This is a genomic window from Streptomyces sp. NBC_00012 (genome assembly GCF_045040875.1).
GTDB lineage: Bacteria > Actinomycetota > Actinomycetes > Streptomycetales > Streptomycetaceae > Streptomyces.
In genome coordinates this window covers 3,549,759-3,662,279 of the sequence record NZ_CP108309.1, presented here as the reverse complement: position 1 = coordinate 3,662,279, position 112,521 = coordinate 3,549,759, and the positions used below count along the sequence as shown (strand labels likewise).

Sequence of the window (112,521 nt, the reverse complement as noted above, 5' to 3'; positions counted from 1 at the left end):
CGCCGCCGACAGATACGGAAGCCCGAGCAGCAGCGGCAACCCGTACAGGAGCGCGGCAACAGTGGAGGCGAGCCCGCCGATCGCTAGGAGCAGGACGCCGACAGCGAGGTAGACGGCACACCTGGTGGGCGTGACGACGGAACGGGCCATCACACGCAGGACGCGCCAGGCCGCTCGGCCCGGCAGCCCGTACCAGTGACCCAACAGCAACGTCCAGGTATGACCGCCGGTGTGGTGACCCAGTTCATGGGCGAGTACAGCGGCCAGCTGGCCATCGGGCAACTGCTCCAGTGCGAAGCGGGTGACTCCCACGATGTGGCCCGCAGCGGCGTACGCGTTGAGGTCGTCGCTCTCCTCGATCCAGAGCTGATACAACGCTCCGTCCACCCCGGCGATGGCAGTCACCTCCCGCCAGACCGGCTCCAGCCGGGCGGCCTCCCGAGGCATCGGACGCCGGAGCCCGAGCAGGTAGCGGGCGAGCAGATCCTCTGTGGGCCGGTGGAAGACCAGTGCGCCGGATGCCAGCCAGAACAGGGTCGGTATCCAGAACGGCAGCCCGAGGCAGCCGTCCAGGACCGCGCTCACGAGCAGTACCACCAGCGTGCTCATCAGGAAGGTCGGCAGAGCCAGCGTCAGCCGTCCCAGTGCGGTGACATCCACTCGCCGCTGGTGTGCTGTGTAGTACACCCGCCGGCCCGGCCCGTGTTCGTAGATCAAGTCATCGGGTGCGGTCGGTGAGGTGGCGGTCCGGTGCGGATCCGGGGGCGGTACGGGTTCGTCGTCCGGCGTTGTGGACCCGTTGCTCGGGTCCTGGGGCTGAGATGTCGGTGGATTCATGGTCGTCCTTTGGCACGAGGAGTGTCAGCCGAGGAGTAGTGAGGCGGGGAGCAGGACGGCGCCGACGGAGTAGGCGAGCAGCCCCACCCGTATCCACTGGTGCTTGCAGACGGCGATCCGGCTGGTTTCGGTCAGGGCCGTGACAAGCGCGGCGGCCGGGGCCCTCTCGGTGGCTTCGAGGGCTTCGGACAGCCGGTTCTGTCGGGCGGCGCGCCGGATGTCCGCGAAATAGGTGAGTGGGGCTCCAGGGCCCCAGGCGCTGCCGCGGTAACGCGGGAGTATGGCCATCAGCATGGAGAGGAGCGCGGTCGCCAGCCCGCCGACGCCTGTCCACCACAGGACTGTGCCGGGGACGGAGAGCGCGTTCGGGCGCCACTCGCTGCCGGCCAGCCATCCACTGATCAGGCCTGCGGTCATGCCGAGCGCGGCGACCAGTACGGACGCCTTGCTGTCGGCCCGTGCGATCTCGGAGCGCAGATCGAGGAGGAGCCGCGCCCCGGTATCGGTGTTCCGGCTCGATGGGCTGTCGGTCATGTGCTGCGGCCCTCCTGATTCGGCGCTCCGGCGGCGTCCGGCGTCGTGGCGTCGGAGGGAACGGAGGCCGGAGAGGGGAGGTGAGAGCCTGCCGCGGTCACCGATCTTGTCTTCGGCACACCGGCTACGTCGGCTGCTCCGGGCATCCCTTCCGCAGCAGCCGATGGCGTGGCCGTGCCCGTCGGTTCCAGGGGAGTTCTGCCGTAGCCCGGCGGCGGCTGCCAGCCCGGCAAGGGGCTCAGCGGGGCGCCTGCATCCGGAGCGGCCTCGGTGCCGCCGGTCAGGTCGAGGTCCGGCCAGGGCGTGCGTCTCATGACCGCTTCCGGCACCGGGCCCGCTGCATCCTGCGGCATCGACACGGTCAGCCTGCCTTCGGCCGTGCTCTGCGCGCTGACTCCGGGAAGGTGCTGGTTCAGTACGTCGATGAGCGCCTGGAGAGCCCTCTTCTTCGGCGCCTCCAGCTCGTGGCTCTCCACGCTGTCGCCCTTCAGCAACTCGCCTGCCAGTTCCATCTGCGCTTTGATCATGTGCAATTGGTCCTGGCGCAGGCTGGTCACCACGAGCCGGGTGTCTTCGGGATGGTCGGCCAGATGGAGCGCCCACGCGCGGACGCCGCCCTGTTCCAAGTGCTTTTCGTAGAAGGCGATCTTTTCCGCGTTCACCTGCTGAAGCTCCATCTGCCGTCGGGTCCGGCCGACCGCCTCCGCGTGCTGCCACTTCTGCTGTTGCAGCCTCAATTCGTGCTGCTGAAGCTCGAATTCGGCCGCTCGGCCCCACTGCAGCGCGTCCTGCTCCCTGACGCGCCGGTCGATCGCGGCATCGTGCTCCCTGCCGCGCTGCTCGGTGTGGACCTGCTCGGTGGCCGCGTGATCGATGGACCTCATGCGCCGTACGTGATCGATAGCCCCCTGGTCCCCGCGCAGCCGTACGGTCCAGGTCACCAAGAGTCCCGCCCGGATGCCGAGCGCACCCTGGGCGCGCACTTCCCGCAACAGAGCCTCCTCGGCCTCCGCGCTTCGGGAAGCGGGGTAGCGGCGGGTGACGGCCCGCGCCGGCTGTTCCAACTCGCCGATCAGCAGCCGTGGCACGTCGCGGTGCCGGCTCGCCACGAACAGCGCGGGATCGGCGACCTGCCACGACAGTTCGACGACCACTCCGAACTCGAAGGCGTCGTCGTCGCTGGGCAGGCCGATCTCCTCGCGTACGGGATGGACACCCATGTCGACCTCGTACACCGAGGTGTATCGCTTCGCGGCAGCTCCGGCCCGGGTCGGCCGCCGCGGCGGAAGATAGGTGTCGTACGAGCCGTCCGGGGCCGAGAAGACCAGTGCGTGGTCGATGCGCGTGAGCGGGCGGCGGGCGAATCCGAAGCGGGACAGCTGCCGGACCGTGACCACCGGGTCGGTCAGCCGCGTTCCTCGGTCGGCCCGTTGGTCCCAGTCGGGGGCTCGGCGGAATTCGGGCATGGGCACTCTCCTGTGGCTGAGGTCGCAGGTCAGGGATGGGGCAGGACGGCCAGCAGCCGGCTTGCCACGGGTGGAGGATCGGTGCCGTCCTCGCCCGGCATCGTCCGCAGGAGGTGGCTGAGCCGCTGGTGCTCCGACGACGTGGTGACGAGTGAGGGCAACAGCGCGGCGAGCGCCCATTCCGTGCCGGGGGCGCGGTCCGCCGCCAGCGTCCAGCGGCGCAGTACGTCCAGGGCTTCCCGTGTGTGGCCCCGGCTTTCCAGAGCGGTGCGCCACAGTTCGGCGATGCTGGCGGCGGCCGGTGCCCGCGAGGCCGACGCGCGTGCGTACCAGGACAGAACGAGCGGCTGCCCGTGGCGTTCGTCCTGCTCGGTCCGACGGCAGGCGCTGATGAATCCGCCGAGTGCGAGATCGGTCGCCGGGCGGTCGTCGTGCAGCGTCCTGAGCAACCCCGCGAGCACGTCGTCGCCTGCCGGTGACAGCAGCAACAGTTCTACGGACTCGGCGAGTTGCCCCGAGAGCTCCGTGTCGGGCTCCGGCTGTCCTGCCTGGTGCCGGGCTGCCGCGCGCAGCGCCGCCAGAGTCTCGGCGGGGCGTTCCGGACCGATCAGCCCATGGGCGCGAATCGCCACCCAGCGCAGCGGCGATTCGTCGCTCTCGCACCAGGCGTCGAGGATGCGAGGCACATTGGGAGTGCCCAGCACATGAGTGAGCGTGAGCGCGTTGACGGCGACGACACGGTGCCGGTAGAGGTGGGAGGAGGCCCACGGCTCGATGACCAGTGCCATGGCGGACGGCAGATCGGTATGGGCGAGGACGGCGACGGTGGAGGCGGCGCGGGTGCGGACGAACGGCCGGCCGTCCCCCGCCAGCCGTTGCAACCAGTGCACGAGCGCGGGCCGTGCCGAGGGGTGCCCGGTCCATACCTCGCGCAGCAGGACGAGCGCGGCCCGCTCGTCCCGGTAGGCGGCCTTCACCTGCCGGACGGGTCCCCACTCGGTGGGCTCCTCGTCCTCGAACCGATGGGCCCTGGCCAACTGGAGCCGCTTGCCGATGTGTGTACCGAAGACCGGGACGGTGGGGAACCGCTTCCCGTCCTGGGTCTCCTGGAGGAAGGCGTAGAGGAGATCGCTCAGTTCCGCCGTCAGGGCGTACGGGCCTTCGTCGAAGGAGGCCAGGGCGACGAGGAACGCCTTGTCCCGCAGGTGGAGCACGGTTCCGTCGTCCTCGAACCACTCCCGCACCTGGTTCTCCAGCGCGACCAGGGAGAAGTCCCCGAGTTGCGCGGCGTCGGCGTCCCCGGCCGCGTACCTCGCCAGGAGCCGGGCGAACTCGGCGGCCTCCCGTGGCTGATGGCTCCGTTCGAGGAACGTGGTGGCGGCGGGCAGCGACAGCAGCTCCGGCACGCGCTCCTCGCCCACCAGCACCGCCAGGTGCGCAGCGAGGACATCACCCGGTGGGGGAGCCTGCCAGCTCACCACCGGTACGTCCTCCAGCAGGGCCGTCGGTCCCACGGTGATCACCAGATACGCGTCCTCGCCCAGTTCCTTGCGGGCGGCCAGCAGGTCCGCCTCGCGCAGCGGCCTGCCCCGCTCGGTGATCAGATCGCAGAGGACATGGCCGATTCGGCCGTCCCGCGCCTCGCTGCCGCCGAGACCGGCCGTGAGCTGTCCGGGGGTGGTGTCCCGGCCGATCGCCCGGACCGGAACGGCGCCGAGCCGGTGCAGCAGCATCAGCGCGACGGTCCGCCGGCCCGCGAAGTAGGGGCCCGAGACCACCAGGACATGCTCCTCACGCAGCCGGTCGACCAGCGCGTCGAAGTCGGCGCGCGCGGGCACGAAACAGGCCGACAACTCATCCAAGGTGGACTGCGCGATCTCGCCCGAGGCATGGAGCGCGGAGGATGCGCCGACCTGGTAGACGATCTCGGTCCTGTCGACCAGGACGTCCCCGTAGAAAGTGCCACCGCCGATGCCGTGGTTGATGCCGCCGAAGATGCCCCCGCCGACCTGGGTGCCGTCGCCGAATCCCATGGTCCGCGGGGTGTGGCTCTCCAGGTCACGCCGGGCCGCCCAGGCGGGCTGCGGCAGGTCGGATTCCTCGGCGGCCTCCCCGTCGCCCTGACGGCCGTCCTGCGCCTCGGAAGGCTGGTCGCCCCCGGTCGGGGGCTGGGAGCCGGGCGGCTGCTCCTCGGTGCTCACCGGCGGTTCCCCCAGCCACCATCACCGAGATGGATGTCCCCGGAGAATGTGCCGCCGCCGATGCCGTGGTTGGTCCCGCCGAAGACACCACCATTGACCGTGGCGCCGCCGAAGTCGAACTCCTTGGCCGGCGATTGCGGGGCAAGGCCCGGGGCCGACGGGGTCTCCAACCGCCGGCTCGCCGGGAACGGGTGCTCACCCGGGAGCGGACCGTGCAGCCACGCGGCGAGCGGACCGTTCTTGCTGTCCACCGTGATGGAGCGGAACTCCTCGGCCGGGACGCCGACGTGGCTGTGCCGCACGACCCCCCGGTAGACCGGATCGGACACACACAGCGCGAAGTCGCCCGGGTGTTCCCGCAGCGCCGTCCTCAGCAACTCCGCGTCAAGCAGTCTGCACGCGTGGTTGAGGTCGCTGCCGACCCACCCGTCGAGCCGGTCCACCGCGACGTACCCGGAAGCGACCACTCCACGAAGCCGCATCTGTGCCGAGGCGGACGCGCGCCGGTTCTGGCCGTGCAATTGGGCCGGTACCTCGGTGAGCAGCGCCCGCAGCAGAGCGATCACCGAGCAGTTGGCGTCGATCAGCTCCATCACGGAGTCACCGCGGTCCGCCCGCCTGCGTCGGGTCTCGTCGATTCCGGCAGCCAGGAGCGTCCGGTCGGTGAGGTCGTAGAGCATGCGGCGCAGATACGCCTGCTCGACATCGTCACGCTCGCTGTACTTCTCGATGTCGAGCAGCAGGATCGTGCTGTTCACGGGATCGGTCATGGGGTGCCTCTCGCTCGGGTCTCCGTGGGCCGAAGACACGAGAGTGAGGCTGATGGGGCCGCGGCGGTGAGGGCGGATGACTCACTCGGAGTGTGACCGTGTGCACAGAGTCACCTGCGGCCGCGGGCGGCGTGCGGAGCCTGCTTCTACGGAGCCTGCGGAGCTTCGAGGCGGACGACCGGGTGGAAGGCATCCTGAGCCCGCGCGATTCGGCGGAGCGCATCCGGCCGCACGATCACCATCGCCCGCCGCCCCGTCAGCACGATGCCCCGTTCGCGCAAGTCCTTCAGCAGCCGCTGGACCATTTCCCTGGACGCTCCGACCGCCCCGGCCAGCTCCTGCTTGCTGAGCGGTATGTCGAGTTCGATGCCTTCGTCCGTACGGCCGCCGTGGGTGTGGGCCAGATCCAGCAGCAGGACGGCGAAACGCTCCCGTACCGTCATCGCCGCGAACTCCAGGCTGCGCCGGTCCGCGGCGCGCGTTCGGTCGGCGGACAACGCCAGGAGCGTGAGCGAGACCGTGGCGGAGCCGGCCACGAACGCGCGGAACTTCTCGTGCGCCACGACCACGGCCCGCACAGGGGAGAGCGCGGTCACCGTCGCCGAGCGTGGCCGGCCGGTCAGCGCGGCCGCTTCGCCCACGATGTCGCCGGGGCCGCGCAGGGCGTGCAGCGCCTCGTAACCGTTCGGCGCGGATGTGGTGACCTTCGTCCAGCCGTTGACGATCAACAGGACGTACGCGGATGGCTCGTCCTGTCTGAGCAGGGGGGATCGAGAGGCGAAAGTCAGTTCGCGGCCCAGTCCGAGCAGGGACACCCGGTCCTCACGCTCCAGGCGGGCGAGGAAGGGCACCCGATCGTCGAGTCCGTCGCCGTCGGGTACGTATGCAGCCGCCATCCCGTCCCCCCGATCGTCCGCCTCGCGGTTCAATGTACTGAGAACACGTATTGCCGGACCGCCAAGGTTGCTTTCCTGCCGTGCGCCTCCGGTCGGCTGTCTCGATTCCGTCGTCCGTGACCTGTGGAAGTCCGGCGTGTCCTGGTGGACAGCATTTGTTTTGACCGGAGTCGACGAGGTAGGTACGCTCAGACCTTGTGCCTGGGGTGTGCCTGGGCTCGTGTGCGTGTCCTCAACCGCACGGCGAGTCCGTCAGTGGCTACCGCAATCTGCGCTCCTTCTGCCTCGCGGCAGGAGCTTGCAGTATTCGACACACCCGACCGCGTGGGTCGGTGACGTTCCAGGTTAGTTTCACGAACGGCACACAGAAACCGGAGAAGTAGTGCCTACGATCCAGCAGCTGGTCCGGAAGGGCCGGCAGGACAAGGTCGAGAAGAACAAGACGCCCGCACTCGAGGGTTCGCCCCAGCGCCGCGGCGTCTGCACGCGTGTGTTCACGACCACCCCGAAGAAGCCGAACTCGGCGCTCCGTAAGGTCGCGCGTGTGCGTCTGACCTCCGGTATCGAGGTCACGGCCTACATCCCGGGTGAGGGACACAACCTGCAGGAGCACTCCATCGTGCTCGTGCGTGGTGGCCGTGTGAAGGACCTGCCGGGTGTTCGTTACAAGATCATCCGCGGCTCGCTCGACACCCAGGGTGTCAAGAACCGCAAGCAGGCCCGCAGCCGCTACGGCGCCAAGAAGGAGAAGTAAGAATGCCTCGTAAGGGCCCCGCCCCGAAGCGCCCGGTCATCATCGACCCGGTCTACAACTCTCCTCTTGTCACCTCGCTGATCAACAAGATCCTGCTGGACGGCAAGCGTTCCACCGCCGAGCGGATCGTGTACGGCGCCATGGAGGGCCTCCGCGAGAAGACCGGCAACGACCCGGTCATCACGCTGAAGCGCGCGCTTGAGAACGTCAAGCCCTCGCTCGAGGTCAAGTCCCGCCGTGTCGGTGGCGCCACCTACCAGGTGCCGATCGAGGTCAAGCCCGGTCGCGCCTCCACCCTCGCACTGCGCTGGCTCGTGGGTTACTCCCGCGCCCGCCGTGAGAAGACCATGACCGAGCGCCTCATGAACGAGCTGCTCGACGCCTCCAACGGTCTTGGCGCTGCCGTCAAGAAGCGTGAGGACACCCACAAGATGGCCGAGTCCAACAAGGCCTTCGCGCACTACCGCTGGTAGTCGCTACCCACATCGAGACCGAGAGAAGATTGAGCCTTATGGCCACCACTTCGCTTGACCTGGCCAAGGTCCGCAACATCGGGATCATGGCCCACATCGACGCGGGCAAGACGACCACCACTGAGCGGATCCTCTTCTACACCGGCGTCTCGTACAAGATCGGTGAAGTCCACGACGGCGCTGCCACGATGGACTGGATGGAGCAGGAGCAGGAGCGCGGCATCACGATCACGTCCGCCGCGACGACCTGCCACTGGCCGCTCAATGATGTTGACCACACCATCAACATCATCGACACCCCGGGTCACGTCGACTTCACCGTCGAGGTGGAGCGTTCGCTCCGCGTCCTCGACGGCGCCGTCACCGTGTTCGACGGTGTCGCCGGTGTCGAGCCGCAGTCCGAGACCGTCTGGCGTCAGGCGGACCGCTACGGCGTGCCGCGTATCTGCTTCGTCAACAAGCTCGACCGCACCGGTGCCGACTTCTTCCGCTGCGTCCAGATGATCACGGACCGCCTCGGCGCGACCCCGATCGTCATGCAGCTCCCGATCGGTGCCGAGGCCGACTTCACGGGTGTCGTCGACCTCGTGACGATGAAGGCGTTCGTCTACCCCGTCGAGGCGACCAAGGGCGAGGCGTACGACATCGTCGACATCCCCGCGGAGCTCGCGGAGAAGGCCGAGGAGTACCGCGGCAAGCTCCTCGAGGCCGCCGCGGAGAACGACGAGGCGCTCATGGAGCTCTACCTGGAGGGCGAAGAGCCTTCTGCGGAGCAGCTCTACGAGGGCATCCGTCGCATCACCATCAACTCGGGCAAGGACGGCGAGACGACCGTCACCCCCGTGTTCTGCGGCACCGCGTTCAAGAACAAGGGCGTTCAGCCCCTGCTCGACGCCGTCGTGCGCTACCTCCCCTCCCCCCTGGACGTCGAGGCCATCGAGGGCCACGGCGTCAAGGACCCGGAGGAGATCGTCAAGCGCAAGCCGTCCGACGACGAGCCGCTCGCGGCCCTCGCGTTCAAGATCATGAGCGACCCGCACCTCGGCAAGCTCACCTTCGTCCGGGTCTACTCGGGCCGCCTGGAGTCCGGCACCTCGGTGCTGAACTCCGTCAAGGGCAAGAAGGAGCGCATCGGCAAGATCTACCGCATGCACGCGAACAAGCGTGAGGAGATCGAGTCGGTGGGCGCCGGCGACATCATCGCCGTCATGGGCCTGAAGCAGACCACCACCGGTGAGACGCTGTGTGACGACAAGAACCCGGTCATCCTGGAGTCCATGGACTTCCCGGCGCCGGTCATTCAGGTCGCCATCGAGCCCAAGTCCAAGGGTGACCAGGAGAAGCTGGGTGTCGCCATCCAGCGCCTCTCCGAGGAGGACCCGTCCTTCCAGGTGCACTCCGACGAGGAGACCGGCCAGACCATCATCGGTGGTATGGGCGAGCTTCACCTCGAGGTGCTCGTCGACCGCATGAAGCGCGAGTTCCGCGTCGAGGCGAACGTCGGCAAGCCCCAGGTCGCGTACCGCGAGACGATCCGCAAGGCCGTCGAGCGCATCGACTACACCCACAAGAAGCAGACCGGTGGTACCGGTCAGTTCGCCAAGGTGCAGATCGCGATCGAGCCCATCGAGGGCGGCGAGGCCTCGTACGAGTTCGTCAACAAGGTCACCGGTGGCCGCATCCCCCGTGAGTACATCCCCTCGGTGGACGCGGGTGCTCAGGAAGCCATGCAGTTCGGCATCCTGGCCGGTTACGAGATGGTCGGCGTCCGCGTCATCCTTCTCGACGGTGGCTACCACGAGGTCGACTCCTCCGAGCTGGCGTTCAAGATCGCCGGTTCGCAGGCGTTCAAGGAGGGTGCCCGCAAGGCGTCCCCCGTGCTCCTCGAGCCGATGATGGCCATCGAGGTGACCACGCCCGAGGACTACATGGGCGATGTCATCGGTGACATCAACTCCCGCCGTGGCCAGATCCAGGCCATGGAGGAGCGCAGCGGCGCTCGCGTCGTGAAGGGCCTCGTGCCCCTTTCGGAGATGTTCGGCTACGTCGGAGACCTCCGCAGCAAGACCTCGGGTCGCGCAAGCTACTCGATGCAGTTCGACTCCTACGCCGAGGTTCCGCGGAACGTCGCCGAGGAGATCATCGCGAAGGCCAAGGGCGAGTAACTCTCCCGAGCTCACGCTTTAGGCTTGTCACCGGAGCCTGGTGGGGCATTCCTCGCAGAGCGAAAGCAATGTGTTGAATGCCCCCGGCCCCGGCATCCCAGCAAAGATCACCTGGCGCCGATGAAGCAAGGCGTACAGAACCACTCCACAGGAGGACCCAGTGGCGAAGGCGAAGTTCGAGCGGACTAAGCCGCACGTCAACATCGGCACCATCGGTCACATTGACCACGGTAAGACGACCCTCACGGCCGCCATTACCAAGGTGCTGCACGACGCGTACCCGGACCTGAACGAGGCCTCGGCCTTCGACCAGATCGACAAGGCTCCCGAGGAGCGCCAGCGCGGTATCACGATCTCGATCGCGCACGTCGAGTACCAGACGGAGTCGCGTCACTACGCGCACGTCGACTGCCCGGGTCACGCGGACTACATCAAGAACATGATCACGGGTGCGGCGCAGATGGACGGCGCCATCCTCGTGGTCGCCGCCACCGACGGCCCGATGCCGCAGACCAAGGAGCACGTGCTCCTGGCCCGCCAGGTCGGCGTTCCGTACATCGTCGTCGCCCTGAACAAGGCCGACATGGTGGACGACGAGGAGATCCTGGAGCTCGTCGAGCTCGAGGTCCGTGAGCTCCTCTCCGAGTACGAGTTCCCGGGCGACGACCTGCCGGTCGTCAAGGTCTCGGCGCTCAAGGCGCTCGAGGGCGACAAGGAGTGGGGCCAGACCGTCCTCGACCTGATGAAGGCCGTCGACGAGAACATCCCGCAGCCCGAGCGTGACGTCGACAAGCCGTTCCTGATGCCGATCGAGGACGTCTTCACGATCACCGGTCGTGGCACTGTCGTCACCGGTCGTATCGAGCGTGGCATCCTGAAGGTCAACGAGACCGTCGACATCGTCGGTATCAAGCAGGAGAAGACCACCACCACGGTCACCGGCATCGAGATGTTCCGCAAGCTGCTCGACGAGGGCCAGGCCGGTGAGAACGTCGGTCTGCTCCTCCGTGGCATCAAGCGCGAGGACGTCGAGCGCGGCCAGGTCATCATCAAGCCCGGTTCGGTCACGCCGCACACCGAGTTCGAGGCCCAGGCCTACATCCTGTCGAAGGACGAGGGTGGCCGTCACACCCCGTTCTTCAACAACTACCGCCCGCAGTTCTACTTCCGTACCACGGACGTGACCGGCGTCGTGACCCTCCCCGAGGGCACCGAGATGGTCATGCCGGGCGACAACACCGTCATGTCGGTCTCGCTGATTCAGCCGGTCGCCATGGAGGAGGGCCTGAAGTTCGCCATCCGTGAGGGTGGCCGGACCGTGGGCGCCGGCCAGGTCACCAAGATCGTCAAGTAATTACCTGACTGTCTGACCTGGTTGCTCCGCACAGAGCACCGAGAAGGGCCCCGGCCCGCCGCGCGAGCGGTGGACCGGGGCCCTTCTTCACGTCCGGACCCTTTTTCATGTCCGGGCGCTTCTTCACGTCCGGGCCCGGACCTGCCTCGGCCTCAGGGGCGCCAGATCCAGGGCAGGGCGTCGGGCCCCATGGCCACCACCGTCGGCCTTCCGTCCGGACCGACGTGCAAGGCCGGCCCGTCCAGCGCCACCGGCCCGCGCCGTCGCACGAAGAGTCCTCCGGGCGTACGGAGCTGGACGAGGCCCTCGGCGGTGCGGCCGAGCAGTACCGGGGCGGCCGACGACCCGGCGGCGGCCACCGGCCCGTACCCGTCGAAGCCCGCCCGGTCCGGGATCCGGCGGCCGAAGCCGTCGATGCCGGTCTCGTCGGCGGTCTCGCTGGTCCGTACGGTCGTCAGGGCGGCCTTCGCCGCCGCGCGGTAGAACAGCTCGATGCTGCCGTCCGTCCCCGCCAGCGCCGCCGGTCCGTCCCCGGGCACCGGCACCCCGGTGATCTGGGTGCGGGCCGTCACCGCCTCGCCGGGCGCGTCCTGCGTCCAGTGGTGCACCGCGAACCGGCCCGCCGCGAAGACATGGACACACCCCGCGGCGTCCACCACGGCACTCAGCCCGTCCTGGATCTCGCCGCCGCCCACGTCCAGCCACCCGCTCCACCGGCCGGCCGTGTCCCGTACCCGGGTGCTGAGGCCCTTCTCCGCGTTCCGGACGAAGAGGTGCACCCGCCCGTCGGGGGCGGCGACCGCGACCGGGACACCGATCCGGCGTCCGTTGTCGTGGCCGCGCTCCGGATTGCCCAGCCCCTGCCAGGCGCGGAAGGCACCGCCGGGGGAACGCTGCTCCAGCGCGACGATCTCGCGTTCGTTGTCCGCGCCGTGCCCGCCGAGCGCCGAGAACCGCAGCCCGAAGAGCAGATGGCGCCCGTCCGGCAGCGTCGCGCTGCCCAGCACCGGTGCGAGCGGGCCGCCGCCGAGGTCGTCCGGCGCGTCCCACACCCCGCTGCCGGGCGCGCTCTCGCGCCGCCGCACCGCCCGCAGGCCCAGCACGCCGTAGGCGACGAGCCGGCCGTCCGGTTCGGCGGCGACGGCGGGCCGGGGGCCCGGGTAGCGGTAGTGGGTGGAGCGCACCCAGCCCTTCCGGTTGGTCAGCGGCCGGTTGCCGCCCACGTTGTAGTCCCCGCAGCCCGCCGGATTGCCGCACCGCCAGTCCGCCGAGCCGCCGTACGGCACCAGGTGCGAGGCCTTCTCGGCCAGCACGGCGGGCGGCAGGTTCTTCGGCCAGTGCCGGTTGTAGTAGGCCCGGAACGCGGTGGCGGCGAAGCTCGGCACCTCGCCGCCGTTCTTGGTGGTCCGCGCCACCCACCGGATCAGCGCGGCCCAGGTGAACAGTGCGGCGGCGGTGTGGTCGGGATGGTCGGAGTAGCCCTGCTGCTCGCTGTCCCGGCGCCGGACGGCCTCGCTGCTGTGCTGGATGTCGGGGTCCGGGTCCATGGTGTGCAGGGCACTCGGCCGGTACCGCTCGAACAGCCCGGCCAGGACGTCGATCAGCCCGTCGTAGGTGTACGAACCCACCTTCCTGAGCGGTGAGCCGTCGGCGACGACGGTCGGCAGGACCAGCCGCCGGTCCTGCCAGAGGCTGGGCAGTCCGAGCCGCCCGTACGTGGTGTGCATGGCGGTGTTGATGAAGATCAGCTCGACCCTGCGGCCGCGGTGGGCGAGGGTGTCGAGCTCGGCGCGGTGGCCGCCGTGCAGCTCGATGACGGACTTCTGCCACGGGGTGAACCTGCCCAGGCCGAGCAGGGTCGCGTACGCCTGGCGGAGTCCCTGATGACGCGAGGAGGAGTACGCCGCCTTGTCGGGCGCGGGCAGCGGGCGTCCCGGCACGCGGTTGACGCCGGTGGCCTCACCGCCGGTCAGATAGACGCAGACCAGCGGCGTCCCGGCGTCGAGCGCCTGCTGGGTGTCCGGGTTCATGAAGTACAGGTCGTCGTCCGGGTGGGCGAGGATCTGCATCATCAGCGCCGGGTGCGAGGTACTTATCGGCAGCCCGGGCATCGGGTCCGCGGCCGGATCGCGGCGGCGGGGCGGCGAGGGCGCCGTGCAGGCGGTGAGGGCGGCCAGTCCGGTCGCGCCGGCCGCGGCCATCAGGGTGCGCCGCGGCATTCCCAGGCGGGATGCGCGCAAGGCAGGTCGATCCGTCACACCGTGCTCCGTCCACTTCCCCCGCAGCGGGCGGTTGGGCGGCCCTGTGCTGCGTACTGAATCCGTGCAGGTCGCGGCGGGTGGAGAGCCGCTGCTGCGGGGGGATAGACGGAGATTCCCGGAGGTGGGTTGCCTGGATATCCGATGATGTGACCCGGACGGTTCAACGCACGGGTGTACGCACCATGAACACATCGATCGCGTCCTGGCGCTCCTCGGTGAACCCGTGCCGTTCGTAGAGCGCTCGGGCGGCGCTGCCCTGGAGCACGTCCAGCCGTACGGTCGCGCCCTCCTCGTCGGCCCGCGCGAGCAGCGAGCGGAGCACCGCAGTGCCGATCCCGCGCCCCTGGAGGGCGGGGGAGAGGTAGAAGTTCTCCAGCCACAGGCCGTCCTCGACCGGGCGCAGGGTGACGGCCCCCGCGAACTCGCCGTCCACGACCACGAGCGAGGTGTGCTCCGGCGCGTAGACGTCGCGCAGCCTCTGGCGTACGCGGTGCTCGTCGTAACGCCCGAGCCGCTCCAGGTCGGGGCGCATCGCGGTGGCCCTGAGCTCGGCCAGGACCTCGACGTCCTCGGGCAGGGCGGGGCGCAGGGCCCAGGTCCTGGGGGTGCCAGTCGTCATGGACGGATTCTTACAGGGGCGACGAGGTCGTCTCCCGTCGCCTCCCGACCGCCGTCACCGCAGCTCGGGCGCCTGACCGCGGTCAGCCCGGCGCAGCCCCGCCTCCGGGATGCCGTGCAGCAGCTCGGCGCCGATCTCCGCGAGCCGGGCCCCGTCTGGCGGGGTGCGGCCCAGGCCGATGGCGTACTGGACGTGGGAGGCGCCGGTGCCGCACGGGCGCGGCCAGGCGTGCGCGTCCGGGGAACCCGCCTCCGCCAAGGCGGCGAGCAGAGCCAGGAGGCGGCCGCGGAAACGGCCCTCGTCCTCGCCCTGCCGCACGGAGACGATCGCCCAGGCGGCGTGCCGCAGGTGCAGCGGCGGCGGGGTGCGGAGCAGGGCGTGCGGTACGGGGCCGGCGTCGTCGGCGGACTCCAGGATCTCCCAGGCGCGGAAGAGCTCCTCGGCGAGGAGGTCCCGGCCGGCCGGAGAGACCTGTGCGGTGCAGGGGCGGACGGGGTCGGTCGGGGTCAGCACGGTGAGGGGGAACGCTGCGGTCACACCAAGGCCATCGGTCCCGCCGGTCCCGCCGGTCCCGACCGGGCGGTCCCAGTCCCAGGTCGCCCAGGTCGCGAAGAAGTGCCTGAGCAGGGGGAGCGGAGGCAGCTCGCCCGACTCGCGGGCGGTACGGGCCGCGAGCACCGACCAGGCGAGGCCCGGCAGGCCGCCGCACGGTGCGGAGTCCAGGCCGCGCGCCCGCGCCCAGCCCTTCACCCCGCGGGCGAGCCGGGCGAACGCCGCCCGGTGCGGGTCCGCCGCCGCGAGCACCGCGTCCGCGTCGCTCACCGCGCTGAGCGCCGTGGCCGCCGCCTCGCCCAGGCCGGCGCGCCGGGCCACCGCCTCGGCCGGGGCGAGGGCGCCCGTCGACACGGTCACCAGGTCCACCTTCAGGCCGCCGAGGGCGAAGCGCAGACCCGGTACGCGGGCACCGGGCACCTCGCGCAGGCCGACGGCGTCCGGCAGGGCCGAGGCCAGCCGCTCCCGTACCCCCGGCAGATCCACCGAGCCGGGCAGCGCCGCGACCAGGTCCACGTCCGCGCCGGGCAGCGCACAGCCCATCCGCCGGGAGCCGGCCAGGTGGACACGGCCTTCGGGCAGGGCAGCGGCGATCCGGCGCACGACATCGGCCGCGCACGCCTCCTCGGCGGCGATCCGGCGTACGGCATCGGCCGCGCACGCCGCCTCCGCCGCTTCCCGGGCCGCGTCCCGCGCCGCCTCGGCGGCCAGCTCCACGCGCACCCCGAAGTGGTCCGATACGTACAGCCCGTCCGCCGTCGGTACGTCGCCCAGCAGCACCGCCGAGGAGGACCGCAGCCGCTCCGAGCGGACCAGTACCCGGTCCAGCCGGGACACCCGCCCGGTCAGGGAGGAGACCGCGGCCAGCGGGTTGACCGTCGGGTCGAAGGTGGGCGTCCGGTCGTCCGTGCCGTGCACCCGGCTCCAGGCGTCCGCCATCCCCAGCCGGTCCTGCGGGGTGTCACCGCCGTCGTTGAAGTCGCCGAGCAGCGTCACATCGCCCTCGACCGCCGCCAACCCCGTTGCCAGATCGGCCAGTTCGGTATCGCGCCGGGCGGCGCCGTCGGCCGAGTGGTCGCTGCTGAGGTGGGTCGCCGCCACCGTGACCGGCCCGCCCGGCCCGTCCACGACGACCGCCGCGACCGCCTTGTGCGGGCCGAGGGCATGCAGGCCCGCCTCGCGCACCGGCACCCTGCTGAGCAGCAGCAGCCCGCAGTCGGCGACGTCCCGGCCCGCCGGGTCGGCCCAGAACGTGTAGCCGGCGCGGACCCACGGCGCCGCCAACAGCAGGGTGAGCAGGGCGGGTTCGGCCTCCTGGAGGGCGATGACGTCGGCGTCCGCGGCGCGCAGGGCGTCCAGCAGGAGCGGGCGGCGCCGGGCGGTGTCGATGCGGTCGCTGTCGTAGCGGTCCCAGAGGGTGTTCCAGGTCAGCAGCGTCAGCGAGGCGGGCGGTCCGGGCGTCGGCGCGTCCTCGGGCACCGGCGTCCAGGCGGCCTCCGGTGCCGAGAACGCGTGCGGTGTGCGGGAGACGAAGTACGGGGACGGCAGCCGGCGCGGGGCGCGCACCCGCCCGGCCTCCGTCGCGTCGATCCGGTCCACGCCCGAGGACCGGTCCCACACCACCTCGCCGTCCGCCTCGAAGAACAGCACCCGGTGCCAGGGGATGTCCCCGCCGGGTGTGAAGCGATGCAGCGGCACCCGCTTGGGCACCGTCCCGCGCTGCGCCACGCCCATCACGAAGCGCGCCGGGTCGAACCGGGAATCCCAGCGGACCCGGTGGTAGATCTCCTCGCTGGTACGCATCAGGCCCTGTCCTCCACGGTGCCGCTCGCGCCGATGTACCAGGTCCGGTGCGCCTGGCCGGGGTACGGGGGCACGAATCTGTGCAGCTGGGAGGCCAGCACCTCGGGCGGCACGGGGTGGCTGCGGCACCCGTTGCGGCGGATCAGCTCCGCCTCGTCGACCAGCGCCACGGCGTGGGTGAGCAGCGCGTCCCTGCGCCGGGCCACCGCGTGCACCAGGGAGCGCTGGTGGGTGTTGAGCGAGGTGGCGTCCCAGACGACCGCGGAGCCCGCCGTGAGCGCGGCGTCGAGCCGGTCGAGCCCCTCACGCAGCACGTCCCCGTTGGCCTTCTGGTCGGCGCGCGAACCCCGGGCCAGGCGTAGATCGTCGAGCGAGAGGTACGTGTCGACGCCGGGCAGGGCGCGGGCGAAGGTGCTCTTGCCGCTGCCGGACGGGCCGACCAGCTGGACCAGGCGCGGGAAGTCCCCGGTCCGCCAGCGCCAGGTCGCGGCGACCGCCTCCTCGGCGGTGGTGACCCGGCCCAGGGCGTACGCCTCACGGGCCTGCGCCAGGCAGCGGTCGGCGGCGTCCGGTTCCAGATCCGCGAACGCCTCCCGCAACCCGGCCGGTTCGCTCACGTCCCGCGCGTGCAGCTCCGACCACTCCACCTGTTCGCGCGCCTCGGCGGTGTCCGCGACCGTGGCGGCCAGCGCGTGCAGCAGCGGCAGACCGGCGGCGAACGACATCCGGACCAGCCCGGTGCGGCGCTCCTCGTCCGGGTACGGGCGGTGCAGGGCGGGGTGCAGTCCGACGAGGTCCGCGACGCGGCGGGCGAGCGGCATCCCGAGCGAGGGGGCCAGCGCGGGCGCGAGTGCGGGGCGGCGGGAACGGTGCAGCAGCGCGGCCAGTACCCCGGTCAGCCGGTCCTCGCCCGTCCGGCCCAGCGCGTCGAGGGCATCGGCCATCGCGGCGGCGGCCCCGGCGTCCCCCGCGTCCGTGCCGGTGGCGGCGGCCAGTGCCGCCGCGTCGACCGGGGCTCCGGACCGTACGGCCCACAGGGCGGCGGCCGGGCCGAGGCCGTTCTCCACGACGGCGGCGTGCATCCAGTGCGTATCGGTCTGTACGTGTCCGGGCCGCACCCACTTGGCCACCAGGTGCCGGAAGTCCGCCGCGCCGAAGCCGTCCGCGGGCCGTACGACGTACCCCTCCTGCCGGCCGGTGTCCAGCTTCATCGCCCGCAGTGCCTTCTCCGCGCGGGCGTCGAACACTCCGCGCCACAGTACCGGCGGCACCGGTATCCCCAGGTCCCGCAGGAACGCGGTGGTCCGGTCCCAGTCCAGGCAGTGCTCCCCGTCCCAGACGGAGAAGCCGTAGAAGAAGCTCTCCAGGTCCTCGTACGGGATCGAGTGGCGGGCGAACATGTTCTCGCCGCAGACCCGCCACCCGTCGGGGATCCGTGCCCCGACCCGGCCCTGGAGCGCCTTCACCCAGCCCCGGGAGGGGTGGTGGGCGGAGTCCAGGGAGCGGGCGTGGAGACCGTCGGCGTAGAGCGTGGTGTTCTCGCCGTCCAGCTTCTCGGTGACGACGACCTCGCGGCCGGTCAGCGCGGCGAGACCGGCGATCCGCACGTCGTCCGAGGTGGTCCCGGGGGACCAGGGCAGATGGGCGGTGCGCGGATAGTGCGTACGCATGATCGATGCCCCTGGTGACGACGGTTTGCCCGGCCGGTCACTGTAGGCACGGGGGTGCGGACGGCTCGACCCAATTACGATGAGGGCGCCCGGCACGGCCTCCGCTGCGCGCCCGCGTTTGACCGAGCGACCACGCGGGGTAAGATCCTCGGCCCGATTGGCCAGGCTCACTCCCCGTATGGCACACTGACCAGGTTGCTCGGTTGAGTGTCAATGCTGCGCGCCTCCCGCCGGGAGGACCGGAAGCGAGTCCCACAGTACTCGTCGACCCCTTGCGGGTCGGACGTACGGGAATCTTCCGGGAAGCGTCAGTGGGGCACCGGCCAGGCGCCCGGTGGGTGTTTCGCCCCCGGTCCTGCGGTCCTCGGGCCCGCACCCCCTTGGTTGGGAAATCCTTCGGGAGATCTGCGTAGAGGGGATGCGACACGCCCGACCGCGTGGGTCGGAGGTGGAGTCATTAGAACTCCCGGGTTCCAGAGCGTTAGCGAGAGACAGGACTACTAGTAGCCATGGCGGGACAGAAGATCCGCATCCGGCTCAAGGCCTACGACCACGAGGTCATCGACTCCTCGGCGAAGAAGATCGTCGAGACGGTGACCCGCACTGGTGCGTCGGTCGCAGGCCCGGTGCCGCTGCCCACTGAGAAGAACGTGTACTGCGTCATCAAGTCGCCGCACAAGTACAAGGACTCGCGCGAGCACTTCGAGATGCGCACGCACAAGCGCCTCATCGACATCCTCGACCCCACGCCGAAGACGGTTGACTCGCTGATGCGTCTCGACCTGCCGGCGGGCGTCGACATCGAGATCAAGCTCTGAGGTGACGCGCGAGATGGCTAAGAACATTAAGGGCGTCCTGGGCGAGAAGCTCGGCATGACCCAGGTCTGGGACGAGAACAACCGGGTCGTCCCGGTGACCGTCGTCAAGGCCGGGCCCTGCGTCGTCACCCAGGTCCGCACCAACGACAACGACGGCTACGAGGCAGTCCAGATCGCCTTCGGCGAGATCGACCCCCGCAAGGTGAACAAGCCCCTCAAGGGCCACTTCGCCAAGGCCGACGTGACCCCGCGCCGCCACCTGGTGGAGCTCCGCACCCCTGACGCCAGCGAGTACACGCTGGGCCAGGAGGTCACTGCCGAGGTGTTCGAGTCCGGCGTCAAGGTCGACGTCACGGGCAAGAGCAAGGGCAAGGGCTTCGCCGGTGTGATGAAGCGTCACAACTTCAAGGGTGGCAAGGCGTCGCACGGTGCCCACCGTGTGCACCGTATGCCCGGATCCATCGGTGGCTGTGCCACCCCCGGCCGTGTCTTCAAGGGCATGCGCATGGCGGGTCGCATGGGCAACGAGCGTGTCACCACCCAGAACCTGACCATCCACGCGGTTGACGCGGAGAAGGGTCTGCTCCTCATCAAGGGCGCAGTCCCCGGTCCGAACGGCGGCCTCGTCCTGGTCCGTACCGCGGCCAAGGGGGCTTGAGGTAATGAGCACCATTGACATCCTTTCGCCGGCAGGCGACAAGGCCGGTACCGTCGAGCTCCCCGCGGAGATCTTCGACGCGAAGACCAGCGTTCCGCTGATCCACCAGGTCGTCGTCGCACAGCTGGCAGCTGCCCGTCAGGGCACGCACAAGACCAAGACCCGCGGCGAAGTCCGTGGTGGTGGCCGCAAGCCGTACCGCCAGAAGGGCACCGGCCGCGCGCGCCAGGGTTCGACCCGTGCGCCGCAGTTCGCCGGCGGTGGCGTCGTCCACGGCCCGCAGCCGCGTGACTACTCGCAGCGGACCCCGAAGAAGATGAAGGCCGCCGCCCTGCGCGGTGCCCTCTCCGACCGGGCCCGTCACTCCCGCATCCACGTCGTCACCGGCGTGGTCGACGGAGCTGTCTCCACGAAGGCCGCCAAGACGCTGTTCGGCAAGATCTCGGAGCGCAAGAACCTGCTCCTGGTCGTCGACCGTGCCGACGAGGCCGCGTGGCTGTCCGCCCGCAACCTGCCCCAGGTGCACATCCTGGAGCCGGGCCAGCTGAACACGTACGACGTGATCGTCTCTGACGACGTGGTCTTCACCCAGGCCGCCCTCGAGTCCTTCGTGTCTGGCCCCCAGACCGCTGAGACCGAAGGGAGCGACGCCTGATGAGCGAGGCGACCGTTACCAGCAAGACCTACTCGGACCCGCGCGACGTTCTCGTCAAGCCGGTCGTTTCCGAGAAGAGCTACGCGCTGCTCGACGAGAACAAGTACACGTTCATCGTCGCGCCCGGCTCCAACAAGACCCAGATCAAGCAGGCCGTGGAAGCGGTCTTCTCGGTCAAGGTCACCGGGGTCAACACGATCAACCGGCAGGGCAAGCGCAAGCGCACCCGCACCGGTTTCGGCAAGCGCGCCGACACGAAGCGCGCCATCGTGACCCTCGCCGAGGGCGACCGTATCGACATCTTCGGCGGCCCGACCTCCTGACGGAGGTCGAGTCGTCCGGAATCGGACGAGGACTGAGAAATGGGTATCCGCAAGTACAAGCCGACGACCCCGGGCCGTCGTGGCTCCAGCGTCGCCGACTTTGTCGAGATCACGCGGTCCACGCCGGAGAAGTCGCTGGTCCGCCCCCTGCACAGCAAGGGCGGCCGTAACAACGCCGGTCGTGTGACCGTTCGCCACCAGGGCGGTGGCCACAAGCGCGCCTTCCGAGTGATCGACTTCCGTCGTCACGACAAGGACGGCGTGCCGGCCAAGGTCGCGCACATCGAGTACGACCCCAACCGCACCGCGCGCATCGCGCTCCTGCACTACGCGGACGGCGAGAAGCGCTACATCATCGCGCCGCGTGGCCTGACGCAGGGCGACCGTGTCGAGAACGGCCCGACCGCCGACATCAAGCCCGGCAACAACCTGGCGCTGCGCAACATCCCGGTCGGTACGACCATCCACGCCATCGAGCTGCGGCCCGGCGGCGGCGCGAAGTTCGCCCGTTCCGCGGGTGCCTCCGTGCAGCTGCTGGCGAAGGAGGGCACCATGGCCCACCTTCGTATGCCGTCGGGTGAGATCCGCCTGGTCGACGCCCGCTGCCGCGCCACCATCGGCGAGGTCGGCAACGCCGAGCAGTCGAACATCAACTGGGGCAAGGCCGGCCGCATGCGCTGGAAGGGCGTTCGCCCGACCGTCCGCGGTGTCGCGATGAACCCGGTTGACCACCCGCACGGTGGTGGTGAGGGCAAGACCTCCGGTGGTCGCCACCCGGTCTCGCCGTGGGGTCAGAAGGAGGGTCGTACTCGTTCGCCGAAGAAGGCATCGAACAAGTACATCGTCCGCCGCCGCAAGACGAACAAGAAGCGCTAGGAGCGGGTTTAGATGCCGCGCAGTCTCAAGAAGGGGCCCTTCGTCGACGGCCACCTCATCAAGAAGGTGGACGTACAGAACGAGGCAGGCACCAAGAACGTCATCAAGACCTGGTCCCGTCGCTCGATGATCGTCCCGGCCATGCTGGGTCACACCATCGCGGTGCACAACGGCAAGATCCACGTCCCGGTGTTCGTCACCGAGTCGATGGTCGGCCACAAGCTCGGCGAGTTCTCGCCGACTCGCACCTTCCGCGGCCACGTCAAGGACGACCGGAAGTCGAAGCGCCGCTAACCGCGGGGTGGAAACGACTATGACTTACACCGAAGGGACAACCATGGAAGCCAGGGCCCAGGCGCGGTACATCCGCGTCACGCCCATGAAGGCCCGCCGCGTGGTGGACCTCATCCGTGGCATGGATGCCACGGAGGCTCAGGCGGTCCTGCGTTTCGCCCCGCAGGCCGCGAGCGTGCCGGTTGGCAAGGTGCTGGACAGCGCCATCGCCAACGCCGCACACAACTACGACCACACCGACGCCTCTTCGCTGGTCATCAGCGAGGCGTACGTGGACGAGGGCCCGACCCTGAAGCGGTTCCGTCCGCGTGCTCAGGGCCGTGCCTACCGGATCCGTAAGCGGACCAGCCACATCACCGTGGTCGTCAGCAGCAAGGAAGGAACCCGGTAATGGGCCAGAAGGTAAACCCGCACGGGTTCCGGCTCGGCATTACCACGGACTTCAAGTCCCGTTGGTACGCCGACAAGCTGTACAAGGACTACGTCAAGGAAGACGTCGCCATTCGTCGCATGATGACGAAGGGCATGGAGCGGGCCGGCATCTCGAAGGTCGAGATCGAGCGCACCCGCGACCGCGTCCGCGTTGACATCCACACCGCCCGCCCGGGCATCGTCATCGGCCGCCGCGGCGCCGAGGCCGACCGCATCCGTGGCGAGCTGGAGAAGCTGACCGGCAAGCAGGTCCAGCTGAACATCCTCGAGGTCAAGAACCCCGAGGTGGACGCTCAGCTGGTGGCCCAGGCCGTCGCCGAGCAGCTCTCCTCCCGCGTCTCCTTCCGTCGTGCCATGCGCAAGAGCATGCAGAGCTCGATGAAGGCCGGCGCCAAGGGCATCAAGATCCAGTGCGGTGGCCGCCTCGGCGGCGCCGAGATGTCCCGCTCGGAGTTCTACCGCGAGGGCCGTGTGCCCCTGCACACGCTCCGCGCGAACGTCGACTACGGCTTCTTCGAGGCCAAGACGACCTTCGGCCGCATCGGCGTGAAGGTCTGGATCTACAAGGGCGACGTCAAGAACATCGCCGAGGTCCGCGCCGAGAACGCCGCTGCCCGCGCAGGCAACCGCCCGGCCCGTGGCGGCGCTGACCGCCCGGCCGGCCGTGGTGGCCGTGGTGGCGAGCGTGGCGGCCGCGGTCGCAAGCCGCAGCAGCAGTCGGCTCCGGCTGCCGAGGCCCCCAAGGCCGAGGCTCCCGCCGCTGCCGCTCCGGCTGCCGAGAGCACCGGAACGGAGGCCTGACCGAAATGCTGATCCCCCGTAGGGTCAAGCACCGCAAGCAGCACCACCCGAAGCGCAGCGGTATGTCCAAGGGTGGCACGCAGGTTGCGTTCGGCGAGTACGGCATCCAGGCGCTGACCCCGGCGTACGTGACGAACCGCCAGATCGAGGCAGCTCGTATCGCGATGACCCGCCACATCAAGCGTGGCGGCAAGGTCTGGATCAACATCTACCCGGACCGCCCCCTGACGAAGAAGCCGGCCGAGACCCGCATGGGTTCCGGTAAGGGTTCTCCCGAGTGGTGGATCGCGAACGTCAAGCCCGGTCGGGTGATGTTCGAGCTGTCCTACCCGAACGAGAAGATTGCTCGTGAGGCGCTCACCCGCGCTGCTCACAAGCTTCCGATGAAGTGCCGGATCGTTCGGCGCGAGGCAGGTGAGTCGTGATGTCGGCCGGTACCAAGGCGTCCGAGCTGCGCGAGCTGGGCAACGAGGAGCTCCTCAACAAGCTCCGCGAGGCCAAGGAAGAGCTGTTCAACCTCCGCTTCCAGGCGGCGACCGGGCAGCTCGAGAACCACGGCCGGCTCAAGTCCGTCCGTAAGGACATCGCCCGGATCTACACCCTGATGCGCGAGCGCGAGCTGGGCATCGAGACGGTGGAGAGCGCCTGATGAGCGAGAAGACTGTGACTGAGACGAACACCGACCGCGGTTTCCGCAAGACCCGTGAGGGCCTGGTCGTCAGCGACAAGATGGACAAGACCGTCGTCGTCGCTGTCGAGGACCGTGTCAAGCACGCGCTGTACGGCAAGGTCATCCGCCGTACGAACAAGCTCAAGGCGCACGACGAGCAGAACGCCGCCGGCGTCGGCGACCGCGTCCTCCTGATGGAGACCCGGCCGCTGTCCGCCACGAAGCGGTGGCGCGTCGTCGAGATCCTCGAGAAGGCCAAGTAATTCCTGAGGGGCATTCCCCTCAGGCAAGTTCCGCCAGGCTCGGCGGGGGCTCGCTCCGGTGACGGAGCGGCCCCCGCCGGGAACCGGCAGACGATCAGGAGATAGACGTGATCCAGCAGGAGTCGCGACTTCGCGTCGCCGACAACACGGGTGCGAAGGAAATCCTCACCATCCGTGTTCTCGGTGGTTCGGGTCGCCGCTACGCGGGCATCGGTGACGTCATCGTCGCCACCGTCAAGGACGCGATCCCCGGTGGCAACGTGAAGAAGGGTGACGTCGTCAAGGCCGTCATCGTTCGCACCGTCAAGGAGCGTCGCCGTCAGGATGGCTCGTACATCCGCTTCGACGAGAACGCCGCCGTCATTCTGAAGAACGACGGTGACCCCCGCGGCACCCGCATCTTCGGCCCGGTGGGCCGGGAACTGCGCGAGAAGAAGTTCATGAAGATCATCTCGCTCGCGCCGGAGGTGCTGTAAGCATGAAGATCAAGAAGGGCGACCTGGTTCAGGTCATCACCGGTAAGGACAAGGGCAAGCAGGGCAAGGTCATCGTGGCCTACCCCGCTCAGGACCGCGTCCTCGTCGAGGGTGTCAACCGGGTCAAGAAGCACACCAAGGCCGGTCAGACCGCTCGCGGTTCGCAGACCGGTGGCATCGTCACGACCGAGGCCCCCATCCACGTGAGCAACGTTCAGCTCGTCGTGGAGAAGGACGGCAACAAGGTCGTCACGCGCGTCGGTTACCGCTTCGACGACGAAGGCAACAAGATCCGCGTTGCCAAGCGGACGGGTGAGGACATCTGATGGCTACCACCACCACTCCGCGTCTGAAGACGAAGTACCGCGAGGAAATCGCCGGCAAGCTGCGTGAGGAGTTCTCGTACGAGAACGTCATGCAGGTCCCCGGTCTGGTCAAGATCGTGGTCAACATGGGTGTGGGCGACGCCGCCCGCGACTCCAAGCTGATCGACGGCGCCGTGCGCGACCTCACCACGATCACGGGCCAGAAGCCGGCCGTGACCAAGGCCCGCAAGTCCATCGCGCAGTTCAAGCTGCGCGAGGGTCAGCCGATCGGCTGCCACGTCACCCTCCGCGGTGACCGCATGTGGGAGTTCCTGGACCGTACGCTGTCGCTCGCGCTGCCGCGTATCCGTGACTTCCGTGGTCTGTCGCCGAAGCAGTTCGACGGCCGTGGCAACTACACCTTCGGTCTCACGGAGCAGGTCATGTTCCACGAGATCGACCAGGACAAGATCGACCGGGTCCGGGGCATGGACATCACCGTGGTCACCACGGCGACCAATGACGACGAGGGTCGTGCCCTCCTTCGTCACCTCGGCTTCCCGTTCAAGGAGAACTGACCGTGGCGAAGAAGGCTCTGATCGCTAAGGCCGCCCGTAAGCCGAAGTTCGGCGTTCGCGGGTACACCCGCTGCCAGCGCTGCGGCCGGCCCCACTCCGTCTACCGCAAGTTCGGCCTGTGCCGCGTGTGCCTTCGTGAGATGGCTCACCGTGGCGAGCTGCCGGGCGTGACCAAGAGCTCCTGGTAAATCTCCTTCGCCCTTTGGGCGTTGGGATTACCCGGAGACTCTCGGTAAGCATCTGGTCGGCAGGAGCCCGCCCTCACATGCCGTAGGCTTGTGGGGTTGGGCGCCTGCCGCCCAAGACCGACTTACTACGCCGTAGGTCCCCGCACCGCACCCGTCCTGCCTCTGAGTGGGGAGAGGGATGGCGCATACAGGAAACCCCGGCGAGAGAGGCCGAAGGCCAACTCATGACCATGACTGATCCCATCGCAGACATGCTCACGCGTCTGCGCAACGCGAACTCGGCGTACCACGACGATGTCGCGATGCCGCACAGCAAGATCAAGTCGCACATCGCGGAGATCCTCCAGCAGGAGGGCTTCATCACCGGCTGGAAGGTCGAGGACGCCGAGGTCGGCAAGAACCTCATCCTCGAGCTGAAGTTCGGCCCGAACCGCGAGCGATCGATCGCCGGCATCAAGCGAATCTCGAAGCCGGGTCTGCGTGTATACGCAAAGTCCACCAACCTGCCGAAGGTCCTCGGCGGCCTGGGCGTGGCGATCATCTCCACGTCCCACGGTCTCCTGACCGGCCAGCAGGCCAGCAAGAAGGGCGTAGGTGGGGAAGTCCTCGCCTACGTCTGGTAGTCGGGAACGGAGGAATAGCTCATGTCGCGAATCGGCAAGCTCCCCATCCAGGTTCCCGCCGGTGTGGACGTCACCATCGATGGCCGCACGGTCGCGGTGAAGGGGCCCAAGGGCACCCTCTCGCACACCGTTGCGTCGCCGATCGAGGTCACCAAGGGTGAGGACGGCGTTCTCAGCGTCTCCCGCCCGAACGACGAGCGTCAGAACAAGGCCCTTCACGGCCTGTCCCGCACGCTGGTGGCGAACATGATCACCGGTGTGACCCAGGGATACACCAAGGCGCTCGAGATCAGTGGTGTCGGTTACCGCGTCCAGGCGAAGGGCTCCAACCTGGAGTTCGCCCTGGGCTACAGCCACCCGATCCTGATCGAGGCCCCGGAGGGCATCACCTTCAAGGTGGAGTCCCCCACGAAGTTCTCCGTCGAGGGCATCGACAAGCAGAAGGTCGGCGAGACCGCGGCCAAGATCCGCAAGCTGCGGAAGCCTGACCCGTACAAGGCCAAGGGCGTCAAGTACGCCGGCGAGGTCATCCGCCGCAAGGTCGGAAAGGCTGGTAAGTAGCCATGGCATACGGCGTGAAGATCGCCAAGGGCGACGCCTACAAGCGTGCCGCCCTCAAGCGTCGCCACATCCGCGTCCGCAAGCACATCTCCGGTTCGCCGGAGCGTCCGCGCTTGGTCGTGACGCGGTCCAACCGCCACATGGTGGCTCAGGTCATCGACGACATCGCGGGCCACACGCTCGCGTCGGCGTCGACCCTGGACGTCTCCATCCGTGGTGGCGAGGGCGACAAGAGCACCCAGGCCAAGCAGGTCGGCGCCCTGGTCGCTGAGCGCGCCAAGGCCGCAGGCGTCGAGGCCGTCGTGTTTGACCGCGGTGGTAACCAGTACGCCGGGCGGATTGCCGCTCTGGCTGACGCCGCCCGTGAAGCCGGTCTGAAGTTCTGAGCCCGGTTCCTACGCACAGCGGACGTAACAGAGAGAGGTAAATCCAATGGCTGGACCCCAGCGCCGCGGAAGCGGTGCCGGTGGCGGCGAGCGGCGGGACCGGAAGGGCCGTGACGGCGGCGCAGCTGCCGCCGAGAAGACCGCGTACGTTGAGCGCGTTGTCGCGATCAACCGCGTCGCCAAGGTTGTGAAGGGTGGTCGTCGCTTCAGCTTCACCGCGCTGGTCGTGGTGGGCGATGGTGACGGCACCGTCGGTGTCGGTTACGGCAAGGCCAAGGAAGTTCCCGCGGCCATCGCCAAGGGTGTCGAGGAAGCCAAGAAGAACTTCTTCAAGGTTCCGCGCATCCAGGGCACCATTCCTCACCCGATCCAGGGCGAGAAGGCTGCGGGCGTCGTCCTGCTGAAGCCTGCTTCCCCCGGTACCGGTGTTATCGCCGGTGGCCCGGTGCGCGCCGTTCTGGAGTGCGCCGGCGTTCACGACATCCTGTCGAAGTCGCTCGGCTCCGACAACGCGATCAACATCGTGCACGCGACCGTGGAGGCCCTCAAGGGCCTGCAGCGTCCCGAGGAGATCGCGGCCCGCCGCGGTCTGCCGCTCGAGGACGTCGCCCCCGCGGCTCTGCTTCGTGCGCGTGCGGGAGCGGGTGCGTAATGGCTCGCCTCAAGATCACGCAGACGAAGTCGTACATCGGCAGCAAGCAGAACCACCGCGACACCCTGCGTTCGCTCGGGCTCAAGCGCCTGCACGACGTGGTTGTCAAGGAGGACCGCCCCGAGTTCCGCGGCATGGTGCACACCGTCCGCCACCTCGTGACGGTTGAGGAGGTCGACTGACATGGCGGAGAACAAGCCGCTGAAGGCCCATGACCTCCGGCCCGCCCCGGGCGCCAAGACCGCCAAGACCCGTGTGGGTCGTGGTGAGGCGTCCAAGGGTAAGACCGCCGGTCGTGGCACCAAGGGCACCAAGGCCCGTTACCAGGTTCCGGAGCGCTTCGAGGGTGGGCAGATGCCCCTCCACATGCGTCTCCCGAAGCTCAAGGGCTTCAAGAACCCGTTCCGCACCGAGTACCAGGTCGTGAACCTGGAGAAGCTCGCGACGCTCTACCCCGAGGGTGGAGAGGTCACCGTGGCCGACCTGGTCGCCAAGGGTGCGGTGCGCAACAACCACCTCGTCAAGGTCCTCGGACAGGGCGAGATCTCCGTGGCACTGCAGGTTTCGGTTGACGCCGTCTCCGGCTCCGCCAAGGAGAAGATTGCCGCCGCTGGCGGCACCGTCACCGAGCTCGTCTGAGACAACTCGATGGCCTGAACATCCGACCGGGGATGCCTCTCATATGGGGCATCCCCGGTTGGTCGTTCCTAGGGGGGCATGGTCGCCGGTAAGGTGGCGTGCGTTGTTGTGTGGTATCCCTCTGGGCACCCGCCCCGGGGACTTTGACTTTTACGTATTCGTCGATCCTCAAGACCGTCACCTCTACGCTTTGCGCGGGGGTCGCAGGAGGCACCGTGCTCACCGCGTTCGCCCGGGCGTTCAAGACGCCCGACCTGCGCAAGAAGCTGCTCTTCACGCTCGGCATCATCGTGCTCTACCGGCTCGGGGCACACATCCCGGTCCCGGGAGTGAGCTACGAGAACGTCCAGACCTGTGTTGATCAGGCCAGCAAGGGCAACAACAGCCTCTTCGGCCTGGTGAACATGTTCAGCGGTGGTGCACTGCTGCAGATCACGATCTTCGCGCTCGGTATCATGCCGTACATCACGGCCAGCATCATTCTTCAGCTGCTGACCGTGGTCATCCCCCGACTCGAGGCGCTCAAGAAGGAGGGGCAGTCCGGCCAGGCGAAGATCACGCAGTACACGCGTTATCTGACCGTGGCGCTCGCCATCCTCCAGGGCACCGGCCTGGTGGCCACCGCCACCAGTGGCGCGCTGTTCAGCGGCTGCCCGGTCGCCGACCAGATCGTGCCGAACCAGTCGATCTTCACGACCATCGTGATGGTCATCACGATGACCGCGGGCACCGCGGCCGTCATGTGGCTCGGTGAGCTCATCACCGACCGCGGCATCGGCAACGGCATGTCGATCCTGATGTTCATCTCGATCGCCGCCAGCTTCCCCGGCGCCCTGTGGGCCATCAAGACCAGCGGCAAGCTGGCCGACGGCTGGATCGAGTTCGGCACCGTCATCCTGATCGGCTTCGTGATGGTGGGCCTCGTCGTCTTCGTCGAGCAGGCCCAGCGCCGTATCCCGGTGCAGTACGCGAAGCGCATGATCGGCCGCAGGTCGTACGGCGGTACCTCGACGTACATTCCGCTGAAGGTCAATCAGGCGGGTGTGATCCCCGTCATCTTCGCTTCTTCGCTGCTCTACATCCCCGCCCTGATCGTTCAGTTCTCCAACTCCACCGCGGGCTGGGCGACCTGGATCAAGGACAACTTCGTCAAGGGCGACCACCCGTACTACATCACGGCGTACTTCCTGTTGATCGTCTTCTTCGCCTTCTTCTATGTGGCGATTTCGTTCAACCCCGAGGAAGTCGCCGACAACATGAAGAAGTATGGTGGGTTCATCCCGGGTATCCGGGCTGGTCGACCTACTGCCGAGTACCTGAGCTACGTGCTCAACAGGATCACTTGGCCGGGCTCGCTGTACTTGGGTCTGATCGCTCTTGTGCCGACGATGGCGTTGGCCGGCTTCGGTGGTGCGAACGCCAACTTCCCGTTCGGCGGGACGAGCATCCTGATTATCGTGGGTGTGGGGCTGGAGACCGTGAAGCAGATCGAGAGTCAGCTCCAGCAGCGCAATTACGAAGGGTTCCTCCGCTGATGCGAATCGTCCTCGTCGGGCCGCCCGGTGCCGGCAAGGGAACGCAGGCTGCGTACCTTGCCAAGAACCTGTCGATTCCGCAGATCTCCACGGGCGATCTCTTCCGTGCCAACATCAGCCAGGGCACCGACCTTGGCAAGCAGGCCCGGTCCTTCATGGACGCGGGCAAGTTGGTGCCGGACGAGGTCACCATCGGGATGGCCAAGGACCGCATGTCCCAGCCCGACGCCGGGAACGGCTTCCTGCTGGACGGCTTCCCGCGCAATGTGGGTCAGGCCGAGGCTCTTGACGCCATGCTGAAGGACGAGGGCACCAAGCTCGACGCGGTCCTGGACCTCGAAGTCCCCGAGGACGAGGTGGTCAAGCGCATCGCCGGCCGCCGGATCTGCCGGAACGACGGCTCGCACGTCTTCCATGTGACGTACAACCCGCCGAAGTCCGAGGGCGTCTGTGACGCCTGCGGCGGCGAGCTGTACCAGCGCGACGACGACACCGAAGAGACGGTGCGCACTCGGCTGGAGGTCTACCACACGCAGACCGAGCCGATCATCGACTACTACCGGGCGCAGAACCTGGTGGTCACCATCTCCGCGCTCGGCAAGGTCACCGATGTGACCGAGCGCGCGATGGAGGCCCTCAAGTCCGACAAGGGCTGAGCGCAGAACCCGCAGTACTTGTGCAGTCGGCCGCGGCGTCCATGGGCGCCGCGGCCGACTGTTTGCGCCGTATCGTTGTGTGAGTACGCCGCAGACATCACCCGTTCGATGCAGTCCGATGCAGAGAGGCGCCGCTCAATGGTGCAGATCAAGACCCCCGAGCAGATCGCGAAGATGCGCGAGGCGGGGCTGGTGGTCGCTGCCATTCACGCGGCCACCCGCGAGGCGGCGGTGCCCGGCGCCACCACGCTGGACCTGGACCAGGTCGCCCGCAAGGTGATCGCCGATCACGGTGCGAAGTCGAACTTCCTCGGTTACGGCGGGTTCCCCGCGACCATCTGCACCTCGGTCAACGAGGTCGTCGTCCACGGCATCCCGGACGAGAAGACGGTCCTCAAGGACGGCGACATCATCTCCATCGACGCCGGCGCGATCATCGACGGCTGGCACGGCGACGCCGCGTACACGGCCTTCGTCGGCACCGGTCACGCTCCGGAGCTGGTCGAGCTCTCCCGGGTGACCGAGGAGTCCATGTGGGCCGGTATCGCCGCGATGAAGGTGAACAACCGCCTCGTCGACATCTCGAAGGCGATCGAGTCCTACATCCGCCGCCAGCCCCGCCCCGCCACCGGCAAGTACGGGATCATCGAGGACTACGGCGGCCACGGCATCGGCACCGAGATGCACATGGACCCGCACCTGCTGAACTATGTCGCCCGCAAGCGTGGCAAGGGCATCAAGCTCGTCCCCGGTGTCTGTCTGGCCATCGAGCCAATGGTCTCGCTCGGTACGGCGCAGACCGAGGTGCTCCAGGACGACTGGACGGTCATCACGACGGACGGCACCTGGTCCTCCCACTGGGAGCACTCGATCGCCCTCACCGAGCAGGGCCCCCTGGTCCTGACCGCCCCCGACTGCGGCAGGGCGAAGCTGGCGCAGTACGGGATCGAGGCGGCGCCCGACCCCCTGGGCTGACGGTGCCCGGGGGATTCGACCCGCTTGTCGAGGTCTAAGGATCTCCTCCGGTGGGCAAACTTGACGGATTCGTCTTTTGGGGTCCGCTGACGTAGACTGACTCGTCGGCCGTCGTGCATCAGTGTGTCCGCATGCGATGCCGAAAGTCGATCAAGGTAGCCGATTCGAAAGGCGAAGCGTGGCCAAGAAGCAAGGTGCCATCGAAATTGAGGGCACCGTGATCGAGTCCCTCCCGAACGCCATGTTCAAGGTGGAACTCCAGAACGGTCACAAAGTCCTCGCGCACATCAGCGGCAAGATGCGGATGCACTACATCCGGATCCTCCCGGATGACCGGGTCGTCGTGGAGCTCTCCCCGTACGACCTGACGCGTGGTCGGATCGTCTACCGCTACAAGTAGATCTTGCCTCCACCGCGCCTTTCGCGCGGTGACGGCACTGACCCGGAGAACCTGACATCCCATGAAGGTCAAGCCGAGCGTCAAGAAGATCTGCGACAAGTGCAAGGTGATCCGCCGTCACGGTCGGGTCATGGTCATCTGCGACAACCTGCGCCACAAGCAGCGCCAGGGCTGACGCACGACCCCCTGCATCTCGCAGCACTTCGCGCGACGCACGTAAAACGTACATACGCAGAGTCCGTCCAAGCTTCGGCTGACGACACCTCCGGTGGGGGCCGGGGACCCGGGCGTACCACCTCTCGTCACGAGAGGTCGGCGATCGGGAGTGGCACTGCGGAAGACCCCCGAATTAACAACTGGAGCCATTGAATGGCACGCGTTTCAGGTGTTGACATCCCGCGTGAAAAGCGCGTGGAGGTTGCCCTCACCTACGTCTTCGGTATCGGGCGCACCCGGTCCAAGGAGATTCTCGCCACCACTGGCGTGAACCCCAACACCCGCGTTCGTGACCTGGCCGAAGAGGACCTGGTCAAGATCCGCGAGTACGTTGACGCCAACCTCCGCACCGAGGGTGACCTCCGTCGCGAGATCCAGGCCGACATCCGCCGCAAGGTCGAGATCGGCTGCTACCAGGGTCTGCGTCACCGCCGCGGCCTGCCGGTCCACGGCCAGCGCACCAGCACGAACGCTCGTACCCGCAAGGGCCCGCGTCGCGCGATCGCCGGCAAGAAGAAGCCGGGCAAGAAGTAGTCCTCAGCGGACGCACTGCGGGCGTCCGGGCCACCGGTCATCCGCAGCAACCAGCGGTCTTCGCTGTAGGACCGATCACCTCCCCTCTCCATCTGGAGTCAAGACATGCCCCCCAAGGGTCGTCAGGGCGCAGCCAAGAAGGTGCGTCGCAAGGAAAAGAAGAACGTCGCTCACGGCCACGCGCACATCAAGAGCACGTTCAACAACACGATCGTCTCGATCACGGACCCCTCGGGCAACGTGATCTCCTGGGCCTCCGCCGGCCACGTCGGCTTCAAGGGCTCGCGCAAGTCCACCCCCTTCGCCGCGCAGATGGCCGCCGAGTCGGCCGCCCGCCGCGCGCAGGAGCACGGCATGCGCAAGGTTGACGTCTTCGTGAAGGGTCCGGGCTCCGGCCGCGAGACCGCGATCCGTTCGCTCCAGGCCACCGGCCTGGAGGTCGGTTCGATCCAGGACGTCACCCCGACGCCGCACAACGGCTGCCGTCCGCCGAAGCGTCGCCGCGTCTGATCCGTCACGGCCGGTGACGGCCGTGCGTCAGTAGCGTGGGTACGGGCGGTATGCCCCCTGCGGGGGTGTGCCGCCCGTACCCTTGTTTCATCCGTCGGGTGTCAAATAGTGGGCGCCCACGACTGAAGGATTCACACCATGCTTATCGCTCAGCGTCCGTCGCTGACCGAAGAGGTCGTTGACGAGTTCCGCTCCCGGTTCGTCATCGAGCCGCTGGAGCCGGGCTTCGGCTACACCCTCGGCAACTCTCTCCGCCGTACGCTCCTCTCCTCGATCCCCGGCGCCGCTGTCACCAGCATCCGGATCGACGGTGTCCTGCACGAGTTCACCACCGTGCCGGGCGTCAAGGAGGACGTCACCGACCTCATCCTCAACATCAAGCAGCTGGTCGTCTCCTCGGAGCACGACGAGCCGGTCGTGATGTACCTGCGCAAGCAGGGCCCCGGCCTGGTCACCGCTGCTGACATCGCCCCGCCGGCCGGTGTCGAGGTCCACAACCCGGACCTGGTCCTGGCCACGCTCAACGGCAAGGGCAAGCTGGAGATGGAGCTGACCGTCGAGCGCGGTCGCGGCTACGTCTCCGCCGTCCAGAACAAGCAGGCGGGCCAGGAGATCGGCCGCATCCCGGTCGACTCCATCTACTCGCCGGTGCTCAAGGTCACGTACAAGGTCGAGGCGACCCGTGTCGAGCAGCGCACCGACTTCGACAAGCTGATCGTCGACGTCGAGACCAAGCAGGCCATGCGTCCGCGTGACGCCATGGCTTCGGCCGGTAAGACCCTGGTCGAGCTGTTCGGCCTGGCGCGCGAGCTCAACATCGACGCCGAGGGCATCGACATGGGCCCGTCCCCGACGGATGCCGCGCTCGCCGCCGATCTGGCACTGCCGATCGAGGAGCTGGAGCTCACGGTCCGTTCGTACAACTGCCTCAAGCGCGAGGGCATCCACTCCGTGGGTGAGCTCGTGGCTCGTTCCGAGGCCGACCTGCTCGACATCCGCAACTTCGGTGCGAAGTCGATCGACGAGGTCAAGGCGAAGCTGGCCGGTATGGGCCTCGCGCTGAAGGACTCGCCTCCCGGCTTCGACCCGACCGCCGCCGCCGACGCCTTCGGCGCCGACGACGACGCGGACGCCGGTTTCGTGGAGACCGAGCAGTACTGATTCGCCTCCGGCCGGGGTGCCCGGGTTTTCCGGGTGCCCCGGACCGGGGTGAGGCTTTGTCCTCGATCGCCGGACGGGCTCGAATGTGTCCGTCGGCTCTTGAACTTCCGGGTGGCATCCGCCGCACGGGAACTGACACCGGTACCTGATACGGCCGGTGCAGCACACAAGGAGAAAAACCATGCCTCAGCCCGCCAAGGGTGCCCGTCTGGGCGGCAGCGCTGCGCACGAGAAGCTTCTTCTCAACAACCTCGCGAAGTCGCTGTTCGAGCACGGCCGCATCACCACGACCGAGGCCAAGGCCCGTCGCCTGCGTCCGGTCGCCGAGCGTTTCATCACCAAGGCGAAGAAGGGCGACATCCACAACCGTCGCCTGGTGCTGCAGTCGATCACGGACAAGGGCGTCGTCCACACGCTCTTCACCGAGATCGCCCCGCGGTACGAGAACCGCCCCGGTGGTTACACCCGCATCACCAAGATCGGCAACCGTCGTGGCGACAACGCCCCGATGGCGGTCATCGAGCTGGTCGAGGCGCTGACCGTGGCCCAGCAGGCCACCGGTGAGGCCGAGGCCGCCACGAAGCGTGCGGTCAAGGAAGACGCCCTCAAGAAGGACGAGGCTCCGGCCGAGGCCGTCGAGGACGCCAAGCCGGCCGACGACGCCGAGTCCAAGGACGCCTGAGCGTTCTGAGACCACTGGACGGGCCCGCATCACCCTTCGGGGCGGTGCGGGCCCGTTCCGTATGCATCTGTGTGCACTCGCAGGAAAGGACCCATGGGTGAGTGACGAAGTGGAGCCCGGCTCCGTACGGGTGCGCCTGGACCTGGCGTACGACGGCAAGGACTTCTCGGGCTGGGCGAAGCAGACCTCCAGGCGGACCGTCCAGGGCGAGATCGAGGACGCGCTGCGGACCGTGACGCGGTCCTCGCGGACGTACGACCTGACCGTCGCCGGCCGGACCGATGCCGGGGTGCACGCCCGGGGCCAGGTCGCGCACGTCGATCTGCCGGACGAGGTGTGGGCCGAGCACGGCGACAAGCTGCTGCGGCGGATGGCCGGGCGGATGGCGCCGGACGTACGGATCTGGCGGATCGCGCCGGCACCCGAGGGCTTCAACGCGCGGTTCTCGGCGCTGTGGCGTCGTTACGCCTACCGCGTCGCCGACCGTCCCGGCGGGGTGGATCCGCTGCTGCGTGGTCATGTGCTGTGGCACGACCGGCCGTTGGACCTGGCCGCCATGAACGAGGCGGCCGCGCTGATGCTCGGCGAGCACGACTTCGCCGCGTACTGCAAGAAGCGCGACGGTGCGACGACCATCCGTATGCTGCAGAAGCTGAGTTGGGTGCGGGACGGGGAGAGCGGGATCCTGACGGCGACCGTTCAGGCGGACGCGTTCTGCCACAACATGGTCCGCGCGCTGATCGGTGCGGCGCTCTTCGTCGGGGACGGGCGACGTCCGGCCGAGTGGCCCGCGCAGGTGCTTGCGGCCAGGGTCCGCGACCCGGGCGTGCACGTGGTGCGCCCGCACGGGCTGACGCTGGAGGAAGTGGCCTACCCGGCGGACGAGTTGCTGGCCGTCCGTGCCCGGGAAGCGCGCAATGTGCGGACGCTTCCCGGGGGCGGGTGCTGCTGAGTGCCTCCCCCCGGGGCGAGGCGAGGGTGCGGCGTCAGCCGGTCTGCGCGGTGGCCGCGGCCGAGGCCTGGAGCTCGCCGCGGTGGTGGATCTGACGGAACGTGAAGTTCGTCAGGTCGTCGCCGGTGGCGTAGGCCTTCTTGTCGGCCGTGGTGACGCTCTTGCCGTTGGTGAACCCGCTGATGGCGAAGTAGGCGTAACGGCCGTAGGAGTTGGCGGTACGGCGGCAGACCGATCCGGCGGGGCAGAAGGCCGGTACGCCCCCGCCGCTCAGCGTGGCGATGCTGCCGCTCGCCTGCCGGGCCGCCTTCTTGGCCTGGGCCTCCGTCCGGAAGACCGCGAGTCCGACGGTGACGGCGACGCCGTCCTTGCTGTAGGTCGCCCGGATGACCTGGTCGCAACCGTTGTTCACGAGGACCGAGCCGAGCGCGCCCTTCGTGGTCGCGGCGCAGTTCTTCGTCTGCTGCGTCGCGCCCTTGGCGTAGACGCGGTCGCCCATCGTCAGCTTCTTGCCGGGGAAGAACGCGTCGACGGTGATCGGCGCCCGGTCCTTCTTCGCGTCGGAGATGTAGTCCTTCGGATCCGGCGGGGGAGGCGGCGCCACCGAGGAGAAGGACGGCTCCGGCTCGGCGGTCTCGTGCGGCAGGTCGCTCGGCGCGGGCAGCTCGCTCGCGTTCTTGCCGGAGCCGGTGGGGCTGTTGTTCTTGTTGGTCGTGATGACCGCGGTGGCCACGATCGCGCCGATCGCCGCGGTGGCGAGCACGCCCCCGCCGATCAGCAGCCACTTCTTGCGCCGCTTGCGCGCGGCGGACTCGTCGGCCAGCGCTGCCCAGTCCGGAGTCTGCGTGCCCCCGGGCCCCCAGGAGGGCCCCCCTTGCCCAAAGCTCATGCCGCGATCCTAGAGGAGACGTAAACCGGTTGGGCCAGGGCTTCGCGGGCCGTGACAATGCTGTGCATGGGACATCTTGAAGCGGGCCACCTCGAGTACTACCTACCGGACGGGCGGGTGCTGCTCGGCGATGCTTCGTTCCGGGTGGCGGACGGGGCCGTGGTCGCCCTCGTGGGGGCCAACGGCGCCGGCAAGACGACGCTGCTCAGACTGCTGGCCGGGGAGCTCCAGCCGCACGGCGGCTCCGTCTCGGTGAGCGGCGGGCTCGGGGTGATGCAGCAGTTCGTGGGCTCGGTGCGGGACGAACGCACGGTCCGGGACCTGCTCGTCTCCGTGTCGCAGCCGCGGATCAGGGAGGCGGCCCTGGCGGTCGACCGGGCCGAGGAGCTGATCCTCACCGTCGACGACGAGGCCGCGCAGATGAAGTACGCGCAGGCCCTGAGCGACTGGGCGGAGGCCCGGGGGTACGAGGCCGAGACCGTCTGGGACATGTGCACCATGGCCGCGCTCGGCGTCCCGTACGAGAAGGCGCAGTGGCGCGAGGTGCGCACGCTCTCCGGCGGTGAGCAGAAACGCCTGGTGCTGGAGGCGCTGCTGCGGGGTCCCGACGAGGTGCTGCTGCTCGACGAGCCGGACAACTATCTCGACGTGCCCGGCAAGCGGTGGTTGGAGGACCGGCTCAAGGAGACCCGTAAGACGGTCCTCTTCGTCTCGCACGACCGCGAGCTGCTGTCCAGGGCCGCCGAGAAGATCGTCAGCGTGGAGCCGAGCCCGGCGGGCAGCGACGTGTGGGTGCACGGCGCCGGCTTCGACACGTACCACCAGGCCCGCAAGGACCGGTTCGCCCGGTTCGAGGAGCTGCTGCGGCGCTGGGAGGAGGAGCACGCCCGGCTGAAGGCGCTGGTCCACCGGCTGCGGCAGCAGGCGGCGATCAGCCCCGACATGGCGTCCCGCTACCGGGCGATGCAGACCCGCTTCAAGAAGTTCGAGGACGCGGGCCCGCCGCCGGAGCCGCCGCGCGAGCAGGACATCAGGATGCGGCTGCGCGGCGGCCGGACCGGGGTGCGGGCGGTGACCTGCAAGAACCTTGAGCTGTCCGGGCTGATGAAGCCGTTCGACCTGGAGGTCTTCTACGGGGAGCGGGTCGCCGTCCTCGGCTCGAACGGATCGGGCAAGTCGCACTTCCTGCGACTCCTCGCGGGCGAGCAGGTCGCGCACACCGGGGAGTGGAAGCTCGGGGCCCGAGTCGTGCCGGGCCACTTCGCGCAGACCCACGCCCATCCCGAGCTGCTCGGGCACACCCTCGTCGAGATCCTGTGGACCGAGCACGCCAAGGACCGCGGCGGGGCGATGTCCGTGCTGCGCCGCTACGAGCTGGAGCGGCAGGGCGACCAGCCCTTCGAGAAGCTGTCCGGCGGTCAGCAGGCACGGTTCCAGATCCTGCTCCTGGAGCTGGCCGGCACGACCGCGCTGCTGCTCGACGAGCCGACGGACAACCTGGACCTGGAGTCGGCGGAGGCCCTCCAGGACGGCCTGGAGGCCTACGAGGGAACCGTGCTGGCCGTCACGCACGACCGCTGGTTCGCGAAGTCCTTCGACCGCTATCTGGTGTTCGGCTCGGACGGCGTCGTGCGCGAGACGGCGGAGCCGGTGTGGGACGAGCGGCGGGTGGAGCGGGCGCGGTAGCGCGGTTGCTCCACGGTCCGGGGTGCGCCTTGTCCAGGTGGGTGGGGGTGGTGCCCCTCCGAGGAGTCTCCCCGGAGGGACCCCGGACCCCCACACGACGGCCCAAGGCGCACCCCCACGGGGAACCCGCACCAACAGCCCGTCCGGCGATTGAGGACGGAACCCCCGGCAGCGGGGCCGGCCAGGCCGGGGAACCCCGCTGGCGCCCGCCCGAGGACCACGCGTTTTGACCCGTCCGGGGCGGGGCGGGTAGTCTCGTTGATTGTTATGCGTATTGGCTTCGTCGTTCTCACGCGTAGGGCCCTTACGTAGGTTCTCTGGAGCAGTTACCAGTGGCTCGCATACGGGCAGTGTCCCGGCATTGTGAGCCCCAGCTGCATGATCGCTTCAGAGGTGCCATGTGTCTGGACCCCATCCACTGAAGAAGCGAAGGCTACGAAGTGCGTACGTACAGCCCCAAGCCCGGCGATGTGACGCGCCAGTGGCACATCATTGACGCGCAGGACATCGTCCTGGGTCGTCTGGCCACCACGGCTGCGAACCTCCTCCGCGGCAAGCACAAGGCGATCTACGCCCCCCACATGGACATGGGCGACTTCGTCATCATCATCAACGCCGAGAAGGTTCACCTCTCCGGCAACAAGAAGACCCAGAAGATGGCGTACCGCCACTCCGGGTTCCCGGGTGGTCTCCGCTCCGTCCGTTACGACGAGCTGCTCGCCAAGAGCCCCGAGAAGGCCGTCGAGAAGGCCATCAAGGGCATGATCCCCAAGAACAGCCTGGGCCGTCAGATGCTCTCGAAGCTCAAGGTCTACGCGGGCGACCAGCACCCGCACGCTGCTCAGCAGCCGGTCCCGTTCGAGATCACCCAGGTCGCGCAGTAGTTCCGGCCTCCCCCTAAGACCAAAAGAAAGATCTGAGGAGAATCGTGGCCGAGACCACTGTTGAGAACCCCGTCGAGGGCACCGAGGGCGAAGAGGTCTTCGCCGAGGTGACCACCTTCGAGTCCGAGGTTCCCGTCGAGGGCGAGTACACCAGCGAGTCGCTGGCCTCCCGCTTCGGCGACCCGCAGCCCGCCGCCGGCCTTGGCCGTCGGAAGAACGCCATTGCCCGCGTCCGGATCGTTCCGGGCACCGGCAAGTGGAAGATCAACGGTCGCACCCTTGAGGACTACTTCCCCAACAAGGTGCACCAGCAGGAAGTCAACGAGCCCTTCAAGGTGCTCGAGCTCGACAACCGCTACGACGTCATCGCCCGCATCTCGGGTGGCGGCGTCTCGGGTCAGGCCGGCGCCCTGCGTCTCGGCGTGGCCCGTGCGCTGAACGAGGCGGACGTGGACAACAACCGCGCCCCGCTGAAGAAGGCCGGCTTCCTCTCCCGTGACGACCGTGCGGTCGAGCGCAAGAAGGCCGGTCTCAAGAAGGCCCGTAAGGCCCCGCAGTACAGCAAGCGCTAATCCGCCTGCTCTTCTGCTTTACACGTTCGCCCCGGCGGCACACCTCGTGCTGCCGGGGCGTTCGTTTATCGGCACCCTCAGGCGTATAACGGCATAAGACGTTCATAGGCTTTGTCGCGATGGCTGCGATGGCTGCGATGGCTGCGAGGCCTTGTGTTGGCCGGGGGACGGTGCGCGGTGCTGTGCGCATCCGGTTGCCGTGTTGCTTTGCTTTGGTTGATTTGGTTTTTGCGGTTTCGGAGCATCTTCGGAGGACACCAGTGGGACGACTCTTCGGCACGGACGGTGTGCGCGGTGTCGCCAATGCGGATCTGACGGCCGAGTTGGCGCTCGGTCTCTCGGTCGCTGCGGCGCATGTTCTCGCCGAGGGGAGCACCCTGGACGGGACCCGGCCGACAGCCGTGGTGGGCCGTGACCCGCGCGCGTCCGGAGAGTTCCTGGAGGCAGCCGTCGTGGCCGGTCTTGCCAGCGCCGGCGTGGATGTCCTGCGCGTCGGCGTGCTGCCCACCCCGGCGGTGGCGTACCTCACCGGCGCGCTGGGCGCCGACCTCGGCGTGATGCTCTCCGCGAGCCACAACTCCATGCCGGACAACGGTGTCAAGTTCATCGCGCGCGGCGGTCACAAGCTCTCCGACGAGCTGGAGGACCGGATCGAGTCGATCTACCAGCAGCACCGCGCCGGTGAGCCGTGGGAGCGTCCGACCGGCGCCGGTGTGGGACGAGTCACCGAGTACGCGGAGGGATTCGACCGTTACGTCGCCCACCTCGTCGCGGTCCTGCCGAACCGGCTCGACGGGCTGAAGGTCGTGCTCGACGAGGCGCACGGCGCGGCCGCCCGGGTCTCGCCCGAGGCCTTCGCACGGGCCGGCGCCGAGGTGATCATGATCGGTGCCGACCCGAACGGCCTGAACATCAACGACGGCTGCGGCTCCACCCATCTGGAGCCGCTGAAGGCCGCCGTCGTCGAGCACGGCGCCGACTTCGGCATCGCGCACGACGGCGACGCCGACCGCTGCCTGGCCGTGGACGCCGCAGGCGTGGAGGTCGACGGCGACCAGATCCTGGCCGTCCTGGCCCTCGCCATGCGCGAGGCCGGACAGCTGCGCAAGGACACCGTGGTCGGCACCGTCATGTCCAACCTCGGCTTCAAGATCGCGATGGAGCGGGAGGGCATCCAGCTCGTCCAGACCGCCGTCGGCGACCGCTACGTGCTGGAGTCGATGAAGGCCGAGGGCTACGCGCTCGGCGGCGAGCAGTCCGGCCATGTCATCGTCCTGGACCACGCCACGACCGGCGACGGCACGCTGACCGGCCTGCTGCTGGCGGCCCGGGTCGCCGCCACCGGCCGTACGCTCGCCGATCTGGCCGGGGTCATGCAGCGGCTGCCGCAGCTGCTGATCAACGTCCGCGACGTCGACAAGTCCCGGGTCGGGACCTCCCCGGAGGTCGCCGCGGCCGTGGCCGAGGCCGAGCGTGAGCTGGGCTCCACCGGCCGCGTGCTGCTGCGCCAGTCGGGCACCGAGCCGCTGGTGCGGGTCATGGTCGAGGCGGCCGACATCGAGCAGGCGCGGGCGATCGCCGAGCGGCTGGCCGATGTGGTGAAGTCCGCGCTGGGCTAGCTGGTCCAGGCGTTGTCCGCCGGACGGCCGTCGGCCGTCCGGCGGGCGCCGGCCGCCGGACAGGCGCCGGCCGCCGGACAGGCGCCGGCCGCCGGACAGGCTCCGGCCGTCGGGCGGGTGCCCGCCCGTCGGGCAGGATTCAGTCGCCGGACGGGCTCGCGACGCGGCCCGTCCGGCGGCGGTGTGCCGCCCACAGCACCTTCTGGACCAACAGGGTCAGCGTCCCCGCGACCACGATCCCGCCGAGGTTCGCCAGCAGCTGGGCCGTGGAGCCCCACATCTGGCTGTAGTCGCTGTAGCTGAACGCCACCGCCGCGTTGGCCGCGGCCGGCACGGTCGTCACCGAGATGGCGACACCGATCAGCGCCCCGGACTTCGCCGAGGTGAGCGAGAGCGTCCCGGCGATCCCGGCCAGGAAGGCCACCACGAAGGACATCGCGTCGGGCTTCCAGATGAACGCCGTGTTGGGGCGGCCGGCCTCGATCATCGAACGGGTGAACAGCCCGGAGGCGTCCATCAGCCAGGCGAACCCGGCCGTCAGCACCATCGCGAGGGCGAAGCCGCCGATCAGCGCGTAGGACGAGCGCAGCGCCAGTCGTGGAGCACGCTGGACCAGGGCCGTGGAGATCCCGGCCAGCGGCCCGAACTCCGGGCCGACCGCCATCGCGCCCACGATCAGGATCGCGTTGTCGAGCATCACACCGCAGGCGGCGAGCATCGTCGCGACGGTGAGGAACGCCACGTACGTGACGCTGAACGTCGACTCCTCGTGGGTCGCCTCCGTCAGCTCCTCCCACAGCACCGCGTCCGCGCCCTCGCCCGGCGCGTCCTCCTCGGCCTTGTCGGCGTGCGCGGAGAGCGTCAGATCCATGTTCTCGACGGTGATCGAACCGGACTTGTCGATGCCGAGCCGGCGCAGCGCGGAGATCAGCTCGTCGCCCGCCTCACGGGCCACGTCGCACAGGACCATGTCGCCCGCCGGGTCGCGGGCGGCGCCGGTCAGCACGACGAGATGTGCCGTACCGAGGGTGGACTCCACCAGTTGCACCACCTCGTCCGTGCGCTCGGCGGGGACGATCAGGCGCAGATGCAGCACGTGGCCACTCCCGGGGGGCTCGCAGGTTCAGAGTTTGCGCAGGGACAGCCGTTGGACCTTGTGGTCCGGGCCCTTGCGCAGCACCAGGGTGGCACGGCCCCGGGTGGGTGCGACGTTCTCCACCAGATTGGGCTTGTTGATGGTCCGCCACATCGTCGCCGCGTACTCCATGGCCTCCTCCTCGGAGACCTGGGTGTACTTGCGGAAGTACGAGGACGGGTCCTGGAAGGCGGTGTCGCGCAGCTTGTGGAAGCGGTCGAGGTACCAGGTCTCGATGTCCTCGGTGCGCGCGTCCACGTACACGCTGAAGTCGAAGTAGTCGGCGAGACCGACCCTGGTCCGGCCGTCCTTGCCGGGCATCGCGGGCTGGAGCACGTTCAGCCCCTCGACGATCAGGATGTCGGGACGGCGCACGGTGAGCCGCTGGTCCGGCACGATGTCGTAGATCAGGTGCGAGTAGACGGGCGCCGTCACCTCGTCCTTGCCGGCCTTGATGTCGGCGACGAACCGGGTCAGGGCGCGCCGGTCGTACGACTCGGGGAACCCCTTGCGCGACATCAGCCCGCGGGCCCGGAGCTCCTTCATCGGCAGCAGGAACCCGTCAGTGGTCACCAGCTCGACGCGGGGATGCTCGGGCCAGCGGGCCAGCAGCGCCTGGAGGATGCGTGCGGTGGTGGACTTGCCGACCGCGACACTGCCCGCGACGCCTATGACGAACGGGGTGCCGCGCTGCGCGCCGTGGCCGTTTCCCGCGTCCCCGAGGAAGGTGTTCAGGGCGCCGCGCAGGCCCGAGGTGGCCTGGACGTAGAAGTTGAGGAGCCGGGAGAGCGGCAGGTAGACGTCCCGCACCTCGTCGAGGTCGATGACGTCCCCGAGCCCGCGCAGCCGCTCCACCTCGTCGGCGGTCAGCGGCAGCGGTGTCCTGTCGCGCAGGGCGCTCCACTCGGCGCGGGACAGATCGACGTACGGCGTCGCCGCATGCTCGGCGCGTCGGTGGGTGCTCCGTGGCGGCGAAGTGATCACGGGTTCATTGTTGCGGGAGTTTTGACGCGGTGGGAGGTGGGCTCGATCACTTAGGGGAGGCGATAGGGGTGCCGCCGCCGCTCACGGCCGTGCGTCCGCCTTCTTCAGCACACAGAGCCCTCCGCTGTCGGGGTCGCCGACGAAGGTCCACAGGAGCGGGGACTCGGCTGTCCCCCTGGCCGTGAGCTGCCCGCTGACATGGCCGGGGGCGAATTCGGTGAACAGCCCGGTCACGCGGTCCGGTTCCGTGTACACGTCGGACTCCCACGTTCCGGTCCCGGTCATCGTGGCGGGGAGGCCGAATCCGGAACTGTCGCCGGTGACGTCGTCCGAGTAGTCGCCGCAGATGGTCGTGGCGGTGAAGGTGCCGTCCGCGGCGAGGACGATCCGGCCGCCTTCCTCGTCCTGCCAGGTGCCCTGAAGCCGGCTGTACGGCAGCACGAGCGGCGGGCCGTCCGGCTCCGGGGGGACGTTCACGAGGCGCAGGAGGATGACCAGGGCGAACAGGCCCACGGGTACGAGTACGACCAGGACCGCGCCGGTGAACAGCCCCAGCAGGACGGCGGCCCGGTTCGACATCCGGCGTCGGCGCGGAGGGAGTGCGGGGAATGGCTGGGAGGGCCGGAGGTCCCAGGGCGGACGTGGTGACGGTGTGACCGGTTCTTCGGCGCCGGACATGCGCCCCACCCCCCGATTCTCGGCCGATCTCGGGCGGCCGGAAACGGTGCCGGTCGGCGGCGAGGCCATGATGCACCCGGAGTCACTCGCCGCCCTCGGCGGGGTCCGGTGTCCGCACCCCTGTGACGGACACCGGACCCGGTTCGTGTCCCCGAGGTATCAGGGCTTCTCGCCCTTGGCGTCCACGACGGCGGCCGCGATCCGGGACTCGCTCGTCAGGACCTGTCCCGCCTTGAACCTGAACGCCGGGCCCTCCGCCTTGCCGTTGGAGAGCTTGTACGTGTAGTCCTCGGCGACCACGAAGCGCGTACCGGCATAGCTGAAGTCGTGCGGGCTGAGCAGGATCTCCCGCTGTTCGTGGCCGCCGTCCTCCTTCCGGGTGATGGCGATGGACTCGCGCCCGGCCGCGTCCTTCACCAGGTGGTCGGTGACGCGCACTCCGGGGATGGTGGCCATGGCCCGGTAGATCCGGGCGAGGGCGGCCGGGGCGATCGGATACGCCTCGGCCATCAGCCCGATCGCGCGGAAGCTGTGCTGCGCCTTGCCCTCGGCCGGGCTCTCGGCCGTGTCGCCGGTCGGGTAGAACGAGCGGATCTCCGCCAGCAGCCGCGCCGGGTCGTCGGGCAGCGCGTCGGCGGTCCGGTAGACCTCGCGGGCCGTGCGGTAGTCGGAGTCCTTGCCGTTCATGGCCGCGGCGGAGTTGTCGTACGGGACCCAGCTGTCGGGGTCGTACGTGACGGGGCCGACGGACGAGCCGTTCTGGTCGCCCTGCGAGGCCACCTGCGCCGTCCTGGTGTAGATCCACTGGTCGTCGTGAGGCTCCGGCCCGGCCTGCTGCTTCTCCAGAGCGTCGGCGGCCCGGTTCAGCACCTCGGCCGGGCTGTCCAGCCGCAGGGTGCCCGCGGTGGAAGCGGGTCCGGAGCGGGAGGGCGCGGCGGCGTCCCCGAGCTGGGTGCCGAGCACGGCCGCCACGGTGATCGCCGCTGCCGCACCGGCCGCGGCGACCCGCCAGTCGGCCCGCAGCCGGCGGACGCGACGTCCCGAGGCCGCGGCCTCGGTGAGCCGCCGCCGGCCCGGGGCGAGCGCTCCGCGGCCGGGAACGGGCGCGTCCGCGCGGAGCTCGCGCAGCTTGGTCATTTCGTCCATCACGGGGTCAGCTCCATGGCGTCGGGCGTGAACGAGGGGTCCGTGCTGAGGGTTTCGCGGACCTTGCGGCGGGCGCGGTTGAGCCGGGACCGCACGGTGCCGAGCGGGATGCCCAGCGCCTCGGCGACCTCCTGGTACCCCAGGTCGGCCCAGGCGACGAGCAGCAGCACATGGCGGTCGCCGGGCGAGAGCGCGGCGAGCGCCGCCGCCAGCGGTGCCTGGGTGGCGATCCGGTCGTCGGAACGGTCGCTCCAGGACGCGGCCACCGGGTCATGACCGGTACGGGCCAGGGCCCGCAGCCCGCGCTCCTCGCTGCGCCGGTGCTTGCCGATGAGGTTCGCCGCGATGCCGTACAGCCAGGGACGGGCGCTGCGACGGGAGCCGTCGTAGCGGCGTCGGCAGCGGAAGGCGACGAGGAAGGTCTCCGCCGTGATGTCGTCCGCCACGCCGTGCCCGAGGCGGCGGGCGGCATAGCGGTGGATGTCCGGTGCGTGACGGTCGTAGAGCCCGGCGAAGATCTCGGGTTCCTCCAGCGACTGCGCGATGACCTCGGCATCGTCGTCGGGGCCGGCGGGTGGTCCGGTCACATCGGCTCCTGGGGCTCGTCGGGTGAGCGTGTCACCCCTTGTTCCCCGCAGGGGCCGGAAAGGTTCACAGGGTATGCGGGGCGCTCACCCCGCACACCACTCCGGCCCCGGGCACCGCACGCCACCCCCGGCCCCGGGCACCGCTCGGCCCGCCGCACGCTTCACGGGCTCGCCGATCCGCCGTGCCCTCGGCGGACAGCTCCTTCAGGGCGTGGTCCGCGAGCCCGTCCTCGCTGCCGCCCCGTTCGGCTTCTGCGACGATGCGAAGAAGAAGGGGGAGTGGCCATGAAGGGAACGGTATGTGTGGAATCGTCGGTTACGTCGGTGGGCAGTCGGCGCAGGACGTCGTCGTCGCCGGGCTCAAGCGGCTTGAGTACCGGGGCTACGACTCGGCGGGCATCGCCGTTCTCGCGGACGGCGGCCTGGCCGCGACGAAGCGGGCCGGCAAGCTCGTCAATCTGGAGAAGGCACTGGCCGAGGCGCCGCTCCCGGCCGGGACCACCGGCATCGGGCACACCCGCTGGGCCACCCACGGCGCCCCCACCGACACCAACGCCCACCCGCACCTGGACAACGCGGGCCGGGTCGCCGTCGTGCACAACGGGATCATCGAGAACTTCGCCGCGCTGCGCGCCGAACTCGACGGGCGCGGCCACGATCTGGCCTCCGAGACCGACACCGAGGTCGTCGCCCATCTGCTCGCCGAGGCGTTCTCCTCCTGCGCCGACCCGGCGGAGGCGATGCGACAGGTCTGCCGCAGGCTGGAGGGCGCCTTCACCCTCGTCGCGGTGCACGCCGACGCGCCGGGCACGGTGGTCGGGGCCCGGCGCAACTCACCGCTCGTGGTGGGGGTGGGGGAGGGCGAGTCGTTCCTGGCCTCCGACGTCGCCGCGTTCATCGCGCACACCCGCTCCGCGATCGAACTGGGCCAGGACCAGGTGGTCGAGCTGCGCCGGGAGGGCGTCACCGTCACCGACTTCGACGGGCGTCCCGCCGAGGTCCGCGAGTACCACGTGGACTGGGACGTCTCCGCCGCCGAGAAGGGCGGTCACGACCACTTCATGCTCAAGGAGATCGCCGAACAGCCGAAGGCCGTCGCCGACACCCTCCTCGGCCGGATCGACGGCGCGGGCTCGCTCCGCCTCGACGAGGTCCGTATCCCGCCGCACGAGCTGCGCGAGGTGGACAAGGTCGTCATCGTGGCCTGCGGCACCGCGTTCCACTCCGGGATGATCGCCAAGTACGCCATCGAGCACTGGACCCGCATCCCCTGCGAGACCGAGCTGGCCAGCGAGTTCCGCTACCGCGACCCGATCCTCGACCACCGCACCCTGGTCGTCGCGATCTCGCAGTCCGGGGAGACGATGGACACCCTGATGGCCCTGCGGCACGCCCGCGAACAGGGCGCCAGGGTCCTCGCCATCTGCAACACCAACGGCTCCACGATCCCCCGGGAGTCCGACGCGGTGCTCTACACGCACGCCGGGCCCGAGATCGCCGTCGCCTCCACCAAGGCCTTCCTCACCCAGCTCGTCGCCTGCTACCTCGTCGCCCTGTACCTCGGACAGGTCCGGGGCACGAAGTGGGGCGACGAGATCCGCACCGTCATCCGCCAGCTCTCCGAGATCTCCGGCGCCGTCGGACGGGTCCTGGAGACCATGGAGCCGGTGCGCGAACTCGCCCGCTCCCTCGCCGGTCACGACACCGTGCTCTTCCTGGGCCGTCATGTCGGCTACCCCGTGGCCCTGGAAGGCGCGTTGAAGCTGAAGGAGCTCGCGTACATGCACGCCGAGGGCTTCGCCGCCGGTGAGCTCAAGCATGGCCCGATCGCGCTCATCGAGGACGGCCTCCCGGTCGTCGTGGTGGCGCCCTCGCCGCGCGGCCGGTCCGTGCTGCACGACAAGATCGTGTCGAACATCCAGGAGATCCGCGCCCGCGGCGCCCGCACCATCGTCATCGCCGAGGAGGGTGACGAGGCGGTCGTCCCGTACGCCGACCATCTGATCCGGATCCCCGTTACGCCTACGCTGCTCCAGCCGCTGGTGTCGACCGTGCCGCTCCAGGTCTTCGCCTGTGAACTGGCCACGGCCCGCGGCAACGACGTGGACCAGCCGCGCAATCTGGCGAAGTCCGTGACCGTGGAGTAGCGAGGGATGAGGGAACACGCGTGATCATCGGGGTCGGGATCGACGTGGCCGAGATCGAACGGTTCGACGCGGCGCTGGAGCGTACGCCGCAGATGGCCGACCGGCTCTTCGTCGAGCGGGAGTTGCTGCTGCCCAGCGGTGAGCGGCGGGGCATCGCCTCGCTCGCCGCCAGGTTCGCCGCGAAGGAGGCCCTCGCGAAGGCGCTCGGCGCGCCCGGCGGACTGCTCTGGACGGACGCCGAGGTGTGGGTCGAGGACAGCGGGCAGCCCCGGCTGCGGGTCAGCGGTACCGTCGCCGCCCGCGCCGCAGAGCTGGGCGTACGGCACTGGCACGTGTCGCTCAGCCATGACGCGGGGGTGGCGTCGGCCGTGGTGATCGCGGAGGGTTGAGCACATGCGTACCGCCTACAGTGTTCAGACCGTACGGGCCGCCGAACAGGCTCTGATGGCCCGGCTCCCCGAGGGCGCGCTGATGCAGCGGGCCGCCGCCGGACTCGCGGCGGCCTGCGCCGATGTGCTGCGGCGGCGCGGCCGGGTGTACGGGGCCCGGGTCGTCCTCCTCGTCGGCAGCGGTGACAACGGCGGCGACGCGCTGTACGCGGGCGCCCGGCTCGCCCGCCGGGGCGCCGGCGTGCGCGCCGTGCTCACCGCGCCGGGCCGCGCCCACGAGGGCGGCCTCGCGGCCCTGCTCGCGGCCGGCGGGCGGATCGCCGAGGGCGCGGACGCCTGGGGCGGCCACATCGATCTCGTGGTGGACGGGATCACCGGCATCGGCGGCCGGGGCGGGCTGCGGCCGGACGCCGCCGGGCTGGTGCGGGCCTTCGCCGCGACCGGTGCGCCGCTGGTCGCCGTGGACCTGCCCAGCGGGGTCGAGGCCGACACCGGCGAGGTGCTCGGCGACGCGGTGCGCGCCGACGCGACCGTGACCTTCGGCACGTACAAGCCGGGCCTGCTCATCGACCCGGCCGCCGAACGGGCGGGCGCGCTGCACCTCGTCGACATCGGGCTCGGGCCCGAACTGCCGGACGTGCCCGAGCTGGAGGTGCTCCAGTACGCGGACGTCGCGGCCCTGCTGCCGGTCCCCGGTGCGGAGAGCGACAAGTACCGGCGCGGGGTCGTCGGCGTCGTCGCCGGTTCCGCCCGCTACCCGGGCGCGGCGGTGCTGGCCGTCTCCGGGGCGCTGCGGGGCGGCGCGGGGGCCGTGCGGTACGTCGGTCCGGGCGCCGGCGCGGTGATCGCCCGTCATCCGGAGACGCTGGTCCACGCGGGGCCGCCGTCGAGGGCGGGGCGGGTGCAGGCGTGGGTGGTCGGGCCCGGACTCGGTGACGGCGCGGAGGCCGCCAAGGCGGTCCGGGACGTGCTCGCGACGGAGGTCGCGGTCCTGGTGGACGCGGACGGGCTGCGGCTGCTGGACGCCGGTGCCGTACGGGAGCGCACCGCGCCGACCGTCCTCACCCCGCACGCCGGTGAGGCCGCGGCCCTGCTGGGCGTGCCGCGCGAGGAGGTCGAGGCGGGGCGGCTCGCCGCCGTACGGGAGCTGGCCGCCCGCTACCGTGCCACGGTCCTGCTCAAGGGATCGACGACCCTGGTCGCCACCGACGACCCGGCGGCTCCCGTACGGGTCAATCCGACCGGCACCTCCTGGCTGGCCACGGCCGGCAGCGGCGACGTCCTCTCCGGACTGACCGGCTCTCTGCTCGCCGCGGGCCTCGCCCCGCGCGACGCCGCGTCGGCCGGTGCCCATCTGCACGGACTCGCCGCCCGCCACGCCTCCGACGGCTCGCCCGTCGCCGCGCAGGACGTCGCCGAGGCGATCCCGGCGGCGTGGCGGGACGTACGGGCCTGAGTGATCCTGGGCGCAGGCAGGCACCGACCTCAGAGGCTGACAGGAGGACCGACCGTGGGCAGCAGCGATGTACGCGTACGCCGGGTGTACGAGCCGAAGGAGGACGCCGACGGCACCCGGGTCCTCGTCGACCGGCTCTGGCCGCGCGGCGAGTCCAAGGAGAAGGCCGCGATCGACAAGTGGCTCAAGGACATCACCCCGTCGAACGAGCTCCGCGACTGGTACCACGAGGACCGCACCGAGACCGGCTACGACGAGTTCGTCGACCGCTACCGCGCCGAACTGGCCGACCCCGTCCACACGGCGGCCGTGCGGGAGCTGGTCGAACTCGTCCGGGAGGGCGGCCCGGTGACGCTGATCACGGCCGTCAAGGACGTACCCCACAGCCATGTCCCGGTCATCGTCGACCACCTGGAGCACGAGCTGCGCCATCGCTGAGGTGCCACGGCAGCGGGCGGACACCCCCCGCGGCGGGGCCTTCCGGCCCGCCGCCCGAAGGCCCCGCCGGGCGCCTCTGAGAGACTGGGCGCGATGAACGAGACAGCGTCCTTGAGAGCCCGTGCCGAGATCGACCTCGCCGCATTGCGCGCCAACGTGCGTGTGCTGCGCGCACGGGCGGCGGGCGCGCAGCTCATGGCCGTCGTCAAGTCCGACGCGTACGGGCACGGGGCGGTGCCCTGCGCCCGCGCCGCGCTGGAGGCCGGCGCGACCTGGCTGGGCACCGCGACGCCGCAGGAGGCGCTCGCCCTGCGGGAGGCCGGGCTAGGCGGCCGGGTGATGTGCTGGCTGTGGACCCCGGGCGGTCCCTGGCGCGAGGCGATCGAGGCCGACATCGATGTGTCGGTGAGCGGGATGTGGGCGCTGCGCGAGGTCGTCGCCGCGGCCACCGAGGCGGGCATCCCGGCCCGGATCCAGCTCAAGGCCGACACCGGCCTCGGGCGCAACGGCTGCCAGCCCGCCGACTGGCCGGAGCTGGTCGCCGCCGCCCGCACCGCCGAGAAGGCGGGCACCGTCCGGGTCACCGGCCTGTGGTCCCACTTCGCCTGCGCCGACGAGCCGGGCCACCCCTCCATCACCGCCCAGCTGGCCCTGTTCCGGGACATGGTGGCGCACGCGGAGAAGGAGGGCGTCGAACCCGAGGTGCGCCACATGGCGAACTCCCCGGCGACGCTGACGATCCCCGAGGCGCACTTCGACCTGGTCCGGACCGGGATCGCGATGTACGGCATCTCGCCCAGCCCCGAGCTGGGCACCCCGGCCGACTTCGGGCTGCGCCCCGTCATGACGCTCATCGCCTCGGTCGCCCTGGTCAAGCAGGTGCCGGCCGGTCACGGGATCAGCTATGGCCACCACTACACGACCTGTGCCGAGACCACCCTGGGCCTGGTGCCGGTCGGCTACGCGGACGGCATCCCGCGCCACGCCTCCGGCCGTGCCCCGGTCCTGGTCGGCGGCGTCACCCGGCGGATCGCCGGCCGGGTGGCCATGGACCAGTTCGTCGTCGATCTCGACGGGGACGAGATCGAGGTGGGCAGCGAGGCGGTGCTCTTCGGCCCGGGTGACCGGGGCGAGCCGAGCGCCGAGGACTGGGCGCAGGCCGCCGACACGATCGCGTACGAGATCGTCACCCGGATCGGCACCCGCGTACCGCGTGTGCATCTGCACGCCACCCCCGCCGAGTCCTGACCGATCCTGCGCCGCTGACCAGGCACGATCGGATCACGACCGGAACAGACCGGCCCTGACCTGACGGATACGACCGACGAGGAGCGCGGCACGGTGAGCGAGATCGGTGCGGGGGACGCGGTGACGACGGCTGCTGCGGCGGTCGGCTGGCGCCGGGCGGGGATCGCCGGAGCCGCCATAGGCGTGATCGCGGCGGGCGCGGCCGCCGGTGTCGCGGTCGAGCGGCTCACCGTCGGCCGGGGCATGCGCAGAAGGGCCAGGCTGGCGCTGGACGCCACCGGACCGTACGGCTCGCTGCGCGGCCTGCCGGGCCGGGCCACGGCCGACGACGGCACCGAGCTGTACTACGAGGTCGACGAGGTCGAACCGGACGGTACCGCGGGCACCGACGCGGGCAGCGGGGGCGACGCCGCCGCCCCCGGCACCCGCCGCCGCAGGCTCTTCGGCCGCAAGGCCCCCGCCCCCGTCACCGTGGTCTTCAGCCATGGCTACTGCCTCAGCCAGGACTCCTGGCACTTCCAGCGCGCGGCGCTGCGCGGCCTGGTCCGCACCGTCCACTGGGACCAGCGCAGCCACGGCCGCTCCGAGCGGGGCCGGGCCCAGGCACAGGGCGTGACGGTCGGCATCGACCAGCTCGGCCGCGACCTGAAGGCGGTGATCGACGCGGCGGCTCCCGAGGGCAGGCTGGTGCTGGTCGGGCACTCGATGGGCGGCATGACGATGATGGCGCTCGCCGACCAGTACCCCGCGCTGATCCGGGACCGGGTCGCAGCCGTCGCCTTCGTCGGCACATCGAGCGGGAAGCTGGGCGAGGTCGACTTCGGGCTGCCGGTCGCGGGCGTGAACGCGGTGCGCCGGGTGCTGCCCGGGGTGCTCAGAGCGCTCGGCTCCCAGGCCGAGCTGGTGGAACGGGGCCGACGGGCGACCGCCGACCTCTTCGCCGGGCTGATCAAGCGGTACTCGTTCGGATCGCGGGACGTCGATCCGGCGGTGGAGCGGTTCGCCGAGCGGCTCATCGAGTCCACCCCGATCGATGTGGTCGCCGAGTTCTACCCGGCCTTCACCGAACACGACAAGAGCGGCGCGCTGCCCGCCTTCCTCGACGCCCCCGTGCTGATCCTGGCGGGCGACAAGGACCTGGTGACGCCCAGCTCGCACAGCGAGACCATCGCGGACCAGCTCCCGGACGCGGAGCTGGTCATCGTCCCGGACGCCGGCCATCTGGTGATGCTGGAGCACCCCGAGACGGTCACGGACCGGCTGGCGGACCTGCTGGTACGCGTCGGTGCCGTGCCGGCAACGGCTAACGTTGGCGGACATGGAAGCACCGCACAACAGCCCGGCGACTGAGGTCGCCGAGGACGCCGCCGTCACCCTGAGCCTGGCCGTGGAGTCCCCCGAACGGATGCAGGCGCTCGGCCGCCGGATCGCCGGGATCCTGCTCCCCGGCGACCTCGTGATGCTCACCGGAGAGCTCGGCGCCGGGAAGACGACGCTGACCCGGGGTCTCGGCGAGGGCCTCGGCGTGCGCGGCGCGGTCACCTCCCCCACCTTCGTGATCGCCCGCGTCCACCCGTCGCTGACCGGCGGTCCGGCGCTGGTCCACGTCGACGCGTACCGCCTGGGCGGTGGGCTCGACGAGATGGAGGACCTGGACCTGGACGTGTCGCTGCCGGAATCGGTGGTGGTCGTGGAGTGGGGCGACGGCAAGGTCGAGGAGCTGTCCGAGGACCGGCTCCAGGTGGTGATCGACCGCGCGGTCGGCGACACGGACGACGAACGGCGCGAGGTGACGCTGGTCGGGATCGGCGCGCGCTGGGCGGGACTGCGCGAGGCGATGGCCACCGGGGTGCCGGGACCGGCGGCCCGGTAGGGGCGACGCGTTCCCGCCGGACGGTGCCCCGCTCACCGCGCCGCCGGTCTTTCGGAAGCTCGTCCGAGTGGTAATCCGGCCGTCCGGCATTCTTTCCGACAAGCCGTCGGTAAATTGTTGCGCAGAGAGAGGCGATCGTGGTCACATGGACGGGAGACCTGGTTAGGTCTGCCTAACCACGCCCTCCACCGGAGCTCCAGGAGGCATCCATGCCGACGCCCGAGCGTGACTCGCAGCCGCGGCCGCAGCCGCCGTCCGCCCTGTCGATGAAGGATCTGCTGGCCTCGTGCGCCGCCGCCACGGCGGTGTCCACACCCCCGGTCGAGCCGGCTGGGGAAGAGGCGGAGGAGCTGCCGTCCCGGCGCGACGCGGCATAGCCCGTGCGCGGCGCCCCGCTACGGGACGCGGCGGCCGGCGGCTACGGGACGACGACCACCTTCGTGTTCACCATCGCGAAGTCCCACATGGCGTCCCCGTCGGCCCGGGACATCCGCACGCCACCGGTCTTCAGCGTCGGGTCCGGGCTCTCCATCGAGCCGTCCACCGCCGCGCTGAACCCCACGGCCACGTTGTCCACCATCGCGAACCGCACCACGTGCTCGATCATCACGCCGTCCGAGCCCTTGGTGGGGGATCCCGTGCGCGGGGTGTTCACCCGATAGGTGCCGGGGAGCGGATTGAGGGCACTCGGCATGACCTCGAACGTCCGGATCGCCTTGCCGGTCCCGTCCACGAGCCACACGCGGCGGTCCTCCAGGGCGTACACGACCCGCTTCCCGGTGCCGGAGTCCGAGGGGAGCGCGGCCGGGCGGGACTTCTCCTTCGGCTTCGCGTGCTCGGTGGCGGTGCTGGACACCTTCGGCCTGGGGGCCGCGAGGCTGTCGGGGGCGTTCGCCGATGCCTGGTAGGCCAGGACGCCGACGGCGACGAGTGCCGCCGCAGTGAGCCCGGCCACGATTCCCGAGCTGCCCCTAGACACCGTGCGCGCCCCTTTCGCTTCCGTATGTCGTACAAGCGTTTAGCGTTTACGTCGTACCCGCGTGTGCACGGTGACGGTAGCAGCCGGGGCCGGGCGTGCCGGGACGCCGTACGGGGCGCCGTACCCCCGTCGGCGGAGCCGTAGGCTGTTTGCGTGCTCTTGCTCGCCGTGGATACCGCAACCCCCGCCGTCACCGTCGCCCTGCACGACGGGACCTCCGTCGTCGCCGAGTCCGGTCAGGTCGACGCCCGAAGGCACGGGGAGCTGCTGCTGCCCGCCGTCGACCGGGTCCTGGCCGAGGCCGGGGTGAAACTCGACGCCGTGACGGACGTGGTCGTCGGCGTCGGCCCCGGTCCGTACACCGGGCTCCGGGTCGGTCTGGTCACCGCCGCGACTTTCGGCTCCGCCCTCTCCGTGCCGGTGCACGGGCTGTGCACCCTGGACGGTCTCGCGTACGCCGCGGGCCTGGCCGGGCTGGCGGGACCGTTCGCCGTCGCGACGGACGCCCGCCGCAAGGAGGTCTACTGGGCGAGATACGACGACGCGCGCACCCGGGTCACCGAGCCCGCCGTCGACCGGCCCGCCGACATCGCCGGGCAGCTCGCCGGACTGCCCGTCGTGGGCGCGGGCGCGGTGCTCTACCCCGAGGCGTTCCCGGACGCCCGGCAGCCCGAGAACGTCAGCGCCGGAGCGCTGGCCGCCCTCGCCGCCGAGCGGCTCGCCGCGGGCGCGGAACTGCTGCCGCCGCAGCCGCTCTACCTCCGCAGGCCCGACGCCCAGGTGCCGAAGAACTACAAGGTGGTCACCCCGAAGTGACGACCACGACTGCCGTTCTGCGCGAGATGCGCTGGTGGGACATCGATCCGGTGCTGGAGCTCGAACACGAGCTTTTCCCGGACGACGCCTGGTCGGCCGGCATGTTCTGGTCCGAGCTGGCGCACTCCCGCGGCCCGCGGGCCACCCGCCGCTACGCCGTCGCGGAGGACCCCGCCACCGGCCGGATCGTCGGCTATGCGGGGCTCGCCGCGGCCGGCGACCTCGCCGACGTACAGACGATCGGGGTCACCCGCGGCCACTGGGGCGGCGGCCTCGGCTCCGTGCTCCTGACCGACCTGCTGAAGCACGCCACCGCCTTCGAGTGCGCCGAGGTGCTCCTCGAAGTCCGCGTCGACAACACCCGGGCCCAGAAGCTGTACGAACGCTTCGGCTTCGAACCGATCGGCTTCCGCCGCGGCTACTACCAGCCGGGCAACATCGACGCACTCGTCATGCGCCTCCACGTACAAGAACATGTGCAAGAGCACGTACAGGGAACAGAGACTGACTGATGGCTGACGAACCGCTCGTACTCGGCATCGAGACCTCCTGCGACGAGACCGGCGTCGGCATCGTCCGGGGCACCACCCTGCTCGCCGACGCCGTCGCGTCCAGCGTCGACACCCACGCCCGCTTCGGCGGCGTCGTCCCGGAGATCGCCTCCCGCGCCCATCTGGAGGCGATGGTCCCCACCATCGAGCGCGCCCTGAAGGACGCCGGGATCAGCGCCCGCGACCTCGACGGCATCTCCGTCACCGCGGGCCCCGGGCTCGCGGGCGCGCTGCTGGTCGGAGTATCGGCGGCGAAGGCGTACGCGTACGCCCTGAACAAGCCGCTCTACGGGGTGAACCACCTCGCCTCGCACATCTGCGTGGACCAGCTGGAGCACGGTCCGCTGCCCGAGCCGACGATGGCGCTGCTGGTCAGCGGCGGCCACTCCTCGCTGCTGCTCGCGCCGGACATCACCAATGACGTGCGGCCGCTCGGGGCGACCATCGACGACGCGGCGGGCGAGGCCTTCGACAAGATCGCCCGGGTGCTGAACCTCGGCTTCCCCGGCGGCCCGGTCATCGACCGGCTGGCGAAGGAGGGCGACCCGGCCGCGATCGCGTTCCCGCGCGGGCTCACCGGTTCGCGCGATCCCGCCTACGACTTCTCCTTCTCCGGTCTGAAGACCTCGGTGGCCCGCTGGATCGAGGCCAAGCGCGCGGCCGGCGAGGAGGTGCCGGTACGGGACGTGGCGGCGTCCTTCCAGGAGGCCGTGGTGGACGTGCTCACCCGCAAGGCCGTCCGGGCCTGCAAGGACGAGGGCGTCGACCACCTGATGATCGGTGGCGGGGTCGCGGCCAATTCGCGGCTGCGGGCGCTGGCCGAGGAGCGGTGCGAGCGGGCCGGCATCCGGCTGCGGGTGCCGCGCCCCGGGCTGTGCACGGACAACGGCGCGATGGTCGCGGCGCTGGGCGCTGAGATGGTGGCCCGCAACCGCCCGGCCTCGGACCTGGAGCTGTCCGCGGATTCCTCGCTGCCGGTGACCGACACCCACGTGCCGGGTGCGCACGCCCACGATCACGACCACGTCCACGAGATCAGCAAGGACAACCTCTACTCATGACCGTCGCCCTCATGTGGGAGGCCCGCGCCACCGATGGCCGGGGCGCCGAGCTCCTGGAGTGGGCGCGGGCCCGTTCGGCCGAGCTGGCCCGCGAGCCGCTCCGCCGCGAACTGCTCCGCGCCCCGCAGGACCGGGTCCTGGTCATCACCTGGTGGGAGGGCGCGTACCACGACGAGCTGCCCGAACTCCCCGAGCCGGACGCCGAGCTGATCACCCGCCCGGTGCACCGCTGGCGCTTCGAGTCGCTGGGAGACGCCGGCTGACCTGCCTTCAGCCGGAAGCGGTCCCCCGGGCCGTCAGCCCCCGGATGATCGCGTCGAGCTCGTCCGCCACGTCGTAGTCGGCGGCGTACGCGCGCCAGTCGTCCTTGATCGCGGCGAGCCGGGGCAGCGTCGCCGCGTCGTCCTCCGTCACCATCTCGGGGAAGCAGCGCCTGCCCGGCGGGGTCTGCGCGCGGCGTTCGGCGGCCCGGCGGAATATCAGGTCGCCGTAGACGTAACTCCAGATCGTCCGGTACGCGCGTACTGCCCGGGCGGGGGAGAGGCCGCAGGCGAGCGCCGAGTCGATGATCTCCTCGACCATCCACAGCGCGTTCCGGTCGGTCAGCTCGCCCAGCGCCAGGATGTCCAGCACCCACGGGATCCGCTCCAGGATGCCGTGCATGTACACGGCCACGGCGAGCATCCGCTCGCGCGGGTCCTCGGGCAGCTCGGGGCGGGGGAAGGCGGCCGCGGTGCCCGACAGGGTGAGCATCAGCAGCTCGTCCTTGTCCTGTACGTAGTGGTAGAGCGCCATCGGCGTGGAGCCGAGCTCCTTCGCCACCCGCCGCATGCTCAGGGCGTCCACGCCTTCTTCCTCGATGATGCGGCGCGCGGTGGCGACCATCGCGTCCGGGTCGAGCCTGCGCGGCCGTCCCACGGATCGTTTCGCAGGGGCCCGGCCGGCCGCCGGCCCCTGCTTCTTCTCTGTCCCTGACACCCGGGCATTGTCTCCCGCCGTGCTGTTCCCGTGCCTTCCGGGGGTCCCTGGCGATTAATTTCTATACGCGTATAGTAATGCTGCGACCGGAAGACCGTGAAGGAAGGGGAAGTCGTGGACGAACAGTCACGGCACACGCGTTGGCTGCTGGTGGTGGCTCTCGCCGTGCAGTTCATGGTGGCGTTGGACATGTCGGTGGTGAACGTCGCGCTGCCGGACATGCGCGGCGACCTGGGCTTCACGCCCCAGGGGCTGCTCTGGGTGGTGAACGCCTACGCGCTGGCCTTCGGCGGGCTGCTGATGCTCGGCGGGCGGCTCGCCGATCTGCTCGGCAGCCGCCGGGTCCTGATGGCGGGCCTGGTGCTGTTCGGCGTGGCGAGCCTGGCCGGCGGGTTCGCCCGGTCGCCCGGCGCGCTGATCGCCGCGCGGGCGGTGCAGGGCGCCGGTGCCGCCGCGCTCGCCCCGGTCGCCTTCGCGCTGATCGCCCTGGCGTTCCCGGCCGGGCCGGCCCGCTCCCGCGCCCTGGGGCTGTGGGGCATGGCGGGCGCGGCGGGCGGCGCGGTCGGCGTGCTCGCGGGCGGAATGCTCACCGACGCCGCGGGCTGGCGCGCGGTGATGCTGGTGAACGTGCCGATCGTGGGCTTCGCGCTGGTGGGAGCCGCGCGCGCCGGACTGCGGGGCGAACGGGCCCGGACCGGCGCCCGGCTCGACGTGCTGGGAGCGCTGCTGGCCACCACGGGTACGACGCTGCTGGTCCTCGGACTGGTACGCACCTCGGCCGACGCCTGGGGGTCGCCCCGGACGCTGGGCACGCTCGGCGCCGCCGTGCTGCTGCTGATCGCCTTCGTCGCCGTCGAACTGCGGACCTCCACTCCGCTGCTCCGTCCCGGGCTGCTGAAGCAGCGGCCGGTCCTGGCCGCGAACCTCATCTGCCTGCTGCTGAGCTCCGGGCAGTTCGCCGCCTTCTACTTCGTCTCGCTCTACATGCAGCAGGTGCTCGACTACGGCCCGACCGCCGCCGGTGTCTCCTTCCTGCCGTTCACGGCGGGCGTCGTCGCCGGTTCGGTCGTCGCCACCCGTACGGTCGCGGCGCTCGGCACCGGACGGCTGCTGGCGCTCGGTGCGTCCCTGGCCGCGCTCGGCCTCGCCGGATTCGCGGCGACCGCCCGGGCCGACGGCGGCTTCCTGTACTCGGTCCTCGGCCCGTCACTGGTCTGCAGCATCGGCGTCGGGATGTGCTTCGTACCGCTCGGCACGGCGGCCACGACCGACGTGACACCCGAGGAGACGGGCATGGCCTCCGGGCTGCTGAACAGCGCCCGCCAGGTGGGCGGCTCGCTGGGCCTTGCGGTCCTGGTCACCGTCGCCGCCCGGGTCACCGGCGACGGGCGTCGCCCCGCCGACCTGGCGGCCGGGTACGCGGCGGCGTTCTGGGTCTGCGCCGGGCTGCTCGTGGTCGCGGCGCTGGTGGCCCTGGCGCTGCTCCCGAAGGCGCCGGTGCGGAGTGCCGGGACGCCCGACGCGAAGCCGGCTCCGGTGGCCGGGCCGGAAGATTCCCAGAAGAATCTCCCGGGAGCTGTCGATCCGTCCGGGTCCCGTTCGACGCAAGGATGAGAGGCGGGGAGAGCCCCCGCCCTCCCGGCCCAGGAGTCACCATGCCGCGCTTCATGTCACTGATCCGCATCGACGAGCAGAGCCCCTTCGACGCCCCCGACCCCGAGTTCGAGGCGCGCATGGGCGCTCTGTTCGAGGAGATCACCAAGGCCGGCGTCATGCTGGAGACGGCCGGGCTCACCCCGACCTCCCAGGGGACCAGGGTCACCTGGTCCGGCGGGAAGCTCACCCACACCGACGGGCCCTTCACCGAGACCAAGGAGGTCGTCGGCGGCTACGCCATCCTCCAGGCCAAGGACAAGGAGGAGGCCCTGGAGTGGACCCGGCGGTTCCTGCAGATCCACCCGGCGCACTGGACCGTGACCTCCGAGGTCCGCCAGATCGACGAGGCCACCCTGGGCGCCTGAGCGCCCTGTCGGGTGGCCTCCGGCCGGGCGGCCATGCCCTGGCGCGCTTCTCCCGCGTTGTCGCCGGTCGCCGACGCTCCGCGTCGCTTCCCTCCTTCGCCTCGGAATCGCACGTACCGGCCCGCGTCGGCCATCTGATCGGAGGCCACCCGATAGGAGGTCACCCGGTCGGGGGCCGCCCGGCCCGAGGCCATCCGGTCGGAGGTCACCCGACAGGCTCTGACCTGCCCGCTTGCCCCGCCCCGGCACGGCTGCTGTGATGAGTGATCATGACGGCAGCAAGCCCGGGAACGGCGGCCGAAGCGGTCGAGGCGGTCTTCAGGATCGAGTCGGCACGGATCATCGCGGGTGTCACCCGCATCGTGCGGGACGTCGGCATCGCCGAGGAACTCGCGCAGGACGCCCTGGTGGCCGCACTGGAACAATGGCCGGAGTCAGGTGTCCCGGACCGGCCGGGCGCCTGGCTCATGGCCACCGCCAGACACCGCGCGATCGACCTCGTACGCCGCAAGGAGACCTATGCGCGCAAGCTCGCCGAGGTCGGGCGGTCCCTGGAGGACGTGCCGCCGCCCGAGCCCGCCGAGGCCGACGCCATCGACGACGATCTGCTCCGGCTGATCTTCACCGCCTGCCACCCGGTGCTCTCCACCGAGGCCCGGATCGCCCTCACCCTGCGGCTGCTCGGCGGACTCACCACCGAGGAGATCGCCCGCGCGTTCCTGGCCCCCGAACCGACCGTCGCCCAGCGCATCGTCCGGGCGAAACGGACCCTGGGCCGCGAGGGCATCCCCTTCGAGGTGCCGTACGGGCCCGAGCGCGCCGCCCGCCTCGGCTCCGTGCTCGAAGTCATCTACCTGGTCTTCAACGAGGGCTACGCGGCGACCGCGGGCGACGACTGGCTGCGCCCGGCGCTCTGCGAGGACGCGCTGCGGCTGGCCCGGGTGCTCACCGGCCTGATGGACCGGGAGCCCGAGGTCCATGGACTGGCCGCGCTGCTGGAGCTCCAGGCCTCGCGCACCGCCGCCAGGACCGGCCCGGACGGTGCGCCGGTGCTGCTCGCCGACCAGAACCGGGCCCGCTGGGACCGCCTGCTGATCCGGCGCGGGATCGCGGCCCTGGAGCGGGCCGTGGCGGCGACCGCGCAGGGGACCGGGCTCGGCCCGTACACCGTGCAGGCCGCGATCGCCGCCTGCCACGCACGCGCCGTGACGAACCAGGACACCGACTGGACCACCATCGCCGCCCTCTACGACCGCCTCGCCGCGATCGCACCGTCCCCGGTCGTCGAGCTGAACCGGGCCGTGGCCGTCTCGATGGCACGGGGCCCGGCCGCCGGACTCACCCTGGTCGACGCCCTGACCGGCGACCCGGCGCTAAGGAACTACCACCTGCTGCCCAGCGTGCGCGGGGACCTGCTGGCCAGGACGGGGCGTACGGACGAGGCGCGGGCGGAGTTCGTACGGGCGGCGGGCCTGGCCCGCAACGAACGGGAACGGGCGATGCTTCTGGGCCGTGCGGAACATCCGGCCCGCGACGGCCGATGAGTTCCGGCCGCCGGACGAGTCCACCCTTCACAGCTTCCCGTACCACCCGACAGGAGCAGACCATGCAGAAGATCACCACCTTCCTGTGGTTCGACACCCAGGCCGAAGAAGCGGCGAAGTACTACGTGTCCGTGTTCGGCGGCGACTCGAAGGTGCTCGGGACGACGTACTACAACGACGCCGCGCCGGGGCGGACGGGGTCGGTGATGACCGTCCGGTTCCGGCTGGCCGGTCAGGAGTACGTCGCGCTCAACGGCGGCCCGCAGTTCCCCTTCACCGAGGCGGTCTCGCTCTCCGTGGACTGCGCCACGCAGGAAGAGGTGGACGCCCTGTGGGCCGAGTTCACCGCGGACGGCGAGGAGGGGCAGTGCGGCTGGCTCAAGGACAGGTACGGCCTGTCCTGGCAGCTGGTGCCCCGCGGGTTCGAGGAGGCGATGTCCGACCCGGATCCGGCCAAGGCCGAGCGGGCCATGAAGGCGATGATGGGCATGCGGAAGCTGGACATCGAGGCGCTGCGCAACGCCTGAACCGGCCCCGGGGCGCGGTCGGTAGGGTCATGCCCATGTCTCGTCGCGCACAGCTGCCGCCACCGCCGCCGCCCGTGGAAATACGCGCCTGGCCCGACCGGGAGGCGCTGCTCGCCGACCGGGCCGCGGTGCTCGGGGAGCTGGTGAAGGCCCATGTGTCGCCGGGGCGGCTGGCGATGCTGTGGCTGTGGGGTGCGCTCTGCGCGTTCGGCTGGCTCCTGGTGGGCACGGCGCTCGTCACCTTCGAGGAGTCGTACGACGCCATCAGCGCCGGGATCGGCGTGATCATCGCCGCCATGGGTGCCTGCTGCGCGGTGCCCGCGGTCATCCTCGTCGTCGTCGGCCTGCGCCGGGACCGCAGGATCCGCCGACTGCTCGACGCCTGGGGCGGGTTGGACCGCGATCCGGCACGTGACGCGGCGCTGCGGATGCCGGGCGTCGGCACCGCCTGGCTGCTGATGTCCTTCGTGCTGTGCGCGGCCGGGTTGTACGCCTGCTTCGCCGTCCCGGCCAGTGGCGTGCTGAACGGCGGTGCCTACGGCCTGGCCGTCCTGGTCATGGGGCTCGGGCTGACCGGCTGGATCATCGGACTCATCGGCCTCGTCAAGGCGTTCGCCCACCGTCGCTGGGTGCTGCGGGTACTGGCCGGGGTGCCCGCCCCGGAGCCGCTGATATCCGTCGGGGGCGGCGCCCACCGCTGATCGCGGACCTATCCTGACGGGACACATGGGTCACGCCGGGGGAGGGCGACATGGAGTGGTACTGGTGGGTGCTCATCATCTTCTGGACGGGCGGCTTCGGATGGGCCGTCGACAACGTCCGTACGGCGCTGCGCAATCGGCACGACCGCAAGCTCGAACTGCTGGAGGCGTCCCAGCAGGAGCGGCTGGCCCTCGAAGCGGCGAACAGGCCGCCGGAGCCGGTCTGCGGCTGCACGCACCATCTCGCCAAGCACGACAAGCAGGGCAAGTGCCATGAGCGGGTCGAGGTGCCGACGGCCTGGGACGAGTCCAAGAAGCCGGTCCGCTTCGAGTCCGGACAGTGCAACTGCCAGCAGTACGTGGGTCCTCAGCCGCTCTCGCAGGTGTACGCCGAGGACCTGACCGACCTCGCCTGACGGCCGCCCGGTCAGGCCGGGCGGTCAGGCGGGGTGGTCAGGCCGGGTGGGGCAGCGGGTGGCCGATCAGCATCGTCGGTGCCCCGGCCACCCGGGTCAGGAAGACCGTCGCGGAGTTGGGGCCCTGGAGCTTCATCCTGCGTCGCAGCTCCTCCGGTTCGACCGCCGAGCCGCGCTTCTTGACGGTCAGCACGCCCACCTTCCGCTCCCGCAGCAGCGCCTTCAGCTTCTTCATGTTGAAGGGGAGCCGGTCGGTGATCTCGTACCCGGAGGTGTACGGGGACTCGTACGGCTCGTCGCCCGTGATGTACGCGATCGTCTCGTCGACCAGCCGGCCGTCGCACCGCCTCACGAGGTCGGCGACCAGATGGGCGCGGATGACGGCGCCGTCCGGCTCGTACAGATAGCGGCCCACCGGGCCGACCGGCGGGGCGGGCGGAGGGGCCGCGGACCACAGGGTGGCCCCGGCCGGGAGCACGGTGGCGCGGTACGAACCGGCCGCGAAGCCCTCGCCGAACCAGAGCACCGCCTCCTTCACGTCGCCGCCGTCCGAGATCCACTCGGCCTCCGCCTGCGCCGGGATCGCCTCGTGCGGGATGCCCGGGGCGATCTTCAGGGCGGCCCGGGGGGCCGCGAGCGCGGCGCCGGTCGCCCAGGAGAGCGGCGGTGAGTACGCCTCGGGGTCGAAGATCCGTCCCCTGCCGCCGCGCCGGGCCGGGTCGACGAAGACCGCGTCGTACGGCGAGGTGTCGATGCCGGTGACATCGGCGCACCGCACCTCGATCAGACCGTCCAGGCCCAGCGCGGCGGCGTTGGCGCGGGCCACCTCGGCGGTCAGCGGGTCGCGGTCGACGGCGAGCACGCGGATGCCCGCCCGCGCGAGCGCGATCGCGTCGCCACCGATCCCGCAGCAGAGATCGGCGACGCTGCGCACCCCGCCCGCGGCGAACCGCCGCGCGCGATGGGTGGCCACCGACGTACGGGTCGCCTGCTCGACGCCGTTGGGCGTGAAGAACATCCGGTACGCGTCCTCGGCGCCGAACTTCGCCTCCGCCCGCTGCCGCAGCCGCGCCTGTCCCAGCGCCGCCGAGACCAGGGGGGCCGGGTGGGAGCGGCGCAGCCGGGTGGCGGTGGCGAGTTCCCGGGAGGGGTCGTACGACCGCAGCCCGTCCAGGAGCGCGGTGCCCTCGGGGGTGCGCAGGGCGAGGAAGGCGGCGATGGGGTCGGGGGCGTCGGACCGGTCGTCGGCGTCGGACGGGTCGTTCGGGGCGAGAGCGTTCACCCGCCCCATTGTGAGCCAGCCGGGTAGACCGGCGGGCCCGGCGGCGGTGTCGGGCGGGGAGGCCCCCTCCGTGCTGGCAGTATGCGGCGCCATGCAGCTTGTACGACAAAACGAAAAAAACATCACGAAATGGTGCAGGGTGGACGTGTCCCGGTCCGGGCACGACCGGGGCTCCGGCCCGCACCGGCCCGCCTGCGTCGTCCTGGCCGCTCTCCTGGTCGCCGCGGTCGGCTCCGGCTGCGCCTCCGGGTCCGGCGGGCAGGTGAGCGACACCGAGTACCGGGACCGACCCCTGGCCGGGAACCCGGGTGCGAACCCGGAACCGAACCCCGGCGTGACCCCCGGTCCGAACCCCGCCGCCGGACACCCGGGCGGCCCCGGACGGCGGACCGGCCGGGGCGGTGCACCCGACGGGGCCCATGAGAACGCGAAGCTCGCCCCGGCCGTGCGGGCGGCGCTGGCCAAGAAATGGGGGCTGGACAGGACGCCGCTGATCGCGCCGCGGCCGCCCGCCGTGAAGCCGCGCATCACCACCCGCGAGGGATTCGAGGTGAAGGGCGGCGACGACTCGCTGCCGCCGGTCTTCACCACCGTCCCGACCAAGGACCGGGTCGTCTTCCTGACGATGGACGACGGTTCCGAGAAGGACCCCGAGCTGCTGCAGATGATGGACGAGCTGGACATCCCGTACAGCGCGTTCCTCAGCGACTACGAGGTGAGCGACAACTACGGGTACTTCGGCGAGGCCCAGCGGCTGGGCGTCACCATCAACAACCACACGCTCAACCACCCCTATCTGCCCGGACTCTCGTACGACGAGCAGGAACGCGAGATCTGCCACTCGCAGGAGATCATCGAGAAGAAGTTCGGCAAACGGCCCACTCTCTTCCGCCCGCCGTACGGCAACTACAACGGGGACACGCTGCGCATCGCGCAGTCCTGCGGGATCAAGGCCGTGCCCCTCTGGAACGCCGAGGCGTTCCCGGACCACATGGAGTGGCGCGAGGAGGACGAGGACCTGCACCCGGGCGACATCATCCTCACCCACTTCCGGGGCCGCGACGAATGGGACGGCAGCATGGCCGACCTGGTCCGGGCGGTCATGAAGACCGTCACGGACAGGGGATACGCCGTGGCCCGGCTGGAGGACTACGTATGAGAAGGGCGCACCGGCTGCTGGCCGGACTGCTGGTGGCCGGTGCGCTCCTCGCCGCCACCGGCTGCGCGCAGTCGGTGGACCCGATCGAGCGGCTGGGCCGCAAGGCCGTCCAGAAGGTGAACCACCCGCCGCGGACGCCCGCGGCGGGCCCGCCCGCGCACGGTGATCACGGCGAGCCGGGGTCGATGGTCGTGGTCTCCTGCCGTCAGCCGCCGGAGTCCAGGCACTCGCGGTCGTCACCGCCGCTGAGGCACTGGTGGCCGTTCCGGCCGGGGTCGTACGCGGGGGGTGCGGGCGCCGGGTGCGAGCGGCGGTAGTCCTCGTAGCCGGCCTGCAACGTGATCACGCACAGCGCCAGCGCCGCCAGCAACTGGACCGCGCCCGCCCACGGCCACCTGTCGCGGATCAGTACGACGGCGACCAGGCAGATCACCGCGGTGATCCCGGCGAGGACGAGGGCGGGAGTCCAGTCCATCGGCGGCGGCTCCGTCGTTTCCCGGCCGTCGGGGTCCCGCCGCGAGAAGGCTTGCTGGAACGCGGCGACCGCACAGATCAGCCCTTCCAGGAGAACCAGCAGCAGCCCCAGGACCACATCGAGGCAGCCGTTCACGGCGCGCGATCCGTACGGGCGCCGCCCGGACGCGGGGTCTGGCTGCCGGTACGGGGAAAGGCGGGTCATCTCCACACGGTCGTACGGAACGGTCCGGTCCGTCCGTACGTTGCCTCCATGTTGTCCGGACTGTTGTCCGGACTGTTGTCCGGACGGTGTCGCGCCACGATCGCCTGAATTGGCACTCCGCTTGACCGAGTGCTAATCCCGGTCATAGTCTCGGTGCTGGCACTCACCACTGGAGAGTGCCAGCAGTACTGCGCGACTGGCAGGTCCGGCACCCGCGACGACGGATCGACCTGGTCGCCACCCAAGACTGTTACCCCGTGAGATCTCCGAAGGGGGAGACCGGATCGTGTCGACCGCCAGCACCAAGGTTGCGATCAAGCCGCTCGAGGACCGCATTGTGGTCCAGCCGCTCGACGCCGAGCAGACCACGGCCTCTGGCCTGGTCATTCCGGACACCGCCAAGGAGAAGCCCCAGGAGGGCGTCGTCCTGGCCGTGGGCCCGGGCCGCTTCGAGAACGGCGAGCGCCTTCCGCTCGACGTCAAGACCGGCGACGTCGTGCTGTACAGCAAGTACGGCGGCACCGAGGTGAAGTACAACGGCGAGGAGTACCTCGTCCTCTCGGCCCGCGACGTGCTCGCGATCGTCGAGAAGTAATTCACCCACGTTTGCTTCTGTTCTGCGCCCCTGGCCCCCGCGAATAACCAGCCGGGTGGTCGGGGGCGCAGTTCGTTCGAGAGGAAAGCTCAGCTCCCATGGCGAAGATCCTGAAGTTCGACGAGGACGCCCGTCGCGCCCTTGAGCGCGGCGTCAACAAGCTTGCCGACACGGTCAAGGTGACGATCGGCCCCAAGGGCCGCAACGTCGTCATCGACAAGAAGTTCGGCGCTCCCACCATCACCAACGACGGTGTCACCATCGCGCGCGAGGTCGAGCTCGACGACCCGTACGAGAACCTCGGTGCCCAGCTGGTGAAGGAGGTGGCGACCAAGACCAACGACGTCGCGGGTGACGGTACGACCACCGCCACCGTGCTGGCCCAGGCGCTCGTCCGCGAGGGTCTGCGCAACGTCGCCGCCGGTGCCTCCCCGGCCGCCCTGAAGAAGGGCATCGACGCCGCGGTCAAGGCCGTGTCCGAGGAGCTCCTCGCGACCGCCCGCCCGATCGACGACAAGACCGACATCGCCGCCGTGGCCGCGCTCTCCGCGCAGGACCCGCAGGTCGGCGAGCTCATCGCGGACGCGATGGACAAGGTCGGCAAGGACGGTGTCATCACCGTCGAGGAGTCCAACACCTTCGGTCTGGACCTCGACTTCACCGAGGGCATGGCCTTCGACAAGGGCTACCTGTCCCCGTACATGGTGACCGACCAGGAGCGTATGGAGGCCGTCCTCGACGACCCGTACATCCTGATCCACCAGGGCAAGATCGGCTCGATCCAGGAGCTGCTCCCGCTGCTGGAGAAGGTCATCCAGGCCGGTGGCTCCAAGCCGCTGCTGATCATCGCCGAGGACGTCGAGGGCGAGGCGCTGTCGACCCTCGTCGTCAACAAGATCCGTGGCACCTTCAACGCCGTCGCGGTGAAGGCCCCGGGCTTCGGTGACCGCCGCAAGGCCATGCTCGGCGACATCGCCACCCTCACCGGTGCGACCGTCATCGCCGAGGAGGTCGGCCTCAAGCTCGACCAGGCCGGTCTGGACGTGCTGGGCACCGCCCGCCGCGTCACCGTCTCCAAGGACGACACCACGATCGTGGACGGCGGCGGCGAGCCCGGCGACGTCAAGGGCCGGGTCAACCAGATCAAGGCCGAGATCGACGCCACCGACTCCGACTGGGACCGCGAGAAGCTCCAGGAGCGCCTCGCGAAGCTGGCCGGCGGCGTGTGCGTGATCCGCGTCGGTGCCGCCACCGAGGTGGAGCTCAAGGAGAAGAAGCACCGTCTGGAGGACGCCATCTCCGCGACCCGCGCCGCGGTCGAGGAGGGCATCGTCTCCGGTGGTGGCTCCGCTCTGGTCCACGCCGTCAAGGTCCTGGAGGGCAACCTCGACAAGACCGGCGACGAGGCCACCGGTGTCGCGGTCGTGCGCCGCGCCGCGGTCGAGCCGCTGCGCTGGATCGCCGAGAACGCCGGCCTCGAGGGCTACGTCATCACCTCGAAGGTCTCCGAGCTCGACAAGGGCCAGGGCTTCAACGCCGCGACCGGCGAGTACGGCGACCTGGTGAAGGCCGGCGTCATCGACCCGGTCAAGGTCACCCGCTCCGCGCTGGAGAACGCCGCGTCCATCGCGTCGCTGCTGCTCACGACCGAGACCCTGGTCGTCGAGAAGCCGGCCGAGGAAGAGGCCGAGGCCGGCCACGGCGGCCACGGTCACTCGCACTGACGCGTAGCCACTGAGGGCTCGCAGCCCGCAGCAGGCAGACAGCCGAAGAAGGCCCCCTGTCCCACCGCCGAGCGGTGGGACAGGGGGCCTTCGGGCGTCCGGAGGACGTGGTGCCGAGGCGGACGAGCGCGGTAGGGGCCCGGGGGGCCGGGCCGGTCGGCCCGGCGGACCGGTCAGGCCGAGTGGCTCAGGCTCCCGGAGTGCACCGGGTCCGCGAAGGGCAGGCCGGCCGCGAACCGCTCCAGCTCGTCCAGTGCCTGGTCCGCCATCCGGTGCAGCTCGTCGCCCAGCGAACCCGCGATGTGCGGGGTGAGCAGCACGTTCGGCAGCGTGTACAACGGTGAGCCGGCGGGCGGGAGTTCGGGGTCCGTCACATCCAGCACCGCCTGGAGCCGTCCGGCCGTCAGCTCGGGCAGCAGCGCGTCCTCGTCGATCAGCGATCCCCGCGCCGTGTTGATCAGCGTCGTCCCGGCCGCCATGGCGGCCAGCTGCGCCGCACCGATCAGATGGTGGGTCTCCGGGAGCTGGGGCGCGTGCACCGAGACGACGTAGCTGCTCGCGCACAGCTCGTCGAGCGAGGTGAGCCGTACGCCGAGCCGTGCCGCCTCCGCGCCGTCCACGTACGGGTCGTACAGCAGCACGTCCAGGTCGAAGGGGCGCAGCAGCTCGATCACGCGCCGGCCGATCCGGGAGGCGCCGACGATGCCGACGGTGCGGCGGTAGTTGCCGGTCCCGTCGAGCTCCGCGAGCCAGTCGTGGTCGGCGCGCAGAGCGCGGTAGCGCTCCGCGGAGTGCAGCACCCGCTTGCCGGCGAACAGGATCGCGGCGAGGGTGAATTCGGCGACCGGCAGGGCGTTGGCCCCGGCCGCGGAGGTGACGGTGATGCCGCGTTCCCAGCAGGCGTCGGTGATGTGGTGCTTCACCGAACCCGCGGCGTGGACGACGGCCCGCAGCCGGGGCGCGCCCGCCAGTACCCCGGCGGTGAGCGGCGTCGCGCCCCAGCAGGTGAACAGCACCTCGGCCTCGGCGAGCGCGGCGGCCACCTCGGGCGTCGGGTCGGCCAGGTCGTGGGCGACGAAGGCCGGGTCGGTGCGGGTGAGGGCGGCCAGCCGGGTGCGGTGGCGGTCGGCGAGGAGGCGGTCGGCGATGCCGGGGCCCATCGCGAGCAGGGCCGTCGGCCGGTTGTCAGTGGCGTGGGGCATGGTGGGACTCGTACTCCTCAGGGCTCGCGGTGAGGTCACTTGACGCTGCCGGCGGTCAGTCCGGCCTTCCAGTGCCGCTGCAGCGAGACGAAGGCGACGATCAGGGGGATGACGGCGAGGAGCGACCCGGTGACGACGAGCGGGTAGAAGCTCGGCTCGCCGTGCGTGTTGGTGTTCCAGGAGTACAGACCGAGGCTCAGCGGGAAGAGCTTGCGGTCCGAGAGCATCACGAGGGGGAGGAAGAAGTTGTTCCAGATCGCGGTGAACTGGAAGAGGAAGACCGTCACGAAGCCCGGCATGACCATGCGCAGTCCGATGGACCAGAAGACGCGCAGCTCGCCGGCCCCGTCGATACGGGCGGCCTCCAGGGCCTCGTTCGGTATGTAGCCGGTGCTGAACACCCGGGCGAGATACACGCCGAACGGGTTGACCAGCACCGGGATCAGCACGGACCAGTAGGTGTTGACCAGGCCGGTCTTGGAGGCCAGGAGATACATCGGCAGGGCGAGCGCCGTGGTGGGCACCAGCACACCCATCAGGACCAGGGCGAACAGCTTCTCCTTGCCCCGGAATTCGTACTTGTCGAAGGCGTATCCCGCGGCGACGCAGATCAGCGAGCAGACGATCGCCCCGCCGCCCGCGTACATCAGGCTGTTGAGGTACCAGCGGAAGTAGATGCCGTCGCCGTAGGAGGCCAGGTTCGAGAGGTTCTCGCCGAGGTTGAAGCCCTCGAAGGAGAAGGCGTTGCCCGCGAGCAGACCGCCGGTGTCCTTCGTGGCGGCGGTGACCAGCCAGACGAGGGGGAAGAGCATGTAGACGACGGCGAGCACGAGAAAGCCGTTGACGGCGGTCTTCGACATCCAGCGGCTTCGGGAGGCGGGGGAGTTCATGCTTTCTTGCCCTTCCGGCCGGTGAAGCGGGTGACGACGAAGGACAGCAGCGCGGCCGTGAGCGCCAGCAGGATGGAGGCGGCCGCGGCGAGACCGTAGTCGTTGCGCTCGAAGGCCGCGGTGTACGCGTACATGTTCGGCGTCCAGGTGGAGGTGACGGCTGAGCCGGTCCCCTTGTTGAGGATCAGCGGCTCGGTGAACAGCTGGAGCGAGCCGATGACCGTGAACAGCGCGACCATCACGACGGAGGCGCGGATCAGCGGAACCTTGATGCTGAGCGCGACGCGCCAGGCACCGGCCCCGTCGACCGTCGCCGCTTCGAGCACGGAGCGGTCGATCGCCTGCAACGCGGCGTAGAAGATCACCATGTTGTAGCCGAGCCACTCCCACAGGGCGATGTTGACGATGGAGGGAAGGGCGCCTTCGGGGGAGAAGAAGTCGAAGCCGATCCCGCCGGACTCCATGGCGCTGACCACCGGGCTGAGCTGCGGTGTGTAGAGGTACACCCAGATCAGCGCGGCGATGATGCCGGGCACGGCATGCGGCAGGAAGAGCGCGAGCTGGAAGAACCGGCGGGCGCGGGCCAGCGTGGAGTCCAGCAGCAGGGCGAGGGCGAGGGCCCCGATGAGCAGCAGCGGAATGTAGAACAGGCAGTATCCGAGGAGTACGCCGAAGCCCTCGCGGAACGCCCGGTCGCCCAGGGCCGCCGTGTAGTTGTCGAGTCCGCTGAAGACGGTCTCGGTGCCGCCGAAGCCCAGTCCGGACTGCTTCTCGGTGAACAGGCTGAGCCAGACCGCGTAACCGATCGGCAGCACCATGGCCACGGTGAACAGTACGAAGAAGGGCCCCAGCAGGATGGCGGCGGCTCTGGTCGTCCGGGCGCGCTTCATCAGCCTGCGTCCTCGACCTTCAGACCGCGCTTCTTCAGCTCGGCGACCGTGGCGTCGTGCCCGGCCTTCACGGCGTCCTTGATGGTGGTGCCACCGCTCGCGACCTTGCCGAACTGGTCCTTCATGGTGGTGTTCGTGGTGCCGGTCGTCGGGCCCCAGTTCCAGTTCGGGCCGATCGACGTCGCGGCGCCCTCGAACACCTGGTAGATGTCCTCGCCGCCGTAGAAGCCGGCGTCGAAGGACTTCTTGGCCACCGGGCGCAGGGCCGCCGCGGCCGGGAAGGCGCTCGAAGTGCCGGACTCGATGCGGGCCTTGATGCCTTCCTCGGTGGTCGACATCCAGGTGGCGAACTCGACCGCGGCCTTCGCCTTCTTGCTGGTCTTGGTCACCGCGAAGGTGGAGCCGCCGAGCATGCCGCTGGCCGGCTTGCCGTCCCAGCTGGGCATCGGGGCGACGGCCCACTTGCCGCTCTGCTCGGGCAGCGTGCCCTTGAGGACACCCGCGCCCCAGGCGGCGCCGAGGTAGCCGACGGTGCCGCCGTTCTTGAGGGAGTTGGTCCACTCGGGGCTGAAGGAGGCGTTGGCGCGGATCAGGTCGTCGTCGAGCAGACCCTGCCAGTAGTCGGCGACCTTGTTGGTGGCCGCGTCGGCGGTGCTGACCTTCCAGGTGTCGCCCTCGGGCTTGTACCACTGGGCGCCGGCCTGCCAGGCCATCGCCTGGAAGGTGGTCGGGTCATCGGGGAAGAAGGTGCCGATCCGGGCCTTCTTGTCGGCCTTCTTGACCTTCTCGGCGGCCTTGCGGAACTCGTCCCAGGTCTTGGGGACCTCGACGCCGTACTTCTCGAAGAGGTCCTTGCGGTAGTAGAAGGACTGCGGCGAGGCGTCGAACGGAACGGCCCAGTTCTTGCCGCCGAGCGTCGTCAGCTCGACCGCCTGCGGCAGCAGCTTCTTCCGGATGTCCTCGGTGAAGTACTGGCCGATGTCCTGGAGCGCGCCCTGGCTGACGTACTCCGGAAGCTGCGGGTACTCGATGGAGACCAGGTCGGGGGCGTTGCCCGCCTTGACCGCGTTGGAGATCTTGGCGTAACCGCCCGCGTTGCCGGACGGGATCTCCTCGTACACCACCTTGATGTTCTTGTGCGAGGCGTTGAACGCGTCAACGACCTCCTTGGACCCCTTGGCCCAGCCCCAGAAGGTGATGCTGACGGGCTTGCCGTCGCTTCCGGCGGCGGAGTCGTCGTCGCCGCTGCCGCCACAGGCCGTGAGAAGGGCGAGGGCGGTGGCGGTGCCGACTACGGCGAGGGACGTTCTGCTCGGACTGCGGCTCACAGCGAGGCTCCTGAACTGGCGGCGACATTGGCGTTGGCCGTGATCCTTGGACCAGTCGTGACCGAAGTCAAGAGCGAAAGATCGATTGATCGAAAAAAGATCAGATAAGTTATCTACGGACGTACGTGGGATACCCTGCGGAATCGGGCACGCGAGCCGTGGGGACGCCGGCCCGCGGGCCTGCTCCGGCGCCTACGGGAGGCGTGCCCCGCACGAGTCCCTGACCCTCAGCTGCGGCAGCAGTGTCAGATGCCGCCGGGGAGCGCCCGCGCTCTGGCCCAGCCGCTCCACCAGCAGCTCGGTCGCGTGCCGTCCCACCTCGCGCTTGGGCGGCGCCACCGCCGTGAGCGGGGTGTCCGCGAGGGCCGCCACCTCGTCGTCGTAGGCGATCAGCGCCAGGTCCTCCGGCACCCGCACGCCCAGCTCGGCCAGGCGCTGCACCACCTGGATCGCGTCCACGTCGTTGTGGATCAGAGCCGCCGTCGCCACCCCCGACAGGACCGCCTCGCGCAGCGCCCGCACGGCCTCCTCGAAGGCGTCCGGGGCGAGTTCGGCCGGTACGGAATCGATCACGTCCTGCGGTGCGCGCAGCCCGAGCACGGCCAGGGCCTCCTGGTACCCGGACCGCACCGCGACGGCGGTCGGGGAGTCCGCGCGGGCCATCAGCAGCGGCGCCCCGTGCCCGAGGTCCACCAGGTGGCGGACGGCCAGCAGCACGCCGTGCGCGTGGTCCGAGCAGACCCGGTCCAGGCAGTCCAGCGGGGAGCCCGCGGTGGGCCTGCGCTCCAGCAGCACGGTCGGCACAGGCAGCGAGGCGATCCAGCCGCCGAACGCGGCGGGGTCGCCCGGGTCCTGCCAGCCGGGCGCGACCAGCAGTCCTTCGGCACCCGCGGAGAGCAGGCCCTCGGTGCGGGACTGGTCCTCCTGCGGCCGGTAGTCGGAGATCCGCAGGATGAGCCTGGCCCCGGCCCTGGCGGCGGCCTCGTGCGCGCCGCGGATGACCTCGGCGAAGTAGTAGGTCGACGAGGGCGCGAGCATGCCGAGGACCAGTCCGCTGCCCGTGGAACCGGGTCCGGCGGCGGCGCCCGGGGTGGCGTCCTGCGGCCAGGACACCGATCCGTGGACCCGGTCGAGCAGGCCGCGGCCGGCCAGCTCCTCCACGTCCCGGCGCGCCGTGACGGGCGAGACCCCCAGCAGTGAGGCCAGGTCCGAGACCCGGGCCGAACCCCGTTCCCGTACCAGCCCGAGCAGGCGGTCATGACGTTCAGCGGCACTCTCGCGCACGGCAGCAGTCCCCTCGCAGTGTGTGACCCGGACCCCGCTCCCCGATCCGGCCTGGCCCAGACAGAAGACCCTAGACCAACGTGATCGAACGACGGGAGTTTCGATCATTCAAACGTTATCCATTGACGTTCGATCAATCCGAGTCCAGGATTCCGGCGATGCGGACTCGGCCCCGCCCCATTCCGACTGTCCGCCCCACTCCGACTGTCCGTCCCGACCCTGACTGTTCGTACGGAGGAATTGTGAGACATCGCCTCACCGCCGCGGCGCTCGCGGCCCTGACCGCCGCCGGCGGCCTGACCGTCGTGAGCCAGACCGCCGCACAGGCCGCGCCCACCGGCCGCACCTTCCACGTCGACTGCGCCGCGGACCCGGCCGGTGCCACCGGCAGCAAGAAGCACCCCTGGACCTCGCTCGCCGAGGCCAACGCGCAGACCTACGGCCCCGGCGACCGGCTTCTGTTCAAGCGCGGCGCCACCTGCACCGGCACCCTCGCCCCCACGGGCTCCGGATCCGCCCGCGCCCCGTTCACCATCGCCGACTACGGCAGCGGCCCGGCCCGCGCCAGGCTCGACGGCGCGGGCGCCCACGACGTCGTCCTGCTCGCCAACACCCAGTACCTGCACCTCAAGGCGCTGGAGATCACCAACGCCGACAACCCCGGCAGCGAGCGCAACGGTGTCCGCCTCCGCCTCACCGACTACGGAGTCGCCCGCGGCTTCGACATCTCCGGCCTCTACATCCACGATGTGCGCGGCGGCGACTACAAGACGGTCTCCGGCTCCAGCGCGATCCACATCGCGGTCGAGGGCAAGGCCAAGGCCAGCTGGTACGACGGCCTGGACATCGGCCACAACCGCATCGAGGACGTCGACCGCGAGGGCATCTACTTCAAGTCGACCTTCTCCAAGCGCGATCTGGTCGGCCAGCAGCAGGACCCGAACGTGTACCCGGGGGAGTGGACGCCCAGCACCGGCGTCCGTATCCACCACAACACGCTCAAGTCCCTGGCCGGCGACGGCATGAAGCTCGACACCACCAGCGGCGCCCGCGTCGACCACAACCGGGTCGACGGCTTCCAGCTCCGCTCGCCCTCCGCCAACGCGGGCATCTGGACCTTCAACACCGACGACACGACCGTCGAGTACAACGAGGTCTCCGGCGGCGGCAACACCCACGACGGGATGTCCTTCGACGCCGACGGCGCCTCCCAGAACACCGTCTTCCAGTACAACTACAGCCACGACAACGAGGGCGGCTTCCTGCTGATCTGCCCGTACAGCGGCGCCAAGACCATCGGCACGGTCGCCCGCTACAACGTCAGCAGCAATGACGGCGCCCGCCTCGTCCAGAACTGCTGGGGCCCGATCCTGGGCACCGAGATCTACAACAACACCTTCCACAACAAGGAGCAGATCCCCGGCTACCTCGTCCAGGACGACGCCGGCAGCCCCGCCACCACCCAGCACGAACTGTCCATCCGCAACAACATCTTCGTGAGCGAGGGCACCGGCGGCTACGCCTTCAAGAACCCGACCCCCGGGCTCTCCTTCGACCACAACGCCTTCTACGGCATCGACATGACCCGTCCGAACCCCGGCGGCATCACGGCCGACCCGAAGCTCCGGGCCGACTTCCGGCTCGGCGCCGGCTCGCCCGCCCTCGCCGCCGGAGCCGTCATCGAGAACAACGGCGGCAAGGACTACTTCGGCAACGAACTGAAGCCCGGCGCCCCCAACATCGGCGCCTACGCAGGCCCCGGGGTGCGGTAACCGGCCGCTCACTGAGGACCGTACTTGCGGCCTGTCTTGGAGGTCATCCCTCCGAGCAGGCCGCGCGGTGTCACCTTCACGACCCCCATCAGCGCCTTGTACCGGGGATCGGGGACCGAGAGCGACTTGCCGCGCGCCAGGTCCGCCAGGGCCGTCGCCACCAGCTTGTCCGCGTCGAGCCACATCCAGCCCGGGATGTTGCCGGTGCCCATCCCGGCCCTCTCGTGGAACTCCGTCCGCACGAACCCGGGGCACAGCGCCATCAGCCGAACCCCCGTACCGGCCATGTCCTTCGCCGCGCCCTGGGTGAACTGCACGACCCATGCCTTGGACGCGCCGTACGTCCCGCGCGGCACGAACGCGGCCACCGAGGCCACGTTGACCACGCCGCCCCGGCCGCGCTCCCGCATCCCGGCGGCCGCCGCCGAGGTCAGCCGCAGCACCGCCTCGCAATGCACCTTCAGCATCTTCAGCTCGTCGGCCATGGGCACGTCCAGGTAGTGGCCCTTGTTGCCGAACCCGGCATTGTTGACCAGCAGGTCGACCGGATGGCGACGGTCCGTCAACCGGTCCTCGACCGAGGCGATCTGGTCGTCCTCGGACAGATCGGCCCTCAGTACCTCGGCCTCGATGCCGTGCCGGTCGTGCAGCTCCGTCGCCTGCTCGCGCAGCCGCTCCGTGTCGCGCGCCACCAGCACCAGGTTGTGCCCGTCCGCCGCGAGCCGCCGCGCGAAGGCGGCACCGATCCCCGCGGTCGCGCCCGTAATCAGTGCAGTCGTCATACGCGGCACGTTAGTGCTTGTCCGGCACCTCGTGATCAGCTGTCCGCCGCCGACTTCCCGACGTACTTCCGAACGGCACGCAGCGTCCCGGGATGCAGCGCGTCCCCGGCCGAGAGCAGCTCCGGCAGCAGGTCCCGTCGCGTCGTCGAGGCCAGGAACTCCATCTGCACGGTGACGTCGTGATCCGGGCGGTGCACGATCTCGACCGGATCCCCGGCCCGGATCTCCCCCGGCTCGATCACCCGCAGATAGGCACCGGGGGCCGCGGCCTGCGTGAACCGCTTGACCCAGCGCTCCTCGCCGACATGACCGGCGAACGTGCGGCACGGAATCCGGCCCGACGTGACCTCCAGCACCAGGCCGGCGCCGATCCGCCAGCGCTCGCCGATCCTCGCGCCGCTCACATCGACCCCACGGGTCGTCAGGTTCTCGCCGAACGCGCCGTTGGCCAGCGGGTGCCCGAGCTCCCGCTCCCACGCGTCGAGCTCCTCGCGGGCGAAGGCGTACACCGCCTGGTCGGAGCCGCCGTGATGGCGCAGATCGCACACCGAGTCCCCGGCCAGACCGCTGCCGCCGGTGCCCTTGGGTCCGGGGTCGGCGACCCGTACCGGCCCATCGGCCGGCCGCTTGTCGATGCCGGTCACGCCGGCGGGGGCGTCGGTGTAGGGGACGGCCTTCGGGCGCCCCGTGTTCACGGTCAGCAGCCGCATCGGCCCGGTCGGTTCCATGGACTTCATACCGACAACGCTAACCAGTCCACGCTCAAAGATGTGCAGCAATTATTCGCACCCGACCCAAGAGCCGCTTATGGTTGAAGGGTGATCGAAGCCCGTCATCTCCGTGTCCTGCGTGCCGTGGCCGCCACCGGCTCGTTCTCCGCCGCCGCCCGCGAACTGGGCTGCACCCAGCCCGCGGTCAGCCAGCAGATGAAGGCCCTGGAGGCTTCGGCGGGCACCACGCTGCTGATCCGTACCGGACGCGAGATGCGGCTCACCCAGGCCGGCGAGGCCCTCGTCCGGCACGCCGCCGGCATCCTCGCCGGTCTCACCGCCGCCGAGGAGGAGGTCGCCGCCATCGCCGGGCTGCGGGCCGGCCGGGTCCGGCTCGTCTCGTTCCCCAGCGGCAGCTCCACGCTGGTCCCCGGCGCCCTCGCCGCACTGCGCGTCGCCCACCCCGGCACCCGGGTCTCGCTGGTGGAGGCCGAGCCGCCGCGCTCGGTCGAGATGCTGCGCGAGGGCGACTGCGACATCGCGCTGGCGTTCCGCTACGGAGCCTCCGGCGCCGAATGGGACGACCTGGTGGTGCGCCCGCTGCTCACCGACCGGCTGATCGGCCTGGTCCCCGAGGGGCACCGGCTGTCGCGTTCCGCCGAGGTGGGCATCGCCGAGCTCGCCGAGGAGTCCTGGATCGCGGGCTGCCCGCGCTGCCGCCGCCAGCTCGTGGAGGTCTGCGAGGCGTCGGGCTTCACCCCCCGGATCGACTTCGCCACCGACGACTACCCGGCGGTGGTCGGCCTCGTCGGCGCCGGACTCGGGGTCGCCGTACTGCCGGAGCTGGCCATCGAGTCGGTACGCCCCAAGGGGGCACGCACCGTGACGGTGGAGCCGGCCATCGAGCGCGAGATCGTCGCGCTGACCCTGCCCGACCTGGCCCAGGTCCCGGCGGTGGCGGCCACCCTGGACCGGCTGTCCTTGGCGGCCGCCCGCTGAGGAGCCTGCCTGTGCCCCGGCCCCCAGTCGGTGGCCGGGTGCGTCGCACCCTCAGCGCGGAAACGATTCTCTTTTGTCTGTGCGGGTGTGGCGGGATCAGCCGTGCCCCGGAACGCCCGACGGTGCCGCGGCCGCGATCAGCCGGCTGCGGGCCCGTCCCATGAGCTCCTCGCGTTCGTCCTCGGTCAGCCCGCCCCACACTCCGTAGGGCTCTCGCACCGCCAGGGCGTGTGCCGCGCACTCGGCGCGTACCGGGCATCGCATGCAGACCTCTTTCGCCGAGTTCTCGCGGGCGCTCCGTGCCGCCCCGCGCTCACCCTCCGGGTGGAAGAACAGCGAGCTGTCCACCCCGCGGCAGGCCGCCAGCAGCTGCCAGTCCCAGAGGTCGGCGTTGGGTCCGGGTAGGCGGGAGAAATCTGCCATTGCTTGTCCCCTCGAAACCATGCTGAGTCGGAAACGTCGTTGTCGTCCGTCATCGACCGTGCCCACGACCGTACATCTACGGTGTAAGTAGATGTAAATATGACTGATTGCGAATCTAGCCATAGAAACCAGTAAAAGGGAAGAAAACCCGCTAAATGGGGCATACCTTCATGTGAAGTTTCGGTTGACGATTGGATGATCCGCGTCGCTCTCCTCCGTGTGCGGCCCCTCACGTAGAGTGCCGAACTCGATTCCCCGACCCGTAACTCTTTCGAGTGACCATCGTTGAGAGGGCGGAGGCGGTTGACGAAAAATGCGATCGGGCAGGTGTCCGAGAGTGTCAACCGCACAGGTGACGACTTGTAACAGCCTGGAGGCTCAAGGTGACGCGCATCAGCTTCGGAGGACGGTCATGACATCCGTCCTCGTCTGCGACGACTCCCCGCTTGCCCGAGAAGCGCTTCGTCGCGCGGTCGCGACCGTGCCCGGCGTGGAGCGGGTGACGACGGCGGCCAACGGCGAGGAAGTCCTCCGCCGCTGGGGCGCCGATCGTTCGGATCTGATTCTGATGGACGTACGCATGCCCGGTCTCGGGGGTGTGGAGACGGTCCGGCGGCTGCTCTCCGCCGACCCCGGCGCCAGGATCATCATGCTGACCGTCGCCGAGGACCTGGACGGTGTCGCGCTCGCGGTCGCCGCCGGTGCCCGCGGCTATCTGCACAAGGACGCCTCCCGCGCGGAGCTGCGCGCCACCGTCACCCAGGCGCTGGCCGATCCGACGTGGCGGCTCGCCCCGCGTCGGCTGCGGTCGGCCGAGATGGGTGCTGCGCCGACGCTCACCGCACGTGAGATCCAGGTGCTCGAAGGAATGAGCCACGGCCGTTCGAACGCCGAGATCGGCCGTGAGCTGTTCCTCTCAGAGGACACGGTGAAGACGCACGCCAGGCGTCTGTTCAAGAAACTCGGCGCCTCGGACCGGGCACACGCCGTGGCGCTCGGCTTCCGCTGGGGCCTGGTCCGCTGAGGTCCGGCCGTGGCCGGCAGTCGATGGACTCCCCGTCCGCGCAGCGGCGGACGGGGCGACGTGGCCGACGTGCGCGGGACGGGTTCCGCCCCATCGGCGGAGCCCGTCGCGCCGACGCTATGTGACGCTTCCCGGCCGATGCCGCATCCTTGAGATGTGGAGTTCCTCGGGAACGATTCGGTCGAGCGGAAGGGGAGGGCGCAGGACATGACTTCCGGCGCACCCGCTCATAACGCTTCGGTGCACAACTACGGACGCGGCGGCACGGATGGTGCGGCTCCGGGGCACCATGGTCCGATGCGCGACGACGAGACGACGGCGATCGGTGCCCTGGTGCACCGTGCCGTCGAGGGCGACGCGCAGGCCACCCATGATCTGCTGGCCCATGTCCACCCCCTCGCGCTGCGTTACTGCAGGTCGCGGCTGAACCGGCTGCCCGGTGATGCTCGCCACTTCGTGGAGGACCTGGCGCAGGAGGTCTGTGTCGCGGTGCTGATGGCGCTGCCGCGCTACAAGGACACCGGCAGGCCCTTCGAGGCCTTCGTGTTCGCCATCGCGGGCCACAAGGTCGCCGATCTCCAGCGGGCCGCCATGCGGCACCCGGGATCGACGGCCGTGCCGTCCGACGAGATGCCCGAGCGGCCGGACGATTCGCTCGGGCCCGAGGAGCGTGCCCTGCTCAGCAGCGATGCCGCCTGGGCGAAGAAGCTCCTGGCCAACCTCCCGGAGAACCAGCGCGAACTGCTCGTCCTGCGGGTCGCCGTGGGGCTCACCGCCGAGGAGACCGGACAGATGCTGGGCATGTCGCCGGGCGCGGTCCGGGTCGCCCAGCACCGGGCCCTGAGCAGGCTGCGAGCGCTCGCGGAACAGTGAACGGGCGCGGTCCGGCCCGTACGCGAGGTTCCGTACGAAGCTACAGAACCTCTAGGTGATCTTGATCGTGGAATGAGACACCCCCGGAGGCCGTTAGCATGGACATCCGCACCGATCAAGGCCATTTGGGGAAGGTGTCATGACTGCAAACGTCGACGGAGTGCCCGAGAAATTCGCGACGCTCGGGCTGACATACGACGACGTGCTGCTGCTGCCCGGCGCATCCGAAGTGCTGCCCAACGCAGTCGACACCTCGTCCCGCATCTCCCGCAACGTACGCGTGAACATTCCGCTGCTCTCCGCGGCGATGGACAAGGTCACCGAGTCCCGCATGGCCATTGCCATGGCGCGGCAGGGCGGTGTCGGTGTGCTGCACCGCAACCTGTCCATCGAGGACCAGGTCAACCAGGTCGACCTCGTGAAGCGCTCCGAGTCCGGCATGGTGACCGACCCGATCACCGTGCACCCGGACGCGACGCTGGCCGAGGCCGACGCGCTGTGTGCCAAGTTCCGCATCAGCGGTGTCCCGGTGACCGACCCGGCGGGCAAGCTGCTCGGCATCGTCACCAACCGCGACATGGCGTTCGAGTCCGACCGCACCCGCCAGGTGCGCGAGGTCATGACGCCGATGCCGCTCGTGACCGGCAAGGTCGGCATCTCCGGCGTCGACGCCATGGAGCTGCTGCGCCGCCACAAGATCGAGAAGCTTCCGCTGGTCGACGACGCGGGCGTGCTCAAGGGCCTCATCACGGTCAAGGACTTCGTGAAGGCCGAGCAGTACCCGCACGCGGCCAAGGACGCCGAGGGCCGGCTCCTCGTCGGCGCGGCCGTCGGCGCCAGCCCCGAGGCCCTGGAGCGCGCGCAGGCACTGGCCGGGGCGGGCGTGGACTTCCTCATCGTCGACACCTCGCACGGACACAACAGCAACGCGCTGAACTGGATGGCGAAGATCAAGTCCAGTGTCGGCGTCGACGTCATCGGCGGCAACGTCGCGACGCGTGACGGCGCGCAGGCCCTGATCGACGCCGGTGTCGACGGCGTCAAGGTCGGTGTGGGCCCCGGCTCCATCTGCACCACGCGTGTGGTCGCCGGCATCGGTGTCCCGCAGGTCACCGCGATCTACGAGGCCGCCCTCGCCGCCCGTGCGGCCGGCGTCCCGGTCATCGGGGACGGCGGTCTGCAGTACTCCGGCGACATCGGCAAGGCGCTCGCCGCCGGTGCCGACACGGTCATGCTGGGTAGCCTCCTCGCGGGCTGCGAGGAGTCGCCCGGCGAGCTCCTCTTCATCAACGGCAAGCAGTTCAAGTCGTACCGCGGCATGGGCTCCCTCGGGGCGATGCAGTCCCGCGGGCAGGGCCGTTCGTACTCCAAGGACCGCTACTTCCAGGCCGACGTGGCCTCGGACGACAAGCTGGTGCCCGAGGGCATCGAGGGCCAGGTTGCCTACCGCGGCCCGCTGGCCAACGTGCTGCACCAGCTCGTCGGCGGCCTTCGCCAGACCATGGGCTACGTGGGCGCCGCCACCATCGACGAGATGGAGACCAAGGGCCGCTTCGTCCGCATCACGTCCGCGGGGCTCAAGGAGAGCCACCCGCACGACATCCAGATGACGGTCGAGGCACCGAACTACAGCAGGAAGTAACGCATTCACGCAGCTGAGGGGCGGACCGGGGTTCCCGGAACCGCCCCTCAGCCGTGTGTCGGGGATACTGGACAGCGCAGACGTAGAGGGAAAGGCCACATCATCGTGACTGAGATCGAGATCGGGCGCGGCAAGCGCGGCCGCCGGGCGTACGCATTCGACGACATCGCCGTCGTTCCGAGCCGTCGTACCCGTGACCCGAAGGAGGTCTCGATCGCCTGGCAGATCGACGCCTACCGTTTCGAGCTGCCGTTCCTGGCCGCTCCCATGGACTCGGTGGTCTCCCCGCAGACCGCGATCCGCATCGGTGAGCTCGGCGGCCTGGGCGTCCTCAACCTCGAGGGCCTGTGGACCCGGCACGCCGACCCGCAACCGCTGCTCGACGAGATCGCCGAGATGCCCGTCGAGTCGGCCACCCGCCGCCTCCAGGAGATCTACTCCGCGCCGATCCAGGAGGAGCTGATCGGGCAGCGCATCAAGGAGGTGCGCGACTCCGGTGTCGTCACCGCCGCCGCGCTCTCCCCGCAGCGCACCGCGCAGTTCTCCAAGGCCGTCGTCGACGCGGGCGTGGACATCTTCGTCATCCGCGGTACGACGGTCTCGGCCGAGCACGTCTCGGGTGCCGCCGAACCGCTCAACCTCAAGCAGTTCATCTACGAGCTGGACGTCCCGGTGATCGTCGGCGGCTGCGCCACGTACACCGCCGCCCTGCACCTGATGCGTACCGGTGCGGCCGGTGTCCTCGTCGGCTTCGGCGGCGGCGCCGCGCACACCACGCGCAACGTCTTCGGCATCCAGGTCCCGATGGCGACCGCGGTCGCCGATGTGGCCGGCGCCCGCCGTGACTACATGGACGAGTCCGGCGGCCGGTACGTGCACGTGATCGCGGACGGCGGCGTCGGCTGGTCCGGCGACCTGCCGAAGGCCATCGCCTGCGGTGCGGACGCCGTGATGATGGGCTCCCCGCTGGCCCGTGCGACGGACGCGCCGGGCCGCGGCCGGCACTGGGGCATGGAGGCCGTCCACGAGGACGTGCCGCGCGGCAAGCTGGTGGACCTGGGCTCGGTCGGCACCACCGAGGAGGTCCTGACCGGTCCTTCGCACACCCCCGACGGCTCGATGAACATCTTCGGCGCGCTGCGCCGGGCGATGGCGACGACGGGGTACAGCGACCTCAAGGAGTTCCAGCGCGTCGAGGTCACGGTGGCGGACTCGCAGCACCGCCGCTGACGCTGTGTCGTAGCGGGCTGTGTCGTTTCAGGACGTGATGGGGGCCCCACCGGATCGGTGGGGCCCCCATCACGTGCGTGCCTTGGGAGGTGGTTCCCCGCTCGCCAGTGTTGTGACGGAGCTCAGATCTCGCTCAATTCGGGTGGGAGAGTCGTGTGCGGAGCCGCGAGCTGGACTAGCGTCGGGGGTGCTGCTCTGACCGGCAGCCACGACGAGGGGGAAGCTTTGCGATTCACAAAATCGACTGTCGCCCGAGGTATGGGCGCTGCAACTACCGTTCTTGCTGTGTTCGTTGCGACGATGGGCACGGCTGGTGAAGCCCAGGCCGTCAGCAAGCGGGCTTGCCTGAGCATGAAGGGGCACTTCGTCTACTGCAAGCTCAAGAACGTCAAGTACGAGGGTGTGGTCCAGGGGAAGAAGACCATCGCCATCGTTCAGGGGCGGGGGCCCATGACGCTCACGCTGACTTCCATCGAGACGGTGAGCAACACCAAGAGCTCGACGGTCACGGTAACTGCGGGGGCCGTCTCGGGTGCTGTCGGGTTCGACGTCACGAAGTCCCGCACGAAGAGCATGTCGGGAAGCTGGAACGTTCCGAAGGGCAAGTTCGGGACGCTGAAGGCGTACCCGCTCTACAAGTCGTACTCCTTCAAGATCTACAGCAAGCTCGACGGCAGCTACGTGGGTAAGGGCACGGCACGCAAGGCGATTGGGTATCGCTACAAGCACTCGGTGTAGTAATTGCGCCTTCGACGGAAGGTGCAGACAGAGGTGGGCCCCGCCGAATCGGCGGGGCCCACCTCTGTCTGCACCAAGTCCGGGACTACAGTGCGGCCTTCTTCGAGCTGCTGAACGCCGCGATCGCGCCGATCGCCATGAATACGTAGGTCAGGACGTCAGCGTTCGACTTCCACGCCTCGTTGACGATGTCGAAGCGGTCCGTGAGTATCGTGAAGAACGAGACATTCGCGTAGTCCGCGAACGACATCGCGTAGCCGGAGATCTGACCCGCGTACACCGCGACCAGGGAGATCACGGCGCAGATGAAGGGCAGCGCCTGGTTGCGGCCGCCGATCTTGCCCGCGGCGAAGCCGACGACGGCGCCGACGGCCACGGCCGCGTAGCCGATCTCGTGCTCGGTGGCCTTCATGATCGCGCCGTAGATTCCGGCGAGTACGAGGGCGACGACCACGGCGGCGAGCACGGCCAGGCCGACGTTGCCGCTGCGGCCGGCCGGCGGGGGCGGGAAGCCCATGGGCTGGGGGGCGCCCTGCTGCTGGGGGTAGGGGGCGTAGGGCTGGCCCTGCGGGGGCTGCTGCTGGGCGTACGGGTTGCTGTCCTGTGGCGGTGGCGGCTGAGTCATACGGTTCCCCCGAAGGCGCGAAAGCTGGCACGGATGTACGCAGCGGGGCCGCACTGTAGCAGTCAGAGACGGTGTGCCGCGCCTGCCGGAGTGACGCCCCGGGTGTCCAGGAGGAGCTGGGCCTTCACGGCGAGGCCCTGGAGGTCGTACGTCCGGTGGTGCTGGAGCAGCACCGTCAGGTCGGCGCTGGAGGCCGCCTCGTACAGCGAGTCGGCGCGCGGGACCGGGAGCTCGCGTACCCGCCAGTCCAGGACGTGCGGGTCGTGGTAGCCGATCTGGGCACCCATGTCCATCAGGCGGGTCGCGATCTCCCGGGCTGGGGAGCCCTCCTGGTCGGCGAGGTCGGGCTTGTAGGTGACCCCGAGCAGCAGTACCCGGGCGCCGCGGACGGACTTGCCGTGCTCGTTCAGCAGGGTGGCGCAGCGCTGGATCACGTACTGCGGCATCCGGCCGTTGATCTCCTGGGCGAGCGAGACCATCCGCAGGGGGTGGCCGGGGGTGCGGCTGTTGTACGGGAGGTAGCCCGGGTCGACGGGTGCGCCGTGGCCGCCGACGCCGGGGCCGGGGCGGAACGGCTGGAAGCCGAAGGGCTTGGTCTCGGCGCAGCGGATGACGTCCCACAGGTCGACGCCGAGGTCGTGGCAGAGCACCGCCATCTCGTTGACCAGGGCGATGTTGACGTGCCGGAAGTTGGTCTCCAGGACCTTGGTCATCTCGGCCTCGCGCGGTCCGCGCGCCCGTACGACCTTGTCGGTGAGCCGGCCGTAGAAGGCGGCGGCGGATTCGGTGCAGGCGGGGGTGAGGCCGCCGATGACCTTGGGGGTGTTGGCGTGGACGTGGGTCCGGTTGCCGGGGTCGAGGCGGCTGGGGGAGCAGGCCAGGTGGAAGTCGCGGCCGGCGCGCAGCCCCGAGCCCTCTTCGAGCAGCGGCAGCAGGTAGTTCTCGGTGGTGCCGGGCGGTACGGCGGATTCCAGCAGCACGGTGGTGTGCGGGCGCAGCCGGGCGGCGAGTGCGCGGGCCGCTTCGCCGACGGCGGTGAGGTCGATGGTGCGGTCGGCGCCGAGGGGGGCGGGCGCGCAGATCACCGCGGTACGGACCCGGCCCAGTTCGGCCGGGTTGGTGGTGGGCCGGAAGCCCCCCGAGAGCATCCGGCGGATCTCCGAGGCGGTGAGCGATCCCTCGACGGGGGTGCGGCCGGCGGAGAGTTCCGTGCAGGCGCGTGGGTCGGTGTCGTAGCCGACGGTCTGCACGCCCGCGGCCACGGCGGCTTGGGCGAGGGGCAGGCCGAGGTGGCCGAGTCCGATGACTGCGAGGTCTGCGGGCATGTGGATGGGCCGTCCTTCCCGGTCGGACTATGACCATGAGGGCAGAAAGCGCAACCGCTGTGGACAGCGCAATGTCACACTAGGCTTATATATGACCTATATGTCGCATTGCGCGCCTCCCGCGGTGCTGGTGTTGTCCACAGGCGGTGGCCGAAGTCGTGGACGCCGGACAGAATCGAGGGGTGGGCGCGGGCCGCCCCGGCCGCCGGGCCGGGTCGCGTCCCCGTGCCGGACCACCCCGATCTACCCGGGAGGCAGCAGTGAGGACAGCGACACTGGGACCTGCGGAGCGCGCCGAGGCGCTGGCCGCGATGGCCGAGCGCGAACTGGACGTGCTGGTCGTGGGAGCGGGCGTGGTCGGCGCCGGCACGGCGCTGGACGCGGCGACGAGAGGACTCTCGACCGGGCTGGTCGAAGCCCGCGACTGGGCGTCGGGCACATCGAGCAGGTCGAGCAAGCTGATCCACGGCGGGCTGCGGTATCTGGAGATGCTCGACTTCGCGCTCGTCCGCGAGGCGCTGAAGGAGCGCGGGCTGCTCCTGGAGCGGCTGGCCCCGCACCTGGTGAAGCCGGTGCCGTTCCTCTACCCGTTGCAGCACAAGGGCTGGGAGCGGCTCTACGCCGGCTCCGGCGTGGCGCTCTACGACGCGATGTCGGTGTCGTCGGGCCATGGCCGAGGCCTGCCCGTGCACCGCCATCTCTCCCGCCGCCATGCCCTGCGCGTCGCCCCGGCGCTGAGAAAGGACGCCCTGGTCGGGGCGTTGCAGTACTACGACGCACAGATGGACGACGCCCGCTATGTGGCGACCCTGGTGCGCACCGCCGCCGGTTACGGCGCGCATGTGGCCAACCGTGCGCGGGTGATCGGCTTCCTCCGGGAGGGGGAGCGGGTCGTCGGCGTCCGGGTGGAGGACGTCGAGGCGGGCGGGGAGTACGAGGTCAGGGCCAAGCAGGTGGTCAACGCCACCGGGGTCTGGACGGACGACACCCAGGCGCTGATCGGGGAGCGCGGGCAGTTCCACGTCCGGGCGTCCAAGGGCATTCACCTGGTCGTCCCCAAGGACCGCATCCACTCCTCGACCGGCCTGATCCTGCGGACCGAGAAGTCCGTCCTCTTCGTCATCCCGTGGGGGCGGCACTGGATCATCGGGACCACGGACACCGACTGGGACCTGGACAAGGCGCACCCGGCGGCGTCCAGCGCCGACATCGACTACCTGCTCGAACACGTCAATTCGGTCCTCGCCACGCCCCTGAGCCGGGATGACGTCCAGGGCGTCTACGCCGGGCTGCGGCCGCTGCTCGCCGGTGAGTCCGACGCGACCAGCAAGCTCTCGCGCGAGCACACGGTGGCGCATCCGCTGCCGGGCCTCGTGGTGGTGGCGGGCGGCAAGTACACGACGTACCGGGTGATGGCCAAGGACGCCGTGGACGAAGCGGTGCACGGCCTGGACCAGCGGGTGGCGGCCTGTGTCACCGAGGAGATCCCGCTGCTGGGGGCGGAGGGATACCCGGCGATGTGGAACGCCAGGGCGAGGATCGCGGCCAGATCCGGGCTCCATGTCGCCCGGGTGGAGCACCTGCTCAATCGGTACGGCTCGGCGACCGAGCAGATCCTCGAGCTGATCCTCGCCGATCCGGTGCTGGGGGAGCCGCTGCCCTCGGCCGACGACTATCTGAAGGCCGAGATCCTCTACGCCGCCTCGCACGAGGGGGCCCGCCATCTCGACGACGTACTGACCCGCCGGACCCGGATCTCCATCGAGACCTTCGACCGGGGCACGCGCAGTGCCCGGCTCTGCGCCGAGCTGATGGCGCCGGTGCTGGGCTGGGACGAGGACCAGATCGACCGGGAGGTCGAGCACTACGAGAAGCGGGTGCAGGCGGAGCGGGAGTCGCAGCGCCAGCCGGACGACCTCACGGCGGACGCGGCGCGGCTCGGGGCACCGGACATCGTGCCGATCTGAGGGCTGTTCCCGCACACCCGCCAGGGATTACGGAACAGTCCTCAGGAGCTCCGCGGGCTCTGCGGCCGGTCACAGAACTCCGCTTCGAGCAGTGCGGGTTCGAGGGTCTCCGCATGGGCCGGTGTGTCCGTGTCGACGCGGTACGTCAGGGTGTGCCGTCCGTCGCGCGTTGCGGCGGTACGGACGTAACTGCCCGCTATGCGGCCGTTGTGCCCCCAGACGGTGGTGCCGCAGGAGAGCTTCTCCGGATAGATGCCCAGTCCGTAGACGCCGTGTGCGGCCCGGGTGTTCAGCAGGACCGCCTGCTGGGCGGGCGCGAGGAGACGGCCGCCCAGCAGGGCCGCGTAGAAGCGGTTCAGATCGTCGAGCGTGGAGATCAGCTCGCCGGCCGCGCCCGCCGTGCGGGGGTCCAGCGCGGTGACGTCGCGCAGGCTGCCGTCGGCCGGATCGCGGGTGTAGGCGCGGCCGTGCGGGGAGGGCAGGGCGGTGCGGGCACCCGGGAGGGAGGTGCCGGTGAGGTGGAGGGGGGTGATGAGGCGGTTGCGGATCTCGGTGGCGTAGCCGTGTCCGGTGACCCGTTGGACGACGAGTCCGAGTACGGCGTAATTGGTGTTGGAGTAGGCGTAGCGGCCGGGGGAGTTCGTCGGACGGTGGGCCAGGGCGACACGGACCGCCGCGACGGCCGAGAGGGGGCGGGCGGATGGATCGGCGGTGTAGTCGTAGAGGCCGCTGGTGTGGCTGAGCAGGGCGCGCAGGGTGATGCGGCGGCCGTCGTTGCCGTTGCCGCGCACCAGTCCCGGCAGCAGTCGTTCGACCGTGTCCGTCAGGTGCAGCCGCCGTTCCCGGGCGAGTTGGAGCACGACCGTGGCGACGAACGTCTTGGTGATGCTGCCCGCCCGGAACCGGTCCGCCCGCCGGATTCCGGGACCTGTCGAGCGGTAGGTGTCGTACGGTGCGGTGGAGGAACGACGGGCCAGCAGCGCCGCCGTGGGCGCACGGCCTTCGGCGACGAGCCGGGGGAGGTAGGTGGCCGCGGGGGTGAGGTGTGGTTCGCTGGGCAGGGGCACTGTTGCCAGGCCGAGCAGCGCCAGCAGCAACGGGGCGGCGAACAGCGCCCTGAGTATTGGCATGGCGGGGATTCCCTTCCTCGGGGCACATCATGGCGGGCCCGTGGACCCGGCACCATGACCGGTGCCGGGGTGAGGGACAATGAACGCTCTGCCAGGGCGGGTTGATCGCAGAGGGGACGCATGTCGGAGGCGGAGCAGGCACGGGAGCCCCAACGGGACAAGGACGGACGTCTCCTTGCGGGGCGGTACCGGCTCGGGGAGGTGCTCGGCCGGGGCGGCATGGGCACGGTCTGGCGTGCCGTCGACGAGACGCTGGGCCGCACGGTCGCGGTCAAGGAACTGCGGTTCCCCTCGGCCATCGACGAGGACGAGAAGCGCCGGCTCATCACGCGCACGCTGCGCGAGGCGAAGGCGATCGCCAGGATCCGCAACAACGGCGCGGTGACGGTCTACGACGTGGTCGACGAGGACGACCGGCCGTGGATCGTGATGGAGCTCATCGAGGGCAAGTCCCTCGCCGAAGCCGTGCGCGAGGACGGTGTGCTGACGCCGAAGCGCGCCGCCGAGGTCGGCCTCGCCATCCTCGACGTGCTGCGCGCGGCGCACAGCGAGGGCATCCTGCACCGCGACGTGAAGCCGTCCAACGTGCTGATCGCCGAGGACGGCCGGGTCGTGCTGACCGACTTCGGTATCGCCCAGGTCGAGGGCGACCCGTCGGTCACCTCCACGGGCATGCTCGTCGGCGCCCCCTCGTACATCTCGCCCGAGCGCGCCCGCGGTCACAAGCCGGGGCCGCCCGCCGACCTCTGGTCGCTCGGCGGACTGCTGTACGCCAGCACCGAGGGCTCCCCGCCGTACGACAAGGGATCGGCCATCGCCACCCTGACCGCGGTGATGACCGAGCCGCTCGACCCGCCGAAGAACGCCGGTCCGCTGGAGGAGGTCATATACGGCCTGCTCGCCAAGGATCCCGAGCAGCGGCTCGACGAGGCGGGCGCCCGTGCCCTGCTCAACGATGTGATCCACGCCCCCGAGAAGCCGGACCCGGTGGTGGTGCCGCCCGCCGACGCCACCCAGGTCATGGCGCTGCCCGGGAAGACCGACGAACCCCGTGGCAAGACGAAGCCGGCCCCCGCGGAACAGGGCGAGGGCGCGCGGGACCGGCTGCGGGGCGCCCTGCGCTCCGTACGGAACGCGAAGACGGCACCGGCCGCCGCGGCCGCGGCGGCGACCACCACGCCGCCTCCGCCCTCGGCTCCCCCGTCGGTCTCCCCCTCGGCGGCCGGAGTGGGCACCCCCGCCAAACCGGCCAAGCCTGCGGCCACCGCCGCCGTACCGTCGCCGCGCCCGGCCACGTCCCCTGCCACCCCGCCCCGGGCGTCCATCACGGACGTGGTGCCGCGCCGCACCCTGGCGATCATCGCCGCCGTGATCGTGCTCGCCGTGCTCGGCACGGTCCTCGCGCTCACGCTCGGCGGGGACGACAAGAACGACGCGGGCGGCTCCAAGGGCAAGGGCGACAAGTCCACCTCGGCCGGGCCCTCGACGGCTACCGGCGGCTCCACGGACACCGACAGCGGCAGTGGCAGCGGCAAGGACCAGGACCAGAACGGCAATCAGGGCCAGGGACAGGGCGAAGGCAAGGACAAGGACAAGACGGACAAGGAGTCCGGCGGCTCGAAGGGCGACAAGCCACAGGACGCGCTGCCCGCCGGATTCCGGATGATCACGAACAAGCAATTCCACTTCAAGATGGCCATGCCGGAGGACTTCCGCTTCGACAAGCCGGCGGGCGACAACTCCGGCGGCATCTACAACGTCAGCGGCGGCTTCCCCCGTATCCAGGTCGACTACACCGATTCGCCCGGCGGGGACGCGGCCGCCGCCTGGAACGCGGCGAAGGCCGCCGTCGCCGCCAGCAGCAACGGCTACCACCATCTCGGTATCAACAAGGTCCAGTACAACGGCTACCCGACCGTCGCCGACTGGCAGTTCGAGCGCACCCAGTACGGCCAGCGGGTCCACGTGATCAACCGGGGCTTCAAAGTCGACGGCAAGCACGGCTACGCGATCATGATCAGCTGCAAGGCCGACGAGTGGGACAGCAAGGAGTGCCGGACGCTGCGCAAGACCGCGTTCGACACGTTCAAGCCCATCGACTGAACGTTCAGACCCACCGGCTGATCCGTGGGTGGAGGGGGCCGGGATGCGCCGACCCGGCCGCGTGGCCGGCACTTGCCACGTATCGTGAGAGCCTGAAGACCGTACGCAGCCGGAGACGGTGGATCAATTGCACGGTGAGTGACCGCAATTGATGGATTGATCCGGTCTTTCGTGGCCGGGGGGACAGCGCGCTCTGGGGAGGCGTCGTGGACGACTATGCGGGTCGGGTACTTGCCGACCGCTACCGCCTTCCGCTGCCTCCGAGTGATGAGTACGAAACGATCGAGACCCGGGCATTCGACACATATAGCGGTCAGGAAGTCCTGGTCCGGCAGGTGCCGTTGCCCGAGGTGGTGGACGCCGAGGTGCTCGACGCCGAGGACCTGGCCCCGGCGGCCCGGCGGGCCACCGGGCGGGCCGTGCGGATGCCCGCCGACCCGGCGGTCCGGCGCGCCGTGGAAGCGGCGCAGGCGGCGGCCCGGGTGCCTGACCACCCCAGGCTCGGCCAGGTCTTCGACGTGTTCGCCGAGGAGGGTTCGCTCTGGATCGTGAGCGAACTCGTCGAGGCCCGCCCGCTCGCCTCGCTGCTCGCGGAACGCCCGCTCAATCCCTTCCGGGCCGCCGAGATCGGCTCCGACGTGCTGACCGCGCTGCGCGTGCTGCACGCCCATGGCTGGACCCACCGGAACATCACCGTCCGCACGGTGCTGATCTGTGACGACGGGCGGGTCGTGCTGACCGGTCTGGCGGCCGGGGCGGCGGAGGAGGCGCTCTGCGGGTATGTGACGACACCGCAGCCCGACGAGGACGAGGACGAGGGCCGGGGCGGATACGAGAGCCGGGGCGGATACGGCCGCGAGGACGACTACGGCCACGAGGACGACTACGGATACGCGGACGGGTTCGGCCGCCCGGCGCTCGGTACGGGGCCCGCCGACGCCTACGCGCCGCCCCCGCCCGTCCTGCCGCCCCTGCCCGCCCCTCCGGTCGAGGTGCCGGCCTCACGCGGCCCGGCGGCGATCGAGACGGGCCGGGGGGCCGACGCCCCTCGTGGCGATGACGATCCGTACGCGGACGACGACCCGTACGGCGACCCGCACGGCGAAGGCGACGGCTCCGATACGCCCGACGCCCCCCACGGAGGCCCCGGAGACGCCGCGCAGCTGCGGGCCGAGCGCACCGGTGCGATCACCGCCTACCGCGAGGGCGCCCGAGCCGCCACACGCGTCGGCGAGGACCGGCGGCGCGCCGGGGCGGGCGACGCGGGGGACACCGGAAGCCTGCCGGTGCAGCGACCCGCACGGCCGCAGGACGCGGACCCGTCCGACCCGGACCACGGCCGTCCCCGGCCGCCCGCCCCTTGGAGCCGCGCCACCGACGACCCGTACACCAAGGACCCGTACGCCAAAGCCCCCCACGCAGCGGATCCCTACGACGACGTGGACGACGCCGACGGCGGTTACGGCAACGACGGCCACGACGACGGCGACGATGGCTACCCGCCCCCGCGGCGGCTGCATCTCACCGGTTCCTGGAGCGACGGCCCCGGTTCCGGCCGCCCCGTCCCCGCCGGAGGTTCGGGCGAGGACGCGCTGCGCGCCGACGCCCGGCGCCACGGCGACTCCCCGGCGCTGCCCGCGCACCGCCCGGGTCACCAGCAGCAGCCGGGCCGCTGGGACGAGCGGGCCGCGAGCGACCGCACGGACTCCGTCTACCGGGGCCCCGCCACCCCGCTCGCCGCCGAGCGCGCCCGGCAGACCCGGATCGCCGTGGTCGGCGCGGTCACCGAGCGCTGGGCGCCCGAGCAGGCCGGCCCCGTCCACGAGAACTGGCGGCTGGCACCGCCGATCGGGCCCGCCACCGACCTCTGGGCACTGGGCGCGCTGCTCTACCGCGCCGTCCAGGGCCACGCCCCCTACCCCGAGGAGAACGCGGCCGAGCTCGTCCAGATGGTGTGCGGGGAGCCGCCCGCCTTCGCCGAGGAGTGCGGTCCGCTGCGCCCCGTCGTCGAGTCCCTGCTGCGTCAGGACCCCACCGAACGCCCGGACTTCGAGGAACTGAGCGGCTGGCTGCGCTCCCTCGTGCGGTCGGCGCCCGAGCCCGAGGCTGGTCTGGATGTCGTACCCCTGCCGTCCGCGGACACCGCCAAGCTCCCCGTCGTACGCCGCCGGGGCGAGCTGGTCCGCAGGCGGCGCGGCCGGAACGCGGCCCACGGTCGTCACCGCCACACCAAGGACAAGCCCGACCGGCAGGGCCGGCAGGTCGTGCCGGACATACCCGGGGACGACCGGCCCGCCCGGCAGCCTCACCCCTCCCGGTCTCCCCGGGCGCCGCGTGAGCCCAAGGGTCCCAAGGTGCTGCGCACCCCGCCCCGCCCCCACGAGGGCGGCGGCCGGGCGCCGCGGCGGCTCGGGCGGCTGCTCCTGCTGCTGATCCTGCTGGCCCTCGCCGCGGCCGTCGCGTACGCCGTGATGTTCATGCCCGAGTCGGGCAGCGAACCGGGCAACGGCTCCCCGGGCCCGGCCTCCTCGGCATCCGGTTCGCCGGAGCCCGGCACGGGGGAGTCCGGCGGCCGGGAGTCCTCCGGGTCGCCCGGCGCCCAGAAGCCGCAGACCAGCCGCTCCGCCGTCGCGCTCGCCCCCGGCTACACCCTGCGCAAGGACAAGGAGGGCTTCGAGGTCGGTGTGCTCAAGGGCTGGCAGCGCAGCCCCGCCAACGCGGACCGTCAGATCCGCTACGGCAGCGACGGCTTCAGCCTGCTGATCGTCCCGGGCCGCGACACCGTCAAGGCCAACGGCGACGACCCGCTGGCCTACCAGGCGGGCAAGGAGCTGGAGTTGCAGCCGTTCCGCGATTCCAGCTGGTCGGGGTCGAGCGGGCTGCGCCGGATCGACGTCGGACGACAGGCCATGGCGGAGGGCCAGTTCACCTGGCAGGACGAGTCGGGACGCGAGGTGTACGCCCGCAACCTCGTGATGATCGTCGAGGGCAGCTACCACGTCATCCAGGTCATCGGCCCGGAGAGCCGGCGCGACAAGGTGTCGGACATCTACGAACAGGCCGTCGCCTCCTACCGCGTGACGCCCTGACCCCTCTCCGTGCAACTCCCGGGCCGTGACGGAGCGACAAGCATCACAGTGCGGTCTCGTGCGCGGTGCGAGGTTCCGTGGCCGTGCATCCCCTCCGTAATCTGGCACCCGAGGAACGGGGCGGGGATACGTGGATCGATCACAGAGCACGGACGCGGGACTGTTGCTGGCCGGAAGGTACCGGCTGGGCGAGGTCCTCGGGCGCGGCGGCATGGGCAAGGTCTGGCGAGCCCACGACGAGGTGCTGCACCGCACGGTCGCGGTCAAGGAGCTGACCGCCGGTCTGTACGTCGCGGAGGCCGACCGGATCGTGCTGCACGCGCGCACGCAGAAGGAGGCCCGCGCGGCAGCCCGGATCACCCACCCGGGCGTGGTGACCGTGCACGACGTGATCGAGTACGACAACCGGCCCTGGATCGTCATGCAGTACGTCGACGGCCCGTCCCTCGCCGACGCCGCCAAGGAGTCCGGCGAGATCGAGCCGCGCGAGGCCGCCAGGATCGGCCTCCACGTGCTGAGCGCCCTGCGCGCCGCGCACGGGGCCGGGGTCCTGCACCGTGATGTGAAGCCCGGTAACGTGCTCCTCGCCAAGGACGGCCAGGTGCTCCTCACCGACTTCGGGATCGCCGCCATCGAGGGCGACTCGACCATCACCCGGACCGGTGAACTGGTCGGCTCCATCGACTACCTGGCGCCCGAGCGGGTGCGCGGCGGCGACCCGGGACCGGCCTCCGACCTGTGGTCGCTCGGTGCCACGCTCTACACCGCGGTCGAGGGCCGCTCGCCGTTCCGCCGTACGTCCCCGATCTCCACCATGCAGGCCGTCGTCGCCGACGAGCCCCCGCCGCCCGGCCGGGCGGGCCCGCTGGCCCCCGTGATCACCGCGCTGCTCCGCAAGGAGCCGGACGAGCGTCCGTCGGCCGCGGAGACGGAGCGGATGCTGCTGGACGCCATGGAGGGCCGCGAGCCCGTGGCCGCGCAGGCGTTCGTACCGACGCAGAGCGTCCCCGACGAGGTCCTGCGCTCCCTGGGCACGGACGGCCCGCCCGGCCCGTCCGCCCCCGGCACCACCCAACTGCCCTACCCCACCGCCCCCGCACCGGCCCCGACGACCCGGCGCGGCCGCGGCCGCTGGCGCACCGTGGTCCTGGTCATCGCGGCCGCGGCGCTGGTCGGCGGCGGCGCGGGACTCGCCGCGATGAAGTACAGCAACCGGACGGACGACACCACCGGCCGCGACGGCACGCGCACGCACGCACCCGTCGACCCCGGCAAGCCCGACGCCGAGACCCCACCCTCGGCCAAACCCGACACACCGGTGAGCGACGTGCCCAAGGGCTGGAAGCGGGTGGAGGACCCCGAGGGCTTCAGCCTTACCGTGCCCGAGGGCTGGGAGCGCCGGGCGGACGGCAACCAGATCGACTACACCCCGGACAACGGCGTGCACTACATCCGGATCAGCATCGACCCGGCGCCCGACTTCGAGAACCCGTACATGCACATGGTGACGAGCCTGGAGCCCCAGCTCGCCAAACGGCTGCCCGGCTACGAGCGCAAGACCCTGCACTCCAACACGTACCGGGACCGGCCGGGTTCGCTCTGGGAGTTCACCTGGACCGAGACCAAGGACCATCCGGGCCCGCGCCACGCCATCGACCAGATGTACTTCGGTGAGGAGGGCGGTCCCGAGTACGCGCTGTACATGACGGGCCCGGCGGAGGACTGGGACACGACCCGGGCGCAGTTCGACACGATGCTGCGCGGATGGCGTCCGCCGGGCAGCTCCGGCTGACGCCCGCCGGGCCTGCCGGACCCCGCCGTGACGACAGGGCTCCTGATCAGGGGCTTTGTTGCCAGTGATCGCTGGCTCGTTTGTGGGGACTGTGAAAACCCGTTACCCACGGGTACCCAAAGTGTGCGGCTGGACGTACTCTCGCCCTCATGACGGACTCGCAGGCCTCCACATCCACCTCCGCGGCCCCGGTCGGCACCAACCCGGTGGCCGCCGCCCCCGCGGGCGTACGCACCGCCGCCGATGTGGTGACTCCCGAGGTGATCGCCCAGCTGACCCGAGGCGTGGCCGGCTCCGGCCGTACGGCCAACCACACGCCCTTCACCGGGGAGAAGCTGGCCGACCTGCCGGAGTCCACCCCCGAGGACGTGGCGAGCGCCTTCGAGCGGGCCCGCGCCGCCCAGTCCGCCTGGGCCGCGACGCCCGTCCGCGCCCGGGCCGCCGTACTGCTCCGCTTCCACGACCTGGTGCTCAGCCGCCAGGCCGAGGTGCTCGACCTCATCCAGCTGGAGACCGGCAAGGCCCGGCTGCACGCCCACGAGGAGGTGCAGGCCGTCGCCGTCGCGGCCCGCCACTACGGGCGCAAGGCCGGCTCGTACCTGAAGCCGAAGCGGCACACCGGGGTCGTACCGACCCTCACCAAGGTCACCGAGCTGCGCCAGCCGCGCGGCGTCATCGGGCAGATCGCGCCGTGGAACTACCCGTTCGAGCTGTCCGTCGGCGACGCGCTGCCCGCGTTCGTCTCCGGCAACGCCGTCGTGATGAAGCCCGACACGGAGACCGCGCTGACCGCGCTGTGGGCCCGTGACCTGCTGATCGAGGCCGGACTGCCCGCCGAGGTCTTCCAGGTCGTCCTCGGTGAGGGCCCCGTCGTCGGCCCCGAGGTCGTCAAGCACGCCGACTACGTCTCGTTCACCGGCTCCACCCGCACCGGTCGCGAGGTCGCAAAAGGCGCGGCGGACCGGCTCGTCGGCGTCTCGCTGGAGCTCGGCGGCAAGAACGCCATGCTGGTCCTGAAGGACGCCGATGTGGAGAAGGCCGCCGCGGGCGCCGTCCGCGCCTGCTTCTCCTCCGCCGGCCAGCTCTGCATCTCCATCGAGCGGCTGTACGTCCACGAGTCGATCGCCGACGACTTCGTGGCCCGCTTCGCCGCCCGTACGAAGGCCATGCGGCTCGGCAACTCCCTCGCCTACGGTGCCGACATGGGCTCCCTGGTCGGCGAGCGCCAGCTGGAGACCGTCACCCGGCACGTCGCGGAGGCCGTCGAGAAGGGCGCCAGGCTCGTCGCGGGCGGCGTCGCCCGCCCCGACATCGGCCCGCTGTTCTACGAGCCGACCATCCTCGACGGCGTCGAGGCGCCGATGGCCGTGTGCAGTGAGGAGACCTTCGGCCCGGTCGTCTCCATCTACCGCTTCACCGACGAGGACGAGGTCGTGGACCTCGCCAACGCCACCCCGTACGGCCTGAACTCCAGCGTCTGGACCAAGGACTCCAGGCGTGGCCACCAGGTCGCCGCCCGGCTGCGCACCGGCACCGTCAACATCAACGAGGGGTACGCCCCCGCGTACGGCAGTGTGCAGTCCCCGATGGGCGGCATGAAGGACTCCGGCCTCGGCCGCCGGCACGGCTCCGAGGGCATCCTCAAGTACACCGAGGCGCAGACCGTCGCCCAGCAGCGGCTGATCCCGCTCGCCCCGTCCTTCGGCATGGACGACGAGAAGTACGCGGCGTTCATGAGCGTCAGCCTCAAGGCGATGAAGGCGTTCCGCCTGCGCTGACACCGGGTACCGCGGCACTTCCCGGTACCGCAGCACTTTCCGCCCGTTTCGCACCGAGGAGAGCCATGTCCCAGGACAGCCCTGCCCAGAATCGGCCCGCCGGCCAGGAAACGGCCGACGACGACGCCGCTTACGACTACGACGTGCTCGTCGTCGGCTCGGGCTTCGGCGGTGCGGTGTCGGCGCTGCGGCTGACCGAGAAGGGGTATCGGGTCGGGGTGCTGGAGGCGGGCCGCCGCTTCACCCGGTCCGAACTGCCCAGGAACTCCTGGGACCTGAAGAACTTCCTGTGGGCCCCGGCGCTCGGTCTGTACGGCATCCAGCGCATCCACCTGCTGGGCAACGTCATGGTGCTGGCGGGCGCGGGCGTCGGCGGCGGTTCGCTGAACTACGCCAACACCCTGTACGAGCCGCTCGCGCCGTTCTTCGACGACCCGCAGTGGAAGGACATCACCGACTGGCGCGAGGAGCTGGGCCCGTACTACGACCAGGCCAAGCGGATGCTGGGGGTCCGGCTCAATCCGACCATGACCCCCTCGGACGTCCACCTGAAGGCGACCGCGCAGGCCATGGGCATCGGCGACACGTTCCACATGGCACCGGTGGGCGTCTTCTTCGGGGACGGCGAGGACGGCGACGGTACGGCGAAGGCCCGGCCGGGCGGCGAGGTCGCCGACCCGTTCTTCGGCGGGGCGGGGCCCTCCCGCAAGGCCTGCACCGAGTGCGGCGAGTGCATGACCGGCTGCCGGCACGGCGCGAAGAACACCCTCAACGAGAACTACCTCCACCTCGCCCAGAAGGCGGGCGCGGTCGTCCACCCGATGACCTTGGTCGTCGCGGTCACCGAGAACTCCACGGGTGGCTACGCGGTCAAGACCCTCCCCACCGACAACCGGAAGAAGGGGAAGGGCCGTACGTTCACCGCCCGCAAGGTCGTCGTCGCCGCGGGCACGTACGGCACCCAGACCCTGCTGCACCGGATGAAGGACACCGGCCTGCTGTCCCGGATCTCGTCCCGGCTCGGCGAGCTGACCCGCACCAACTCCGAGGGCCTGGTCGGCTCGCAGACCAGCGACCGCCGCTACCGGAAGAAGCACGGGGCCGCACGGGCCGACTTCACCCGCGGTGTGGCCATCACCTCCTCGATCCACCCGGACGAGAACACGCACATCGAGCCGGTCCGCTACGGCAAGGGCTCCAACTCCATGGGCGCGCTGACCGTCCTCCAGGTGCCGTACGGCGCGCACCGGGTGCGCAGGTGGCTGCTCGAACTGGCCAAGCACCCCACCCTCGCGGCGCGGTCGCTCTCCAACCGCCGCTGGTCGGAACGGACCATCATCGGGCTCGTCATGCAGTCGCTCGACAACTCCCTGACGACGTACCGCAAGCCGGGGGGCGCAGGGAAGGGCCTGCTCACCGCCAGGCAGGGGCACGGAGCGCCCAATCCGACCCAGATCGAGGCGGCGACGCGCAGCGCCAAGCTGCTCGCCGAGGAGATCAACGGCTTCGCGGGCTCGAACGTGGGCGAGCTGATGGGCACCCCGCTCACCGCGCACTTCCTCGGCGGCTGCCCCATCGGCGCCACCGCCGACGACGGGGTGATCGACCCGTACCACCGGCTCTACGGACACCCCGGCATCTCGGTCGTCGACGGCTCGGCGGTCTCCGCGAACCTCGGCGTCAACCCGTCGCTCACCATCACCGCGCAGGCCGAGCGCGCGATGTCCTTCTGGCCCAACAAGGGCGAGGCGGATCCGCGCCCGGCGCAGGGTGAGGCGTACGAGCGGCTGACCGCGGTCGAGCCGCGGTCACCGGCCGTGCCGAAGGACGCCTTCGGCGCGCTGAAGCTGCCGTTCCTCGGGCTGCCGACCGTCCCGCCGAAGAAGAACCCGCAGTAGTCCGGGGAGATGACCGGCGGCTTTCCCGGGCGATGACCGGCGGCGGTCCTGCGCGATGACTCGCGGGGGTCCTGTGCGATGACCGGCGGCTTTCCCGGGCGACCGGGGCAGCGGAAAGGGGGAAAGGGGCTGCACCCCCCTCCGAGTGCAGCCCCTCACGCTCACGGTGACCGGACGCGTCACACGCCGGCCTCACCGTTCCCGCGGCGCCGCACGATGAACATCGCGCCCGCGCCGAGCACCACGCCGCGCAGTCCGCGGCGGCGAACACGGGCCCGCCGTGCGGCAGCACGAGCGGGGCCGGTGGTTCCGCATGGTTGACCCGTGGTCCGGCGCAATGGTTGTCCGGATGCTCACAGAACCCTTATGTGACGCCCCTCACGTCCGGGGATCGCGCGTGACCTGGGGGGCACGGAAAAGGGCCCCGCGGACCGGGAGCCGGCCGGCGGGGCCTCGTACGTCGGTGCCGGGACGCGGCCCGCGCCGTGCGGGCTGTTCTCGCGGGCTCTGAACCGGAAGCGGCCGGCCCCGGGCGTCCCCGGAGCCGGCCGTTTCCTGGAGTGACCGGGCTGCTGTCCCCTGCCGACCGGTCACGCACGCTGGGGCGCGGTCCCACGGCGTACCTGCGGTACGCCACACGCACCAGCGGAGCCACGCGTGGTTTTCCTTACCGGAGCCGCCCCTGGCTGGCACGGACACCGGGACCAACGAAGCCGCGCCGGACCCGGTCACGCGCCGTACGGGTGAGAGGCGGCCCGAACTGGGATACGCCGGAGTACCCCCGGCCCGCGGGGTGTCACGCCCGGCCGCGGCACAGCTCCAGCAGCGTCATGGCGAGGGAGGTGCCGGGCCTGCCGAGCGCGTCCCGGTACGAGCCCAGGATCTCCATCTCGCGGGAGAGGTTGATCCGTCGGCCGCCCGAGGTGATCCGGGCCTCCTGGACGACCGCCGAGATGGCCATCCGCTCCTGGACGAGCCCGATGATCCGGTCGTCGAGGGTGTCGATCCGGGCCCGCGCGTCGTCGATCAGCGCGGCGGCCTCCTCGGTGTGCGCGCCGGTCTTCTCAGTGCCGGTCTTCTCGGCGGTGCTCTTCGCGGGGGCGGTGCTGGTCATGGTGGTGACTCCTCGTGGGGTGTGGTCCCCGAGGCCGGCCGGTCCGTAACGCCAAGGCGCCCCGGGCCTTTCGGCCCGGGGCGCCTGGAACGTTGCTTGTCGGTGGGATCAAGCAGCACGACCATGGCAGCCGGCGGGCCGGATGCCATAGGTAAAGTCGAAGGTCGTGTGCTGAAGCATGGAACCAGTATGGCCCGGTCGTGGTGGGCGGACCAACACGACGCCCGGATGCTGAGACGCCTGTCCGGGGAGACCGTCGTCCCGCACCTCCGTACGGGCGGGACGACGGCGGACTCCGCAACCCCGGTAGAATCGACAAAACAGACCCCCCTTCACCGCCGGAAGGCCGCCCGTGCCAGCAGCACCCCCCGCCGCCCCCGACACCGCCACCGACGTGGTCCTCGTTGTCGACTTCGGCGCGCAGTACGCCCAGCTCATCGCCCGACGCGTCCGTGAGGCCCGGGTCTACAGCGAGATCGTCCCGTCCACCATGCCGGTGGCCGAGATGCTGGCCAAGAACCCCCGGGCGATCATCCTGTCCGGCGGCCCCTCCTCGGTGTACGCCGAGGGCGCGCCGTCCCTCGACCGTGCGCTGTTCGAGGCCGGGGTCCCGGTCTTCGGCATGTGCTACGGCTTCCAGCTGATGGCCACCACGCTCGGCGGCACCGTCGACGACAACGGTGCCCGTGAGTACGGCCGTACCCCGCTCGCCGTCTCCAAGACCGGCTCCACGCTCTTCGAGGGCACGCCCGCCGAGCAGTCGGTCTGGATGTCGCACGGCGACGCCTGCTCCGCCGCCCCCGAGGGCTTCACCGTCACCGCGTCCACCGACGTCGTACCGGTCGCCGCCTTCGAGAACGACGAGAAGAAGCTCTACGGCGTCCAGTACCACCCCGAGGTCCTGCACTCCACGCACGGCCAGCAGGTCCTGGAGCACTTCCTCTATCGGGGCGCCGGCATCGAGCCGACCTGGACCACGACCAATGTGGTCGAGGAGCAGATCGCGCTGATCCGCGAGCAGGTCGGCACCAAGCGCGCCATCTGCGGCCTGTCCGGCGGGGTGGACTCCGCGGTCGCCGCGGCCCTCGTGCAGAAGGCCATCGGCTCCCAGCTGACCTGCGTGTACGTCGACCACGGTCTGATGCGCAAGGGCGAGAGCGAGCAGGTCGAGAAGGACTTCGTGGCCTCCACCGGAGTCCAGCTGAAGGTCGTCGACGCCGAGGAGCGCTTCCTGACCGCGCTGGCCGGGGTCTCCGACCCCGAGCAGAAGCGGAAGATCATCGGCCGCGAGTTCATCCGGGTCTTCGAGCAGGCCCAGGCCGAGATCGTCGCCGAGGGCGCCGCCGGCGGCGAGGAAGTCGCCTTCCTCGTCCAGGGCACGCTCTACCCGGACGTCGTCGAGTCCGGCGGCGGCACCGGCACCGCCAACATCAAGTCGCACCACAACGTGGGCGGCCTCCCCGAGGACATCGAGTTCCAGCTCGTCGAGCCGCTGCGCCAGCTGTTCAAGGACGAGGTCCGGATGGTCGGCCAGGAGCTCGGCCTGCCGGAGGAGATCGTCCAGCGCCAGCCGTTCCCCGGCCCCGGCCTCGGTATCCGGATCGTGGGCGAGGTCACCAAGGAGCGGCTCGACCTGCTCCGCGAGGCCGATGCCATCGCCCGCGAGGAGCTGACCGCGGCCGGCCTGGACCGCGACATCTGGCAGTGCCCGGTGGTCCTGCTCGCCGACGTCCGCTCGGTCGGCGTCCAGGGCGACGGCCGCACCTACGGCCACCCGATCGTCCTGCGCCCGGTCTCCTCCGAGGACGCCATGACGGCCGACTGGTCGCGCCTGCCCTACGAGACGCTCGCCCGTATCTCGACCCGCATCACCAACGAGGTGGCCGACGTCAACCGCGTCGTGCTCGACGTGACGAGCAAGCCGCCGGGCACCATCGAGTGGGAGTGACCCCTCCCGCAAGGTCAATGCCGATGCCGTCGCTCATTCGTTTGGGCGGCGGCATCGTCGTATGAGCTGGGTACGCTGGCTGAGGAGACGAGACTCTGCCCCATGGGAGCAATCATGAGTGCCGCACCCGAGTACGAGCTGGACGAGAAGTACAACTACCCCGTCCCCCCGCCCGAGGGCTGGACTGCGGAGGATCTCGACCGGCTTCCGAATCTGCCTCGGCGCACTGAGCTGATCGATGGGAGTCTCGTCTTCATGAGTCCGCAGACCAGGTTTCACATGCGGACCATGCGTCTGCTGGAGAATTCTCTCCTTGAGCAGGCGCCGGACGATCTCGATGTCTTTCGTGAATTCAGCGTCAGGCTGGACAGCCGGAACCGGCCGGAGCCGGACGTGCTCGTGGTTCCGCTGGGGGCGGATACCGGTCCCAAGCAGACATCACTCAGGCCGGAGGACGTCATCTTGGCGGTGGAGGTCGTCTCGGAAGAGTCTGCGGACAGGGACCGGGAGGTCAAACCCCGGAAGTACGCAGCTGCCGGGGTCGTGCACTTCTGGAGGGTGGAGGCGGGCGGGGACGGTCTGCCGATCGTGTACGTCTACGAGCTCGATCCGGCGCTGAAGGCCTACACGCCGACGGGCATCCACCACAACAAGCTGAAGCTGGACGTTCCCTTCCCTCTTGAAATCGACCTCACCGCGATCAACCAGCGGCGGCGATAGACAACGCTCGGGGGCGGTTCCGCGCAGCCCATCCGCCCCCGTACCCCTGGCCACTTGCGGCAACCGGCGGTAACTTCCGATCCCGTACGTCCTGGGAGCCACGAGGAGCCGCCATGTCCGAGCCCACACCCATACCCGTGGACCAGCTCCATTTCGCGATGCCGCCCGTCCACGAATCCGTGGCCGACGAGCGCGCCCACCGCAAGGAACGGCTGGCCGGGGCGCTCCGGCTGTTCGGGGAGTACGGGTACGAGGACGGCGTCTCCGGGCACATCACCGCCCGGGACCCGGAGTTCTCCGACTGCTTCTGGGTCAATCCCTTCGGGGCCCCGTTCGCCGGGCTCGCACCGGACGAACTGATCCTGGTCAACGGCGAGGGCCAGGTCGTCGAGGGGCGTCACCACGTCAATCAGGCGGCGTTCGCCGTCCACGCGCAGGTGCACCGGGCCCGCCCGGACGTCGTCGCCGTCGCCCACACCCACTCCGTGCACGGACGGGCCCTGTCCGCGCTCGGTGAGCTCATCGAGCCGATCACCCAGGAGTCCTGCGCCTTCTACGAGGATCATGTCCTCTACGACGCGTACACCGGGGTCGTCGTGGACGAGGACGAGGGGCGCCGGATCGCCGCCGCGCTCGGCGGACACAAGGCGATCGTGCTGCGCAACCACGGGCTGCTGACCGTCGGTGATTCGGTCGACGCGGCCGCCTGGTGGTTCATCGCGTTGGAGCGCTCCTGCCAGGTGCAGCTGGCCGCGCGGGCGGCCGGGAAGCCGGTGCTGATCGAGCACCCGGACGCGCTCGCCACCCGTGAACAGCTGGGCAGCGACCTGGTGGCCTGGATCAACTACCAGCCCCTGTGGCGCCGGATCAGTCGCACGTTCTGACGATCCGGTCGCACATTCGGGCGGTCGCCGCTCAAGAGCCGCCCCGATGCGGTCCGGAGCCCTTTCGTACGGCACAATTCGCAGCAATCACAGCAGAGTTGGCTGTACCGGGGGTTGAAAGGGCGGCGTTCCCAGTGGCGTTGGACGAGGCGAGGGCGGGCAGCACGCACGGGGGCGGCTGCACGTGCGGAGACTGCCCGCACGGGGCGCGCGAGGGCCACCGGCGCGCGGTGGCCGTGTTCCTGGCCAAGCGGGACGAATTCGCCGCCGGCCAGGGGCTGCCGCCCGGGGTCGCGCAGTCCGCCTCGGCGACCCGTCAGTGGGTCTCGGACGAGCTGACCCAGTCCGCCAGGACCGTCGCCGAACGGGGCCGGGAGGAGGGCGACGCCTGGCTGTACCGGGTCTGGCGGCGCACTCTGATCGCGGTGTGGGCGGGCGTCGCCCTGCTGGTCATCGGTGAGGCCGCCACCGCCATCGGCGCGGGCTGGACCAACGCCCGTACGGCCGGGCTGGTCGCCGGACTCGTCACCGCGGGCCTGCTGACCGGCGCCGCCCATGTCCACCGTGCCCGGGGCGGCCTCCTCGCCCCGCTGATCGGCGAGGACAACCGGCTCTCCACCTCCCGGGCGGTCGCCGCCTCCTGGGTCCTGCTCGCGGTTTTCTCCGTACTCGTGCTGGCGCTCCAGCTGGCGGGCGCATCCGGCCACGCCGAGCGGGACGGACTGATCGAGGGGCTGGACCTGGCCCGCGGCGCCGGGGTGGTGACCGTGCTCGCGCTGGTCTGCGCCGTCGCCGTCGTCGTACGCCGGGTGGTGACCGTAAGGACGCTGGCCGGGCGGCTCCAGAAGCTGCGGGCCGTCCGGCCGCGCGCCGCCGACCTGCTCACCGACGACTCCGGGCGGGGCAGCTTCACGGATGTGCAGTATGTGCTGGTGAGCACCGTCGCCGTGCTGTTCGCCGCGGTCCGCCTCGCCCGCCGGCCCGAGCAGCTGCCGGACCTGCCCTGGGGCCTGGCGCTGCTGGTCACCGTCTCGGCGCTCGCCTACTTCGCCGGGAAGTACGCGGAGGGCGGGCGCCCGGTGATCCTCTCGGTGGTCCGGGCCCGCGAGGCCGGGGACCTGGACTCGCCGGTCCGCACCGGCGACGACATCGAGATCCGCGGTGCGGGCTTCGTGCCGCCCGGCGCCGGGACCCCGGAGCGGCTGGCCCGCATGGTCGTCCGGATCGGCCGGGTCCATGTGCATGTGCCGCTGATCCCGGTCACCGGCGGCTTCGCCAACCCGACGGACGGGGTCCTCACCGTGCCGGTGCCGGTGGAGGTCGAACCGGGGGTGGTGGAGGTGCAGGTGGTGACCGCCGCCGGGGTGGAGACGAACCGGGTCGAGATCGACGTGACGGACTGACCGCCGTACCACGTGGCGGGCACCGGCCGGAGTACCCACCGAGTGAGTAGAGCGTTCGTTGCGTACGTAAGGTCAGGTGACGGGTCTACGGAAGGCGGTGCGGCCACATGCAGGGATACGGCACGAACATACGGGGTCTGGGCGAGTCGAGAGGGCTCAAGGACCTGGCGCGGGAGCACGCCCTGCTGCCCCTGCGGATCTTCCTCGGTGTCACCTTCGTCTACGCCGGGCTCGACAAGCTCACGGACAGCGGCTTCTTCAAGGCGAGCGGCGCCGGTTCCATCGGCGAGACCATGCACGCGGTCCGCGACTCGTCCGCGATCCCGGCCCTCGTCGACCTCGCGCTGAAGAGCCCCGGCGCCTTCGGCTACGCCATCGCCATCGGTGAACTCCTCGTCGGCCTCGGCACCCTCGTCGGGCTGTGGGCACGGCTCGCCGCGCTCGGCGGGGCGCTGATCTCGCTGAGCCTGTGGCTGACCGTGAGCTGGCAGGTCTCGCCGTACTACTTCGGCAACGACCTGGTCTATCTCATGGCCTGGCTGCCGCTGCTGCTCGGCGGGGCCGCGGCGTTCTCCGCGGACGCCCTTCTCGCGTCACGGCGGCGACGGATCCGGTAGTTCACCCAGGTCGCGGTGGCGGCCAGCCAGAGGCCGCCGAAGAACAGCGGGAAGAAGAACACCCACGGGGCGTCCCAGAGCCCTGCGGCGTCCGCCGCGTATCCCGCCGCCAGCGCGAGCATGACGACTCCCGCCACCGCCCGTCCCGGACGGATCTCATGACGCAGCACGGGTGACCTCCACCTGTCCGATGCCGACTTCGAGAGTGAGCTCCACCGTGCCCGCCGGTCTGCTGCCCGGGGACGGCGGCAGCGTCCGGTGCTCGTTCTGCGACGGCCTGATGTCCACCTCGGCCGGCGCCTCGGCGGCCGGGGCCCCGCCGGGCCGGCTGACCGGCAGGGTGATGTCGCCGAGGCCCGACCTCGCGTCCACCTTCACCGTCACCTCCTTCGGCACGATCACGACCACACGGCCGGCCCCGACGCCCACCTCGGTCGCGAGGGTGTCGCCCCGGGGCACCGTGATCCCGGTGAGGTCCAGCCGGGCCACTCCGGTGCCCAGCTGGTAGCGCGGCTGGACGGCGGCCACCGAGGCCGGGCGCCAGCCCTCGCGCACCCACTGCGTGGAGATGTCCTTGGGCAGCGCGGAGGCGCACGCCAGCAGGACGGCCGTGATCATCGACAGCATGACCGTGCCGAACCCGGTCCGCCCCAGGAACGCGCTGACCAGCATGCCAAGACCGAACACCGCGAGCGCACCGGCCAGGCCGAACTGCAGACTCGTACCGAGAGGCTGGGACTCCCAGCTCAGCCCAGTGCCGAGCCCGCCCGCGATCAGCGCGAACAGGAAGACCAGACCACCGATCGAGGTCGGGCCCCTGGTGCCGGGCTCCCGTCGGGGCGCGCGGAACGGATCCTTCGGCGCGGCACCCGCGGGGCGCGGCGCACGGGGCGGGACCACCGCGTCGGCCGGGCCCCACAGATAGCCCGCGCCCACCGGACCCGAGGTGCCGTCCTTGACGATCGGATCCCGCCACCACGACGGGCTGCCCGGCGTCGGCGGCGCCTTCACCTCGGGGGGCGCGTCCGCCACCGCCTGCGCGGTCGCCGGATGCAGCGGGTCCTCGGGCGCCGCGGTCCTGCGGGCTTGCGTCCACACGGCGAAGCCGACGACCGCGAGCGACAGCATCGCGGAGAACGCCAGCGTGCCGCCGTTGCCCAGCATGGAGAGGAACAGACCGCAGCCGATCAGCGCGAGCAGCACCGCGATCAGCGACGCCCCCTCCACCCGGCCGGACAGCAGCCTGCGCGCCTCGTTCTCCTCCTCGCCGTCCACCGGGACCAGCAGCCAGGCGAAGCCGTAGAAGATCAGCCCGATGCCGCCGGTCACGGACAGCACCCCGAGCACGATCCGGAAGATCACCGGATCGACGTCGCAGTACCGGCCGAGCCCGCCGCACACCCCGGCCACCACCTTGTGCTGCGGACTGCGCCGCAGCAGCGGGGCCGGTTCGGGGGGCGGAGCGACACCGGGGGAGGTGTCCTGGGGAACGGTCATGGCTCCATGGTGACGGGCCGGGAGCCCGTCCGGGACCCGAGCCGACCCTGGCCGATCCCTGATATTGGCCGGCCGGGCCCCTGAGGGCCACCCCGGAACCGGGCTCTCAGGGTCGATTCGGGGGCCGACCCTGATGCCCTCACCCGTACGGGCATGTGACGATCGGGGCATGCCAGCCGCCACCACCCGAGCCGCCAGCTCCCGCAACCCCGCCCCGGAGGAGCCGCCGCTGCGCAGGCTGTACCGCAGCGCCGACGGACGGCTGCTGGGCGGCGTCGCGCGCGGTCTCGCCGGGCACCTCGGGCTGCCCGTCGTCTGGGTGCGGTTCGTCTTCCTCGGACTCTTCTTCGCGGACGGCCTCGGCTCGCTGCTCTACGCCGTGTTCTGGATCGTCGTCCCGCTCGGTGTCGGCGGCGTCGAGGCACCACGCTCGGTCTTCGAGACCGCCCCGGACGGCAGGCGTCGGCTCCGCAAGCCGGACCGGGGCCAGGTCTTCGCCCTGATCGCGCTGCTCCTGGGCGCCATGATCTTCGTCGGCAACGTCGACATGGGCAGCGGGGCCAACCGCTACATCTGGCCCACGCTGCTGATCGGCGCCGGTTCCGTACTGGTGTGGCGGCAGGCCGACAACGCCCGGCGCGCCCGCTGGATGGAGGTCGGCAGCCGCCGCCGGGTGCTGCATCTGGCCCGGGGGCTCGCGGGGGTCGCCCTGGTCGGCCTGGGCCTGGCCGTCTTCATGGTGGTACGCGGCTCCGCCGCCCAGCTCGGCAACGTCATGACCGCGGCCATCGCCGTCCTCACCGGCATCGCGCTGCTGGCCGGCCCCTACCTCGTACGCATGACCCAGGACCTCTCCGAGGAACGCCTGATGCGCATCCGGGCCCAGGAGCGCGCCGAGGTGGCCGCCCACGTCCACGACTCGGTGCTGCACACCCTCACCCTGATCCAGCGCAACGCGGACGACGCCGGCGAGGTCCGCAGGCTCGCCCGCGCCCAGGAACGCGAACTGCGCAACTGGCTGTACAACCCCGAGGGCACCGGCAAGGACGAGGACGACGAACCCGAGACCCTCGCCGAAGCGGTCAAGCGCGCCGCCGCCGAGGTCGAGGACAAGCACGGTGTCCCGCTGGAGGTCGTCGTGGTCGGCGACTGCCCGCTGGACGAGAAGCTGACCGCACAGATGCAGGCCGCGCGCGAAGCGATGGTCAACGCCGCCAAGTACGGTGGCGAGGGCGGCGCCGTGCAGGTCTACGCCGAGGTCGAGGGCCGCACGGTCTTCGTGTCGGTGCGCGACCGGGGTCCGGGATTCGACCTGGACTCCGTGCCGGGGGACAGAATGGGCGTACGAGAATCGATCATCGGCCGGATGCAGCGCAACGGCGGTACGGCGCGGCTGCGTTCGGTGCCCGGTGGGGGCACGGAAGTCGAGCTGGAGATGGAGAGGGCGAGCGATGACCAAGATCACTGAGGCGACCGGGGGCCCGGAGCGCCGGGTACGGGTCGTGCTCGTCGACGACCACCGGATGTTCCGCACCGGAGTCCAGGCCGAGATCGGCCGCACCGAGGAGACCGGCGTCGAGGTGATCGGCGAGGCCGCCGACGTCGACCAGGCGGTCACCGTCATCACGGCGACCCGCCCCGAGGTCGTCCTGCTCGACGTGCACCTGCCCGGCGGCGGCGGCGTCGAGGTGCTGCGCCGCTGCGCCCCGCTGATGGGGGCCGTCGAGAACCCGGTGCGGTTCCTGGCGCTGTCCGTGTCGGACGCCGCCGAGGACGTCATCGGCGTCATTCGCGGCGGCGCCCGCGGCTATGTCACCAAGACCATCACGGGCGCCGACCTGGTCGACTCGGTCTTCCGGGTCCAGGACGGCGACGCGGTGTTCTCGCCCCGGCTGGCCGGCTTCGTCCTCGACGCCTTCGCCTCCACGGACGCGCCGCCGGTCGACGAGGACCTGGACCGCCTCACCCAGCGCGAGCGCGAGGTGCTGCGGCTGATCGCCCGGGGCTACGCCTACAAGGAGATCGCCAAGCAGCTCTTCATCTCGGTGAAGACCGTCGAGTCGCACGTCTCGGCGGTGCTGCGCAAGCTCCAGCTCTCCAACCGCCACGAGCTGACCCGGTGGGCGACGGCGCGACGGCTGGTCTGAGCCGGCCGAAGGGCGGCGGGTGCGTCAGGCCGGTTCGAGCGAGATGTTCAGCTTCTCGCCGACCCTGCGGTAGCCGATGCCCGCGTAGATCCGCTCCACGTCGGCGTCGCCCGGCTCCAGCCACACCACCCGGCAGCCGCGCCCGAAGGCGGTCGCGGTCAGATGCGCGGAGAGCGCGGCGCCGATGCCGCGGCGGCGGTAGGCGTCGGCCACGGCGAGACCGGCCAGCTCGGTGAGGCCGTCGACCGGGACGGAGCAGCCGCCCGCGCCCGCCGGCACGCCGTCGACCGTGGCGAGGGCGGCGACCCCGCCGTCCCGGGCCGCGGTGCGCAGCCAGTCGGCCATGCCGCCCTCGGGTTCGCCGGTCCCGCCGTAGCCGTGGTGCTGGACGAGCGCGGCGGCGTCGAACTCCGCGTCGGTGGCCGGTTCGGCGATCGTGAGGGAGCGCACCGGCTTCGGTATCCGCAGCTCGTCCGGTGCGCAGGCCATGACCGGGGCCCGGTTCTCGACGGTGAACCCGGCGGCGAGCAGCGCGGGTTCGACCGCCGGCGCCGAGCCGGGCAGGAACTCCAGCCGGGGCAGCCGGTCGTGCTCGCGGAACGCCGCGATCAGCGCGTCGATATCGGCGGGTGTCGGCTCGGCGTCCTGGTCGGGGATGGCGTAATTGGCGTACTTGAGCGACCAGTTCGGGTTGTAGTGGACGGTGAACGGTCCGACCCGGAGGTGGTCCGGGGAGCGCTGGGCGAGCGTACGGGCATGGGTCTGGACATCGGCGTCCATGGGCATGTGGGGTGGTCCTTTGGCCGGTCGGGCGACGGCGGGCCGGTCCGATGGCGGTCCGGCCCGAAGGCGGTTGCTCCGATGACGGATCGGCCCGAAGACGATTGCTTCGGTGGCGGGCCGACCCGGATCGGGGACGGGAGCCTATGCCACCCGGGTGGCCCCGGCGAAGGGCATTTGGTCGATCGGCGCGATCCGGACCGGTGACCCGGTGCGCGGGGCGTGGATCATCTGCCCGTTGCCGATGTACAGCCCGACATGGCTGATGCCGGAGTAGAAGAACACCAGGTCGCCCGGTGCGAGTTCGGAGCGCGAGATGCGCCGTCCCGCGTTGATCTGGGTGTACGTGGTCCGGGGGAGCGAGACACCGGCGGAGCGCCAGGCGGCCTGGGTGAGCCCGGAGCAGTCGAACGAGGAGGGGCCGGTGGCGCCCCAGACGTACGGCTTGCCGAGCGCCCCGTACGCGAAGGCGACGGCCTCGGCGGCGCGGGCGTTCGGCGCCCGGACGGCGCCGCGCGCGGCGGAGCGGTCGGCGTGACCGGCGAAACGGGTGCCGTCGGCCGATCCGTGGCCGGCGTTCTCGTAGGCGGTGCGCTCGGGCGGGGTCAGCCGGTCGAGCAGTCGCCGGGCGTCGGCCAGCTTGGTGGTGATCGTCGCCTTGTGCTTCTTCAGCTCGGCCCGGCGGGAGGTGAGCGCGGCCAGCTCCCCCTTGGCCTGTGAGCGCAGTGTGGCGATCTGGGCGACCTGTCGCCGGACCTTGCCGAGCGCGGCGGCCTGGCGGTCGCCCATCCGGTCCGCGTACGACGCCCGCTCCAGGTACTGGTCGGGGTCGGAGGAGAGCGCCAGCTGCACGGACGTGGAGAGGCCGCCGGAGCGGTACTGCGCGGCGGCGAACGAACCCAGTGCGTCGCGCGAGGCGTTGAGGCGCCCGGTCCTGCGGGCGGCCTCGTCGCGCAGGTCGTCGAGGGCGTCCTCGGCG

Annotated in this window: 116 protein-coding genes (2 of these 116 running past the window's edge); 81 read left to right on the top strand and 35 right to left on the bottom strand. The window is 70.5% G+C overall.

Going from position 1 to position 112,521, the window contains the following annotated elements:
• The 6 genes from OHA19_RS16655 to OHA19_RS16630 form a co-directional block, all read right to left on the bottom strand.
• Positions 1–837, bottom strand: partial view of a M48 family metalloprotease gene (locus OHA19_RS16655; RefSeq protein WP_405715793.1) — the 5' portion only. Its footprint begins 228 nt before the window's first position; the window shows 837 of its 1,065 coding nt (coding positions 1–837); the start codon lies at positions 835–837; its stop codon lies off the left edge, out of view.
• A 24-nt stretch (positions 838–861) separates the two neighbouring features.
• The gene (locus tag OHA19_RS16650) at positions 862–1,371 is read right to left on the bottom strand and encodes a Pycsar system effector family protein (RefSeq protein ID WP_405715795.1); all 510 of its coding nucleotides are present in this window, start codon (positions 1,369–1,371) and stop codon (positions 862–864) included.
• Complete coding sequence (locus tag OHA19_RS16645; protein ID WP_405750648.1) at positions 1,368–2,837, bottom strand: hypothetical protein; 1,470 nt, start codon at positions 2,835–2,837, stop codon at positions 1,368–1,370. Before OHA19_RS16645 ends, OHA19_RS16650 begins: the two co-directional genes overlap by 4 nt.
• A gap of 29 nt (positions 2,838–2,866) precedes the next feature.
• Positions 2,867–5,038: a hypothetical protein gene (locus OHA19_RS16640; protein ID WP_405750645.1), complete on the bottom strand. Its 2,172-nt coding sequence runs from the start codon at positions 5,036–5,038 to the stop codon at positions 2,867–2,869.
• The gene (locus OHA19_RS16635; protein WP_405750643.1) at positions 5,035–5,808 is read right to left on the bottom strand and encodes a hypothetical protein; all 774 of its coding nucleotides are present in this window, start codon (positions 5,806–5,808) and stop codon (positions 5,035–5,037) included. The genes OHA19_RS16640 and OHA19_RS16635 overlap by 4 nt, the downstream gene beginning before the upstream one ends.
• Positions 5,809–5,954: 146 nt before the next feature.
• Positions 5,955–6,704: a Crp/Fnr family transcriptional regulator gene (locus OHA19_RS16630; RefSeq protein WP_405715801.1), complete on the bottom strand. Its 750-nt coding sequence runs from the start codon at positions 6,702–6,704 to the stop codon at positions 5,955–5,957.
• 382 nt (positions 6,705–7,086) lie between these two features.
• Between OHA19_RS16630 and rpsL the strand changes: the two genes are divergently transcribed.
• The 4 genes from rpsL (at position 7,087) to tuf (ending at position 11,450) form a co-directional block, all read left to right on the top strand.
• Entirely contained in the window at positions 7,087–7,458 is a 372-nt protein-coding gene (gene rpsL / locus OHA19_RS16625; protein ID WP_003948652.1) for a 30S ribosomal protein S12, read from the top strand.
• Positions 7,459–7,460: 2 nt separating this feature from the next.
• Positions 7,461–7,931, top strand: coding sequence for a 30S ribosomal protein S7 (gene rpsG, locus OHA19_RS16620; RefSeq protein ID WP_072485550.1), 471 nt, complete (start codon positions 7,461–7,463; stop codon positions 7,929–7,931).
• A 38-nt stretch (positions 7,932–7,969) separates the two neighbouring features.
• Positions 7,970–10,096 (top strand): elongation factor G, encoded by a 2,127-nt coding sequence (fusA, locus tag OHA19_RS16615; RefSeq protein ID WP_405715803.1) that lies wholly within the window; start codon positions 7,970–7,972, stop codon positions 10,094–10,096.
• Between the two features lie 160 nt (positions 10,097–10,256).
• The gene (tuf, locus tag OHA19_RS16610; RefSeq protein WP_072485548.1) at positions 10,257–11,450 is read left to right on the top strand and encodes an elongation factor Tu; all 1,194 of its coding nucleotides are present in this window, start codon (positions 10,257–10,259) and stop codon (positions 11,448–11,450) included.
• Positions 11,451–11,602: 152 nt separating this feature from the next.
• Here the strand turns inward: tuf and OHA19_RS16605 are convergent, their stop codons facing one another.
• From OHA19_RS16605 to OHA19_RS16590, 4 genes are all read right to left on the bottom strand, one after another.
• The gene (locus tag OHA19_RS16605) at positions 11,603–13,669 is read right to left on the bottom strand and encodes a PIG-L family deacetylase (protein ID WP_405753263.1); all 2,067 of its coding nucleotides are present in this window, start codon (positions 13,667–13,669) and stop codon (positions 11,603–11,605) included.
• A gap of 202 nt (positions 13,670–13,871) precedes the next feature.
• Positions 13,872–14,330: a GNAT family N-acetyltransferase gene (locus OHA19_RS16600; RefSeq protein WP_405750640.1), complete on the bottom strand. Its 459-nt coding sequence runs from the start codon at positions 14,328–14,330 to the stop codon at positions 13,872–13,874.
• 54 nt (positions 14,331–14,384) lie between these two features.
• Positions 14,385–16,685 (bottom strand): poly(A) polymerase, encoded by a 2,301-nt coding sequence (locus OHA19_RS16595; protein WP_405750637.1) that lies wholly within the window; start codon positions 16,683–16,685, stop codon positions 14,385–14,387.
• Positions 16,685–18,355: an RNA ligase family protein gene (locus OHA19_RS16590; RefSeq protein WP_405750634.1), complete on the bottom strand. Its 1,671-nt coding sequence runs from the start codon at positions 18,353–18,355 to the stop codon at positions 16,685–16,687. The genes OHA19_RS16595 and OHA19_RS16590 overlap by 1 nt, the downstream gene beginning before the upstream one ends.
• Before the next feature lie 509 nt (positions 18,356–18,864).
• Between OHA19_RS16590 and rpsJ the strand changes: the two genes are divergently transcribed.
• The 31 genes from rpsJ to truA all read left to right on the top strand — a co-directional run bounded on the left by rpsJ (position 18,865) and on the right by truA (position 36,174).
• Positions 18,865–19,173 carry a 30S ribosomal protein S10 gene (rpsJ, locus tag OHA19_RS16585; protein WP_003948644.1) on the top strand — a complete coding sequence of 103 codons (309 nt, stop codon included), beginning with the start codon at positions 18,865–18,867 and terminating at the stop codon, positions 19,171–19,173.
• A 13-nt stretch (positions 19,174–19,186) separates the two neighbouring features.
• Positions 19,187–19,831, top strand: a complete 645-nt coding sequence (rplC, locus tag OHA19_RS16580; protein WP_072485542.1) for a 50S ribosomal protein L3 — start codon at positions 19,187–19,189, stop codon at positions 19,829–19,831.
• A gap of 4 nt (positions 19,832–19,835) precedes the next feature.
• Positions 19,836–20,486 (top strand): 50S ribosomal protein L4, encoded by a 651-nt coding sequence (rplD, locus tag OHA19_RS16575; RefSeq protein ID WP_072485541.1) that lies wholly within the window; start codon positions 19,836–19,838, stop codon positions 20,484–20,486.
• Entirely contained in the window at positions 20,486–20,809 is a 324-nt protein-coding gene (rplW, locus tag OHA19_RS16570) for a 50S ribosomal protein L23 (protein ID WP_003966958.1), read from the top strand. The genes rplD and rplW overlap by 1 nt, the downstream gene beginning before the upstream one ends.
• Positions 20,810–20,848: 39 nt before the next feature.
• On the top strand, positions 20,849–21,685 hold the full coding sequence (gene rplB / locus OHA19_RS16565) for a 50S ribosomal protein L2 (RefSeq protein WP_405715811.1): 837 nt from the start codon (positions 20,849–20,851) through the stop codon (positions 21,683–21,685).
• Positions 21,686–21,697: 12 nt separating this feature from the next.
• Positions 21,698–21,979, top strand: a complete 282-nt coding sequence (rpsS, locus tag OHA19_RS16560; RefSeq protein WP_003966956.1) for a 30S ribosomal protein S19 — start codon at positions 21,698–21,700, stop codon at positions 21,977–21,979.
• A 43-nt stretch (positions 21,980–22,022) separates the two neighbouring features.
• Positions 22,023–22,370 carry a 50S ribosomal protein L22 gene (gene rplV / locus OHA19_RS16555; RefSeq protein WP_004571827.1) on the top strand — a complete coding sequence of 116 codons (348 nt, stop codon included), beginning with the start codon at positions 22,023–22,025 and terminating at the stop codon, positions 22,368–22,370.
• A complete protein-coding gene (rpsC, locus tag OHA19_RS16550; RefSeq protein ID WP_093540760.1) occupies positions 22,370–23,212 on the top strand; it encodes a 30S ribosomal protein S3 in 843 nt (280 codons plus the stop codon). Before rplV ends, rpsC begins: the two co-directional genes overlap by 1 nt.
• 5 nt (positions 23,213–23,217) lie before the next feature.
• Positions 23,218–23,637, top strand: coding sequence for a 50S ribosomal protein L16 (rplP, locus tag OHA19_RS16545; protein WP_014047785.1), 420 nt, complete (start codon positions 23,218–23,220; stop codon positions 23,635–23,637).
• Positions 23,637–23,861, top strand: a complete 225-nt coding sequence (gene rpmC, locus OHA19_RS16540; RefSeq protein WP_015035581.1) for a 50S ribosomal protein L29 — start codon at positions 23,637–23,639, stop codon at positions 23,859–23,861. The genes rplP and rpmC overlap by 1 nt, the downstream gene beginning before the upstream one ends.
• Positions 23,861–24,145: a 30S ribosomal protein S17 gene (gene rpsQ, locus OHA19_RS16535; RefSeq protein ID WP_030977953.1), complete on the top strand. Its 285-nt coding sequence runs from the start codon at positions 23,861–23,863 to the stop codon at positions 24,143–24,145. Before rpmC ends, rpsQ begins: the two co-directional genes overlap by 1 nt.
• Before the next feature lie 107 nt (positions 24,146–24,252).
• A complete protein-coding gene (rplN, locus tag OHA19_RS16530) occupies positions 24,253–24,621 on the top strand; it encodes a 50S ribosomal protein L14 (protein ID WP_003966950.1) in 369 nt (122 codons plus the stop codon).
• A gap of 2 nt (positions 24,622–24,623) precedes the next feature.
• A complete protein-coding gene (rplX, locus tag OHA19_RS16525; RefSeq protein WP_003966949.1) occupies positions 24,624–24,947 on the top strand; it encodes a 50S ribosomal protein L24 in 324 nt (107 codons plus the stop codon).
• Positions 24,947–25,504: a 50S ribosomal protein L5 gene (gene rplE, locus OHA19_RS16520; protein ID WP_093540759.1), complete on the top strand. Its 558-nt coding sequence runs from the start codon at positions 24,947–24,949 to the stop codon at positions 25,502–25,504. The genes rplX and rplE overlap by 1 nt, the downstream gene beginning before the upstream one ends.
• A 2-nt stretch (positions 25,505–25,506) precedes the next feature.
• Positions 25,507–25,692 carry a type Z 30S ribosomal protein S14 gene (locus OHA19_RS16515; RefSeq protein WP_003948630.1) on the top strand — a complete coding sequence of 62 codons (186 nt, stop codon included), beginning with the start codon at positions 25,507–25,509 and terminating at the stop codon, positions 25,690–25,692.
• A 224-nt stretch (positions 25,693–25,916) separates the two neighbouring features.
• Positions 25,917–26,315, top strand: a complete 399-nt coding sequence (gene rpsH, locus OHA19_RS16510; RefSeq protein WP_124716936.1) for a 30S ribosomal protein S8 — start codon at positions 25,917–25,919, stop codon at positions 26,313–26,315.
• Between the two features lie 21 nt (positions 26,316–26,336).
• Positions 26,337–26,876: a 50S ribosomal protein L6 gene (gene rplF, locus OHA19_RS16505; protein WP_405715814.1), complete on the top strand. Its 540-nt coding sequence runs from the start codon at positions 26,337–26,339 to the stop codon at positions 26,874–26,876.
• A 2-nt stretch (positions 26,877–26,878) separates the two neighbouring features.
• Positions 26,879–27,262: a 50S ribosomal protein L18 gene (gene rplR, locus OHA19_RS16500; protein ID WP_093540756.1), complete on the top strand. Its 384-nt coding sequence runs from the start codon at positions 26,879–26,881 to the stop codon at positions 27,260–27,262.
• A gap of 46 nt (positions 27,263–27,308) precedes the next feature.
• Complete coding sequence (rpsE, locus tag OHA19_RS16495; protein ID WP_072485533.1) at positions 27,309–27,914, top strand: 30S ribosomal protein S5; 606 nt, start codon at positions 27,309–27,311, stop codon at positions 27,912–27,914.
• Positions 27,914–28,096, top strand: coding sequence for a 50S ribosomal protein L30 (rpmD, locus tag OHA19_RS16490; protein ID WP_018550611.1), 183 nt, complete (start codon positions 27,914–27,916; stop codon positions 28,094–28,096). Before rpsE ends, rpmD begins: the two co-directional genes overlap by 1 nt.
• 1 nt (position 28,097) lies before the next feature.
• A complete protein-coding gene (gene rplO, locus OHA19_RS16485) occupies positions 28,098–28,553 on the top strand; it encodes a 50S ribosomal protein L15 (protein WP_405715817.1) in 456 nt (151 codons plus the stop codon).
• 215 nt (positions 28,554–28,768) lie between these two features.
• The gene (gene secY, locus OHA19_RS16480; protein ID WP_093540755.1) at positions 28,769–30,088 is read left to right on the top strand and encodes a preprotein translocase subunit SecY; all 1,320 of its coding nucleotides are present in this window, start codon (positions 28,769–28,771) and stop codon (positions 30,086–30,088) included.
• On the top strand, positions 30,088–30,744 hold the full coding sequence (locus OHA19_RS16475) for an adenylate kinase (RefSeq protein ID WP_405715819.1): 657 nt from the start codon (positions 30,088–30,090) through the stop codon (positions 30,742–30,744). The genes secY and OHA19_RS16475 overlap by 1 nt, the downstream gene beginning before the upstream one ends.
• Before the next feature lie 138 nt (positions 30,745–30,882).
• Positions 30,883–31,719 (top strand): type I methionyl aminopeptidase, encoded by an 837-nt coding sequence (gene map / locus OHA19_RS16470; RefSeq protein WP_405715821.1) that lies wholly within the window; start codon positions 30,883–30,885, stop codon positions 31,717–31,719.
• A 178-nt stretch (positions 31,720–31,897) separates the two neighbouring features.
• Positions 31,898–32,119 (top strand): translation initiation factor IF-1, encoded by a 222-nt coding sequence (infA, locus tag OHA19_RS16465; RefSeq protein WP_003956442.1) that lies wholly within the window; start codon positions 31,898–31,900, stop codon positions 32,117–32,119.
• A 61-nt stretch (positions 32,120–32,180) separates the two neighbouring features.
• Positions 32,181–32,294 carry a 50S ribosomal protein L36 gene (gene rpmJ, locus OHA19_RS16460; RefSeq protein WP_003956441.1) on the top strand — a complete coding sequence of 38 codons (114 nt, stop codon included), beginning with the start codon at positions 32,181–32,183 and terminating at the stop codon, positions 32,292–32,294.
• A 194-nt stretch (positions 32,295–32,488) separates the two neighbouring features.
• Complete coding sequence (gene rpsM / locus OHA19_RS16455; protein ID WP_018519286.1) at positions 32,489–32,869, top strand: 30S ribosomal protein S13; 381 nt, start codon at positions 32,489–32,491, stop codon at positions 32,867–32,869.
• Positions 32,870–32,974: 105 nt separating this feature from the next.
• Positions 32,975–33,379, top strand: coding sequence for a 30S ribosomal protein S11 (gene rpsK / locus OHA19_RS16450; protein ID WP_003956432.1), 405 nt, complete (start codon positions 32,975–32,977; stop codon positions 33,377–33,379).
• Positions 33,380–33,517: 138 nt separating this feature from the next.
• Positions 33,518–34,540, top strand: a complete 1,023-nt coding sequence (locus OHA19_RS16445) for a DNA-directed RNA polymerase subunit alpha (RefSeq protein ID WP_024755423.1) — start codon at positions 33,518–33,520, stop codon at positions 34,538–34,540.
• A gap of 181 nt (positions 34,541–34,721) precedes the next feature.
• Positions 34,722–35,222 carry a 50S ribosomal protein L17 gene (rplQ, locus tag OHA19_RS16440; RefSeq protein WP_124716932.1) on the top strand — a complete coding sequence of 167 codons (501 nt, stop codon included), beginning with the start codon at positions 34,722–34,724 and terminating at the stop codon, positions 35,220–35,222.
• Between the two features lie 97 nt (positions 35,223–35,319).
• Positions 35,320–36,174, top strand: coding sequence for a tRNA pseudouridine(38-40) synthase TruA (truA, locus tag OHA19_RS16435; RefSeq protein WP_405750632.1), 855 nt, complete (start codon positions 35,320–35,322; stop codon positions 36,172–36,174).
• Positions 36,175–36,208: 34 nt separating this feature from the next.
• On the opposite strand, the gene OHA19_RS16430 is transcribed toward truA, so the two are convergent.
• A complete protein-coding gene (locus tag OHA19_RS16430) occupies positions 36,209–37,063 on the bottom strand; it encodes a hypothetical protein (RefSeq protein ID WP_405750629.1) in 855 nt (284 codons plus the stop codon).
• A 57-nt stretch (positions 37,064–37,120) separates the two neighbouring features.
• On the opposite strand from OHA19_RS16430, the gene OHA19_RS16425 reads away from it, so the two are divergent.
• The 4 genes from OHA19_RS16425 to glmM all read left to right on the top strand — a co-directional run bounded on the left by OHA19_RS16425 (position 37,121) and on the right by glmM (position 41,824).
• Positions 37,121–38,749, top strand: coding sequence for an ABC-F family ATP-binding cassette domain-containing protein (locus OHA19_RS16425; protein WP_405721787.1), 1,629 nt, complete (start codon positions 37,121–37,123; stop codon positions 38,747–38,749).
• Between the two features lie 440 nt (positions 38,750–39,189).
• Positions 39,190–39,633 (top strand): 50S ribosomal protein L13, encoded by a 444-nt coding sequence (gene rplM / locus OHA19_RS16420; RefSeq protein ID WP_072486702.1) that lies wholly within the window; start codon positions 39,190–39,192, stop codon positions 39,631–39,633.
• Positions 39,634–39,677: 44 nt separating this feature from the next.
• Positions 39,678–40,205 (top strand): 30S ribosomal protein S9, encoded by a 528-nt coding sequence (gene rpsI, locus OHA19_RS16415; RefSeq protein ID WP_030914197.1) that lies wholly within the window; start codon positions 39,678–39,680, stop codon positions 40,203–40,205.
• A gap of 260 nt (positions 40,206–40,465) precedes the next feature.
• Positions 40,466–41,824: a phosphoglucosamine mutase gene (glmM, locus tag OHA19_RS16410; protein WP_405715828.1), complete on the top strand. Its 1,359-nt coding sequence runs from the start codon at positions 40,466–40,468 to the stop codon at positions 41,822–41,824.
• A gap of 139 nt (positions 41,825–41,963) precedes the next feature.
• Here glmM and OHA19_RS16405 read toward each other — a convergent pair whose 3' ends face one another.
• The 5 genes from OHA19_RS16405 to OHA19_RS16385 form a co-directional block, all read right to left on the bottom strand.
• Entirely contained in the window at positions 41,964–42,920 is a 957-nt protein-coding gene (locus OHA19_RS16405; protein WP_405715830.1) for a DUF389 domain-containing protein, read from the bottom strand.
• 27 nt (positions 42,921–42,947) lie between these two features.
• Positions 42,948–43,943 (bottom strand): type I pantothenate kinase, encoded by a 996-nt coding sequence (gene coaA, locus OHA19_RS16400; protein WP_405715832.1) that lies wholly within the window; start codon positions 43,941–43,943, stop codon positions 42,948–42,950.
• 81 nt (positions 43,944–44,024) lie between these two features.
• Entirely contained in the window at positions 44,025–44,522 is a 498-nt protein-coding gene (locus tag OHA19_RS16395) for a hypothetical protein (protein ID WP_405750626.1), read from the bottom strand.
• Between the two features lie 258 nt (positions 44,523–44,780).
• Positions 44,781–45,767 (bottom strand): CU044_5270 family protein, encoded by a 987-nt coding sequence (locus OHA19_RS16390; RefSeq protein WP_405715835.1) that lies wholly within the window; start codon positions 45,765–45,767, stop codon positions 44,781–44,783.
• Positions 45,767–46,354 carry an RNA polymerase sigma factor gene (locus tag OHA19_RS16385; RefSeq protein ID WP_405715837.1) on the bottom strand — a complete coding sequence of 196 codons (588 nt, stop codon included), beginning with the start codon at positions 46,352–46,354 and terminating at the stop codon, positions 45,767–45,769. The genes OHA19_RS16390 and OHA19_RS16385 overlap by 1 nt, the downstream gene beginning before the upstream one ends.
• A gap of 73 nt (positions 46,355–46,427) precedes the next feature.
• Here OHA19_RS16385 and OHA19_RS16380 point away from each other — a divergent pair, with 73 nt between their 5' ends.
• From OHA19_RS16380 to OHA19_RS16340, 9 genes are all read left to right on the top strand, one after another.
• Positions 46,428–46,643, top strand: a complete 216-nt coding sequence (locus OHA19_RS16380; protein WP_405750624.1) for a hypothetical protein — start codon at positions 46,428–46,430, stop codon at positions 46,641–46,643.
• Between the two features lie 10 nt (positions 46,644–46,653).
• Positions 46,654–48,501: a glutamine--fructose-6-phosphate transaminase (isomerizing) gene (gene glmS, locus OHA19_RS16375; RefSeq protein WP_405715843.1), complete on the top strand. Its 1,848-nt coding sequence runs from the start codon at positions 46,654–46,656 to the stop codon at positions 48,499–48,501.
• A 20-nt stretch (positions 48,502–48,521) separates the two neighbouring features.
• Positions 48,522–48,890 carry a holo-ACP synthase gene (locus OHA19_RS16370; protein ID WP_405715844.1) on the top strand — a complete coding sequence of 123 codons (369 nt, stop codon included), beginning with the start codon at positions 48,522–48,524 and terminating at the stop codon, positions 48,888–48,890.
• A 4-nt stretch (positions 48,891–48,894) separates the two neighbouring features.
• A complete protein-coding gene (locus OHA19_RS16365; protein ID WP_405715846.1) occupies positions 48,895–50,346 on the top strand; it encodes an NAD(P)H-hydrate dehydratase in 1,452 nt (483 codons plus the stop codon).
• Positions 50,347–50,400: 54 nt separating this feature from the next.
• Complete coding sequence (locus OHA19_RS16360) at positions 50,401–50,784, top strand: DUF488 domain-containing protein (protein WP_405715848.1); 384 nt, start codon at positions 50,401–50,403, stop codon at positions 50,782–50,784.
• Positions 50,785–50,877: 93 nt separating this feature from the next.
• Positions 50,878–52,032 carry an alanine racemase gene (alr, locus tag OHA19_RS16355; protein WP_405715849.1) on the top strand — a complete coding sequence of 385 codons (1,155 nt, stop codon included), beginning with the start codon at positions 50,878–50,880 and terminating at the stop codon, positions 52,030–52,032.
• A 93-nt stretch (positions 52,033–52,125) separates the two neighbouring features.
• A complete protein-coding gene (locus OHA19_RS16350; protein WP_405715851.1) occupies positions 52,126–53,382 on the top strand; it encodes an alpha/beta fold hydrolase in 1,257 nt (418 codons plus the stop codon).
• Positions 53,351–53,905 carry a tRNA (adenosine(37)-N6)-threonylcarbamoyltransferase complex ATPase subunit type 1 TsaE gene (gene tsaE, locus OHA19_RS16345; protein ID WP_405715853.1) on the top strand — a complete coding sequence of 185 codons (555 nt, stop codon included), beginning with the start codon at positions 53,351–53,353 and terminating at the stop codon, positions 53,903–53,905. Before OHA19_RS16350 ends, tsaE begins: the two co-directional genes overlap by 32 nt.
• Positions 53,906–54,114: 209 nt before the next feature.
• Complete coding sequence (locus tag OHA19_RS16340; RefSeq protein WP_405715855.1) at positions 54,115–54,282, top strand: hypothetical protein; 168 nt, start codon at positions 54,115–54,117, stop codon at positions 54,280–54,282.
• A 41-nt stretch (positions 54,283–54,323) separates the two neighbouring features.
• Here the strand turns inward: OHA19_RS16340 and OHA19_RS16335 are convergent, their stop codons facing one another.
• Positions 54,324–54,884: a hypothetical protein gene (locus tag OHA19_RS16335; protein WP_405715857.1), complete on the bottom strand. Its 561-nt coding sequence runs from the start codon at positions 54,882–54,884 to the stop codon at positions 54,324–54,326.
• Positions 54,885–55,037: 153 nt separating this feature from the next.
• Between OHA19_RS16335 and tsaB the strand changes: the two genes are divergently transcribed.
• The 4 genes from tsaB to OHA19_RS16315 are packed head-to-tail and all read left to right on the top strand — an operon-like array spanning position 55,038 to position 57,575.
• Complete coding sequence (gene tsaB / locus OHA19_RS16330; protein WP_405715859.1) at positions 55,038–55,700, top strand: tRNA (adenosine(37)-N6)-threonylcarbamoyltransferase complex dimerization subunit type 1 TsaB; 663 nt, start codon at positions 55,038–55,040, stop codon at positions 55,698–55,700.
• Entirely contained in the window at positions 55,697–56,212 is a 516-nt protein-coding gene (gene rimI / locus OHA19_RS16325) for a ribosomal protein S18-alanine N-acetyltransferase (protein ID WP_405715861.1), read from the top strand. The genes tsaB and rimI overlap by 4 nt, the downstream gene beginning before the upstream one ends.
• Positions 56,212–57,312 (top strand): tRNA (adenosine(37)-N6)-threonylcarbamoyltransferase complex transferase subunit TsaD, encoded by a 1,101-nt coding sequence (tsaD, locus tag OHA19_RS16320; protein WP_405715863.1) that lies wholly within the window; start codon positions 56,212–56,214, stop codon positions 57,310–57,312. Before rimI ends, tsaD begins: the two co-directional genes overlap by 1 nt.
• Complete coding sequence (locus OHA19_RS16315) at positions 57,309–57,575, top strand: hypothetical protein (RefSeq protein ID WP_405715865.1); 267 nt, start codon at positions 57,309–57,311, stop codon at positions 57,573–57,575. The genes tsaD and OHA19_RS16315 overlap by 4 nt, the downstream gene beginning before the upstream one ends.
• Positions 57,576–57,582: 7 nt before the next feature.
• On the opposite strand, the gene OHA19_RS16310 is transcribed toward OHA19_RS16315, so the two are convergent.
• Entirely contained in the window at positions 57,583–58,290 is a 708-nt protein-coding gene (locus tag OHA19_RS16310; protein ID WP_405715867.1) for a TetR/AcrR family transcriptional regulator, read from the bottom strand.
• A gap of 114 nt (positions 58,291–58,404) precedes the next feature.
• On the opposite strand from OHA19_RS16310, the gene OHA19_RS16305 reads away from it, so the two are divergent.
• The 6 genes from OHA19_RS16305 (at position 58,405) to OHA19_RS16280 (ending at position 63,499) form a co-directional block, all read left to right on the top strand.
• Positions 58,405–59,904, top strand: a complete 1,500-nt coding sequence (locus OHA19_RS16305) for a DHA2 family efflux MFS transporter permease subunit (protein ID WP_405715868.1) — start codon at positions 58,405–58,407, stop codon at positions 59,902–59,904.
• Between the two features lie 41 nt (positions 59,905–59,945).
• Positions 59,946–60,311 carry a YciI family protein gene (locus tag OHA19_RS16300; protein WP_405715870.1) on the top strand — a complete coding sequence of 122 codons (366 nt, stop codon included), beginning with the start codon at positions 59,946–59,948 and terminating at the stop codon, positions 60,309–60,311.
• 269 nt (positions 60,312–60,580) lie between these two features.
• On the top strand, positions 60,581–61,855 hold the full coding sequence (locus OHA19_RS16295; protein ID WP_405715872.1) for an RNA polymerase sigma factor: 1,275 nt from the start codon (positions 60,581–60,583) through the stop codon (positions 61,853–61,855).
• 62 nt (positions 61,856–61,917) lie between these two features.
• Positions 61,918–62,382, top strand: a complete 465-nt coding sequence (locus OHA19_RS16290; protein WP_405715874.1) for a VOC family protein — start codon at positions 61,918–61,920, stop codon at positions 62,380–62,382.
• A gap of 35 nt (positions 62,383–62,417) precedes the next feature.
• Positions 62,418–63,083, top strand: coding sequence for a hypothetical protein (locus OHA19_RS16285; RefSeq protein WP_405715876.1), 666 nt, complete (start codon positions 62,418–62,420; stop codon positions 63,081–63,083).
• Between the two features lie 50 nt (positions 63,084–63,133).
• Entirely contained in the window at positions 63,134–63,499 is a 366-nt protein-coding gene (locus OHA19_RS16280) for a hypothetical protein (protein ID WP_405715877.1), read from the top strand.
• A gap of 37 nt (positions 63,500–63,536) precedes the next feature.
• Here OHA19_RS16280 and OHA19_RS16275 read toward each other — a convergent pair whose 3' ends face one another.
• Positions 63,537–64,790, bottom strand: coding sequence for a THUMP-like domain-containing protein (locus tag OHA19_RS16275; RefSeq protein ID WP_405721789.1), 1,254 nt, complete (start codon positions 64,788–64,790; stop codon positions 63,537–63,539).
• Positions 64,791–64,872: 82 nt separating this feature from the next.
• On the opposite strand from OHA19_RS16275, the gene OHA19_RS16270 reads away from it, so the two are divergent.
• A complete protein-coding gene (locus OHA19_RS16270) occupies positions 64,873–65,940 on the top strand; it encodes a polysaccharide deacetylase family protein (protein ID WP_405750621.1) in 1,068 nt (355 codons plus the stop codon).
• Between the two features lie 205 nt (positions 65,941–66,145).
• Here OHA19_RS16270 and OHA19_RS16265 read toward each other — a convergent pair whose 3' ends face one another.
• Positions 66,146–66,619: a DUF6234 family protein gene (locus tag OHA19_RS16265; protein ID WP_405715881.1), complete on the bottom strand. Its 474-nt coding sequence runs from the start codon at positions 66,617–66,619 to the stop codon at positions 66,146–66,148.
• A gap of 286 nt (positions 66,620–66,905) precedes the next feature.
• Here OHA19_RS16265 and groES point away from each other — a divergent pair, with 286 nt between their 5' ends.
• The gene (gene groES, locus OHA19_RS16260) at positions 66,906–67,214 is read left to right on the top strand and encodes a co-chaperone GroES (RefSeq protein WP_124716902.1); all 309 of its coding nucleotides are present in this window, start codon (positions 66,906–66,908) and stop codon (positions 67,212–67,214) included.
• Positions 67,215–67,312: 98 nt separating this feature from the next.
• Positions 67,313–68,938, top strand: coding sequence for a chaperonin GroEL (gene groL / locus OHA19_RS16255; RefSeq protein WP_124716901.1), 1,626 nt, complete (start codon positions 67,313–67,315; stop codon positions 68,936–68,938).
• Positions 68,939–69,111: 173 nt separating this feature from the next.
• Here the strand turns inward: groL and OHA19_RS16250 are convergent, their stop codons facing one another.
• The 5 genes from OHA19_RS16250 to OHA19_RS16230 form a co-directional block, all read right to left on the bottom strand.
• The gene (locus OHA19_RS16250; protein WP_405715883.1) at positions 69,112–70,140 is read right to left on the bottom strand and encodes a hydroxyacid dehydrogenase; all 1,029 of its coding nucleotides are present in this window, start codon (positions 70,138–70,140) and stop codon (positions 69,112–69,114) included.
• Between the two features lie 35 nt (positions 70,141–70,175).
• On the bottom strand, positions 70,176–71,030 hold the full coding sequence (locus OHA19_RS16245) for a carbohydrate ABC transporter permease (protein WP_405715885.1): 855 nt from the start codon (positions 71,028–71,030) through the stop codon (positions 70,176–70,178).
• On the bottom strand, positions 71,027–71,920 hold the full coding sequence (locus OHA19_RS16240; RefSeq protein ID WP_327273458.1) for a sugar ABC transporter permease: 894 nt from the start codon (positions 71,918–71,920) through the stop codon (positions 71,027–71,029). The genes OHA19_RS16245 and OHA19_RS16240 overlap by 4 nt, the downstream gene beginning before the upstream one ends.
• Positions 71,920–73,248: an ABC transporter substrate-binding protein gene (locus OHA19_RS16235; protein WP_405715887.1), complete on the bottom strand. Its 1,329-nt coding sequence runs from the start codon at positions 73,246–73,248 to the stop codon at positions 71,920–71,922. The genes OHA19_RS16240 and OHA19_RS16235 overlap by 1 nt, the downstream gene beginning before the upstream one ends.
• 192 nt (positions 73,249–73,440) lie before the next feature.
• Positions 73,441–74,532, bottom strand: a complete 1,092-nt coding sequence (locus tag OHA19_RS16230) for a LacI family DNA-binding transcriptional regulator (protein ID WP_405715889.1) — start codon at positions 74,530–74,532, stop codon at positions 73,441–73,443.
• A gap of 242 nt (positions 74,533–74,774) precedes the next feature.
• On the opposite strand from OHA19_RS16230, the gene OHA19_RS16225 reads away from it, so the two are divergent.
• Positions 74,775–76,304, top strand: a complete 1,530-nt coding sequence (locus tag OHA19_RS16225; RefSeq protein WP_405715891.1) for a right-handed parallel beta-helix repeat-containing protein — start codon at positions 74,775–74,777, stop codon at positions 76,302–76,304.
• Between the two features lie 8 nt (positions 76,305–76,312).
• Here the strand turns inward: OHA19_RS16225 and OHA19_RS16220 are convergent, their stop codons facing one another.
• Both OHA19_RS16220 and OHA19_RS16215 read right to left on the bottom strand, forming a co-directional pair.
• Positions 76,313–77,086, bottom strand: a complete 774-nt coding sequence (locus OHA19_RS16220; RefSeq protein ID WP_405715892.1) for an SDR family NAD(P)-dependent oxidoreductase — start codon at positions 77,084–77,086, stop codon at positions 76,313–76,315.
• Between the two features lie 35 nt (positions 77,087–77,121).
• A complete protein-coding gene (locus OHA19_RS16215; protein ID WP_405721792.1) occupies positions 77,122–77,796 on the bottom strand; it encodes an MOSC domain-containing protein in 675 nt (224 codons plus the stop codon).
• Positions 77,797–77,904: 108 nt separating this feature from the next.
• Between OHA19_RS16215 and OHA19_RS16210 the strand changes: the two genes are divergently transcribed.
• Complete coding sequence (locus OHA19_RS16210; RefSeq protein ID WP_405715893.1) at positions 77,905–78,795, top strand: LysR family transcriptional regulator; 891 nt, start codon at positions 77,905–77,907, stop codon at positions 78,793–78,795.
• 96 nt (positions 78,796–78,891) lie between these two features.
• On the opposite strand, the gene OHA19_RS16205 is transcribed toward OHA19_RS16210, so the two are convergent.
• A complete protein-coding gene (locus OHA19_RS16205; protein WP_405715895.1) occupies positions 78,892–79,218 on the bottom strand; it encodes a WhiB family transcriptional regulator in 327 nt (108 codons plus the stop codon).
• A 412-nt stretch (positions 79,219–79,630) separates the two neighbouring features.
• Here OHA19_RS16205 and OHA19_RS16200 point away from each other — a divergent pair, with 412 nt between their 5' ends.
• From OHA19_RS16200 to OHA19_RS16180, 5 genes are all read left to right on the top strand, one after another.
• Positions 79,631–80,242, top strand: coding sequence for a response regulator transcription factor (locus OHA19_RS16200; protein ID WP_003948568.1), 612 nt, complete (start codon positions 79,631–79,633; stop codon positions 80,240–80,242).
• Positions 80,243–80,539: 297 nt separating this feature from the next.
• A complete protein-coding gene (locus tag OHA19_RS16195; protein WP_351255630.1) occupies positions 80,540–81,115 on the top strand; it encodes a sigma-70 family RNA polymerase sigma factor in 576 nt (191 codons plus the stop codon).
• A 139-nt stretch (positions 81,116–81,254) separates the two neighbouring features.
• Positions 81,255–82,757, top strand: coding sequence for an IMP dehydrogenase (gene guaB / locus OHA19_RS16190; RefSeq protein ID WP_405715897.1), 1,503 nt, complete (start codon positions 81,255–81,257; stop codon positions 82,755–82,757).
• Positions 82,758–82,862: 105 nt separating this feature from the next.
• A complete protein-coding gene (locus OHA19_RS16185) occupies positions 82,863–83,987 on the top strand; it encodes a GuaB3 family IMP dehydrogenase-related protein (RefSeq protein ID WP_072486665.1) in 1,125 nt (374 codons plus the stop codon).
• Positions 83,988–84,287: 300 nt separating this feature from the next.
• Positions 84,288–84,725, top strand: a complete 438-nt coding sequence (locus tag OHA19_RS16180; protein WP_405750619.1) for a hypothetical protein — start codon at positions 84,288–84,290, stop codon at positions 84,723–84,725.
• An 85-nt stretch (positions 84,726–84,810) separates the two neighbouring features.
• Here OHA19_RS16180 and OHA19_RS16175 read toward each other — a convergent pair whose 3' ends face one another.
• Both OHA19_RS16175 and OHA19_RS16170 read right to left on the bottom strand, forming a co-directional pair.
• A complete protein-coding gene (locus OHA19_RS16175) occupies positions 84,811–85,350 on the bottom strand; it encodes a hypothetical protein (RefSeq protein WP_405715901.1) in 540 nt (179 codons plus the stop codon).
• Positions 85,351–85,412: 62 nt separating this feature from the next.
• A complete protein-coding gene (locus OHA19_RS16170) occupies positions 85,413–86,675 on the bottom strand; it encodes a nucleotide sugar dehydrogenase (protein ID WP_405715903.1) in 1,263 nt (420 codons plus the stop codon).
• 260 nt (positions 86,676–86,935) lie between these two features.
• Between OHA19_RS16170 and OHA19_RS16165 the strand changes: the two genes are divergently transcribed.
• Positions 86,936–88,642 carry a glycerol-3-phosphate dehydrogenase/oxidase gene (locus OHA19_RS16165; protein WP_405715904.1) on the top strand — a complete coding sequence of 569 codons (1,707 nt, stop codon included), beginning with the start codon at positions 86,936–86,938 and terminating at the stop codon, positions 88,640–88,642.
• Between the two features lie 41 nt (positions 88,643–88,683).
• On the opposite strand, the gene OHA19_RS16160 is transcribed toward OHA19_RS16165, so the two are convergent.
• A complete protein-coding gene (locus OHA19_RS16160; RefSeq protein ID WP_405715906.1) occupies positions 88,684–89,772 on the bottom strand; it encodes a serine hydrolase domain-containing protein in 1,089 nt (362 codons plus the stop codon).
• A 120-nt stretch (positions 89,773–89,892) separates the two neighbouring features.
• Between OHA19_RS16160 and OHA19_RS16155 the strand changes: the two genes are divergently transcribed.
• From OHA19_RS16155 to OHA19_RS16135, 5 genes are all read left to right on the top strand, one after another.
• Positions 89,893–91,875: a serine/threonine-protein kinase gene (locus OHA19_RS16155; protein ID WP_405750617.1), complete on the top strand. Its 1,983-nt coding sequence runs from the start codon at positions 89,893–89,895 to the stop codon at positions 91,873–91,875.
• 206 nt (positions 91,876–92,081) lie between these two features.
• Positions 92,082–94,964 carry a protein kinase gene (locus tag OHA19_RS16150; protein ID WP_405750615.1) on the top strand — a complete coding sequence of 961 codons (2,883 nt, stop codon included), beginning with the start codon at positions 92,082–92,084 and terminating at the stop codon, positions 94,962–94,964.
• Between the two features lie 130 nt (positions 94,965–95,094).
• The gene (locus OHA19_RS16145; protein WP_405715912.1) at positions 95,095–96,756 is read left to right on the top strand and encodes a protein kinase domain-containing protein; all 1,662 of its coding nucleotides are present in this window, start codon (positions 95,095–95,097) and stop codon (positions 96,754–96,756) included.
• Positions 96,757–96,905: 149 nt separating this feature from the next.
• A complete protein-coding gene (locus tag OHA19_RS16140) occupies positions 96,906–98,534 on the top strand; it encodes a succinic semialdehyde dehydrogenase (RefSeq protein WP_405750612.1) in 1,629 nt (542 codons plus the stop codon).
• Between the two features lie 65 nt (positions 98,535–98,599).
• Complete coding sequence (locus tag OHA19_RS16135; protein ID WP_405715915.1) at positions 98,600–100,432, top strand: GMC oxidoreductase; 1,833 nt, start codon at positions 98,600–98,602, stop codon at positions 100,430–100,432.
• 796 nt (positions 100,433–101,228) lie between these two features.
• Here OHA19_RS16135 and OHA19_RS16130 read toward each other — a convergent pair.
• Positions 101,229–101,546 carry a chorismate mutase gene (locus tag OHA19_RS16130; RefSeq protein WP_405715917.1) on the bottom strand — a complete coding sequence of 106 codons (318 nt, stop codon included), beginning with the start codon at positions 101,544–101,546 and terminating at the stop codon, positions 101,229–101,231.
• Positions 101,547–101,898: 352 nt separating this feature from the next.
• Between OHA19_RS16130 and guaA the strand changes: the two genes are divergently transcribed.
• The 5 genes from guaA (at position 101,899) to OHA19_RS16105 (ending at position 107,118) form a co-directional block, all read left to right on the top strand.
• Positions 101,899–103,494, top strand: a complete 1,596-nt coding sequence (gene guaA / locus OHA19_RS16125) for a glutamine-hydrolyzing GMP synthase (RefSeq protein WP_405715919.1) — start codon at positions 101,899–101,901, stop codon at positions 103,492–103,494.
• Between the two features lie 114 nt (positions 103,495–103,608).
• Positions 103,609–104,214 carry a Uma2 family endonuclease gene (locus tag OHA19_RS16120; protein WP_405721795.1) on the top strand — a complete coding sequence of 202 codons (606 nt, stop codon included), beginning with the start codon at positions 103,609–103,611 and terminating at the stop codon, positions 104,212–104,214.
• Between the two features lie 113 nt (positions 104,215–104,327).
• A complete protein-coding gene (locus OHA19_RS16115) occupies positions 104,328–105,098 on the top strand; it encodes a class II aldolase/adducin family protein (RefSeq protein WP_405715921.1) in 771 nt (256 codons plus the stop codon).
• A gap of 134 nt (positions 105,099–105,232) precedes the next feature.
• Positions 105,233–106,501, top strand: a complete 1,269-nt coding sequence (locus OHA19_RS16110) for a hypothetical protein (protein WP_405715923.1) — start codon at positions 105,233–105,235, stop codon at positions 106,499–106,501.
• A 107-nt stretch (positions 106,502–106,608) separates the two neighbouring features.
• Positions 106,609–107,118 carry a DoxX family protein gene (locus tag OHA19_RS16105; protein ID WP_405715925.1) on the top strand — a complete coding sequence of 170 codons (510 nt, stop codon included), beginning with the start codon at positions 106,609–106,611 and terminating at the stop codon, positions 107,116–107,118.
• Between the two features lie 156 nt (positions 107,119–107,274).
• Here the strand turns inward: OHA19_RS16105 and OHA19_RS16100 are convergent, their stop codons facing one another.
• Positions 107,275–108,615, bottom strand: a complete 1,341-nt coding sequence (locus tag OHA19_RS16100; RefSeq protein WP_405715927.1) for a PspC domain-containing protein — start codon at positions 108,613–108,615, stop codon at positions 107,275–107,277.
• 169 nt (positions 108,616–108,784) lie between these two features.
• Here OHA19_RS16100 and OHA19_RS16095 point away from each other — a divergent pair, with 169 nt between their 5' ends.
• Together OHA19_RS16095 and OHA19_RS16090 are read left to right on the top strand one after the other, a co-directional pair.
• Entirely contained in the window at positions 108,785–110,083 is a 1,299-nt protein-coding gene (locus OHA19_RS16095; RefSeq protein ID WP_405715929.1) for a PspC domain-containing protein, read from the top strand.
• Positions 110,067–110,762, top strand: a complete 696-nt coding sequence (locus tag OHA19_RS16090) for a LuxR C-terminal-related transcriptional regulator (RefSeq protein ID WP_405715930.1) — start codon at positions 110,067–110,069, stop codon at positions 110,760–110,762. The genes OHA19_RS16095 and OHA19_RS16090 overlap by 17 nt, the downstream gene beginning before the upstream one ends.
• A gap of 24 nt (positions 110,763–110,786) precedes the next feature.
• On the opposite strand, the gene OHA19_RS16085 is transcribed toward OHA19_RS16090, so the two are convergent.
• Positions 110,787–111,548 carry a GNAT family N-acetyltransferase gene (locus tag OHA19_RS16085; RefSeq protein ID WP_405715932.1) on the bottom strand — a complete coding sequence of 254 codons (762 nt, stop codon included), beginning with the start codon at positions 111,546–111,548 and terminating at the stop codon, positions 110,787–110,789.
• 138 nt (positions 111,549–111,686) lie between these two features.
• Positions 111,687–112,521 carry the 3' portion of an NlpC/P60 family protein gene (locus OHA19_RS16080; RefSeq protein ID WP_405715934.1) on the bottom strand. Its footprint extends 227 nt past the window's final position, so the window shows 835 of its 1,062 coding nt (coding positions 228–1,062); the start codon falls outside the window, past its right edge; its stop codon occupies positions 111,687–111,689.

Bases quoted from the DNA above. Each gene is read 5' to 3' on its own strand.
- OHA19_RS16130 (WP_405715917.1), bottom strand. From the start codon at position 101,546: ATGACCAGCACCGCCCCCGCGAAGAGCACCGCCGAGAAGACCGGCACT.
- OHA19_RS16340 (WP_405715855.1), top strand. From the start codon at position 54,115: ATGCCGACGCCCGAGCGTGACTCGCAGCCGCGGCCGCAGCCGCCGTCC.
- rpsG (WP_072485550.1), top strand. From the start codon at position 7,461: ATGCCTCGTAAGGGCCCCGCCCCGAAGCGCCCGGTCATCATCGACCCG.
- OHA19_RS16205 (WP_405715895.1), bottom strand. From the start codon at position 79,218: ATGGCAGATTTCTCCCGCCTACCCGGACCCAACGCCGACCTCTGGGAC.
- rpsM (WP_018519286.1), top strand. From the start codon at position 32,489: ATGGCACGCGTTTCAGGTGTTGACATCCCGCGTGAAAAGCGCGTGGAG.
- rplR (WP_093540756.1), top strand. From the start codon at position 26,879: ATGGCATACGGCGTGAAGATCGCCAAGGGCGACGCCTACAAGCGTGCC.
- OHA19_RS16605 (WP_405753263.1), bottom strand. From the start codon at position 13,669: ATGCCGCGGCGCACCCTGATGGCCGCGGCCGGCGCGACCGGACTGGCC.
- OHA19_RS16425 (WP_405721787.1), top strand. From the start codon at position 37,121: ATGCTGTGCATGGGACATCTTGAAGCGGGCCACCTCGAGTACTACCTA.
- rpsK (WP_003956432.1), top strand. From the start codon at position 32,975: ATGCCCCCCAAGGGTCGTCAGGGCGCAGCCAAGAAGGTGCGTCGCAAG.
- OHA19_RS16250 (WP_405715883.1), bottom strand. From the start codon at position 70,140: ATGCCCCACGCCACTGACAACCGGCCGACGGCCCTGCTCGCGATGGGC.
- rpsH (WP_124716936.1), top strand. From the start codon at position 25,917: ATGACCATGACTGATCCCATCGCAGACATGCTCACGCGTCTGCGCAAC.
- rpsS (WP_003966956.1), top strand. From the start codon at position 21,698: ATGCCGCGCAGTCTCAAGAAGGGGCCCTTCGTCGACGGCCACCTCATC.
- OHA19_RS16390 (WP_405715835.1), bottom strand. From the start codon at position 45,767: ATGGACGAAATGACCAAGCTGCGCGAGCTCCGCGCGGACGCGCCCGTT.
- guaB (WP_405715897.1), top strand. From the start codon at position 81,255: ATGACTGCAAACGTCGACGGAGTGCCCGAGAAATTCGCGACGCTCGGG.
- OHA19_RS16120 (WP_405721795.1), top strand. From the start codon at position 103,609: ATGAGTGCCGCACCCGAGTACGAGCTGGACGAGAAGTACAACTACCCC.
- OHA19_RS16650 (WP_405715795.1), bottom strand. From the start codon at position 1,371: ATGACCGACAGCCCATCGAGCCGGAACACCGATACCGGGGCGCGGCTC.
- rpmD (WP_018550611.1), top strand. From the start codon at position 27,914: ATGGCTCGCCTCAAGATCACGCAGACGAAGTCGTACATCGGCAGCAAG.
- rplB (WP_405715811.1), top strand. From the start codon at position 20,849: ATGGGTATCCGCAAGTACAAGCCGACGACCCCGGGCCGTCGTGGCTCC.
- rpsC (WP_093540760.1), top strand. From the start codon at position 22,370: ATGGGCCAGAAGGTAAACCCGCACGGGTTCCGGCTCGGCATTACCACG.
- rpsJ (WP_003948644.1), top strand. From the start codon at position 18,865: ATGGCGGGACAGAAGATCCGCATCCGGCTCAAGGCCTACGACCACGAG.
- OHA19_RS16085 (WP_405715932.1), bottom strand. From the start codon at position 111,548: ATGCCCATGGACGCCGATGTCCAGACCCATGCCCGTACGCTCGCCCAG.
- groL (WP_124716901.1), top strand. From the start codon at position 67,313: ATGGCGAAGATCCTGAAGTTCGACGAGGACGCCCGTCGCGCCCTTGAG.
- rplP (WP_014047785.1), top strand. From the start codon at position 23,218: ATGCTGATCCCCCGTAGGGTCAAGCACCGCAAGCAGCACCACCCGAAG.
- rplE (WP_093540759.1), top strand. From the start codon at position 24,947: ATGGCTACCACCACCACTCCGCGTCTGAAGACGAAGTACCGCGAGGAA.
- rpmJ (WP_003956441.1), top strand. From the start codon at position 32,181: ATGAAGGTCAAGCCGAGCGTCAAGAAGATCTGCGACAAGTGCAAGGTG.
- OHA19_RS16200 (WP_003948568.1), top strand. From the start codon at position 79,631: ATGACATCCGTCCTCGTCTGCGACGACTCCCCGCTTGCCCGAGAAGCG.
- OHA19_RS16475 (WP_405715819.1), top strand. From the start codon at position 30,088: ATGCGAATCGTCCTCGTCGGGCCGCCCGGTGCCGGCAAGGGAACGCAG.
- tsaE (WP_405715853.1), top strand. From the start codon at position 53,351: ATGGAAGCACCGCACAACAGCCCGGCGACTGAGGTCGCCGAGGACGCC.
- OHA19_RS16315 (WP_405715865.1), top strand. From the start codon at position 57,309: ATGACCGTCGCCCTCATGTGGGAGGCCCGCGCCACCGATGGCCGGGGC.
- OHA19_RS16240 (WP_327273458.1), bottom strand. From the start codon at position 71,920: ATGAAGCGCGCCCGGACGACCAGAGCCGCCGCCATCCTGCTGGGGCCC.
- OHA19_RS16155 (WP_405750617.1), top strand. From the start codon at position 89,893: ATGTCGGAGGCGGAGCAGGCACGGGAGCCCCAACGGGACAAGGACGGA.
- OHA19_RS16140 (WP_405750612.1), top strand. From the start codon at position 96,906: ATGACGGACTCGCAGGCCTCCACATCCACCTCCGCGGCCCCGGTCGGC.
- rplF (WP_405715814.1), top strand. From the start codon at position 26,337: ATGTCGCGAATCGGCAAGCTCCCCATCCAGGTTCCCGCCGGTGTGGAC.
- OHA19_RS16090 (WP_405715930.1), top strand. From the start codon at position 110,067: ATGACCAAGATCACTGAGGCGACCGGGGGCCCGGAGCGCCGGGTACGG.
- OHA19_RS16595 (WP_405750637.1), bottom strand. From the start codon at position 16,685: ATGCGTACCAGCGAGGAGATCTACCACCGGGTCCGCTGGGATTCCCGG.
- OHA19_RS16300 (WP_405715870.1), top strand. From the start codon at position 59,946: ATGCCGCGCTTCATGTCACTGATCCGCATCGACGAGCAGAGCCCCTTC.
- rpsQ (WP_030977953.1), top strand. From the start codon at position 23,861: ATGAGCGAGAAGACTGTGACTGAGACGAACACCGACCGCGGTTTCCGC.
- OHA19_RS16215 (WP_405721792.1), bottom strand. From the start codon at position 77,796: ATGCGGCTGCTGACCGTGAACACGGGGCGCCCGAAGGCCGTCCCCTAC.
- rplV (WP_004571827.1), top strand. From the start codon at position 22,023: ATGGAAGCCAGGGCCCAGGCGCGGTACATCCGCGTCACGCCCATGAAG.
- OHA19_RS16195 (WP_351255630.1), top strand. From the start codon at position 80,540: ATGCGCGACGACGAGACGACGGCGATCGGTGCCCTGGTGCACCGTGCC.
- OHA19_RS16175 (WP_405715901.1), bottom strand. From the start codon at position 85,350: ATGACTCAGCCGCCACCGCCACAGGACAGCAACCCGTACGCCCAGCAG.
- OHA19_RS16105 (WP_405715925.1), top strand. From the start codon at position 106,609: ATGCAGGGATACGGCACGAACATACGGGGTCTGGGCGAGTCGAGAGGG.
- OHA19_RS16285 (WP_405715876.1), top strand. From the start codon at position 62,418: ATGTCTCGTCGCGCACAGCTGCCGCCACCGCCGCCGCCCGTGGAAATA.
- OHA19_RS16600 (WP_405750640.1), bottom strand. From the start codon at position 14,330: ATGACGACTGGCACCCCCAGGACCTGGGCCCTGCGCCCCGCCCTGCCC.
- OHA19_RS16365 (WP_405715846.1), top strand. From the start codon at position 48,895: ATGCGTACCGCCTACAGTGTTCAGACCGTACGGGCCGCCGAACAGGCT.
- OHA19_RS16180 (WP_405750619.1), top strand. From the start codon at position 84,288: ATGGGCACGGCTGGTGAAGCCCAGGCCGTCAGCAAGCGGGCTTGCCTG.
- map (WP_405715821.1), top strand. From the start codon at position 30,883: ATGGTGCAGATCAAGACCCCCGAGCAGATCGCGAAGATGCGCGAGGCG.
- OHA19_RS16280 (WP_405715877.1), top strand. From the start codon at position 63,134: ATGGAGTGGTACTGGTGGGTGCTCATCATCTTCTGGACGGGCGGCTTC.
- OHA19_RS16635 (WP_405750643.1), bottom strand. From the start codon at position 5,808: ATGACCGATCCCGTGAACAGCACGATCCTGCTGCTCGACATCGAGAAG.
- OHA19_RS16265 (WP_405715881.1), bottom strand. From the start codon at position 66,619: ATGACCCGCCTTTCCCCGTACCGGCAGCCAGACCCCGCGTCCGGGCGG.
- OHA19_RS16135 (WP_405715915.1), top strand. From the start codon at position 98,600: ATGTCCCAGGACAGCCCTGCCCAGAATCGGCCCGCCGGCCAGGAAACG.
- OHA19_RS16220 (WP_405715892.1), bottom strand. From the start codon at position 77,086: ATGACGACTGCACTGATTACGGGCGCGACCGCGGGGATCGGTGCCGCC.
- OHA19_RS16100 (WP_405715927.1), bottom strand. From the start codon at position 108,615: ATGACCGTTCCCCAGGACACCTCCCCCGGTGTCGCTCCGCCCCCCGAA.
- OHA19_RS16430 (WP_405750629.1), bottom strand. From the start codon at position 37,063: ATGAGCTTTGGGCAAGGGGGGCCCTCCTGGGGGCCCGGGGGCACGCAG.
- alr (WP_405715849.1), top strand. From the start codon at position 50,878: ATGAACGAGACAGCGTCCTTGAGAGCCCGTGCCGAGATCGACCTCGCC.
- OHA19_RS16275 (WP_405721789.1), bottom strand. From the start codon at position 64,790: ATGGGGCGGGTGAACGCTCTCGCCCCGAACGACCCGTCCGACGCCGAC.
- OHA19_RS16270 (WP_405750621.1), top strand. From the start codon at position 64,873: ATGCAGCTTGTACGACAAAACGAAAAAAACATCACGAAATGGTGCAGG.
- OHA19_RS16295 (WP_405715872.1), top strand. From the start codon at position 60,581: ATGACGGCAGCAAGCCCGGGAACGGCGGCCGAAGCGGTCGAGGCGGTC.
- rplD (WP_072485541.1), top strand. From the start codon at position 19,836: ATGAGCACCATTGACATCCTTTCGCCGGCAGGCGACAAGGCCGGTACC.
- OHA19_RS16395 (WP_405750626.1), bottom strand. From the start codon at position 44,522: ATGTCGAACCGGGCCGCCGTCCTGCTGGGGCTGTTCACCGGCGCGGTC.
- OHA19_RS16095 (WP_405715929.1), top strand. From the start codon at position 108,785: ATGCCAGCCGCCACCACCCGAGCCGCCAGCTCCCGCAACCCCGCCCCG.
- rpsE (WP_072485533.1), top strand. From the start codon at position 27,309: ATGGCTGGACCCCAGCGCCGCGGAAGCGGTGCCGGTGGCGGCGAGCGG.
- glmS (WP_405715843.1), top strand. From the start codon at position 46,654: ATGTGTGGAATCGTCGGTTACGTCGGTGGGCAGTCGGCGCAGGACGTC.
- OHA19_RS16290 (WP_405715874.1), top strand. From the start codon at position 61,918: ATGCAGAAGATCACCACCTTCCTGTGGTTCGACACCCAGGCCGAAGAA.
- OHA19_RS16245 (WP_405715885.1), bottom strand. From the start codon at position 71,030: ATGAACTCCCCCGCCTCCCGAAGCCGCTGGATGTCGAAGACCGCCGTC.
- rplQ (WP_124716932.1), top strand. From the start codon at position 34,722: ATGCCTCAGCCCGCCAAGGGTGCCCGTCTGGGCGGCAGCGCTGCGCAC.
- OHA19_RS16160 (WP_405715906.1), bottom strand. From the start codon at position 89,772: ATGCCAATACTCAGGGCGCTGTTCGCCGCCCCGTTGCTGCTGGCGCTG.
- rplC (WP_072485542.1), top strand. From the start codon at position 19,187: ATGGCTAAGAACATTAAGGGCGTCCTGGGCGAGAAGCTCGGCATGACC.
- OHA19_RS16645 (WP_405750648.1), bottom strand. From the start codon at position 2,837: ATGCCCGAATTCCGCCGAGCCCCCGACTGGGACCAACGGGCCGACCGA.
- OHA19_RS16445 (WP_024755423.1), top strand. From the start codon at position 33,518: ATGCTTATCGCTCAGCGTCCGTCGCTGACCGAAGAGGTCGTTGACGAG.
- rplW (WP_003966958.1), top strand. From the start codon at position 20,486: ATGAGCGAGGCGACCGTTACCAGCAAGACCTACTCGGACCCGCGCGAC.
- rplO (WP_405715817.1), top strand. From the start codon at position 28,098: ATGGCGGAGAACAAGCCGCTGAAGGCCCATGACCTCCGGCCCGCCCCG.
- fusA (WP_405715803.1), top strand. From the start codon at position 7,970: ATGGCCACCACTTCGCTTGACCTGGCCAAGGTCCGCAACATCGGGATC.
- OHA19_RS16115 (WP_405715921.1), top strand. From the start codon at position 104,328: ATGTCCGAGCCCACACCCATACCCGTGGACCAGCTCCATTTCGCGATG.
- rplX (WP_003966949.1), top strand. From the start codon at position 24,624: ATGAAGATCAAGAAGGGCGACCTGGTTCAGGTCATCACCGGTAAGGAC.
- OHA19_RS16630 (WP_405715801.1), bottom strand. From the start codon at position 6,704: ATGGCGGCTGCATACGTACCCGACGGCGACGGACTCGACGATCGGGTG.
- rpmC (WP_015035581.1), top strand. From the start codon at position 23,637: ATGTCGGCCGGTACCAAGGCGTCCGAGCTGCGCGAGCTGGGCAACGAG.
- OHA19_RS16590 (WP_405750634.1), bottom strand. From the start codon at position 18,355: ATGCGTACGCACTATCCGCGCACCGCCCATCTGCCCTGGTCCCCCGGG.
- tsaD (WP_405715863.1), top strand. From the start codon at position 56,212: ATGGCTGACGAACCGCTCGTACTCGGCATCGAGACCTCCTGCGACGAG.
- OHA19_RS16170 (WP_405715903.1), bottom strand. From the start codon at position 86,675: ATGCCCGCAGACCTCGCAGTCATCGGACTCGGCCACCTCGGCCTGCCC.
- OHA19_RS16380 (WP_405750624.1), top strand. From the start codon at position 46,428: ATGCGGGGCGCTCACCCCGCACACCACTCCGGCCCCGGGCACCGCACG.